Source organism: Photobacterium kishitanii, assembly GCF_000613045.3.
Taxonomy (GTDB): Bacteria; Pseudomonadota; Gammaproteobacteria; order Enterobacterales; family Vibrionaceae; genus Photobacterium; species Photobacterium kishitanii.
In genome coordinates, this window is sequence record NZ_LN794353.1 from 1 (window position 1) to 115,343 (window position 115,343).

Sequence of the window (115,343 nt, forward strand, 5' to 3'; positions counted from 1 at the left end):
ATTATTCAACGTACCATTGCGGGATTTACTTTAATGCTGGTACTTATTCTCATTATTGGTGGGGTAAGTTATGGTAATACCGATAGAATTCACAGTCGATTACAACATGTTACTGAAGTGTCAACACCGATGGTTATTTCTGCTAGTCAGTTATTGGCAAGTTTGCGAGAAAATCAATTAAAGGTGATTGATTATCAAACCACAACCAATATTAATTTATTGGCTATAAAAAAGGTTGATGTTCAAAAAGCGGAGCATCATTTTCGATTACTAGAACAACAAGCTCAATTATATGCCGTTGATGAGCGAGCACAAATTGAATTAGCCGCGGCATTATTGGTCGCTAATACGTTTTTTGCATCATCGAATACTGCGATTGAACGTTATAATCAGTGGTTAGCAGTTAAGCGTCAGCATCAAAGATTAAATCTTGAATTTATTCATCTTGAAGATACCTACCAATCGGCAGCCAATCTGCTTATTCAAAGTGCTAGCCATAAGCGATCGTTACGCAATCGTGCTGAGCTGATTACTAGTGGTATTAGCCGTGATTTAAAAAATGTTCGTCGAGCTACTCCACAAACAGATCTTAAGACATTATCTGCAGTATTAACCAAAGATATTGAAATGGCTAAGCAGGGGATTACACGCATCGATGTGGCAAAAGATGTTAAAGCGCGTTATAGCAAAAACTTAAATCGAGTTTATGAACTTACGTTGGGTGATAATAGTATGCTGGCTGTGATGGAAAAACAGCATACTTTAGCAACTCAATTGGCTGATTTAAATGAAAAATCCAATCAACAAGTTATAGCGACCCAACAGGCATTAACTGACTATATGGCATATGCTCAAGCGAATGCTAAAGCAAGCCAACAAGCGGCGGATGAAGCTGCTAATCAAGCCACATTGAGCATTATTATTGCTGCGGTTATCTCTGCTGTTATTGCATTAGTTGTCGCTATAACGACAGCTAAAAGTATCCATACGCCATTAGTACGAATTAATTCAGTGCTTAAGAAAATGACAGCAGGCGATATGACTCAACGGACTAATTATCGCTCGCGATGTGAGTTTGGCGCATTATCTCGTTCAATTGATCAATTATCGGCGAGCATGACAGAGATATTAACCCAAATAAATGTTGGTTCAGCACATTTGGTATCCGAAGCGACAAAAACAGCAGCGACCAGTGAAAAAGCCATGAATCGAGTTGAAGACCAAAAATCTCGTACCGATCAAGTTGCTGCTGCAATCTCAGAATTAGAAGTGAGTGCCAAAGAAATTTCGCGTTCAACAGAGCAAACTGTTGAAGAAGTTAATGAAGTTAACCAAGCTGCGCAGCAAGGACGAGAGTTGGTATTAACCAGCCGTACTATTACTGAACAACTCGCTACTGAGATGACAGAAGCGGTTGCTATTACTCAAAAATTGTCTGAATTCTCTAATAACATTGGCAGTATTCTAGACGTTATTCGTGGTATTGCTGAGCAAACTAATTTACTCGCTCTTAATGCTGCAATTGAAGCAGCGCGAGCAGGGGATCAAGGTCGAGGTTTTGCCGTTGTGGCTGATGAAGTGAGGGCTCTCGCTAATCGTACTCAACAATCAACGGAAGAAATTCAGCATATGATCACTAACTTGCAGCAAAATACCTTACAGGTATCGCAAGTAATGACACGCTCGCAAACTCAGACTGAGCAATGTGTTGAACAAGCCCGTTCTACGGATATTGCTTTACAGACTATTGTTGAGCGAATGCATCTTATTTTAGATATGGCGATACAAGTAGCACACGCAACAGAAGAACAAATATCTGTTAGCCAAGATGTGTCTGAACATATTAATGGTATAGCTGCAGTGGCATATAACGCAGAAAGTGAAGCAAGAGAATCCGCACAAAGCAGTGAAGCGTTATCGCAACTGGCTGCTCAACAACGTCAATTGATTGAACGTTTTAAGGTCTAATTATGTCATTTTTATCTTTTTATCAGTGCTCAGGTTCTCGATTTTATTCTGTCATTAAAATGATCTGTGGTGGCGTATTTTTAGTGCCTAGTTTAGTTATGGCTAACCCTGAATCTATTTTGGGAGAGGTGGTTATTGATTCATGGCGTAATGATAATGCCATTTGGGATAAAACAATTATTCCAGCGTTTAATAAACATTATCCCAATATAAAAGTAACGTACCGATCCCCTGCAGATCCATCGACCTTTAATAAACAGTTAGATAATAATCTCGCTCAAGGTAGCGCTGGTGATTTGATCGCGTGTCGCCCATTTGATGGCTCATTAGCGTTATTTAAGCAAGGACATTTTAGTGATATTACCGAAATGCAAGGGATGGAAAATTTCCCTAGTTTTGCTTTAGGTCCGTGGCAAACGGATTCAGGCGCCCAAACCTTTTGTTTGCCGATGGCATCAGTTATTCATGGTTTTTTTTACAATAAGACCATTTTTTCTGACTTAAATCTTCAGGTACCAACAACAACATCTGAATTTAAGCAAGTGCTTGAAAAGATAAAGTCCAGTCAACGTTATGTGCCGATCGCATTAGGAACTAAAGATAAATGGGAAGCCGCGACAATGGGCTTTCAAAATATCGGGCCTAATTATTGGCAAGGTGAAGATGGACGTTTAGGACTGATTCAAGCGCAGCAACGTTTTACTGACGTGTCATATCTTAACGTGTATCGTGCATTAGCAAGTTGGACGCCATATTTAGGCACTAATTACACTCAACGTAGTTATGCTAACACTATTGAGTTGTTTAAAAGTGGTAAAGCCGCTATTTATCCAACGGGGTCATGGGATATTTCCACCTTTGAGAACAGTGTTGATTTTGGTGTGTTTTCACCGCCTGTGGTAAATAAGGGGGATGAATGTTACATCAGTGATCATACTGATTTAGGTATGGGGCTAAATACCAAGTCCGAAAAAAATGCTGCAGCAATAGCATTTTTACAGTGGATGACAACCGCTGAGTTTGCCGAATTATTAACGAATGGTATTCCAGGTTTTTTCTCATTATCAAATCACTTTTTTGATGTTACTCATTCGATAGCGAATGAAATGATGGCATGGCGTAATAGCTGTGATTCAACTATTCGTAATTCAGCCCAAATACTTTCTCGTGGTAAACCTGATTTTGAACAGCAATTATGGGAAACCAGCGCTGGAGTATTAAATGGTACGATGACGCCAGAAGAAGCGGTTAAAGCAGTACAAATGGGATTAAATAGTTGGTATCAACCACAGCGAGATGCCAAAACATTAGCTGAAATGTGTCAAGCCATGACTCCAATATCCAATCAAGCTCAATAATTATTAACAATATATTGTAGTTAGATCACGCCAAAATGTGTCAATAGTCACATGATCAATCAGGCTAATAGTGTGAATGATCATGTGGTTGTTGATGCATGGTTGATATATACATATTAAGCATATTACTATGCGATGTTTTCTTTTTAGGTGATTGATTGTGTCGAAAATATTAGTTGTTGATGATGATGTTCAGTTGTGTGAATTGCTGACCGAAGTGCTCGAAGATGAAGGTCATGATGTCAGTTGTGTTCATTGTGGTGAATCGGCAATTGAGTATTTGCAAAATAAAGGTGTCGACTTAGTATTACTCGACGTCATGCTGCCGAATTTGGATGGTATGCAAGTTGCGCGTCGTATTTGTCAGAGGTTTGCAACCCCAATCTTAATGTTAACTGCATTAGGTGACGAAGAGACGATGCTTGATGGTTTGCAAGCTGGCGCAGATCATTTTATAACCAAACCGTTTAAAGTTCCTGAATTGCTGACACGGATTAGTGCGATTTTACGCCGTGTTGGTCTCGAGCGTCAGCGACATATGATTCGATCTGGTGAAGAGAATATGGCGGCTGAAATGTCACGTTTGCCATTAACCAGTACTGAGGCCGAATTGTTAGAATACTTAATTAAGCATGATGGCATAGTGGTATCAAAAGCTGAACTCCAACAGCAAGTGCTTAAAAAAGAACTTAGCCCATTTGATCGTAATCTTGATATGCATATCAGCAATATACGCCGTAAAATTGTGCTAGCTGGAATGTCTAAGTTACATATAAAAACCGTTCGTGGTCGAGGGTATAGTTACACCGAATGCGTTAATAATTAATGAAAGGATCATGTTGTGGAAAGCCTCTCTCAGCGTAAAGCGTGGTATAAACCGCATCAGCAGCATGGTCTGGTTGTGCGTCTTTTTTCGTATTTTACGGTTAGTTTGTTATTAATATTATTGCTGCAAAACTTAGCTGAAATAGCTTTAGTTAAGACAATGCTGCATGTGCCTAAGAAAGTTCAACAAAATATGCTTGTTATGGCAGAACAAGCCCAACAACTCATTGATAATGGAGATAGGCAACAATTAGGCCTGTGGGAAAAACAGCAGCCTTATTATTTATTTGTGTTAGATAAGGATCAACATGAAATGGGGGATAGGAAAATGCACCCTCATTTTGCATTTAAACTTAATTATGCACGTGGAATTAACACTCTTTTAGACTCGCGTGTTAATCAGCCGATTTTTGCTATTCCATTAAAAGACGGCAATCAATTGATGGTACAGCTGCCACATCAATTACATCCTGCTAAATACTTTTCATTTTATTTTGGTTTGATTCAAGTAGTGATTGCCGTCTTAATTTTGTTTATGTTTTCATTTCTTATTGCGCGTTATTTACAACGACCATTAAATACATTGCGAGAGGCGAGTCGTAGTCTTGCCAATGGCGATTTTTCAGTAAGAGTCGCGAATACAGTTAGTGATAGTACTATTGAGTTTAAATCACTAGCGACTGATTTCGATGAAATGGCGAAGCAGATTCAAATATTGTCTGAACGTCAGCGTCGCCTGATTCGTGATGTTTCACATGAACTACGGACACCGCTAGCGCGCCACAACTTATCATTACATCTAATGAGAAAACGAGTAGAGCCGGAGCATCAACATCTTGTCGACCGATTAGAACGTGAATCTGAAGAAATGAATCAATTAGTTAATGAAATTTTAGAGTTTAATCAATTACAAAATACAACTGAAAATGTCAATTTGACGCCGATTGATGTTGAGAGTTTATGCTTAACTACAGCTGCTAATGTTGAAACTTTACTTAGGAAACATCAAACATTTACTACAGATATTGATAACAATATGCCATTAGTGATTGGAGATAGTCGATTAATTGTACGTGCTGTGAACAATTTATTAGGCAACGCTATTAAATATGCAGGTGAAGATGCTCATATTCATTTGATTTCGGCGCTGGTGGTCATTGAAGGGCAAGAGTTTGTACAGTTAAGTGTCGAGGATAATGGTCATGGTATCGCTGAACAACATCTAAAGCGTATTTTTGATCCTTTTACACGTATTGAAGGTGCACGAGATAAACAATCAGGTGGATATGGACTTGGTTTAGCCATTGTCAAAGAAGCAATGGTAGTAATGAATGGCAGCGTTAATGCTGAAAATCGTCAGCCTCAAGGATTGTCTATCCAACTATTGTTACCAATAATGAATAAATAAGAACAATAGTTAAATAACTATTGTTTATGGAATAGGATTAATAAGACAGCCTTTTAGATAAAGTAGATTAAATTTGTCGATATTAATCTATTTTATCGATTGTGTGTGTGATTGTTATCCACTTTGTGATTGTTTTATAAATTGATGTTGTTAACGTTATCTATTTAGCTGTTTTTTGCTATTAACAAGATGATACATACTTACACATCATATTGATTTGAATCAACTAACGTGTTTGTTTTATGATTTAGCTGTTTGAATTATTCTGTAAGCGTATATATTGCGCGCGAGGAAGTTTTCAAAAGAGTAATATCATGATTAATAAGAAATATATAAAAAAAGCAATTGTGAGTGCTGTAGCGTTAGGTATCGTTGGTTATGGTGCAATTGTATATGCTGTACATAAAGAAGATGTCAACTTAGCCAATAAGCGCTTAGATGCTTTATCATTGCATAATATCGATGATCTTTCGGCACAAGCTATGCGATTATTAGCAGAAAAAGGCTGTGCTGACTGTCATACGCTTAATAGCCCATTGCCGTTTTATGCGAAAGTTCCTGGTGTAAAGCAAACAATGCAAGTTGATATCGATAAGGCTAACCAATCCTTTGAGCTTGCACCAGTCGTACAAGCAGTTGAACATCATCAAGCAGTGAGTCAAGTTGCTCTTGCCAAATTAGAGTTTGTTATTGATAACAACTCAATGCCAATTCCTAAATATTTAGCTATACACTGGCCATCAGGCTACCTTAATAGTAGTGATAGACAGCTATTACTAGATTGGATTATGCATCAACGTCAGCAATATTATCCAAATCCAACTGCAGCACCACAATTTAAGAATTTGGCTATTCAGCCTATTCATACCGTATTTAAAACAGATCCTGCTAAAGTTGCCTTAGGTTTATCGCTTTACAATAATATTCACTTATCAGCTAATAATAAGTATGCCTGCTCTAGTTGTCATTCTATCCATACGGGGGGTACAGATAACTTGCCGACCAGTCTAGGTATTAATAATCTAGATGATCCGATGAATGCTCCAACAGTGTATGACTCTGCATTTAATATGAGTCAATTCTGGAATGGACGTGCTGCAGATTTAGCCGCTCAAGCTGCTGGACCTGTTTTTAACCCTGTTGAAATGGGGTCAAAGAACTGGGGTAATATCATTGCCAAGCTTAAGCAAGATCCACAATTGGTTGCACTGTTTGATAATTCTTATAAAGACGGTATGACAGGAGCTAACATTACTAATGCGATTGCTGAATATGAGAAAACACTGATCACGCCTAACAGTCGTTTTGACCAATACTTAGAAGGTAATTTAAGCGCGTTAACACCACAAGAAATTGAAGGCTTTAAGCTGTTCTTAAAAACGGGTTGTCAAACTTGTCACGTCGGTCAAAGTATGGGTGGCCAGTCATACGAGAAGATGGGTGTTTATAGTAGCTTCTTTGGTGATCTTAAAGGTAAACATCTCGAGGGTGATAAAGGGCGTTATTTAGTTACTCATGATAAAAAAGATATGCATTACTTCAAAGTGCCTAATTTGCGTAATGTTGCCGTTACTGGGCCTTACTTTTCTGGTGGCCGCGCAGCAACGTTATCAGAAGCGGTTAATGCAATGGCGAAGTACCAATGTAATACTGATTTTACGCCGCAAGAAACCAAGGCGATGGTTGCTTATTTAAAAACACTGACTGGTGAATATCAGGGTAAGAAATTAACTAATCCTAATTGTCATGATGTCAATGGCCAACAAGTGTGTGGCAGCGCGAAAGATCAAGTCTGGCAGCAAGTAACAGGGCGTAAACTACCGACTGAAACACAAGCTTAATTACATCCTACATTTATTGAATACAGAGGCTGTCATTATTGGCAGCCTTTTTTGTATGGGTACTTTCGAGTTTCTACGACCTCGAAAGAATGAAGACAAGAGACCGTTATTCTGAGAGCGAAAAGTATTTAGATAGTGAATATTTCATTTTCAATTACGATCACACATTTGCAATATGAAAGTTATAGAAAGTTTTTTTTAACGTAACATACAATTCAAAAGTAAATGAAAGGTGTGTTATGAAAGTTAAATTATTTGCGTTAGTGTGCGCTACTGTTTTTTCTTACTCAGTATTAGCCACTGAAAATAAAAGTTTAGATCCAGTAAAATTAATTAATCAACAAGGAACATTAATTTATTCAGATAGTTTTGATAATCAATTATCACAATGGGTTATTGAAAAAATTGATACTTCTGTTGTTGATATTAAGCAAGGTGAAATGGATATAAATGATGATGGTGGCACTACTGTTTGGTTTAAACACAGTATTGCAGCACCATCTGTGATTGAATTTGAAGGAAAAGTCGTTGTTGCTGGTGGAAAAAATGATCGCGGTACAGATTTAAATTTCTTTTGGATGGCACAAGAGCCGGGTAGTACTGATTTTTTTGCTAAATCTAAATGGCGCGGTGGTGATATGCGTAAGTATGATCCTATGCAGCTTTATTATATTGGTTACGGAGCTAATGATAATAGCACAACACGTTTTCGCCGTTATCCAGGAGATGGGACACGTCCTTTATTGCCGCAATATGATGTTATAGATCAATTATTTATGAATGTACCGAATACTCATACAAAAATCCAAATAGTGAGTTTAAATGAGGGTACTTATGTTTACGCAAATGGTAAGAAATTGTATTTTATTGACGGTGAAAAAGAATTTAATAAGGGCTATTTTGGCTTTAGAACGTGGAAGAGCCATGTGGCAATAGATAATTTTAAAGTATATTCTTTAGCGATGTTGTAACTTTGTATTATTAAAAGTGATGATTAATGATTGATATCATCACTTTTTATTTTATGCGCTAATTTGTTGAGTTCTTCGTAACGAAGATCACCAAACCCTATAATTCCCTCCATCTCAGTTTGAATTAAATTAAGCAGAATCTCTCGTTCATGATCTGTTAATGTAATTTCCATTGTTATAGATTCCTCTTTTAACATGTAATAGCCGCGATATACTTTCTCGAATACATTTAGTTTTATTCTAGTACAGCAGTGCTATTCTGCTACTTGTTAAAAAGAGACCCTAACGTTAATTGCTTACAGTATTGTCGTAATAGGTGACTTCTTTAGTTCTTGTTATGCGTATACAATAGCTAATCAAAGGCACTGTGCCTCAAAGGAATTGACTATGTTGTGGTTTTTAATGGTAACGTTGCCGCTAGTGTTAGCAGGCATTCATAAATTACTCTTAGTATTAGGCGTGTATCCGCGTAATAACAGTGTGTTTATTATTCCTATTATTATTATCTGCTACTGCATCTTCGCAGTAAGCTCTGCTTTTGATCGTGATGCCTTACCAGCAGTATTAATCGCAATCTATTATATTGTATTAACGATAATGACCGTAAGAGCTACCATGCGCCGATAAGAAGATATATTCAATATAATCAGCGTTCGTTTTATAACTGAATAGTGAAGAACATTAAAATGAAGAAACCGTATCCAGCAAAAACGATTCAAAATGTTATTAATAGCGCTATTTATCATTTAAATTTACGCGATCATAGTGAATATGAATTACGTAAAAAATTAGAAGCAAAAACAGAACAGCAAGATTGGATTGAGACTGTATTACAACAAATGAAAGACTTTGGTTATTTAAAAGATGATCTTCCATTTGCGCTACATTTTAGTGAAAGGGCTTTTTCAAACGAATACGGGCAACAATACATAAAGCAGAAATTAAAAACGAAAGGTATTCCAGAAAGTATTATTGAAGAGGCATTGGCTAAGGTTATTGAAAAAAAACAAGTTATCGAGCTAGCAATGATAAGTGACCGTTTAAATAGCTATGACGATTTCAGTCAAACAACGAAAGATAAAATAACCAACGATCTCACTAAGCGTGGGTTTAGTTTTCAAGATATTTCAACAGCGATTGCTGAACATGCTGCGGCTGATACATTATTAAGTAAAGCAAAAATTAAAGGTATGAACGCTGATCTGACAACTGAAGTGTTGAAATTAGTGCGTAAGCTCAAAGGTAGAACAGTGATTAAACAAGAGCTCAAGATGAAACATGTTGATATTACTGACCTTGAACAAGTACTTGATGAATTAACTTATGCAGGTGACATCGATTTTTATGAAAACTGCCAACTAGTATTAGCAAAAAAACGGTTTGATCTATCGAACTTTAAAGACAAAAGTAAAGCTTATGCTTATTTGTCATCAAAGGGTTACAGTCAGGATGAAATTAAAGAAGCCATGGCTGCCGCTATATGATTAGGGTAGAAAAAAGAAAGTAAAGATATCGATAATACTAAACTTTATTTCTTATGTAACTTTCAACTTAGCTAATAATGATTAATTATTCCTTTTTAGAATGTTGGCGTGGTGCTCTAAAAACAAATCATTCCGCTAATAAGCCATATTATTCATATTGTTAATAACTATTACTCAAATGATTGTGAGTTATAGTAGTGATGTTTATTATGCGGCTACAAAGGATATGTCGTTGTTTGGAATAAGAAGTGAAGAAAGAAAAATATAATAAGATTGCTAATCATATTTTCAAAGTGGAAGCTGTAAGGGTCGCTGTTTATGACGTTATCACACATAGTATGACAGCATATAGGGCCGAGATTGTTCATGGTGTAACCCCTAACACTTTGAATCGTTATGTTAAAAAGTTCAATATTGAACTAGAATATTTGCAAAGTATGGGCTTAAAAACTAAATAATATTATCAAAAGTCCAGTATCTACTGGACTTTTTGTTGTGCTAATATCTTATTTTATTTTTCTAGATCTATAACTTTACAACGTATTGATAGCATACTTACTGCTGAACTTGCTGATAAACCACGTATAAAATCGAGCGCTTTTGTTAAGTCTTGAGTTTCAATCTTTAAATTATTATTAATGCGGCCATCATTAGTCATATCGGTATTCACTACACTTGGGCACAAACAACAGACCTTGATACCAAATGGAAGAAGCTCATGATAGAGCGATTGACTATAGCTAACGATCGCTGATTTTGTAGCAGAATAGGCCGCTATCTTAGGAACTGGCTCTAAACCTGCAGTTGAGCCAATATTATATATTTCACCAAAACCTTGTTGCTTCATTTTATTAGCAACTAAATTACATACTGTTATAGTCGAAAGTAAATTTATGTTTATTAATTCAGACAGTTCAGTCAGTGTTAAATTGATGTTGCCTGCTTTTAAAATACCTGCACTATTAACCAGAACATCGATATTTTTATATGAAGTAATTATCGATGTTAGCGTTGATTCAACTTCACTGGGTTTATTAAAATCGACACTTACTGTTTCTATATTACATGATGTATATAATAGAGCTAGTTCTGATTTTGTTCGTGTAAGGTTTTCTTTATTTAGCGATAGCAGAATTAATGAGTATCCTTGTTGAGCAAAGTAATGTGAAATGGTTTTTCCGATTCCTCTACTTGCTCCAGTTATTAAAGCAACTTTAGACATAAAATGATCCATTATAGTTTATGTGTATGGTTAATATGAAAGTATCATTTATCTATCCAATCTAAAAGTTGTATTCTCTGTGATTTTATATTTATGGGAGTATTATAATGGCATTAATACTATTTTTTGCATTTAATATTGTCGGTTATTTTTATTAAAATTATCTATGTATATTAGAAAATAAATCACTTGCCCTTACTGGCGTTAATATAAAAATCATATAGATGTTGTTAAAGAAGTATTGCTAGTTAGGTAATTGAGACTTATTCATCTTAAGTTAAGTTGGTTCTGCTATCGTCAATCAACTGAATGTGCTTGTTTCCCCCTTGCTGTAGTTACCATCACTAAGACTGAGTCGTCATCATGAGGGATATCACCATTGCTTTAAATGAGGTGAATATGACTAAGGTGACTCAATCGGCATCACAAATTAAATGGTTACCATGGATTGCGGGTATTGCCTTTTTTATGCAGACCTTAGATGCCACAATCATAAATACTGCTATTCCATCGTTGGCTACAAGCCTACATCAATCGCCACTTGATATGCAGTTAACTATTATCAGTTATACCTTGACTGTAGCCATACTCATCCCTGTAAGTGGCTGGTTAGCCGATAAATTTGGTACACGAGTTATATTTCTATGGGCGGTGGGGTTATTTACCATCGGTTCATTAGCATGTGGTTTATCAACCACATTAGTGCAACTAGTCATTGCGCGTGTATTACAAGGGGTAGGAGGCGCAATGATGGTACCTGTAGCAAGGTTGGCATTGTTACGTTGCTACCCGCGAAAAGATTTTGTTCGCGTCTTAAATTTGGCAACAATGCCTGGTTTAGTAGGGCCAGTTGTCGGACCTTTATTAGGTGGTCTATTAGTAACTTACGCGAGTTGGCACTGGATTTTTTTGATTAATATTCCGGTTGGTATTATAGGGATATGGATAGCCAAACGTTATATGCCTAATTTTACTTCAACGGCTTCCCATTTTGATTGGCTAGGTTTTATATTATTTGGTTTGAGTTTAGTCTTTATTCTCGGTGGAATTGAATTATTTGGAAGTGGATCAATATCGCTGTTATTACCTATATTAACTTTGCTTATCGGTGTATTACTATTATTTGGTTATGGTTGGCATGCTGCTAAAAAAGAACAGCCATTAATTCCTTTATCCTTATTTAAAACCCGTACATTTAACGTTGGGATCCGCGGTAATATTTTATCGCGTTTAGGTACTGGTGCTATTCCTTATCTAGTGCCACTGATGTTACAGGTGGGAATGGGAATGTCTGCGTTATATGCTGGATGTATGATGGTACCGTTAGCGATTGGTGCTTTGCTGGGTAAATCTTTAGTTGAAAAGGTATTGCATCGGTTTGGTTATCGAAGCACGTTAGTGTTAGTTACTGTCGTTATTGGTGTTATAACCGCAGCATTTGCATTAGTTTCGAATCAGTTATCATTATGGTTTGCTGTACCGTTGTTATTTGGATTAGGTGTGGTGCGTGCAACGCAATTTACGTCGATGAATACTATTACTTTGGCTGATTTAAATGATCAAAATGCCAGTGCTGGTAATAGTGCTTTAGCCGTAACACAATTATTAGCAATCAGTCTCGGTCTTGCCGTTTGTGCTTGTATATTAAAGCTATTTAATTCATATGGATCTGGTAATGCAATGGTTCATTTTCATCAGACCTTTATTACTTTAGGGGCACTGACGGTTTTCTCTGCATTAACTTTTTTAACATTGAAAAGTGTTGATGGTGATAATTTAATAAGTAAATAACGCCTAGTTAGTCCCAGTTATTACAACACAATATTTACGTAATAGCTTACTTTCGATGTACTAATTGATGAACAGTATGATAATTGCATCTATATCAAAGATAGTATTTAGTTTATTTATTATTGTCGGACTGTGAATATAAATATTTAAGAGGGGAGAGAAGTTGTCCGTTGCGAAAAATCACCACGGACAATAAAAATTATCTTATAACGTTTTTGAAGTGCTTCTTTCGTGTAAATAAGAAGTCTACATCAGGCGGAAAGTCTTTATTGTTTTTAGCATGTGTCATCATGTCAAAGACTTTAAATTCCGCTAATACAGCAAATGGATACGCTTCAAACTCACCTTCACCGTTGGCTTGTAAGGTTGGATCGTAATATTTACCATCTTTAAAAATAATCGCTTGGTCAACGATAGTTGCCTCATTACAGCGATAACCTAAAACATAGCGATCACCGCGGCAATAAATCACATTCATATAGCTGTTATAGAATGTTTCATTTTCCGTTGTGGTACAGGCTGCTAACACCTCTGGATCCATTGCCTCTACCGTTACAATACGGACTTTCTCAGCAATAAAATTGCGTTCTTCTAGTTGTTGACGAATAGCTTCAAGACTTAATTGAGTCACTTTAAATACCGCAGAAATCAATAAAAACGGCGGAATTATACGCCCGTTTGCTTTGAATGTCTTTGAAAAAAACAGTATTGAGTACGGAATAACATTTTACGCAGGCAAGTAAATGTCAATAAAGTGTGGGTTGATTATCATTATGATTTATTGACAAAAAATTTACGAATGCAAAGAATGTAAATTTAACTGCAAATGGTAATGGTTATCACTTATATTCTTGTTCACGGTTTGGCGGGGCAATAATGTTACTGCTAAATAATCAAAACCATTTTGAGCCGCAGTAGATCCTTATACGGAGCATCCTTAAAAGCTTACATCGGTTTGCTTTTAAAGATGCGGTATTAAGTAACTGCCTAATTCAGTTGGTTTTATTCTCAAAGATACGGTAATTGGAGATAACGGAATATGTTTTCTAAGAGTCAGCTAACACTATTGATTGGTGCAGTATTATCAGCACCGATTGCTCAAGCGGAAATGACAAATACAGATGAGCATATGGTGGTCACTGGACGTGATTATGGCTATAAGGCTGACACGAATTCGACAGCAATGCGAATGGAGATGACACAATTAGAAACTCCAGGACAAGTTGCAGTTATTGATGAGAAGCTAATTGATGAGCAGCGTGCAAGTACGTTAGGTGAAGTGTTGCAGAACGATGCGAGTATTTCTGCAGGTGGCACTAGTCGTAACCGTGAGCGCTTTTCTCTACGTGGTTTTGAATTAGGCAGTAGTAGTGGTTTCCTTCGTGATGGACACCAGCATTGGTCACACTATCGTCAACCAGTTGAACTATTAGAGCGCGTTGAAGTGATGAAAGGCCCAGCGGGTTTGCTTTATGGGCAATCAGCACCAGGTGGCTTAGTGAATATGGTTTCTAAAAAACCGACTTACGAAACTCAAATGAATTTCAGTCAAGATATTGGTTCAAATAATCATACTCGTAGCGTGTTAGATGTAAGTGGTTCGCTTAATACTGATCAAACACTTCGTGGACGAGTAATATTAGCCAAAGAAGATTATGATTCATGGCGCAAATTCAGTGATGGTTCTACACCATCAACCGATCGTTTTGTCGGTGGTATGTTCCTTGATTATGATGTAAATGATAACGTGACGGTGTCACTACATTATGATCGTACTCAAGATAACGGCAGTGTCGATTCTGGCGCTTATGTTGTTGATGGTAAGCCGGTAATGGGCCGTGATCATGTGTGGGATGCACAGTGGTCTAAGATTGATAACGATGTTCAGAATATGGGTTTTGATATTAAAGCGCAGTTAACTGATACATGGGCATTAAATACTGGTTTCAATTACCAAGATTTCGTTCGTAATGATAAAGAAAGTTACCCGAATTTCAGTAAGTTTGAAGAGAATGGCACTATCAAGCAAGGCGGAAATGATCGTCATGATGAATGGGCATTTAAAACGGCTTACACTGATTTTGTTGGTGAGTTCGATACATTAGGTATGCAGCATCAGTTATTAGTGGGTGCCAACTGGTTAGGTTATAGCTACGACCGTTTCCAACGTTCATTTAACGCTGTTGAAGTGAAGCCTGGTCAAACTACACCAGCTCCAACATTCTCAAATGGTAAGCCAAAAGAATCACATTCTTCATACGATGCATGGGGTTTCTATGCGCAAGATATGATCACTGTGAATGATTATTGGCAAGTGCTTGCTGGCGTACGTTTTGATCGTCAAGTGAAGAGTGGGTTGGCAGAAGAAGCGGTATCTCCTAAGTTAGCGGCTATTTTCCATCCAGCTGAGAATGGTTCAATTTATTTAGCGTATTCTGAAAGTTTTGAGCCACAAGGTGTGGTGTCATCAGATTACATTAACGGTGGTGATAATCTTGATCCATTACGTGGTAAGCAATATGAGCTAGGTACGAAGTGGGAATTATTAGATAAGCGTTTATATGCTTCGGCTGCCGTATTTAATATTACCCAAGAAAACTCAAAAATTGCGGTTGGTCCAGAGAATAATCAAACGCTGACTCAAGCTGGCGAGCGTGTTCATAATGGCGTGGAAGTTGCGTTACAAGGTAACATTACTGATAAATTAAGCATGAATGCTTCAGCAATGTACCTTGATGCTGAATACACTAAGGATCAGAACTACCAAGGAAATCGTCCGGTAGATGTGCCTGAGTTTGCTGCAAGCGTATGGACAACATACAACGTCACTGAGGCAACTGATGTTAACCTTGGTGTAATTTATGAAGGTTCTCGCTTTGGTGATGCAGCGAATACCTTTAAGAAAGATGGTTATACGCGTGTTGATGTTGGTGTTGCGCATACTTACAAATACGATGATAAATTGGATATCGTAGGTCGTGTTAATGTAGAGAATCTATTTGATACTGACTACATGGCTGGTGGTGGTTCAACGAATAAAGATTATGTTGGCGCTACAGGTGTGACTCTAGGTGAAGGTCGAAACTTCATGGCAACCATTGAGTTTAAATACTAAGGTTTAAACCTAATAAATATAGGGGAAGTATTAACTTCCCCTTGTTGCTATCTATAAACTGTTAATCACAATAGTTATTGTTTATAGTTCGCCACTTTGCGGTGCTTTTTATTTTTAACATCACCTTTTTTGTTTTTTTGGTTATTACAGATAACGATTGATTAAATATTATGAATTTTATTAAAACTAGCCTTGCTATTGTTATTCTCAGCGTCACTACTGGCGCAAATGCTTCTAATCTCGATAATGCGCGTTCGATTGAAAATAAGACCAATACTGCATCTGCCGTGAGTCAGGATAAAATTGATAAAAGTGCTGATTCGGTGTTAGCGATGAAAGCCAGTATTGAACAGCTGCAAGAAGAAGTGAAAAATTTAACTATCTATCATGATCACTTGGCACGTTTGGTTCAAAATCAGGCGCAAGAAGTGGCATCGATTGATCAACAAATCACCGATATTAAGCAAACACGTCAAGGCGTGGTGCCATTAATGTATCAAATGATTGATGGTTTAAAGACCATCGTTGAGAACGATAAACCCATTAAGCACCAAGCTCGTTTAGCGCGTGTGAATAAACTAGAAACTATGATGTCACAAGCTGATATTAGCGATGCTGAAAAATTCCGTCGTATTTTAGAAGCCTACCAAATTGAAATGGATTACGGTACTAAACTTGCCGCCTACCAAGCGAAAATTACCCTTGAAGGTAATAAAACGATTGAAGTGAATGTGCTTCATTTAGGTCGTATTGCATTGGTTGCACGTAGTTTAAATGGTAGTCATTACTGGAGTTGGAATACAGCAGCTAAACAATGGCAAGTGGTTGATGCTAGTGAAGGCGCAAATATTGATAAGGCGTTTGCAATTGCTGATAACCAAGTTGCACCAAGTTTAATTACCTTACCTGTTTCAGGTTTACCGACTAACGTAGAGAGTAAATAACATGAAATTAAAAGCGTTAGTTGTCGCCTTATGTGTCGCAAGTATGCCATTTGCAGTGAATGCTGAATCAGTAGTAAAGCAAGCACAACAAGAACAAAAGCAGCAAACTCAGCATAATATTCAACGTGAAGCGGGTTTTAACCATACTCAGCAAAGTGTGAAAGCACAATACAATGCATTAGTGGCTGAGCGTAATAAACTCAAAACCGCCACTGAAGTATTAAGCACCACCTTTAGCACTAATGAACAACATCTATCAACGCTAGAGCAGCAATTACGTTTAGAAAGTGGCAGCTTAGGTGAGCTATTTGGGGTTGTGCGTCAAACGGCTAAAGAAGTTCAAGCCGAGCAGCAACATGCCGTAACAGCGATTGATAACAGCCAAGATAATGCCGTTATAAATGATATTGTTGCCGCTAAAGCATTACCTTCAATGGTGCAGCTACAAGGCTTATGGCAAGCAATGACAGATCAGATTGTTGCTAGCGGCCAAATAGCTAAAGTAACCGTTCCATATATCAATGGTGATGGTGAACAAAGTGATGTTGAGGCATTACGTTTAGGTAGCATTGGTTTGGTTGGTGACAACGGTTATTTACGTTGGGACGGTAGCCAGCATGTGGCGATGGCTTATTTACAACAACCAGAACACGCACCGACATTGGCTGATTATCAGCAGCTGGTATCAAAGGGCAATGAGATGCTGGTGGTTGATCCTTCTCGCGGCGTGATGCTAGAACAATTAGCACAATCACCAACATTGATGGATCGTCTGCAAGCGGGTGGTGCTGTAGGTAAAGTGATTCTACTATTGCTTGCTATTGGTGCTGGTATTGCGATCTTCCGAGGCGTGAAACTGGCGATGATTCGCCAACAAATTAAAGCACAACTTAAACAACCGTCAAAGCCAGGTAATAACCCATTAGGTTATATTCTTGCGGTGTATAACAAAGAACAAAGTCGTAGTGTTGAAGCGTTAGAATTACGTTTGTTAGAGGCGATAGTTGATGAGCAACAAGGGCTAGAAAAAGGCCTTTCAATGCTAAAACTATTTGCTGCTTTAGCACCGATGTTAGGTTTGTTGGGTACGGTAACCGGCATGATTGAAACCTTCCAAGTGATCACCCAGTTTGGCAACGGTGACCCAAAAGTGATGGCGGGCGGTATTTCAATGGCATTGGTTACGACAGTATTAGGTTTAGTGGCGGCGATGCCACTATTACTGGCGCATAATATTTTAAGCTCCCAAGCTGAAAATATTCGTATGATCCTTGAAAAGCAGGGTATTAGCCTTGTTGCAGAACAAGCAGAAAAGAACGATCAGCATGGCCAGTCGGCTTCTGTAATGACAACTGAACAGGCCGCCTAATGGATAGCAGCGTATTACAAACCTGGTGGTTATCACTGTCGCATTTTATGGCGCAAGGTGGTGTGATTCTATGGTGGTTAGCCGCTGTTGTTGCTGTGTTGTGGTTACTGGTTTTTGAACGGGTTATTTACCTTGTATTTTACTTCCCCCAGCAACAACAGCAGTGGATTACTCTCTGGGCAGCACGCGCTGATCATTGTTCTTGGTATGCACGCGCTATTAGAGATGGTTGGTTATCGGATGCTAAAATAGCCTTAAATAAAAACCTGAATTTTATTAAGGTGTTAGTTGCTATCTGTCCAATGCTTGGTTTACTCGGTACCGTTACCGGTATGATTTCAGTATTTGACGTAATGGCAACTCAAGGTAGTAGCCAACCTCGGCTTATGGCTTCTGGTATCTCGCTGGCTACACTACCAACAATGGCGGGTATGGTAGCTGCATTAGCAGGGATGTTTATTCATGCTCGATTGGCAAAAGCATGCCGAATGCGTGAGTTGAAATTAGAAAAATCATTAAGGAGTCAGCAATGAGACTCAGTCGTCGCTCATCAGTGCGTGAAGATGCACAAATAGATTTAACCTCTATGTTAGACATCGTTTTTATTATGTTGATTTTCTTTATTGTCACAAGCTCTTTTGTACGTGAATCTGGGGTTGAAGTTAATCGCCCTCAAGCGAGTCATGTTGTTAGTCAAAAAGATGCAGGTATTTTTGTCGCCATTACTGCTGCGAATGATATTTATATTGATAAACGAGTGGTTGATGCTGAGCGCGTTCAAGCAACACTTGAGCACATGCTAACAGAACAGCCAGATGCTGCATTAGTGATCCAAGCTGATGAACATGCTTATAACGGTACTGTTGTTAAGGTTATGGATGCAGCGAAAGGCGCAGGGGTGAAGAATATTGCTCTGGCGGCGGAGAAAAACTAATGATGCGCATATTGATGGCATTGCCATTGGCGCTGGCGATGGCTTTAGGTTTGTTTACCTTGATGGCATGGATGGTGGATAACGGTAATCATCAGCGACAAGATAATTCACCACCTTTGGCGTTTAATATGGTGATGGTAGAACATGAGCAAGCCCCACAACGCCGTCAGCGTGTTGCTCCGCCGCCACCAGAAACACCAACGCCACCACCAGAGGCACAGCCGTCGCAATCGCAAGCCGCTACTTCGACAGCTATGCCAATGGCATCAATTCCAAGTTTAGGTTTGGATACGTCTATTCACGGTTTAGCGGTTAATGCGCCTAAATTTACCGACTTTAGTAGTGCTGCTGCGATGGGTAATGGATTAGGCAAATCTCAGCAAGCAATGCCACTTTATCGCGTAGAACCCCGTTATCCATCACGGGCTTTACGTCAGGGTAAAGAAGGTTATGTGGTGCTTAAATTCACCATTGATACTCAAGGCCGACCGATAGATATTGCTGTTATGGATTCAAAGCCACGGCGTTTATTTGATAAAGAAGCTATTCGTGCATTACGCAAGTGGAAATATCAACCACAAGTTGTGAATGGCACCGCAATGGCACAACAAGGGCAGACAGTACGTCTTGAATTTAGGTTGAATCAATAATGAAAAAACTCGCTTTTATTATCGCGTTAACCTTATCGGCTTCAATGACATTATCTAATGCTTATGCAAGCAGTGGTCAATTATCGCAAGCGACGGCGAATAAGGTACAGCGCGCCAATAACTTACAATTGAATGATAAGCTTGATCAAGCTGTCGCCATGTTAGCCGAAATGAATCCAAGTGGTGCTTACGATAAAGCCTATGTACAACGGATGTTAGGGGTGTTCTATTGGCAGCAGGGTAAAACATCACAAGCGGTAGCATTACTAACGAAAGCTGTAAATAGTGGCTTATTGCAAGATGATCAGGCATGGACGACTGAGCGCATGCTAGCCGATATTTTGTTATCTGATGCTAAATATAGCCAAGCCTTACCGCATTATTATAAGTTAACTAAAAATATCCCAGCTAAACAGAAAGGTGATGAATTGTGGCTACGTATTGCTCAAGCACATTACCAGCAATCACAGTGGCAACAAGTATTAACAGCAATGAAGCGTTATGATGATTATCGTATTAAAGATAGCATGTCACCATTGTCGATTAAGCTTGGCGCACAGTTACAACTTAAACATTGGCAAGGAGCTTCTGCAACCCTGAATCGTTTAATTGCACTTGAACCGAATAAATTAATTTGGTGGCAACAGTTAGCAAGTATTCAAATGAGAACGGGTAAAACAGCTGATGCATTGGCAACATTAAAGCTGGCCAAATACCAAGGGGTCGAGCTGAGTCAGCAAGATCTTAAAGTATTAGCGCAATTGTATGCTCAGCGTGGTATTCCAGAACGTGCAGCAGAACAAATAGCCGCTTTGAAAGATGCTAATAACGATAAAACATTATTAATTGAGCAAGCAAACTATTGGCAAATGGCCCGTGAATGGAATAAAGCAATTCGTTTATGGACCCAAGTTGCAGCGAAAGATAACCACTATCGTTGGCAATTAGCTCAGTTACTCGTGCAAGAAGGCGATTATAAACAAGCGTTGATTGAGTTAGATCGTGTAAAGCGAAAAGATAAACGGGCTGAGGTGGAATTAGCTAAAGTACGTGTTTATTACAAAATGAATAATCTCGATCAAGCGATTATTCATGCTAAGCAAGCGAATAACATTCAACCTTCTTCAGCCGCTAAAAGTTGGGTTAAATATTTAGGTCAAATGAGAAAGATGGATGTAAATGCTTAACTAGACTAGTAATTGTTAGATATGTTGTTATTTATGTAAAGGCGAGCCATTGAGCTCGCCTTTCTTATAAATAAGAATAGTAAAAAAAGAAAATTATTAATGTGACTTTTTTGATGTTTTAACAGTTTGAATTATGGAACCACCGAAAAATGAGTGGGAATTAAACATAAATAAAACTATAAACATTTAGGAGTTACACTATGAAACCGGTAATTACTGTGGTATCAGCCGCTGTCGGGCTGCTTTTATCTTCCGTGACGCATGCTGAAGAAATTACGATGTTTGATTATGAAGAGGCTACATCCGCTTATCAAGACGCTTATTTAAACGCTCAATTTGATTTGCAAAGCGGTAATCAGGATCAAACAAGTTTTAGTACTGATGCGAGTGCCAATTATGATCAAGTTTTTTCATCAGCAGATCGAAATACTCGCATAAATTTTGTAGGTGATACCTCGATGAGTCGAGGCAGTAATAGTGATGATACGACAAAAAAAAATTATCAGGCTTTAGCATCACTGACGAATGATATGTACTTTAATCCAACCCGTAATAATGCTTTTTGGTATAGCAAGGCCGAAATTGGTGCGCAAACGGATATGGTTGATCCGTTTACTAAATTAACGGTAGGTTTAGGTTATGGACGGGTAGTAAATGCTACGCCTATGGCAAAAACAATTCGTGTTGTTCAGGAGTTGCAGGAGCGAGGACTATTAACGGGATCTGTGTCTCGATCAACGTATCAAGATGTCGCTAACATTATAGCGAGAGAGCCAGAGTATCGTAGTCATTATGGCTCTGCTGATTATGCTGAATATTGGGTTGAAGATATAGGTAAGGCGTTAGGCATTACTTTAGGCGCACGTGGTGCGATTAAATCTTATGATGTATTAGTTAATGAACGAATTTCAACGCGTAAATATGGCTGGTTAGTGCGTGCTGGTGTCGGGGCGGTATTAACTAATTACGATGGTTCAGATACTAAGCCAGCATTAGAGCTGGGGGCTGAGTATCATTATCCAATTAGTAATCAACTGCAATTTTCCAATGAAGCAATTTTAACTGCAGTGCTTGATGATGGCGATAATGGTTTTAATGCTTCGAATGCGATGTCATTAACGTATGAATTACGTGACAATATTGATTGGGAAAATACGTGGTTATTAAATTATTCTGAGAGTGATGGCTCTGAAGATTTAATGACAAATAGCCTGAAATCGGCATTTCGTTACTATGTCTCTAATGTTATTAGTTTAACTTTGACAGCAGGATTATCGAAAACAGAAGATCATATTGATTATGATGGTACGCCGCAGACTGATCGTAATGATGATATTGATAAAACTGTCCAGTTAGGTTTGACTTACCGCTTAAAATAAGTGCTTATTTTTCATATAAACACCAACTTCTCTTTTATAAGACAAGTTGGTGTTTTTTTTTGTTTATAGTAAATAGAACACAAAAACATGTAATTTTTTGTCATTAAATATGATGTTATCTAGGATGGAACCTATCAATGAGTTTATATGATGAATATGAAATTAAAGAGTGTAATTTAATTGCAGGATTTCAATGTAATTGTCGTTCTAAGAATGAAGTATTTCATAGGCTAATGCAGCCTTATTTAACATTGCTATATAAAAGATGTGTTTATAAGATCAAGGATAGAACTGCAGCAGAAGATCTCGTTCAGGATATATTAATTAAAGTATATAAAGCATTACCTACATACCGACATGATGCATTGTTTAAAACGTGGCTATATAAAATAACAGATAATGTTTGCTATACATTCTTAAGTCGAAAGTATAATCATAATATAATAACATTAACAGTTATGGATAATTTAGCAGTAGTAAATGATCGTAATGTTAATTTAGAAATAGATTTTAATAAAATAATACCAAGATTGTCTATTAATGAACAAGAGATAATAAATTTACGTTTTTATAAAGATTTTTCATTGAATGAAATTAGTAATATTTTACAAATTACGATTAGTGCTTGTAAAATGAGGCTATACAGAGCACTTCAAAGTTTGAGTATACTGATCATATAATATATTATAGGCGGAATTGGTTAGGTCACTATTTATTTTAGTATTTTGAATTTATTCTTTTTATTTGTATTGTCGTTATTGGATGATTAATTGTCATTTTTTAGCAATGTTGAATAATATTTTTGAGTTTTCAAGATCGGCTTTTAAGTGAGATGTCACTTGATAAGATAAATAGTGTTTTTGATATTTATCATTTTTATCAGTTCGTTAGGTCAATTAAATGAAGCGTTCCGCCTCTATTTTCAATAAAGAAATAAATTATAATGTGTTGGTTTTTTTCATTGCGGTATATTTTGGACTTGTATTAAATATTCCATTGTGGCGAACTTTTTATGAAATACTATCAAAAATAGAAGTAGTCAATACTGGTTTTGTGATCTCGCTTCCTATTTTTATAATAGCTGCTCTTAATATTATTTTTCAAATTTTCGCATGGCCATGTTTAGGTCGTGTTTTTTTTAGTGTTTTAACCTTAATCTCTGCTATTACTGCTTATGCTTCATATCAATATGGCATTATTTTTGATTATGGCATGATGGAAAATATTTTTGAAACAAATACTGGTGAAGCGCTATCTTATTTTAGTCTATCCGGTGTGATAACTGTTTTTTTTATTGGTGTTATTCCTTGTTTTATTATTCTTTTTATCAAAACGAAAAAACAGTCATTTGTAAAAGATTTTGTAATATATAAGTTAATATCAATTATTGTATCCATCATTGTTATTGTATTAATTGCTATGTTTTTCTATAAAGATTATGCGTCGGTAGGACGTAATAATAAGTATCTTAATCGTGTCATTAATCCTTCGTATGTATATACGGGCATTAAGTATCTTGATAGAAACTATTTCACTAAACCTATTGCTTATCAAAAAATTGGTACTGATGCAAAGTTGGTTCCAACGGCTACTTCAAATGGCAAACCAACATTGTTTGTATTTGTTTTAGGTGAAACCGCACGATCTCAAAATTATCAAGCAAATGGCTATTCGCGCCCAACAAATCAATATACTCAGCCATACAATATGATTTCGTTTAAAAATGTTACTTCGTGTGGTACTGCTACTGCGGTATCTGTACCTTGTATGTTTTCAGCGATGAACCGTAGTAATTACAATAAAGCAATTGCCTATAACCAAGATACCTTTATTGATATTTTACATCGTGCTGGTATTTCGATGTTATGGAAAGAAAATGATGGCGGTGATAAAGGTGCTGGAGATCGTGTTCGTGAAATTACATTAAAACATGGTACCGAGAATCCACTTTGTGATGGCGAATCATGTCTTGATATGGCATTGCTGGATAATTTTGAACAACAAGTGGCAGAGATGAAGGGCAATAAGTTTATTACACTTCATATTATGGGAAGTCATGGACCAACATATTATAAACGTTACCCTAAAGATCACACATTCTTTAAACCTGATTGTCAGCGTGCTGATATTGAAAACTGTACAACAGAGCAAATAATTAATAGCTACGATAATACTATTTTGTACACCGATTATATGATTAGCCAATTAATTCAAAGGTTAAAAACTTACAGCGATAAATACAATACGGCACTTTTCTATATTTCAGACCATGGGGAATCTTTAGGTGAAGATGGCCTATATTTACATGGGACACCTTATAGTCTAGCACCTGAGTATCAAACAACAGTGCCGATGATGATGTGGTTCTCAAAAAGTTTTACTCAAGATCGTGGCTTAAACTTAACTTGTCTTGAAAATATTGCGAATAATGCCAAGAGAGGGGATTACTCACAAGATAATGTATTCAGTTCTATGTTAGGGATTATGGATGTAAAAACATCAGTTTATAAACCACAGCAAGATATTTTCCGTCAATGCCGCACCAATTAATGAGATCACTTTACACGGTTCAATATTAGCCTTCAGAAATTACACCCTTAATAATTTTTTATTAGGGGTGTTTGAATTTTATGCCTCGCACCTCGCACCTTCGTTTTTCTCTCATTTTTCTAACCAACGTAAACAATGTAAATTGAATGCCAATAAGAACGATTATCAATTAAATTATCATTATTCCAGTTTCTCTACATGATGTTAGTGATGGTGTTAAAAAATAAGGCAGTGCAACTATGGGCACGTCGATTACATATTTATATTTCAATGGCATTACTGTTAGTGGTGTTATTTTTTGCCATTACTGGGATCACGTTAAATCGACCTCATCTTTTTGTCAGTCAAGCACCGAATATTGTCGAGCAGCAACTTGTTATTCCAAGTGAGTTATTGAAGTCAGAGAAAGGTCAATTTGCACCTAATCGTTCAGCATTAATCGCATACTTAGCTAAACATGGGGATGTAAGTGGTACTCCATCTGCGATTGATATTTTTACTGATGTTGATGGCGATGAATTATTAGAAGGTGAAATTTCACTTGATTATAAAGGCCCTGGTTATAACGCCACGGTCTTTATTGATATGACAACAGCTCAAGCAACCATCGAAAGCACTCATTATGGTGTGATTGCAGTGCTTAATGATCTGCATAAAGGCCGTAATAGTGGTGAAGTTTGGCGCTGGTTTATCGATATTACTGCTTTATTAATGGTGATGTTTGTATTAACTGGTGTGTGTTTATTGATACCTAAAAAGAAAACCTTTCGCACTTCATTGAAGTGGATGGGGCTTGGTTCTGTAATTAGTTTACTGATTTATATTGTTGCTGTGCCATAAGCCAGTATTTAATTGTCGATTTTATTTAAGGTTCATTATGACCGTGTTTGACACCATTAAAAAACCATTATTAGTCGCGTTATTGTTAACGCCATTGGCAAGCGCAATAGCGAAACCTGTTTCAGAAACGGCGCAGCTTGATGTAAGTTTTACCCTGCCTGTAATTGAAACCACTATGTATGCACGCCCTTATGTTGCTGTTTGGGTTGAAGACGCAAATCGTAAACCAGTACGCACCGTACAATTGTGGGTTGGCAAGGATGAGTGGCTGAAAGATTTACGTAGCTGGTGGCGAAAAGTGGGTCGTTATGATCGTGATCTTGTTGATGCCGTAACCTCAGCAACACGTCCCGCTGGTGAATACAAATTTGTATGGGATGGTTTAAATGATAAAGGTCAACGTGTTGAACAAGGCAGTTATACCTTTTACGTGGAAGTAGTGCGTGAACACGGTGGTCGAAATTATTTACGTCAAAAAATCGAGCTAGGCGAAAACGCGTTTAGCCATGTTATTGCACCGACCGAAGAAACCGGTGCTATTCAGCTTAATTACAAACTTTGAGTGATAGTAACATTATGAAAAATAATAAAATTAAAGCGTTTTCACTGGCGTGTGCAGTTATTGCTGGGTTAGCAGTATCAGCCTCGGCGAATGCTCATCCACGTTGGGTATTACCTTCACATTTTACGGTATCAAAAGAAGGGGGGGATTGGTTATCTTTTGATGTTACTGCGTCACACGGTACTTTTGTTTATGATAAACCTGCAAGTACAGAAACAGCAGAAGTGATCATGCCTGATGGTCGAACTGAACGTCCTAACTTTACTATTCGTGGCAAGCGTCGTGCGATTTTTGACTTCTATTTTGAAGAACAAGGTACACATAAAATTCAAGTGAATCAAACGCCTGTTTATTTCACTCAATATAAAGCCGGTCGTCGCGATACGGTGAAATGGATTGCTGCAAATAAAGTTGAACGTGATGCAGTTTTACCTAAAAAATCGCGTGATGTTCTCACTCAAGTTGGTTACACCCGCGCGGAAACTTATGTCACTGTTGGTAAGCCAAGTACTAAAGCAATGGAAATTACGGGTAAATATTTAGAGTTGCTACCAATCACTCATCCTGCCGATATTGTTGAGGGTGAACTGGTGACTTTTCAGTTCTACTTTAATGGTCAACCGCAAGCTGGCGTTGTAGCAGAGGTGACACGTGAAGGAACATTATACCGTAATCATCAAGAACAAATTGATGTCGTGAGTGACAAAGATGGCAAAGTGAGTTTCACTCCAGAAACTGCAGGTCGCTATATTATGAAAGCAAATTATCGTGGTGAGATTGCTAATAATCCAATGGTTGATACTGCGAACGTTAATGTTCATATCACGTTTGAAGCATCACTACAGTAAGTATTCCAATTGGTGCTGTTTCTCTTATTGAATGCAGCACTTTTTATTACCTCCATCCACAATATGGATAGATTTAGAGGTTGTTATGAAAAAGCATATATCACTGATTAAGTTTTCGTTATTAACATTAGGCTTATTTTCAACTGCAGCTCAGGCACATTTTCCATTAATGAGTTGTTGGTTTGAAAGTGACAAAGTGGCTTGTGAAACGGGTTACAGTGATGGCAGTAAAGCGGTTGATTACAACGTCAATATGTATGATTACGACGATAACCTCATTGCTAAAGTCAATACGGATAAACGCTCGATTGCTGAATTTACCAAACCAGATACTGATTTTTATCTAGTGTTTGATTCTGGACATGAAAGCCCTGTCGAAGTTGACGTTGTTGAGATTAACGAAAAATGATTCGTCAAACAGTACCTTCTGATAATGGTGGTAAAGAAGGGAAATGGGTTGGCGGTATTATTGTTGCTATTCTTTTACTGGCAACGGTGTTATTGCCATTTCACCAAGATAAAACAAAATTACAGCAATTGGATGCTCACCAAATAGCAATCACCGAGTTAAGTCCAGATGAATTAGCAATGGTGGCTGAATTACGTCTTGCTCACGAAGAAATTCGAAATTTAAATCAAGATAGTCGTGAATTTGATAATAAAAATCACTGGCCAGATATGGCTGAGTTATCTGAATTATGGTTAGCACCTTTCATTGAAGATAAAAGCTGGGAACGTAAAGGGCGTCATCAATGGCAGCATATTGATGGTGCTATTTATCAAGGTCTTCGTACTGAAAAGCAAGGTGCATCATCAGTTGTACTTAACAGTAATAGTCCAGATCCCGATATTTGGTTAGCACTTTCTCGAGACACGATACCATTGGTTATTAATCAAGAGGCTGTTTTTGAAACACAGCAACTTATTGATCGTGGCTGGACTCAAATTGTATTTCGTAGTGACAGTGATGAGCAAATTCAACCTCATTAATGTGTTGACTATATAAGTCGTGGTTTATTCCTTTCTCTAACGTTGAAGTAAAAATATGATGAAAATAGGTATTCAAACTGTCTTGACTGCAGCTGCTTTATTGATGAGTTTTAGTAGCGCGGCTGCTGAAAAATTAACCATTGGTATTACCTTGCAGCCTTATTATAGCTATGTAAAAGCAGTGGTGGGCGATAAAGCCGATATTTTGCCGTTAGTCGATGCTGGTTTTAACCCCCATAACTACCTACCACAACCAAATGATTTACGCCGTTTAAAACAAATGGACGTTATTGTTGTTAATGGCATTGGTCATGATGATTTTGCACTAAAAGTCATTGAAGCGGCTAATCGTGATGATTTAGTTGTTATTGAAGCTAACAGTGATGTGCCGTTATTACCCGCGATGGGGCAATCTGTTGGTGATGGTGCAGTGAATCCTCATACGTTTGTAGGTCTATCAACCACCATTCAAAAGGTTTACACCATTGCTAATAAATTGGCTGAGCTTGATCCTGATAATGCACGTGAGTACCGTAAAAATGCCCGTGATTATGCTAAAACGTTTCGCTTAATGAAGCGTAAGTCGATGTTAGCGTTAGGGGATTTAGATACTTCAGGTATGAAAGTGGCAACAACTCACAATGCTTACGGTTATATATTGCAAGAGTTTGGTGTTGATGTTGCGGCCGTTATTGAACCAGCACACGGTGTGGAACCAAGTGCGAGTCAACTCCAAGGTACGATAGAAAGCATTAAGCAATCTGGTATTGATGTGCTGTTTTATGAATTAAATATGCCTAACCGTTATGTCGATACTATTGAAAAAGCGACAGGGGTAAAGTTATACCGTTTTTCACATATGACGCATGGTCAATATGAAGCTGATAAAGTAGAAATTGAAATGCAGCAAAACTTAGACACCTTAGTAGAAGCGATGAAATTTGCTGCTAATAAGGATCAAGCATGAGTTTTGGTCCACAGATTGAGATTGCAAACCTTGAATTGCAATATGGCGAGAATCAGATTTTATCTAACATCAATCATAGCTTTGAGGCCGGTAAATGCCATGTAGTAATGGGACCTAATGGCGGAGGGAAAACATCGTTATTACGCTCAATTCTTGGCTTAACACCATTCAAAGGTCAGATTGATATTTTATGGGACGATGCGGCAAATAATGGCAAACCAGGTTCGGTGGGCTATGTTCCTCAAAAAGCGATGTTTGAACAAAGTTTGCCATTAACTGTAATGGATTTTATTTTACTCAATTTAACGCGTTCGCCATTATTTTGGCGTAAACGTCAGCAGGATAAAGTCTTTGCATTAAGCCAACTTGAACGTGTAGGAATGGCAAATCGTGCCGATCGTCGTATGGGTCAATTATCTGGTGGTGAGCAGCAACGGGTGTTATTTGCACAAGCACTGCTGGATAACCCTGACTTACTGGTACTTGATGAGCCAACAACGGGTATGGATGAGCAAGGTGTACGTTATTTAGAGTCATTGATCCATGAATTTGTTGCGCAAGGAAAAACAGTATTAGCTGTTCACCATGATGTGACGGCAGTACGGCGATTAAATGCGCAAGTCCATGTCGTTAATCGCATTCTTGTTGATTCAGGTCATCACTCTGAAGTGTTGATTCCCGAAAAGATTGAACGTTTATTTAATCACTATAGCCATGCGCCGATTGCGGCGAAGCAACATGAGGTCGCGTAATGGATTTATTACGTCATTGGGCACAATTAGGTGTTGATGCTGGTTTTCTAAGTGACAGTTTTTCATATGCTTTTATGGTTAATGCTATTGTCGCTGCGTTATTACTTGGTCCGCTATTAGGTGGGTTAGGGACGTTAGTGATAGCGAAGCGGTTGGCTTTTTTTTCAGAAGCAGTAGGCCATGCGGCATTAACGGGTATTGCATTAGGGGTGTTATTAGGCGAACCGCCTGAAAATCCTTTTATTGGCCTATTTAGCTTTTGCATGATCTTTGCTTTGTTATTGCACTTTGTCCGCAATAGAACCAACGTACCTTACGATACCTTAGTCGGTGTTTTTCTAGCATTAGCTTTGGCGGTAGGGGCGGCATTATTGATGTATGTAGCACGTAAAATTAACATTCATATGTTAGAGAACGTGTTATTTGGCTCGATTCTAACCGTTACTGATCAAGATTTATGGGTATTAGCGATTAGCTGTAGTTTGATTATTGTGCTACTGATACCAACGTTTAATCGAATTTTATTAACCTGTATTAGTCCTGATATTGCGCGTGTTCGAGGTTATACAACTAATTTTTATGATTATCTATTTGTGATGATGATTACCCTTGTCACTATTGCATCAGTCAAGATCGTGGGGGCGGTATTAGTTGGGGCTTTGTTGCTAATTCCTGGTGCGACAGCGCGTCTGTTAACTAAAAATATGGGGAGCTTTGTGCTTTTATCGGCTTTGCTTGCCACTATTAGTTGTGTAATCGGCACAATATTACCAATGGAGCTTAAACTCCCCGTTCCTTCGGGAGCGGCGATTATCATTGTTTCTGCTATTTTCTTTTTAACTGCCACCTGCTACCGCATTATTCGTAAAGGGTAGTCGCTGTATTTTTAAGGAACCAACATGAATAAAGTTCAGCAACCTCCAATGCGTTTGCTCGCAAAATCAGTGTCTATATTGGCTCTTATCATTGCTGGGGGGAGTTATACTACTGCCGTTTATGCTGATGATATTTTAACAGCAACGCCTGTCACTTATATGTTGGCATCAGAACTCACTCAGGGTACGGGCATTACTACAAAATTCTTACCGCCTAAGCGTTATGGGGTGACGCGGCTACCTAATTGGTTTGCATCAAAAGGGGAGGCGGTAACGAAGCAGGCCAGTAAAAAAGCACAAGCAGTAATAACATTAGGCGCTATTTGGCCGCAAGATCCGCTTTATGTTCATGCGCGACAAGGTAATATTAAAATAGTAGAGATAGATTCATCACAAGCTATTTCGCCACGAGCACAAGGTGTTGCCGCATTACGTTTAGCCGATGGTTCAACCTCAATTTATTCGTGGTTGAATCCGACTAACCTTAGTCGTATGGCGGCAATTGTCAGTAATGATTTGCAACAGCTATGGCCAGAAAAAGCACAACAAATAGAAAAAAATCAGCAGCAATTAATGAATGATGTTCGCCAGTTAATTAATAATCAACAAAGAATATTGATGGAAGCTGGTGTCGATTCTGTGGTATTGCTTTCCAGTGAACTTGAGGATTTTGCATCGGGTAATCAACTGTTTGTTGTTGACCGTTTAACAACACCAGAGTTAGAGTGGACTGTATCTGATAAGACTAAGCTATCTAATCTATTAACTGAAGATGATAGTTTATGGTTATTAACGACGAAGAAACTTACGTCATCACAACAAGCATTATTGCCTAAAAATGTAAATGTAATGGTGGTTGATAGTGTTGATCGTTGGGGAAGAGCTGGAATTGATTCTAACGCTCCATTACACCGTTGGCAGATTAGTTTGTAATTCGTTTAATCGAAGCCCAGTTTAGTTGAAACTATATAAGGACTGGGCTTCGAGTGTTTAAAACGAAAAGAATAATGATAAAACACCTAATAAAATCAGTAATCCACCAGAGATCAAATCGTTATATTTTCCGACAAGCTTGCCAATAATACTGTCACCGATATTATTTCCTGCATAAGTTAGCATCATACCGGTAATAAAGGTTAATGCGACAACCAAGTAAATATTCAGATGGGTGATACTACCTAAAATACCGACTCCAATATTATTAATTGATAGTAATAGACCAAGCATAACTGCACCTTTAAAATTAAGCACAGTGCTTTGTTTTTCTTCTTTTTGTTGCTGTTTTTTTAACATATCAGCACAAATAAACCATGTGCCCATTAAAATAAAAATAACAGAACCTAGTTCATTTGATACTTTATGTGGAATGAGTTGAGTAACTAATTGCCCTCCAAGCATAGAGGCATAAGTAACTAATGCTGTAATAAAAGCAATGATTGCATTAGAAACAAGTGGGATCCTTTCATTTTTTACGCCATAGGTAAGGCCAATAACAAAATTATCGAGATTAGATGAAAGGGAGAATATCAAAGCGAGTAAGAAAGACACGATATATCATCTCGTAAAAATGCTTTTATAAACTGAAATGAAGATTAACGCGATGTATTTGTGTGGATATTAATTTTGCATATATGGATAAGGTTAAACATGTTGCGATATTTATTAATCAAATATCTCAACATGTTTATGATTATTAGTGGTGTTTAAATATAGCCAAGAAGTCGTGCTTTTAGAAAAGCAGCTAAGGTTTTGTTATCTTTAATAGCATTAGATGCTATTTTTTGTTCTATTTCAGCAACAGAAAAAGTGACAACATCCATGATTTCATCATCATCAAGCTCACCCTGAGTTGGTGTGAGCTCTTTTACAACATACAGATATTGAATTTCGTCACAAAAGCCAGGTGCTGGTAATAATTCACCTAAAGCATGCCATTGTTTGGCTGCTAAGTTAGCTTCTTCTGCCAATTCTCGTTGTGCAGATACTAAGATATCTTCATCAGGCTCAATAGTGCCCGCTGGAAATTCAAGTAACCATTGTTTCACTGCTGGGCGATATTGATGCACCATAACCAGATCACCATTACTATCAATAGGAATAATGACAACAGCACCCGGATGAATAAGTGTAGTAAAAGCCATCTCTCTACCATCGGGTAGTGTATGTGGTTGCTCTTCAATACTGAAACATTTCCATTGATAGTGTTTGATTATAGTCATTTTTATTCTCTATTCGTTGGTAGCTATTTGATTATAACCCCAACGCTTTGCTCGCATCAATGCACTTTCTGCTTTGATATAGTCGTAGCTGAAATCTTGATATTCAATATTAGTAATACCGATACTAACTGTAATATTGATCTGATGTCCGGTGGTTAATTCTAATACCCATTGACTAATTTCATCACGAAATTTAATCGCAAATTGCTCAGCAGCTGGAACGTCAGCGTCGGGAATGATGATACAAAATTCTTGGCTGCTTAGACGTGCAATATGCATGTTTTTATCACATGTTTCGCGAAGACATTTTGCCAGCATCATCAGCGTCTTATCTCCCGCATCAAGGCCAAAACGGTCATTAACCTCTCTAAATTTATCGATGTTAATTAATAGCATCGAAATATCACGGCGATAACGCTTACATCGGGATGATTCATTTAGATAAAGAGGCAGTAACCCTTCACGGTTTAATAACCCAGTAAGGAAATCATTGGTGGTGGTTCTTTTGACTTGCAAAATAGCATCATAGCGGTGGCGGGATAATAAAAACGCCATCACAAAGATAATAGAATAAGCACAAATATTTTGGAGTGCTGATGAAATTTGCATGTGTTTGTTGGTTATTTCAGACACACTTAGCACAATATACAACAATCCAAAAATAGCACTATACCAAGTTGCTGTTCTGATTTGTAAAGCAAAAAAACTTAATAATGGAATAGTTAATCCAATGGTATTACTAATGTGGCGAGCACCAGTAAAATAAAAACCACTTGAGCAAACAAGTGTAGTTGCAATTAAAAAGATCCAAAAAAGAATAGTTGCTGAAAATAGGGTTCTATTTAATGCTGCTAGGGTGTAACACAATGTCATGCCTAATATACCGACAACTGTGAAGTAATGTCCTTGTTGTGAAATAAAATAAGTGAAAGCAATAACAGCACAGATAGCGCCAGAAAAAGGGAATAATAATGAAAGTTGTTTTTTTAATGTTTTCTCACTAAGTTCAATATAAGCAAAGTTTGTCGCTTGGAGTTGAGTACTCTTAATCAGTGTAGCCATGGTATGGAACAGACCCTTATAACATCACGAGAGAGGATGCAATACATAATGCATTTTTCTGGGAAGCATATCAGTATTGTGATTGATGTCTAATTATTTTTTTAATTTAATGTAAGCTAATATATTAGCAAAGGATCTTATTGTTATTAATGATTGTTTTTGTGAATACTTTAATTTTATAACTGTATAAATTTAAAGTATAAAAATTTGCAAAGTATGTTTTTTGGATATGAGTGGGGTGGTTTTTTAGATTAAATGATTAAAAATGAGATCTGTAGCCATGAATATTTATTCTATTTTGGTATAAATTAAAGTGTATCTAATAGTGATTAGGAGTGACAATGTTTCCAGAATATAGAAGCTTAATTTCAACACTAAAAGGTCATGATGTACATTTTGATCGTCTATTTAAAAAGCATAATGAGTTAGATGATAAAATTAATGTGATGACATCTTCCAATGGTTTTGATGAGACGCTCATTGAACAACTTAAAAAAAAGAAGTTGTTGTTGAAAGATGAAATATTTATCTATTTACAGCAGAAAACGCAATAAATAGATGAAAAAAGAGAAGCGCAGGCTTCTCTTTTTTGTTGTATCTATAATAATGATGATTATTGAGTAGATAAGAAGTTATCGATTAGATTGGCCGTTATTGCTGGTTGCTCGTTAGTAATACCATGTGCCGTTTTAGGCAAGACAACAATAGGAGCTTGAATATATTGGCTCAATTTTATGCCACTTTTTAATGGGAAAATTTGATCATTTTCTCCCCATATTAACAATGCTTGAGGTAATTTTTTTGGATCATATTGCTGAATACGATCTCGATCATTAGGCAATGTTTTTATTAATTGAGTGCGCTGTGGCTTCCATTGTGAGAAATAATCAAGGTAGATTTGATTGGCAATAAAATCAGGAATGATCTTTTTAGAGATAAACACATTGTCATAAAGACGTTTAACATCATCCCCATTGTTAGGTACAAATAATTCTTCAGGCGATTGAATACCTGCACGCTTAATTAAATCATTCAAATCTTGATCATTAAACAATGGCCCAGGACTCGCAATAATCACTGCCTTATTTATACGTTCGGGCGTAAGCATCATATCATAGGTAATAAAGCCGCCATAAGAGATGCCTGCTACATCAATTTTATTGAGCTTTAATTTATCAACTAACTGCCAAATAGCATTAGTCTGAGTAGCTAGTTGAGCTGAGTTATCGCTATAAGATTCACCAAACCAGAGTAAATCTGGCGCAATAACACGGTATTTTTTACTAAGCTGTATCATTTCAGCTTTCCATGTAGCTGCAGCAGTACCACCAAAACCATGTAATAGAAGCAAAGGTTGGCCTTGACCTCCTTCCCAATAGGTTAATTTACCACCCTCACTTAAGGTCATTTGATGTTTACTGAATCCTTCTTTTTTTAGCGATGATTGGTCGTGCTCTGTTTTCCAACGTACCACTTCACAGCCAGTTGTTACGAAAAGCAAAGTTAATAACAGAATAAAATAATGCAAGATTCGTTTCATAGCTTACTCAAGTCATTAAAAACAATAATGATACACTGTTTTATTGGTGGGGATAAGACAATTTTTAGATATAGATACAAATAAAAATAAGGTTTGTGAATTGGCATTTGTTTTTTTAGTTAGCATTATGTCAAAATTTAAAATTATGTGGATCAGTATGTTGCTAAAGACAGCAATCGATAGCATAATCTCATTCTATAATAAATACTTATATAATATCGCGTTATTACCATACGGATTTGTATTAATATTTGTCTTAAAACTACCTATTAACGACTAGGAGACACCATGCGTGTATTAGTTACTGGCGGCATGGGCTACATTGGTAGTCATACTTGTGTACAAATGATTGAAGCGGGTATGACCCCGATTATTGTTGATAATTTATATAACAGTAAAGAAACAGTATTAGGGCGTATTGAAAGCTTGACTGGTGTGACGCCTGCTTTCTATAAAGGTGATATTCGTGATCGTAAATTTTTAGATAGCGTGTTTGCTGAAAATGATATCGATGCTGTGATTCATTTCGCAGGACTTAAAGCAGTAGGCGAATCAGTACAAAAGCCGCTTGAGTATTATGATAATAATGTAAGTGGTACGTTAGTACTTGTTGAAGCTATGCGTGCAGCTGGTGTGAATGCGATTATTTTTAGTTCATCAGCGACAGTTTATGGCGATCCTGCATCAGTGCCAATCACTGAAGATTTTCCAACCAGTGCAACGAATCCATATGGCCGTAGTAAGCTAATGGTAGAAGAGTGTCTAGCTGATATTCAACATGCATACCCTGAAATGAGTGTGACATTATTGCGTTATTTTAACCCAGTAGGTTCACATAAATCAGGTACAATGGGTGAAGATCCACAAGGTATCCCTAATAACTTAATGCCATTTATTTCTCAAGTAGCTGTTGGTCGTCGTGAGTTTTTATCTGTGTTCGGTGACGATTATCCAACAGTTGATGGTACAGGTGTACGTGATTATATTCACGTAGTTGATCTTGCTGATGGTCACCTTGCTGCATTAACCCATAAAGGTCGTCAAGCGGGTCTACACATTTATAACCTAGGTACTGGTAACGGTAACAGTGTGTTGCAAATGGCAAAAGCATTTGAAGTTGCTTCAGGTGTTGAGATCCCTTATAAAATAGCGCCGCGTCGTGCTGGTGATATTGCGGAATGTTGGGCTGATCCAGCGAAAGCGAAAGCTGAATTGCATTGGGAAGCAAAACTAACGCTTGATGATATGACTCAAGATACATGGCGTTGGCAGTCAACAAATCCTGATGGTTACCCTGACGCAGAGTAAGTACATTTTGGATTGAATAAAAAAGGCGCTCATAATAAGCGCCTTTTTATTGTTTAAAAATAATGATCAGTGATTATTGTTTTTGACGTTATATGTTTTCGCAAAAAAGAAGATAGCTAAACTAAATATTGCTCCAAGAGTGTCTGCTAACATATCTTTTTGTGCATCCCAGATATCACCTTGAGAGCCTAAAAATTCAATGCCCGCCTCAGAGCCTGCGCTTGCTGCGTACCACCACTCGATGATTTCATAAGCTGCAGCAGTTGCCATAATAGCAAATAAGCCAAATAGTGCGGCAATAATTGGTTTGCAATGTCCTTTACGTACTAAAAACTCAGCAATAGGAAAAGCATAAAATCCAATTGAAAAGTGGGCGAAGCGATCAAAGTGATTACGGCTAGAATCGAGAATATGGTTAACCCAGTCAAAAGGGACATTTGCAAACGTGTAATGGGCGCCAATATTATGCAATACCAACCAAACAGCCATTAGCGTATAGGCGAGATTACTAAATACAAAATAACGGTAACTAAAAACTAAAAATAAGAACACAATGATAAGAGGGATAGCCTCCGCTACCCATACTGCACGAAAAGCGGGATTGATCCCAAGTGCAATAAAGAAGATGGTATAGCACAGTGCTAGCCATTTGGGGTATTTGTTCTCAATCATTTCAATTCCTTATAATAAACAATTGGCTTAAAGAGTAACGTTTTTGCTGCATATATGGCAAGAAAGATTATCAATATGTTAACGCGGTTGTGATGACTTATTTTAGGTTTTTTAAAATTGGTTTGTGTTATAATTTCCAACTAATGTTTTCACAATATTGTGATATACATCATATTTGACAGTACACACTCATAGATTGAGTTGTTTTTACCGGAGCATCATTTTGCATTTTAAAGATCTTGGCTTAGACCCACGCCTATTAAAGAAACTGAATCATTTGGCGTTTGATCGAGCAACCGAAATTCAACAAACGGCAGTCCCTGTTGCTATTGCAGGCAAAGACATTTTGGCGTCGTCGAAAACGGGTTCCGGTAAAACTCTGGCATTTTTATTACCTGCGATGCAACGAATGTATCGCAGCAAGCCATTCACACGTCGTGATCCTCGTGTTTTGATATTGACACCAACACGTGAATTAGCGAAACAAGTCTTTGCACAACTACGTACACTTAATGCTGGCACACCTTACGATGGAACTTTGATTGTTGGTGGTGAAAACTTTAACGATCAAGTAAAAGCATTACGTAATGATCCAATGTTTGTGGTTGCAACACCAGGTCGTTTTGCTGATCACCTTGAACATCGTAGTACTCATCTTGATGGCTTAGAAATGCTTATTCTTGATGAAGCCGATCGTATGCTTGATTTAGGTTTTGAACCACAGCTTCGTCGTATTAATGAAGCGGCTAATCACCGTCGTCGTCAAACATTAATGTTCTCTGCAACGATGGATCACGTTGATGTAATGGAGATGGCCTCAGAGATGTTGGATACGCCAAAACGTATTTCAATTGGCCACTCAGCAGAAGAACATACTGATATTAATCAGCGTTTTATTTTGTGTGATCACTTAGATCATAAGCAAGCATTGTTAGATAAAGTGCTTGAAGTTGAAGATTACAATCAAGTTATTATCTTTACAGCTACTCGAGCAGATACTGATCGCTTAACGGCTGAGTTAAACGAACGTAAACTAAAAGCTGTAGCATTGAGCGGTAATCTAAATCAAACTCAACGTAATAGTATCATGAGTCAGTTTGAGCGTAATTGTCATAAGATTCTTGTGACAACGGATATCGCATCACGTGGTCTTGATATTGATAGTGTGTCGTTGGTTATTAACTTTGATATGCCAAAACACGCGGAAGAATATGTTCACCGTGTTGGTCGTACTGGCCGTGCAGGTAATAAAGGTGATGCAGTTTCATTAGTTGGACCTAAAGACTGGAAGAGTTTCAAAGCAGTTGAAGCTTTCTTAAAGCAAAAGATTGAGTTCACTACAATTGAAGGTTTGGTTGGTAAGTTTAAAGGCCTTAAACCTGCACCGAAGAAGAAGTTTGTTAAGAAAACAACGACGAACACTACTGGTGCAACTAAGCAAACTCAAGCACCTAAAGCGAAAAAGAGAGTTGATAAGCGTTTTTACGAAAACCAAGCGGTGGGTAATGATGTCTTTATGCCTAAGAAAAAACGCAATACTGATGTTAGCCAAGATGACTAATAATCATTAATGTATGATATTGATTTTTGCTATTAATTATAGCGAGATATAAAAAACCAGACCTAGCGTCTGGTTTTTTTATTTCTCTATTTAGTTAAATAGCAGTAGTGCAGCAATGCAATTAACGCAATTGATACACTTGGCCTTCTTTATCGGCTTTAACTGTCGCAAAACTTAATACAAATGGACCTTGTGCTTGGACATTGGCTGGCAATGTTTGAATAGCTTGTTTTGCTTCCTCACGGGTTGCGTAATTCCCGTAAATAACTGCATACCAATTACGGTTTAGTGCGTGCTTCCAGTTAACCCAAATAGGTTGATCGCCAGTAATTGGCTGAAGATAACCACGTAGGTTGCGTTCTTCACTTAACGCCAAAATCTGAACGGTAAAATGTGAAGGGTTAATATCACCAAATGCTTGGTCGTTAGTCATTGACTCTTCATCAGTAAGGTGGGCATCGTTATTATCAATGTAGTCACTATCAATAACGGGTGTGCTAGTTACTGTCGTTTCTGGTGCGACTGTTGCAGTAGGTGTTTGTTGACATTGAAGGTTTGCATTATCAAGTTTTGATGGTAATAGGTAACTTGAATCACAAGGGCTGTTAGATGATGCACAACCAGATAATGCAAATAAACCTAAGACAACTGCTGCCTTTAGCGTACGAGATGCCATTATTTTCTCCGAAGAATATTTAATGATTTGTGAATGTGGTATCAGTATCTTAAGTTTTATAACGTGAATACCACTATTTACAAATGCCTTTATACTTAGGGTGTATTGTAGCTAAAAACGGCAGAATATTGACATGATAATTACCCTTTCATGATTAGATGTATGTTTTTTAATCAAGTTAACTATGCTAAATGAGAATAAGTTATATTGACTCGAATAATATTGCTATATGCTTTTTTACTCTTTCATAGAGGTAAATGATCTTTTTTAAAACCCAAAGGGTTGGTTAACATATTAGTAACAATGTTGGAGGGAGATTGTTATTAATGAAAGCATATCTACTAAGAGTTAATGATCGTAAACGACGAATAGCTGCTGCAGTTATTGCAATGGTATTGATTACAGCGTCATTGGTCACGACAGGACTTATTAGTGCGCTATGTGATTTAAGTGCATTTGTAATTTTGTTGGTTGTTTTATGGCTAAAAATGAGTGAACGACAGCTAAACAATAGATGTTATGAAGTATTAACACCTTCCGTAAAAGTAGAAATTGAACCTTAATTCTCTCTTATTTGCCATAATGCGTTAGTCGTCGTAGTGGTATTCCTTCTAGCCGCCCATTGGGAATGGCAGTTATTGCCTCACCGTTCGCTATTGTTGCCAGTTCTATAGCTGCGGCAGTTGTTTTCTGATTTGGTGTGTTGGCAGTTCTGATCATGGGAGCCTTCCCAGCATTACGTGCTAACTTTAATGGATCAGTTATGGGCATACGATCGAGATCGTTATTACTGTGTTGATCATTTTGATCTGCAACTCTGATGGTAATGCGATCATGCAAGGATCTAATTAAAATACAGTAATGGTAGATTAAATAGCGCTAACACTTTCATTCCTCACTATAAACCTCTATTACTTCTAAAATTGTAAAGAAGAAATAGTGGTTTTTTTTCATTTTGACAATAAATTTGTCTTATTTGTGAGAATAACTCAGATTATATCTTCTACAATATAACTAGAATCAAGGATTCTGTGGTGCTTATCGGGCTTTTTATTCGATGCTTAACCCCTTAAGGAGTTAGAAATGAATACCATAAATCGATATCATTTATTAGGTTATATTTTTGCTGTTTTGATGATATTTAACAATCATGTTTTTGCATCAACGCCACCGGGACCTCCACCGATAATTGTCTTTCCTATTAATGAAGATGTGTCTGATACTGTCATTGTCTCACCTGAGTTTAGTAAGTCTAAATTAGACAGTCTCATGATCGAAAAATTACGTCCTAATCGGGGACTTACTTACCTTATCCCTTTATCTATTTATGTTAAAGCGGGAGAGTATTTACGCTTAAGTCCTGCTGGGACGGGAAATATTCACTTATGTATTAATCAACTAACAAAAAATAAACTATGTGAGCAGCGTGTCTCATTTAATTATACGACTGATTATTACGTTAAAGCGACTATTGATGGGGAAGTGTATATTGATAATCGTTTAACGGATACAAATAGTCCAGTTGAAGTGACGGTAACTGGTGGACATCAAATGCCAGTTTTTAAGTTAAATACGCATAGTGATAATGATTTTTTATCGATGCTTGATGATGCAACAGTACCTAATATTCATTTAGTGTCGAATAAAATGATTATTACAGGTCCGATAGCTAAGTTTAAGCAATATGGTATTACTAATCCTACTGAATTAATGCAGAGTTGGGACAATATTGTAACTTGGGGTCAGCAACATTATGGTTTTTCAGATGATTTGAATTCACTGCATCAACCTGTTGAGCATAAATTATTATTTCTTGATGTTGGTGAAGATGGCTTTGGAGCAATGTACGCCAGTAGTTATCATTTAGGTACGGGTACTGATAGTGGGTTTTTACGTGTTGTTGATACTGATTACTTAAATGGCACTCGAGGTTGGGGACCGTGGCACGAGTATGGTCACACTTTGCAACCGCGTTATTTACAATTTAGTGGTATGACCGAAGTAACTGTTAATATTACCTCACAAAAGATCCGTCAGACCTTAGGCCATGGTAGTAATATTGTCTCGCGTTGGAATAACAATATTTTTCCTTACCTTGATCAATCGAGCTCAGAAAAAGACTTCTTTGGTCAACAACTAGGGTTATTTGATAAGCTCGGTTTATTCTGGCAACTTGATCTCACCTTTGGGCCACGTTTTTACCAACGCATGAGTATTATTATGCGTAATGGATACCAAGAATTGCCATTTTTATATGATGTTGCTCAAGATAAGCGAGTACAGGTATTTATACAACAGGCTAGTTTGGCAACCGGTTATGATTTACGTGAGTATTTTAAACACTGGGGTATACCTGTAAGTGGTGAAACGAATATTAACATGAACCGATACTCTCGTTACTTACAACCATCGACAGGGATGTGGGAAAATAGTGATTTATCAATAACTAAACAGGATTATGAGTTTGGTGAAGATGTAGCTATTCATTATCGCCCTAAAACGAAAAAGATTAAATTTGCTTATGATTACTTCCGTACCTGGCTACCTGAACATAAGGTAACCGTCTATGTTAACAATCGTTATTTAGGAAAAATTGAAGATAATCAGAGTGATGAGTTTGATTTAACTGTCGATCCAGACAATGCTCTTGTGAAAGTGGCGACTAAAAAGCGTCTCAACAAAGGCGATAAAATTAAATTAGTCTTTGAAACACCACAAACAAACACCGTGACTTATAAGCACCGTGTTAACGATATACGTATGTGGTCAAATTCAGAGAAAGATAAAATCACAGTGAAGGTTAAACGTAGCCGTTTCAATCGAGATGATTTTACCTTAAAAGCGTATTCAAATGGTTATGTGATTTTCAGCTGTGAGAATAATGCTTGTGAACATGCAGATGTGACGTTTAGAAACAATAAAGTGCTTATCTCTAAACAGTATCAGTTAACGCCTAATCAACCGGTTACGGTGGTTATTGGTAAGCAAAATGGTCAATTAGAAAATGTTATCTATGCTAACTAATAAGTAATTTAGGTTATTTAGCATGGAAATTAAAGGTTATTGGCGTCATGGATGACGCCAATACGTTTATTTATGGCTTTATATTATTTGGCCATGTAAATGGTATTACCCTCTTTTATTGTTTCTACAATCTTAATATCTTTAATTTTTGTTGGTTCAATAGTCAGTGGGTTGTTATCGAGGATAACCATATCAGCAAGTTTTCCTACCTCAAGAGAGCCTTTATTCATTTCTTCGTTATATTGCTCTGCAGCCCAAATAGTCATCGCTTTTAAGCCTTCAAGTGGTGTGATGCGCTGCGTTGTTCCTATTACTTCGTTATGACGAGATAACCGATTAACAGCAGATGAAAGCATCATCATTTGATCTAATGGTGCAACAACAAAGTCAGTATGATTCGTTGGGTGGAGGCCAATATCAATCGCATCTCGCATTGGACTAATGTAGTCAGTCTGCTTTTTGCCCCTATTTTTAAGGTGAGCGTCTGCAAAATAATAGGTATGTAAGGTATAGAAAGAAGGGCGGATCTTATATTCTTTAAATTTACTTAATTGATCTTTACGCGAAAACTGAGCGTGGATCATTGTAATGTTACGATCTTTAGTCAGATCACCATTGGCTGCAGATAGATGAGCTTCAAAAAAGGCATCAATGGCACCGTCGCCATTAGCATGTATGTTTAAAGGGACATTTAAGTCATAAACCTTTTTGATCATGGTGTTAATAGTGTCTTGTGGGAAAGTCAATTCACCTAACCAATGTTGTTCTCCCGCAGGACCGCCAGCTAAATATGGCGTCGTAAATTTGGCGGTACGGCCTTGAGGTGAACCATCGATAGTCACTTTAATTCCACCCACTTTAAAATGATTGTTATATTTCAGCCATTGATCGATTGGGTACTTTGCTAAAATAGCATCAACATCAGTAATGAAAGGGTAAACAATAACATCAATAATATTGGCATTGGCATCAGATGCCCGTTTAATTGTTTCAAATTGATTTAGATGGGTTGCTCCCTCATGAGCCGTCGTAATACCATTTTGAGCATATAGTTGCTGTCCTGCTTTAGTTGCTGCAATTTCTTGCTCAGCCGACATAACCTCTGCTTGTGCAAGTACGGGAAGAAAAGCTGTCTCCATTATTAAACCATAAGGTTCATTGGTGCCTTCTTTACGAACGATAACGCCGCCAGCAGGAGTGACTGTTTGATCATTGTAACCGTATTTTTTTAAAGCAAGGCTATTCATGACCGTACCATGCATAGAAACATGATCGATACGAACAGGGTTATCAGGAAAAACTTTATCGATATCATCACGATTGAGTAAGCGACCATTTGGCATTACGGTATCATCGTAACCGTAAGCAATGATCAGTTCACCTTTAGGGACGTTATTTTCGTCGGCATATTTCTTTATTGCGGTAAGAATACTATCAACGTCTTTACCTGTACCTGATGGTGGCGCATAAACTTGAGCTTGATTAGCAACTTGTAATGAATTGAAATAGTGACTATGTGCGTCAATAAAACCGGGCAGTAAGCTTTTATTGTTCAAGTCGATCAGCTGAGTATTTGTTGATTTAAACGTTTCGTTAATTTTATTGGTATCACCAACACCAATAATTTTCCCATCTTTAACCGCAATAGCTTGAACTGATGGTTGAGCATCGTTCATGGTGATAATATTACCGCCGCTATAAATAGCATCAGCGCTAACAGTCGGGTCTTTTTCATTACATCCCATAATTAACAACGATGATATTAAGGCTGAGATAAGTTTTAATTGTGGAATTTTCATTGACTACATCCGTGTTAAGAAATATAAAAATATTAGTGACTACTATACATATTGATAGCACTAAAATTTTAAAATACTCAAATTTATAGATGGGACAGTTAAATGTAGGCAATAATATCTTGTAATAAAGACAGTTTGTGGCGAGAGTGATACAAAAAAGCCAGATAATGTATCTGGCTTAAAGGTATATGGGTGTAGTTAGTTATTATTAAAGAAATAATTCAATATACGTTAATGACGTTGCACCAATTGCCAACCAAAGCACCACTCCTAATAATAAGGGTTTGTGTCCTGCATTACGTAGTTTATTAACGGTAATTCCTGATCCGATTAAGAATAAACATACGACTAATAAACGTTTTGATGCATCAAAAATAAGGATATATGTTGAATGAAATTGTGGAACAAAATGAGCAATTAAAATAGCGAGGCAATAGAAGACAATAAAATAAGGTATACCAATTTTCTTACTATCACCTTTAAACATTAATGCACTGCCGAAAGCGACAGGAATAATCCATAACGCACGTGCGAGTTTTAATGTGGTGGCGGTTTTTAAAGCTTCATCACCATAAGAGCCCGCAGCTCCAACAACTGATGATGTATCATGAATGGCAATTGCAGCCCAAGTACCAAAAGCATGCTGGCTCATTTCTAATAAATGACCTACCGCAGGGAAAAGAAACAGTGCGACGGCATTAAGTACAAATACAGTCGCTAATGCTAATGAAGTTTGATCATCGCGGGCATTAATTGCTGGTGATACGGCAGCAATGGCACTACCACCACAAATAGCGGTACCTGCTGCGATTAAGTGACCGGTTTTTTTATCAAGCTTTAAAAAGTGGGTCGCTATCCAACCTAAAAACAAGGTAAAGAAGATTGAAGATATAATCAGTCCTAGTCCCTGACGACTAGCTTCAATTGCTTCATTTAAATTAATCCCAAAACCTAAACCAATAATGGAATATGACAACAGTTTTTTTGTTAAGGCTGCGAGATTAAATTGAGTGGGTACTAAACCAAAACTAGCTAAAGTGAAACCTAGAATCAATGCTATTGGTGAACTAATGAAAGGAGCTAAACATATAACTGCGGCAATTATAAAAACAATATCTGCAGGCCTTAGGTTTCTAATCTTTTGATTTAATGTCATTTTTGTAGTTAAAGTCAGTTTGTTTATGAGATCTTAAATTATACGCATGTCATTCTATTTCGTTTAGTTAAATATTTTGAAACGAGGGTTAAGAGTAATTTAATGTATGTTTTTTACTTTTTTTTCCATGCTCCGTTATTATCTTGATAGAAATTTCCAGGTTGTGTTTTTTCTATTGCTTTATGATAAGCACGCTGTTTTACCTCAATAAGCGATAAATCATGGGATCGACTAATCGCGTGATAGGTATTTTGGCGGTGATTATTTACCGTGGTTACGAGATGGTTAATGTCAGCGTTATTATCTGATTTGATGACAGCAATAAAACCATTTTTAGCTTCACCAACAAGTCCTTGTTGTTTGGCTTGTTGTAAATTAATCGCAAAGACGGGATGTGAAAATAATAACGAGATTAGATAACAGCTAAGGATGATACGTTTCATAGAATATTATCCTGATAAAGAGAAAGTGAAAACTAAAATGTTGCTTTATTATCAAAGAGTTGCTCTATCTCTTTGTCTACTTTTATTTTTATGTCATGCTCAATTTTAACATTAAGATTAACCTCAATCGGTTTATCAGATGTGGCTACTTGTATTGTTGGTGTGCATCCATTAAGCAATAGCATAGTGATCATTATTGCTATGCTATAGAGAGTAGATAGAGGCAATGTTTTTTGCAAACGATTCATGATGATACCTTTAGGTGCTAGTAGTGATTAAAATGCTCACTGATTTTTTGTTCGATTTCTGAAGCATTGATCATGTTAATTGTTTTAATGAGTTCAAGTATATTATCCTCAACGGCTAAGTTGATATTGATAGGGCGGCCGTACTGAAAATCAGGGTTATAGCCTTTAAAATGTGATTGCGTTTTTAATACACCATTTCTAGCGTAGTTAACTTTAATCGCGAGAGTACGATAATGATAATTTTTGAGGATCTCACTTACCACTAAAGGACTATGGTGACCGGCAGCTTTGACTTTTTTATCGATGACGGACCCATCAAGATAGCGTAATACTCCGCCTGGATGACGAGATTGTAATACACCGCTATGGATCTCTGGTTTACCATCAATAATAGAGATAGGGATCGTTCCATCAAGGATCCCTGTGAACTCAATGCCTTCATGATCAATAAGATCCGTTATCTTGTTAATGTTAAGTCCAAAGACTGTAACTGGAATAGATGTTAAATTACGTAAATTGGTACGGCTGATACTATGTGCACTTAAATTACCGCCAAATAAATTGGCTGATATTCGATGTAATGTGTATTGGTCTGTTTGGGTATCAAGGTCGAGAATTAAGCTTGGTATTGTTAGCGTTATTCCAGCTTTAAGTTGTTGGGCAAATAAAGCCATCGGACGCAGCGTACGAATACCATTTGGAGAGAACGCGACATAAAGGCTGCTATTAAGCTGGGTTATATCAATATTGCGGTAATTGCCCGAAAGTTGATCCGTGCTAATGTTCGCTGTTCCTGTTAGTTGGTTATTATCATCAATAATGAACGATGCGCTGGTGGTGATGCTGCCATCAGTAATATCAAGCGGCAAAGATAGATTCGGGAAGTAATAGTTTTTTAAGCTATTTTTTTTCGTAAATACAATTGTTCGGTGGTGTAATTTTACCTTGGTTTTCTTGGTCATTAAGTCTGCATTAACATCTACTTGCGCTAATATATCATCGTATGGGTTAGCTAAGGTTGTTTCAACTTGTAGGGCGTTATTAGCTAAACGGAAATTACCATGAAGATTAGTCGGTGGCAGTAATTGCTTATGGTTACGCTGCGCGGCTCCCATGGTAATTTTGAAATCACTAGAGAATGTAAGTGGGGCTGCTTTAGGTCGTTCTTTAAACTCGACTTTTTTATCCATTTCGGCTTTAGAGATTGAGCTGTTAGTTACCGCAGCTGTCACAGTATCGTTTTTAAATAATACTTCATGACGTAATAAGAACTTACTGACATCAACATTCAGTAGCGCTTTATAGTCTGCAGGTTGTGATTTTTTTGTCGCTTGGTGGCGTGTATATAATTGAGCACTTAGTTGTGCTTGCGTATTTTTAGGCTGATAAAGTGTTAATGCCAGCCGGTCAGTTTGTTTTTCAAAAATACCAATTAACTGATTTAAACTGAAATCAATATTCTTACTATTACTGTTGGCTAAGGTTGGAATACCTTCAAATGTTAGTTTTTTTGCTTGAAAACGGGTTTGCTGAAGCTGTGAGATTAAATAATTATTAGCCCAGGTTGCCTTTACTTTTGAGCTAAAAAGAACCTTATCAATTTTACTGTCAATAATAGGTTGTAGGGTATTAATACTAGCATTAATGTTGGCATCGATATGACATTGGAGGTTGGGATACAGACAATTGAGATCATCGATAAAGAAATCAAATTCAGATTTTGTTTTGGCATTTTTAAAACGGATGGTCTCATTTTTATCACTTAATGCCACACGGAATAACTTATTTTGATAGTTGACATCAAAATTTATTTTACCATCACTGTTCATCTGAATATTAGCAACATGTTTTGGCGCATTATTACGACGAGTACTTTTCTGCTTAGAATGTAGAAATGGCGCGGCGAATGCGTATTTGTTGAGTTCAATCGTAAAAGAGGATGGTAATTCGATCCCAATAAGGTAATGCGCATCTACAATTTTGTTATCAATGACCATCGGTTGGGTGGTTTTTGATAAGCTGCTTACAACCTGTTTAGCATAAAAGCGTAATGGCCCATTTATTTTTGCATCAGGGACATCTTTTAATCCTAAACGGTCAGTAAATTCTTTGGTATTTTTAAAGTTGGCATTGCAATTTAAGTATTGCGGTAGTGGTTGTTGAAAAATGATTTTAGCGTCGCAATTAAGATTATTACCATCACTGCGAGTCATAATAGTGTGTACGCGGGCATCCGTTTTCGATAAGTGGTGAATATTGACATCAAGTTGATATGGGTTAGGGGCTAGGGCTTTCCCTCGCACAATAAAACGAGCTTTAGTTTTGTCTGCAGTGGCAATATTTAAATCTTTGGCCTGCTGCTCTATTTTTTTGCGGGCTTGCTCTCGCTGTTGACGTTGTTGTTTATTTTTAGCCTTTTCTGCTGCTGTTTTATGGGAGGATGTTTTGCTGCTATCTGCATCTACATCCTCTGATAGAGTAGGATTAGTAAGGGGCTGGTTGGGTGTTTTTAATGCTATTGAAGTGAGTGGCGTTTCTAAAATCACTTTTGCATCAATTAATAAATCACCGTAAGTAAATGACTTTATTTTAAATTTATTAACCGGTAAGCGGGCAAGGTTTGCAATGGTTTGCCCAAGATGAAATCCTTTGCTGTCAATATCTGTACGATTAACGAATTCAGGTAAGTATTTAGGTTGTTCCAGTTTTGCTGTCTTAGCAATTAATTTCATTGTCGGTAGACTACGTTTGAGATCAAACGCTAACGATAATTTAGTAATAATTTGTTCAGGCAAAGTGTTATTAAGCGTTTCCCATTCAGGGTGGAGCGACGCGATCTTGACTGAAACTGGTGTTTTATCGCCTTGCCAAGCAATAGAAAATTGACTATCGATAAAGCGTAATGGGTAATGGGGCGATGGTTGATAATGGGGAAAGAATAGATTTAATCGCCCTTTGTCAGAATGGCCCGAGATCACCAGATGTGGACTATTGCTGATGGTGACATCAACCTGTTCTATAATTTGTGTGGCTGCGGGCTCTTTACCATCACTGTGTGCAGCAGAGGCCGTTACTTTACGGGCATGGGCATTAATGGCTAACGGAGATGAGAAATCAACAAATTTAAAAGTAGCATCAAAAAAGTGAATATACCGCAGGTAAATATCTTGCTGTTTTAACATTGCTGTCGCAGCAGGAGAGAGTTCAATCTCATATTTCTTAGCAAAAAGACGATAACTGCCTTCATCAAGGGAATTGTCTGGATCAATGCTGTGTTTTAAAGAAAGATCATGAAACGTGACGTTGTAACTAAAAGCTCGTAACGAAATCAGCTCAGCACGTACCTCACCATCATAACGTAGTCCTTTAAGACTCGTAATTGTGATGCCATTAATACTGAGCCATATAAAACCAATAATCGGTACTAATAGTATGATCACCAATAATGATAAACCAACCTTGGTACCTGTATGTAACCGCGATGGCCGAGAATTTACTGGTGGTGATGGCTCGGGATTGCGCGGGTTAGATTTCACTGCGATAGTTCACCTATTAATAAAATGATGATCCAATGGTAGCAATAAGTTGTGAAATTAACTTGAATAATAACCATTAACTGTATATTTAGACATACAAATGATTCTATCATTGGAATGTTATCGACAAAAATTATTCAATAACATTTGACCGTAAAATGACTAAATATGCTTTTGGTTGCAAAAAATACGGGGTTAGACTTGGCGATTTGAATGTCTATTCATTTAATTGTCTAAATAATAAAGCCAGCCTTTGTGAGTGGTTGAAAATATAGTTTGGCATTGACGTTGCTGTTGTTGACGTTGTGCCAAGGGGAATGAATCAAATAAACGCTGATAACGGTTGGGGTTACTACCGTAGACTAAACATAAAATATGCTGATAGCGCTGTGGAGTAAGGCTATGTTGTTGAATAAAGTGATTAGTGCTAAGTGTCGAGTTCTGAAGTTCACGTATACTGAAAAAACGCCCTGAATTAATCGCAATTTCATCTCCTCGGTCGACATCATTAAGCAGTAAAATAGTGACAAAATTATCGACAGTACTTTCGCTGTTACCTAATACAGGGATAGCTCGATCAAGAATAAACGCATGTCCGATTTGATGCAGTAACGTTACTAATAACGCATCGGCTGTCGCTTGATAACGTTGCTGTTGGGTAGGGTAAATACCTGTATCACGAAGATGCTGTAATAGCTGAGTAATGTAGTGGTAAGGAATCTGAATTTGTTGTTGGGTGGAATTATAATCAGGCCCCTTAACACTTCCAAATATAATCTCTAAACTAGGTGCGAAAATATAACGGGTTTGGCTCAATTGTTTAATGGTTGTCAAAATAGATGAGTGTTGAACAATATCTTTTGCTTGCTGTTGTTGTAGGTTAACGGGGGGAATAAAAACAAAGTTGACGGTAGCAACAGGATCTAACGCTAAACCATATTGCCCGCCGGTTGGATGCTCTGTGCCGGCATAGCTTAAATAACACATTGTTAGATACAGAAAGCCGCATAGAAGCTTTATTAGAGGCGATAAACGTGAAGGTTTTGTATGCGCTGGTTGATTAAAAGTGAGATCATGTCTATTCACGTTACCACCTCATTACTGCTATAGATGTATCATTATTGATAATTATAGCATTACAGCAGCATTGACTTATTTTTGTTAGGATTCAATAAAATGTATTTATTAAATCATAAGCTTACCCTAACTTAACAAATGAAGCTTTAAACTTAAAATAAAGTTATCCATACGTAAAAATTATAACTTATTAATTTTACTAAAAGTAAGTTGGTAATAATTGACTGTTTATTGCTATATGTTGTCACTATATCTAGATGCAAAAGGGGTAGGTAGGCGTAGTATTGCATACCAATAATTATACTTTATAGAAAATAAATATGCCTCACAAGCTTAGTAAGGGTAAAGGCCCAGTATTGTTGATCGCTGGAATATTGTTAATTGCAGCTACTCTTCGAGGAACAATAACAGGTATAGGTCCTATTCTAGACTTTGTCTCTCAGACTCTTAATTTATCAGCGACACAAGCAGGGATGCTCACCACATTGCCTTTGTTAGCTTTTGCTATTTTCTCGCCAATATCTTCTGGTCTAGCAAGAAAGGTGGGACTTGAACCCTCATTGATGTTAGCACTCGTGCTAATGACTATAGGTGTCATTGTTCGTTCTGCTGGTTCAACTGCCATGCTCTTTTTGGGGACTTGTATTATTGGTGTAGGTATTGCTATAGGTAATGTATTGTTACCAAGTTTGCTAAAAAGAGATTTCCCAACTCAAGTGCCGACATTAACCGCTGTTTATGTACTTGTCATGGGTATTGGTTCAACTATTAGTTCTAGTGTCGCTATTCCTTTATTTTATTTATCAGACAAACTACATATTACCGCTATTCCAAACTGGGCATTTTCCCTTGCTGGTATCATCATTTTTCCTGTGATAGCTATCTTAGTATGGTTACCACAATTGAATAGACATACTCGTCCATCGGCAGATACCGCAGATATTGATAGCCATAGTTATTTATGGCGTTCAGCTGCAGCTTGGCAGGTGACAATTTTTCTTGGTATTAATTCGTTTATTATGTATATATTTATCAGTTGGTTACCAAGTATTTTAACTCATAACGGCTATACAGAAAACCAAGCGGGTTATATTGAAGGTATTCTCCAATTTTCAACAGCAGTGCCAGCATTAGTACTTATTCCACTAATGGTAAAAATGAAAGATAAGCGTGGTATAAGTGTAGTAATGGCGCTACTCACATTTATTGGTATTATCGGACTATTATTCGCCCCTGAACATGCTGTTATATGGGTTGTTTGTATTGGTTTCGGCTGCGGTGGTGGTTTTATTCTTGGTCTATCTCTAGTCGGTATCCGTACTCATAATGCACAACAAGCTGCAGTATTATCTGGTATGGCCCAATGTATGGGTTATCTACTAGCAGCAACAGGCCCCATTGTTTTTGGTTTCTTACATGAGAGAACGGGTAGTTGGCATGCACCATTATTAATGGTATCTAGCTTCTGTATTATATTAATTGTATTAGCATTATTTGCAGGTCGTTCACATGTCATTGTTCGGACTAAGGATGGTAAAGATATCGTTATCGATGACACTAAAAAGCAAATTGAATCTTATTAAGATATAGATAAAAGCGGTTAAATATTTAAAAAAATCACAGCAGATAACTGCCCAACTAAAGATATCATTGGGAATAAATAATATCTTTGGAGGTAAAAGGTAGCGCTGTAAACCACGCACTGCAGCATTAATAACCACCAATGATGCAGTGCGTGTAAATTTTTATTTGATGGCTATTTTAATGGTAATAGCATATCAACGACACCATCAGCTATTTGAACATCAATTTCAAAGCCCATTTTTTGCGCTAATGTGATCATGCCACGGTTGCTTGGCATCGTCATACCCGTAAGCGTAGATAACCCTCGCTGTTTGGCATAATCAATCAATTTGGTCATCAAAATACCACCTAAACCTGTGCCCTTGATATCTGAACGCACTAAAATCGCAAATTCAGCTTCTTTATTGTCAGAATCTGATAATGCGCGCGCAACGCCGATAATCATGCCATCATAAACCGCAACAAATGCCATTTCACGGTCATAGTCTATCTGAGTAAATTTAGCTAAGGCCTCATGATTTAGTTCGCCGATATCAGAGAAAAAGCGCTTATATAGATCTTCTTCTGATACCTGACTAATAAACGATTTATGGGTGGGTTCATCTTCGGGTAAGATCGGACGCAGCAATACCTGTTTACCGTCTTTTAACTGACATAATTGTTCGTATTCTTTAGGATAAGGACGAATCGCCAATCGTTGCTGAATATCACCATCAAAGATTGCAATATCCATCGAGGCATCAATAATTGTTAGTTCATCACCAGAGACGAGTAAGGGATGAATATCAAATGCATTGATTTCAGGGCAATCAATGATCATCTGTGAAATCGTAACCAATAAGCGACACAAAGCAGGAATAGATATTTTCTCTAAGCTACTGCGTTGTTTGATTTTGTGACGTTTGAGAGCGTTGATCACCATATAACGCGCCAATGCCATATTTAACGGCGGTAACGCAACCACGGCATCGCGGCTAATATCCCAATGTATAGTTTCTTCACCAAGCATGATCACTGGCCCAAATACTGGATCGTTATACATGCCAATTCGTAATTCTTGCGCTCCTGAGCGATCAGCCATACGTTGGATCAATAATCCATCAATACGCGCGCTAGGATAGTGTAATGCGACGCGAGAAAGGATCGCATCAGCAGCGTTAGCAACTTCGTTAGCATCTCGTAGGTATAATACCACCCCGTGAATCTCGGATTTATGGCGAATATCAGCTGAGCGTAATTTCACTGCGACGGGATAACCGATTTGTTCTGCAATATGTACAGCTTCTGCAGCATCGGAAGCTATCCATGTTGGAAGAGTGGTAAAGCCATAGCTTTCAAGTAATGGGCGTATTTCATGGGTTTCGAGATGATGGCGATTTTGGCGCAGCAATTGTTGTATTTCACTACGAACATAATGAGGGTCAGCCGTGATTTCACCAAAAGATAGTGGTGTTTCCATTAATTGGCGTTGGTTACGGCGGTATTCGACTAAATGCATGAAAGCCGATATTGCACTTTCAGGAGTACGATAGGTGGGTAAATGCGCTTGGGTAAAAATAGAACGAGCTTCGGCTGCTTCATTTTCACCAGACCAATTAGTAAGGACATTAAAGCGCTGACTACGCGAATGCTGGTGGAGAGTGTTAGTCACTATTTGGGCAGTTTGGGTACTATTGGCGATAGCGGAAGGGCTGTGCATGATAAGCAGCGCATCAAAATCATCACTATCAAGTAAAATATTAAGGACTTGTTGATAACGCTCGATATTAGCATCACCCATAATATCAATTGGGTTTGCTTGCGGCCAGTATGCGGGTAATACGTGAGATAACTTGTTAATTGTCTCTGCACTTAGTGTTGCTAATTTTCCACCACGATCAGATAGCGCATCTACGGCCATAATGGCAGGACCGCCACCATTGGTGAGAATAACCAGTCGTTCTCCTCGTAATGGAACTGAATGCGCTAAGGTTTCAACCGCCGCAAATAGATCATGGGTGGTATGAACGCGTAACATACCTGAACGACGAATGGCGGCATCGTAAACTTCATCAAGGCCAGTTTCACCTGATGTATGAAGCAATGCAGCTGAGCGCCCAGCCATTGTACGGCCACTCTTTAACACTAAGATGCGTCTATTTCTCGCTGCTGCACGGGCTGCTGACATAAACTGCCTTGCATCTTTGATACTGTCTATATAGAGCAAAATAGCGTCTGTTTTAGTATCTTGACTTAAGAAATCAAGTAGTTCAGCAAAGTTAATATCACAAGCATCTCCAAGTGATATAAAAGTCGAAAAGCCGATTTGTTTATTTTGAGCCCAATCTAAAATAGTGGTACATACGGCCGCTGACTGTGAAATAAAGGCGATATTACCTTTATTGGCAGGGATAGGAGACACTGACGCATTAAGGTTAAGCCAAGGTAGAATAATCCCTATACTATTTGGACCGACAATACGCATATTATAGCGCTGGGCATTGACTAACATCTGTTGCTGATAGTTAACGGCTTTATTCTTTGTAGTCGTTATTGTCATATCTGCAGCAATGACAATAACTGCTTTTACGCCTTTTTCTCCAAGCTGCGTAATAATCTCGGGCCCATACTCTGCGCGAGTACAAAGAATCGCAATATCAGGGGTAATAGGCATTGCATCTATACTGTGGTAAGCAAGGATCCCTGCTACAGAGGTATACTTGGGGGTGACAGGGATTATAGGGCCATTAAAACAACCTGTTAACAGATTACGAATCACAATATAGCCAATCCGTTGTGGATTATTCGATGCGCCAATTACTGCAATACTATTTGGTTTTAAAAAAGCCGCAATGTTACTCATAAGCTAATCCCTCATTTAATACTGCTTACTACTTTATATTTAAATATTTAAGAAGCGTTTTTTTTATAAAGATAATGTGATCTAAAAGATAATTGAACGTTTTATGCTATGCCTAAAATAAAATGTTTATTCGTATAAGTAATAATCAATTAATTATGTTAATAATACAGTAACTATTGTATTGATAATGTTGTGAATATGTGTATTACTAATGTTTATTGCTAAAATTTCAGGTGCTAGATAGAAATATGATCAATGATTTATACTTTAAATATCAACCTAGATACTATAATGGTGAGATATCCTCTTATGAGGCATTACTGAGAAGTCATATTCAGAACTTCAATGTTGAGGAATTTGTCTGTTCTATTGAATGTGCTGCTAGTTTTGATCTCGAGATTATTCGTAAAGTCCTTCAAGATAGAAAATCATTATCGATTGGTGATGATGTTTCTATTTCATTAAATATATCTATTGCAAGCCTCCTTGATGATTATTTTCTTGATGAATGTTTGGGTATTTTTGAATACGAGAAAAATATAACATTAGAATTAACTAATCATGATCAGACTGATGATTTTGATAATTTACAGAATTCAATATTATGTCTTAAAAACAAAGGTGTAAAATTTGCACTTGATGATTATGGCAAAGGATACTTTAATACTGATATATTTTTATATCTCGATGTTGATTATATAAAATTAGATAGAAGATTGATTAGAAATATAGAGCATAATTATATTAGTTATTCCGTATTAAAATCAAAATACGATCATATTGTTAATGTTGTAAATAAAGTTGTTATTATTGAAGGAATTGAAACATTTGAGCAATTTAACTTAGTTAAAGAGTTTGGTGATATGTTTTATCAAGGATTTTACTTTTCAAAAGCTATAACTGCAGCTGAAATACAAAAAACAGAACCTATACTGAATTATAAAATAAATGTTAGAAAACAATTTTCATTGAAATTAGATCAAGCTATTTTCGATTTAAATCGATCACAAGACCCTAAAAATGTACAACAAGCAATAGAGAATATTAAAAGTATAGATAAATATAATATTATTGGGTTAACGTCAAATACCTTTGATTTATACTCTGAACGACAAAGGATTAATAAAAATTATCGAGAAATCATAAAAAATAAAACAAGCTCACATTTTATGTTAGCTGCTTTAGTTGTATGCGGTAGTGATGGTGCGGTAGTTATTCGTGATAAAGATGGTAATGTTATTTTTAATAATGATCATTTTATCAATTATATTGGTATTGATTTAGTTGGGATGCCAGTAGAAGAGGCTTGCGAAAAAGTAGCGGATTATCGTACCTGTTTAAATGTTGATAATGAATTATTACTGAGTGATTCATGTTTTATGATGTCAGATGAGGTTATTGAAACAAAAAATGGTAGCGAATTAGTTCATATATATAGGCAGAAAGTCTCTAATTTTGGTCAACATTTTGTTATTTGTTCTGTTTATGAAGCTACCGATACTATTATTATTGATGAGCTTACTAATTGTTACCAAAAAAACTATTTATCATCAAGTTATATGAATCAACATAAGGTTTTGGTCTTTGTTGATTTAGATGGCTTTAAAGAGATCAATGATAGTTTTGGCCACTATATCGGTGATGAAGTTTTACGAGATTTTTCATTAACGATGAAGGATATGCTACGCGATGCAGATGTAATGGTTCGTTTTGGTGGCGATGAATTTGTAATTTTGTTAAATAGTCATGTGATAAAAAATGTTAAGCAGCGAATAGAGCAATTAAGACAAAGTATAGAATATTATTTTAATAAAAAAGATACTCAGTTAAGTTTTTCTTATGGAATTGCGTCTTTACAAGATGGTGTAGAGCTAGCACTTAAGCGAGCAGATACTGCTATGTATAAAGAGAAGTCATTAAGAAAAAAACAATTAAGAGTTGTATGATTATTTTTGTGTAATTTGAGTTTTTGAATAAATTCGTATTTAGTTAGAAATAGTTAAATAATACGCACATGGCAATTAACCATCCCTTTTGGGTATATGTATAGGTTTGTTACAAATTCTATTAGTGATTAGTGATATTTTCGATTATGCTTCTCTAAAATACTAAAAAGAATAAATTTTAATGCTATCCGATTGCTATTTTAATTTTCAACCTCGATATTATAACGGTGAAATATCTTCCTACGAAGCTTTATTAAGAAAAACTGAAGCTGAAATTGAACGCTATATAGAAAGTATAGCTGATCATGTTACTTTTGATTTGGCTATTATTGATTTTGTTATTAAGCGTCGTTCGCAATTAGTTAATGGAGAAAAGATACAACTAGCAATTAATATCTCTATTGCCAGTTTACTTGATGATGAATTTGTAAAAACATGCCATAAAATATTTGAACATGAAAAAAATATAATTTTAGAACTAACTCGACATGATGAAACTAATGATTTCACACGTATTCAAAATGTAATAAAGCAATTGAAAGATAAGGGTATTCAATTTGCGCTTGATGATTATGGTAAAGGTTATGCTAATAGCGAATTGTTTTTACATCTTGATGTCGACTATATTAAGTTAGACAGAAAAATGATTAAAAACATTGATCAAAGTTATGTCGCTTACTCATTAGTTAAAACAACGTATGAAAAGATCGCTAAAGTACTTGGTAAGCATATTATTGTTGAAGGTGTAGAAACGTTTGAGCAATTTAATTTACTTAAACAACTAGGAGATATGACTTATCAAGGATTTTATTTTTCTGAACCACTTAATATTATAGATATAAAACCGACCAAGACGAATTTTGATATTCAAAAAATGGATACTCAATCATTTTGTAATTTACTTGATCAAGCTATTTATGATATGAATCGAGCGCCTAATCCTCAGGCTATTAGGGCTGCAATTAATCACCTCATTAAAATTGATCGTTATAATATTATTGGGATTACTTCGAATTTTTTTGATGTTTATAATGAACAAAGTAGAATTAATAAAAATTATAATGAATTACTTGAGCGTAAGAGTAGTTCACATTTTTTATTAGTTTCTTCATTAATAAGTACTTGTGATGCGTTAGTTATCATTCGTGATAGTGAAGGGAATGCTATTTATAACAATGATAACCATATTAATTATTTAGGCGTTGATCTTGTTAATTATACTGCAGCGCAAGCGTGTGAATTATTTCCTGATTATCGAACCTGTATTGATTTAGATAATGAGTTACTTAATAGCGATACCTGTTTTATTGTATCGAATGAAACTGTAGAAACAGAAAATGGTAAGCAGTTTTTTCATGCCTATCGACAGAAGATAACTCACTTTAATCAAGCATTTATCATTTGTAGTGTCTATGATGCTAACGACAGTATTAATATTGATGATCTAACGGGTTGCTATCAAAAAAGCTATTTAGAATCGACTTATGTTCGTGCTTACCAAACTTTAGTTTTTATTGATTTAGATGGTTTTAAATCAATAAACGATTTATATGGCCATAATAAGGGTGATGAAGTGTTACGTGATTTCGCCCAAACCATAAAGAAGATGCTACGAGAGCGAGATGTTATTGTTCGTTTTGGCGGCGATGAATTTGTTTTATTGTTAGATAAAGCTTCAATGTTAAGTGTACAACAACGAATAGATGATATTCGCAGTAATATTGAAGCCTATTTTTTAGCAAAAAAATTATATTTAAGCTTTTCTTATGGAATTGTTGATATTGGTGATTGTATAGATAGCGCTTTAAATAAAGCTGATGAAGCGATGTATAAACAAAAATATGAGCGTAAACAATAAATAATAAAAAGAGATCATTTGATCTCTTTTTTTGCTGGTGGACTATAAGTTGGTGTGGCTTAGAGAATAATAAGACAATTACACTTGGTAACGGCTCTTATCACCGATATCAAAATGTAGCGGCATGCGCCATTTACTAAAGGCGGCATATGCAAGTAATGCTGCACCTACTATGGCAAGACCAATTGCGGCATTAGCGATATTAAAAACTAAACAGAACCAAAACCCAGCTAAAGCAACGGGGGTCAGTAACAATATTTTGACTTTGAAACAGAAATATTCCTTTATAGATAGTGCGCTAAAGACAAATAAAGCTGCTCCCAATGCTAATGGCTGCCATAATCCAGACATAAACCAAATTGCCGAAAATAATCCTGCTCCTTGGATTAACCAGCGGAAACGTTTGTCATAGATGTGTACTGTTGTTGATGCCAATAAAGCAACCATTACAAGGAAAGGGGTAGCGGCTTGGGTTTCTGTACCGATAACCGCCATGATAATAGCAGCGAGAGTGAATGCAGAGCGATATAGGATAACTGTTAGTTTATCGAGTATGTCAAGTTCGCATTTAATGTGTGGATCAGCCATTGAAGCTCCTAGGTAGTGGCAGAAAAAGAATAATAAAGAATATGAGTCATATTATTGTTAGCAAAACAATATTTATTGTGATCAGAGTAACATAAATGCCTTTCGATTGATCTATCGTTATGAACAGTTTGATCCTAATCAAAAGCTACGGCAAACTATTGCTAACTATTTGTCATTTAATTGTTTTTATCATTAATGTACTGAATATTTTGTTTGAAAAAGTGAGAATGAAATGAAGAAAATTATTGCATTGGGCCTGCTATCCAGCTTAGTGGGTTGCGCTCAATTAATGCCACCCAAGACACCATTGCAAACTCCAATTGAAACAATTAACACCACTAAAACAGCTGAACCATTTGTTGAGCCTATTATTGTGGCTGAATTAGATTCATCAGTTAAAACCGATCCTCTTTATCAGTCGATTGATTCAATCGCAGTTAGTGAGCAAGAGATTAAGGAACAGCCCGTTACAGATACAGAGGAAGGTACAGTAGCAGCAGATAATACAGCAGCCAATGAGGTGACTACCGATGATGTACCAACTGAAACGTCAGCAACTGAGCCAAGTACTCAATCCGCAACAGATAATGCAGCAGCAACTGAAATAAGTGCTAACCCTACAGCAGATACTGTAGCAGCAGAGACAGCCATCGCACCCGCACAAACGACTGTTGGTGATGATGCAGCAGTGGAGCCATCATCAGTAGCAGAAGCAAGCAGCGACGATGTTTATAAAACAGTAGATATGCATGGTTATAGCATTCAAGTCACAGCATCAAGAGATGAGCATTCATTAGCAACGTTGTTATCGTCATTAGAGAGTCAACAACCAGCTTGGATAAATAAAAAAATGTTGAATGGTAGTCAGGTATATACATTGTTACTTGGCCATTATGCTAATTATGATCAAGCTAAAGCTGCTTTAGTATCGTTGCCTCAAGCAGTACAACAAAATGGCGCGTTTGTGCGTAATTTCTATGATATTGAACATACTCGCTCTCCTCAATTGAAGCAGTTACAATAATTCAGTGAGTATATAAGCGGTGGTTAAATCACCATTTGCAGCACAAACTTAGCATGATTTAAAAATAATTCACGATATGATGGGGTAGAGGGTACATTCACCTTACTTTTTTGATTACTATATTCAGCAGTGAATGCCTTGCTATTTTCGGCCTTGGTAGTATCCAAGGTCTTTGTGATCTGCATTGTATTGTGATTGGTATAATTAAGGAACGATAATGAGTTCTATCCATGTTTTATTATTATGCGGTGGCGGTAGCGCTGAGCATGAAGTTTCTCTTGTGTCTGCAAACTTTATTGAACAGCAATTAAAAGCGATTGATGGCGTTAGTTATACACGTGTAGAGATGACCAAAAATGAGGGCTGGTTAGATGCAAACCAACATCCTTGCGAATTGAATTTGGATAAAACATTGTCCGTTGTCGGTGAGCAACGTATCTCGATTGATTACGTGATCCCTTGTGTGCATGGTTTTCCCGGCGAAACAGGGGATTTGCAATCATTATTTGATTTAGCAGGTTTACCTTATTTAGGTTGTGGCGCTGAAGCCAGTACAAACTGCTTTAATAAAATCACCACTAAGTTATGGTTTGATGCGTTAAATATTCCAAATACGCCATATGTTTTTCTTAGTGAAAACACTGAAGAAGCTCACCAACAAGCTCAAGCTGCACTGAGTAAGTGGGGGAAGGTATTTGTTAAAGCTGCGTGTCAGGGCTCCTCTGTAGGTTGTTACAGTGTGACTGATACAGAGCAGTTACGCGTTGCCGTTGATAATGCGTTTGGCTATTCAAATCAAGTTCTGATTGAGAAAACAATTAAGCCGCGTGAGCTTGAAGTTGCTGCTTATCAATTTGGTGATCAATTGATTATTACCAAGCCAGGCGAAGTCTCTTGTCCTGATGATAAGTTTTATAGTTACGAAGAAAAATACAGCACTGATAGTTTATCAACAACTCAAGTTGAAGCTCGTAATTTAACCGCAGAACAGGTTGATGCTATTCAGCATTATGCACGTAAGGCTTTTGAGCAAATGAAGCTTAAAGACTTATCTCGAATTGATTTTTTCTTGAGTGAAGATAACGAGATCTTATTAAATGAGATCAATACCTTCCCTGGAATGACACCTATTTCAATGTTCCCTAAAATGCTGGAAAATTACGGTCATAGTTTTACTGATTTTATTGAATTAGCGATCAAAAACGCCGTTAAATAAATATCATAAGCTCCGCGATTATTAAGCCAACCTCTCTTGGTTGGCTTTTTTATGGCTGCTTTTATTTGTTATTTTTGTTAGCGAATTTTTTCAAGGTATTATCACGCTTAGCGCGTTGGCCAATATATTGTGCTGGCATAGCAGGGCTTCGCCAACGACCTTGATGTTGAATTTGATGGACTGATAGCCCGGCATCAGCTAAATCTTGGCTGGCGCCTACTCGTGGTGATTGACCTGAAAATATTACATCAGTAGGGAGATCTAACTCTTGGCTTGCTCGTCTGAAAATACGATAAATAGAGGAATGATCGAGAGGATTATCACCTATATTATTATGTCTATCTATACGTCGAAAAACAAAACCATTATCGATCATCGATAACGTCAACCAACGGTTGATGGCTTGAGAAGCTATATCGCTTAACGCAATTAAATTATCATTGACTGAAAGAGTGATTAAGCCATCTTGTGCGACGTCAATATCATTGATTGCTAACGCTGTCACTTCGGAGCGTTTAAGCATTGCCTCAAAGGTTATTGCCCAAATAGCCATATCACGAACATCTTTTGCTTTGGTTGATAGCATAAAGGAGTCAAGGAGGTCGTGTAAGTGATTATCACGAAAGCCGTAAGCATTGGTATAATCGTCATGCTTATCAAGACGTTGTTTATGCATGGCGAGTTTTATTTCATTACTTAAACAGGGATTAGGTAGTGCATGGCAGCGATGAACCAAACCGATAGTGACAATGTAACGTTTAAGGCTGGCTAATTTACGTGTTTGCGCCATTTTTTCTATATAGCGATGAACAATCTCTGCGGATGCGGGCAGCGGTGAAGAGTTGTGCTGTGAGCAAAACAGTACAAAGCTATTCCAATCATTTTTAAAAGCGACTAGCGTATTCTTAGCGTATTGTTGCTGTGTTAATCGTTGCCAAATAGTTATTGAGTCTGCAATGCTGGAAAAATCCGCAATACTAGCGTTACGTACTATTTCATCTTCAATAACAGTAATCTTCTTTGCCATAATCACACCTAATGCACTATAACTTTATGTTATTTTAATCATAACAATGATCATCGTAAAACAAAAGAATAATCACAAAAAGCTAGCTTAGCTATCCAAGTGTTATTACTATATAGCTAGTTAAGATAATAATTGTTAAATAGTGTGGCGTTTTAATGAGGCAGGGAATAGACAATGAAAAAACGCATTTTTCACCGTGGTTATGTCATTGAAAATAGCACTGGATTAACGTCTGACTGGAAAGCTGTCATTAATGGGCATGCGGTTCAAGGTATGTTAATTAACATTAAAAAAAGCGTGAATTGGTGGTGTGATACTAAAGCTTTTATGCCACCAGAACGGTTTAACATTGCTCGAAAGACGGACGCATTATCATCCAGTTCTGAACATTATCGCGGTATAGTGTTAAAAAATGATAATGGTAAAGCTAATGAATGGTATGCAATAGTACGGGGTCAGTTACTCAAGGGCGATATTATTTCAATTAAAAAGTATTTAGATAAAATTATTGTATCTTAAAAAGCAGTGCCTATAGTTACAGGCACTGCTTTTTTAATTAGTTTAGCAATTAATCATCATCATCACTTTTTGATACGTCAACTAGATATTTTCCGTCAAGCCAGTTACGACCAATCAGTAATTTATACTCTAATTTTTTACGGTCGCGTAGGTTAACTGGGATTGCATGACTCTTACCGTTCCAGATTAAATCCATGACAACAGCATAGCGGCGTTCAACACCTTGAGCGTTGCGTATTTTACTAATTTTAATTATTTTTCCTGTATGTGTTTCTTCTTGTCCTTGTGCATTTGCTGTTTTGAAACTGATCATTTTTCCTAGATTTTCACGCCAGCTTTCTTTGTTATTAGATGGATTATTATTTCCATTAATGACATGTAAATCGTAAGCATTAATAGAAGTTGTATTTGCACCTGTGTCGATACGTGCTTTAAAATCCATGTTAAGATCTTTAACGTGAATAGTTTCAACAGGACCGACAATGTATTTTCCATTACATTCATTGGCTGCGTAGCTCATGGTTGATACTGTTGCAGCTGCAATTAACATGGCAGACATAAAAACTTTTTTCACATAAACTCCTGATATTCTTAGCTCTTCAACATAGATAATAGACTGAGTCGTGGTAACTATGTTCAATTTTATGTAAAAATTATTAAACGGTATCAATCTAGTGGATAAACAGTTGCTTTTCAATTGCTTCAAAACAAGTTTGTGTTTGGTTAAATTGGATTGTATTAAATCCAAGCTTTGAGGCTATTTTAATATTTTCGCTATTATCATCAATAAATAGGCTTTCTTGTGGGCTCAGTTGATAACGCTGACACAACCGTAAGAATATCTCTTGCTCTGGTTTCATTACTAATTCTTTGCCTGAAACTAATCCACCATCAAAAAATGAAATAAAATGATGTTTCTCATAAAGCGTATCAAAAAAAGCGCTACACATATTAGTAAGATAATAAAGAGAATAAGGCTGCTCAGTTAATTGATGAAACAGTATTTCAGTTTGTTGTATTTTTGTTAGGCTTAGTTGGATATGAACTATAAATTCTTCTATACGCTGAGGGGAGATCTGTGTGCGAGCTGAAAATTTGGGGATCACTTCGGCAATAAGCATCGTACCACGATCAAGTGATAGCCAATCAGAGTGTTGAAGGACATCACGCAGTAATATTTCTCGTTCTGGTTGTGATGTGGTGAAGCTATTAACGATTTGGAGTGGGTTCCACTCAAATAGTACTGCACCAAAATCAAAAATCACATTACGAATCATAAGATGTTCCGTTAGAGTACCATTTATTGATAGTATTGCTTCATGAGCATTTCGCAAGATTGATGTGCTAACTTTTAATGGTATTCACACAATCAAGCAACCAAGTGAGATAGATTACACAATGAGTGATAATAACCGTTTAGTTTTCTCAACCGAAACCGGTCGCATCAAAGAAGAAAAAACCCAGCCAGTACGCCCACAAGGTGATGGCATTGTCCGTATTCAACGTCAGACAAAAGGTCGTAAAGGTAAAGGGGTTTGTATCGTTTCAGGGCTTGATGTTGAAGATACCCAGTTGAAATTGATTGCAGCAGAATTGAAAAAAGTATGTGGCTGCGGTGGTTCAGTAAAAGATGGAACAATTGAAATTCAAGGTGATAAGCGTGATGTAATAAAAGCGCATCTTGAAAAGAAAGGTCATACAGTTAAATTAGCTGGCGGCTGATTTATGGAATAGCGTTTTAATGATTTATTATCATTGAACTGTTTAATTAGGCAATAACGTTAAAGTTATTGCCTAAATTTTATTTCTATTCTGGACATCCATCATTAATCATTTGTTGAATATGATCGCCGTAGAAAGCGGCAGCGCCATCCCAATTAGTCGGATCTTCAGGTTGTGGCGGCATCGTCTGGTTTGCGGCATTACGTAAAATATTACAATACCCACCAGATAATGCACCTATTTCATGACAACCAGCACAAGCACCATCACCTAATTCACTATGTGCAGCAGGATTACTCCAGTTTGCTTGTGTAGATATCGGCTGATAACGAACATCAGGGTTGATATTATAATCATCTGAAATATCGAGATTAGTCTCTGGATGGATTAAGAATACATTTTTACCGCGATGGCATCGTGTACAATTCTCTCCTAAAGAATTACCATTTTTTATATCGCTTATCTTAAATGTTAAATCAGTTCCACCTTTTATACGTTGTCCTGTTTCTTTACTCAGGTTATCCCAGAAACATGCCTTGCCTGTGGTTTTACTTTGGCAAATAATGCCGAGCAGTGATATTTCATTAATACCTTCCTCTGGTCTTATATCCCATCGAGGGAGAGCAATGCATGATCCCTGAACTGTCGATGATTCATATGCCCAGACTTCAGTTTTATCATTCTCGAGGAAATCAATGTTTGCAATCCCCCGATACTGCCATAATGTTGATCCCCAGTCGGGTGGAATTGGCACATCATTTTCTCGACAAGTATCAATATAATTATCGGTTTCTTGTGGAGGAATTAAGATTAAATGGCTTAGTAAAGATCGTTGAGAAAGTAAATCAAGGATCCATTGGTAATCTGTTAAACGAGAAATGGGGAACAAGCTATGTGTGTGATGTCTAAATAAACGAAAAGGTGGGAAATATTTATCTTGTAGTTGAGGTTTTATTGAACTGATCATCGCATCTAGTAAAACATTTTGGAAAAGTACTTTTTCAATATCAGTGGGCTGTTTTATATCCGTAAAGTTTGAATGTAACTCTTTAAACATAGCTCGCTGTTCTTCATTCAAATTAGAATTAAGCTCGTTTATTAATCCATCCTGCAATAATAATACCTGATTTTTGTTTATTTTTAGTTCATTGCCACCAGCATCATAAAGTAATCCGTAATAACCATCTGAAATATCAGTTATTTTTAATATTGGTTCTGGTAGTGGTTCTATTTGGGGAAAATCCGTTTCAATGTCATTTGGTATTTCTTTGTTGTCATCAGAGCTATCACCACCACATCCAAAAAAGAATAGTGAAGACAGCACAACCATTAGTGAGCATATTTGCATTATTATTACTCAGTTACTAAATAATCTAAGTAAAAAATTGTAGCCACTTATCACAGAGTTGTTTTTCAGAGTTGAGAATTAGGAAGTATTAGACGGTAAAATGATTATTATGCCCTTAAAATAGATAAACCTTAATAGATATAGTAAATCAAACTCAGATTAAGAATTTTTTCAGTATATCAGTACTAAGATTCATCTTTTTAAGGGATAACAACTGACGACTATTCAGAACATGACGAACACATGCAGTAGTTGTTCATGGTTTTCAAAAAATACAATCCCATTTGATGTCCTAATTCGTAATCGTGATTAAGCGCATTGATATCACTGCCAATAAGCTTAGATTCTAAGACTTTATGCGGATAAATTTCATAAATATTGACATCATCAGGTGGATTATTGATGAAGTTTTCACTTTCATTGTATTTTTGTTCATGTAACAACAACATATCAATTAATGCTGCGGCTTTAGTATGCGTTAGTCCACGCTTGAGTTTTTTAAGCCATTGATGATTTGCTGTCATTCCAACAGGATTGGTACGAATAACAACAATATTTTTGTAACCACGCTCATAAGCTTCTTTGGCTGGAATAGGCTCATGGAGACCACCATCTACCCAGTAATGGTCATCTGAATAAATTGGTTGTCGGTTTAATAGGGGAATGGCACATGAGGCTTTTAATTTTTGGTCCCAATCATTAGCATTAAGATCAAAAAAACCTGCTTTATTATGATCTAGTCCTGATGCTGTTGCTAAAACAGTACGGTTAACCATATTTTTTCGACCAGTATGCCAATCTAATTTTAATTTAGTTTGGGTTTGCTCTATTAACCAATCAAGATTCATGCCACCACGAGCTGTAAATAATTTAGCATAACTAAAAAACTCACGGGTTGTTGTTATTTCAGTAATAACACGATAAGCATGTTTACGTTGTTGACAAATATAAGATGCAATATTTAGAGAGCCTGCGGATGTGCCAATTAATAATGAAAAAGGATTAAAATCATTTTCAAGAAAAGCATCTAAAACACCTGCAGTGAATATTCCTCTTTGGCCACCACCTTCGGTAACTAAAGCGATATCTGTTATATTATTTTTTTTAAAAAATAATGGCTCAATATTATTTTTGCAATAAGAGATATGTTGTCCTCTCATAATATTTATCTCCAACTTATATTTTAATTGTTATGAGAGAAAAAATTCGCTGACATATCATGACTAACATATGCCAGCGATAAATTAAGCCGCACGTGCATTAACTGGAAGATCTGTACCAATTTTAGTTAATGCTATTTGCCATAAACTAATATCACGACAGCGGAATGCACCTGCACAGCTTAATAGGTAGAAACGCCACATTCTGTAGAACGTTGCATCATAATTCTTGTAAATTTTGAACCAGTTTTTTTCGAATCTTTCACACCAAGCCATGAGTGTTAAATCATAATCTGGACCAAAGTTATGTACGTCTTCAATATTAAATTTATTTTCAACTGAGCTGCTCAATTGTGCTAATGATGGAATAACACCATTAGGGAAAATATATTTATTGATCCATGGATCAGTACCATCTTTAGATGTTGGGCTACCAATAGTATGTAATAAGAACTCACCATCATCAGCTAAAAAGCTGTAAGCACATTTGAAATATTCGTCATAATTTGATGGGCCAACATGTTCAATCATACCAATTGATACAACACGATCATAAGGTTGTTCTGGTTTAAACTCACGGTAATCTTGTAAAATGATTTTAACTGGTAATTTCTTTTTATCAGCAATCTCTTGACCTAGCGCCATTTGTTCTTTTGATAGTGTTAGACCGTCACAGATTACACCATATTTAGCAGCAGCATAGTTCATGAAGCTTGCCCAACCACAACCAATATCAAGTAGACGCATCCCTGGTTGTAAATCTAATTTGCGACAAATTAAATCCATTTTATGTTCTTGAGCTTGATCAAGTGTTTTTGCATCTTTCCAATATGCACAAGTATATGCCATACGCTCATCGAGCATATTTACAAATAAATCATTACCGATATCGTAGTGGAAAGGTACATCTTCTTTAACACGGTTTACAGCTTGTGGATTAATTAAGCTTTTTAATTTAGTCACACCATAATTAGCTGCAAACTTAACTTTATCAATACCTGTTAGTTTTTCTTCTATATTACTACGTAGTAATTTACTAATTAAAATATCAATGCGGTCACAGTCCCATAAACGCTCCATATAACCTTCACCGAAAGCGATAGTACCGTCTAATAGAATATTATCAAAAAGTTTGTCATCATTAACAGTAATATCCCATGGGCGAGTACCATTAATTTCGATATCAGCTTGCTTTAATAGATCACGAAATAATTCTTTATTTTTTGGCATAATATACTCGATTTTTTATATTGAAAAGTAGAAGAATAAAACTCATACCTACTTATTTAATAATGAAATACAACTACTAGATGTTTTATATAAAAGTAATATATCAATCATGTGTTTCACTATGAGCGGTATAATAATAGACTTACTAGGTTAATAATATTTTATTCTGTTTAATTACTTATTTAGATATTCTTAACGGAGCATTTAATAATATGCTAAGCGGTAAAAATAATAATATTTATAATCCATTAAAGTGTCTGTTTCAGCACTTCCTCGTTGTGGTAAGTACTATATCGCTTCATTGGATAGCTTAATTTGGAGTATTTGACAAAAAACCATTCAAAACAGACATCTTTGTAAAAATATGAGAAAAAGGCCAAGTTCCAAGTAAAAGGTAGGCTTCTCAAATGCATGGCACTCGGACATAAACTTCACAAAAAGAACTCTCCTCCATTGCAATACATCTTATTTGAATAAGCCTCATTAGCCGATTTTTAGTGATCGCGACTACTATTAAAACAATTGCGCCTGATTAAGGAAGACTGTATGTCCGATGTAAATGTATTTAAGCAACCTAAACCGTTTTATCTCATATTCTCTATAGAGTTTTGGGAACGGTTTGGCTTCTATGGTATGCAAGCCATTCTTACTGTGTACCTTGTTAGCATTCTTGGTATGTCTGAATCAGAGTCATTCACATTATTTGGTGCTTTTTCTGCATTGATTTTTGGTTCTGTGGCAATTGGTGGCTGGGTTGGTGATAAAATCCTTGGTACGAAACGAACCATTACGCTTGGCGCATTTATCCTGACGATTGGTTATTCGTTATTAGGGATCTCTGCGGCGGGTGAATTTGGAGGCAAAGAACTGCTTTATATAGCAATGGGCTTTATTACCATGGGTAATGGCTTATTTAAAGCTAACCCCTCAAGTTTGTTGGCCAAAGTCTATGAAGAAAACGATCCTCGCCTTGATGGTGCTTTTACCATGTATTATATGGCGATCAACCTTGGTTCATTTTTCTCAATGCTATTAAGTCCTTGGATAGCTGAAAAAATGGGTTATGGCATGGCATTTGGTGTCAGTGCGATAGGATTGCTCATCACAATGGTTAACTTCATAGTAATGGGGCGGATTGTTAAAAACATTGGCTCTAAACCCGATATGGTGCCAGTGAATAAACTTCACTATGCGGCAGTTGTGGTTGTCACTATCCTATTGAGCTTTCTCAGCGCTGTGCTACTACAACATCTATTTTATGCTCACGCGATTTTAGTGATTGTTGGTGTCATTATTGTATTTGTTTATTTTAAAGAGGCGTTTAAGTCCAAAGGGCTTGAAAGGGCGAAGATGTTTGTTGCCTTTGTATTAATGTTGCAGGGGGTGGTGTTCTTTGCTTTATATTTCCAAATGCCAACCTCGCTCAACTTTTTTGCCATTCATAATGTCAGTCATGATTTATTTGGATTTAAAGTTGAACCGGAGCAATTTCAAGCGTTAAACCCATTTTGGATCATGGTTGCTAGTCCATTATTGGCCATTCTTTATAATAAACTGGGTGAACGATTTGCAATGCCATTTAAGTTTGCCTTTGGCATGGTGCTATGTAGCTTAGCTTTTTTGATCTTAAAGTACTCAACAGGCTTTGCTAATACCCAAGGGATCATCAACTCAAATTGGTTAGTGGCGAGTTATTTATTGCAGTCAGTGGGCGAGTTATTAGTTTCTGGCTTAGGGCTGGCTATGATTGCGCAGTTAGTGCCACAGCGAATGATGGGTTTTGCGATGGGAATGTGGTTTTTAACTTCTGCAACAGCCGCAATCTTAGCCGGATGGATTGCAAGTTTAACTGCAGCTCCGAAAGGGGTTATAGATTCTAATCAAACTCTGGTTCTATATGCCGAAGTATTTGGCGAAATAGGGTATGTCACTGCGGCTATTGCCGTCTTTACATTAGTTATCGCTCCTAAGTTAACCCGTATTATTCAAGACAAAGAATAAAACAATCAATAGGGAATGGTTAATAACGGCAATCAGTCACATGATTGCCGTTATTGTTTTCTTACTTATTACTTGCTGCTAATACTGCAATAAAGCCATCAATATCTTCAGCTTTGGTTGCAAAGTTAGTTACTAAGCGTGCAACACCATCACCCCAGCGATTAGATAAAAACTCAAATCCATGTTCATGCATGGTTGCAATTGTTATTGGCGACATTTTGCAAAAGACAATATTTGTTTTAGAAGGATGCAGCAGTTCCACACCTTCAATCGTGCTAATACCTTCACGCAGTTTGGTTGCCATTGCATTGGCGTGTTGGGCATTCGTTAGCCATAAATTATTGGTAATATAAGCATCTATTTGCGTTGAGAGGAAGCGCATTTTAGACATTAGATGGCCAGCACGTTTACGGCGATATTCAATTTCATTCTTTAAGCTAGTATCAAAGAGAACAATCACCTCCACACCAAAAGCGCCGTTCTTCGTTGCACCAAAAGAAAGGGCATCAACGCCAGCTTTCCAGGTCATTTCTGCAGGGGTACAACCTAATGCATCGACTGCGTTAGCAAAGCGCGCACCATCCATATGATATTTTAAGTTGTGGCTTTTACACACATCACCAATAGCACGTAGTTCATCAAGAGTATAAACGCTACCAGTTTCTGTTGCTTGAGTAACACTCACTACCGCAGGTTGTACAGTATGAACATCACCAATTTTTAATGTTGCACGCTGGGCAAGTTTTACTGGGTTGATCTTACTATCATCACCATCAATCGTAAGTAGCTTTACGCCATTACTGAAAAACTCTGGAGCACCACATTCATCATTATTAATATGGCTATTTGGATGACAAAGAACTGCTCCCCAAGTAGGAGACATCGCGGCTAAACATAAGCTATTGGCTGCCGTACCCGTTGGCACTAAAACCACTGCAACGTCAGTTTCAAACAACTCGCTCATTTTGCGATCAAGCTGTAACGATAACTCATCATTACCGTAAGGCGTTGCATCGCCAGCGCTAAACTCAATTAAATGCTGCAATATTTGTGGTGAAACACCAGCAATATTGTCACTGGTTAAGCCAAGGGTTTTCTTTGGTGTAGCTAAAGGCGAGTTTGTCATTGTTGTCTCCATACAGATTGAACTATCAATATACTCAATTTAACGCTGATGATAAGGACTTTTATTGTAACGGAAGGTGTAATTCGATGGTTATTGCAGTAAAAATCGATTGTTTCATCCCAACTTAATACCAAACAACATCTAGTTGTATGAAAAGCACGCAACGATTGGTAAGAATACGCTAATACAATAAATTAGAGTAACTAGCATGAAAAGGATAGCAGCATTAGATAGTATACGTGGTTTATTACTTTTATTAATGACAATCAATCACTTAATCTGGGTTAGTGGTGGGTATTCAATCATCCAGAATGTTACATTACAGCCTTTAGGTCAATTTGGGGCAGCAGAGTGTTTTGTGTTTATTTCAGGGCTACTTGCAGGAGTAATCTATAGCCGAGACTCATTAACAAATCAACAGATTACAACGAAAGCATTTCACCGAGCATTCAGTATTTATCGATATCATGTTAGTTGTTTATTAGTTGTCTTTGTGTGGTTTTTTATTGCATCACAGCTATTACCATCAGCGCTGCCAATACTTCAGCAAAGTGCTCATAATGTCATTGAGAGCCCGATTGAAACGTTGCTTGCAAGTGCTGTTCTGGTTAATCAACCAAGCTATTTTGATATTCTTCCACTCTACATTGTATTTATGCTGTTGTTACCATTTCTTGTCAGAGGATATCGAAAGGGGCTAGGGTGGTTAATCATTAGTATCAGCATTGGTATATGGTTTTTTAGTAGCACTATAAATGCGACAGTATTACAGCCTTTGTTTGATATTGTGTTTTCCAACTTTAAGCTCCAACTTAGCTATTTTAATATCTTTGCTTGGCAGTTGTTGTTTGTAAGCAGTTCATTACTTGGCTTTATGTTACAAAATAAAATACTACATTGGCGCCATCCAGTATTAACCGTTCTCGCGGTGATCATCGCTGTAGGCATTTTTGCGGCTCACCATGGCGCATTTGTTAGTTATGGAATTAATCGCTGGGTATTATATTCATATGCAGATAAACCAGAACTAGGCTGGTTGCGAACATTGAATATTGCAGTATGGGTATATCTTATTGCGGTAATTATTCAACGTAATCCGAGTGCACTCCATATTAAAGCATTAAGTTATATTGGCCGTCATTCGTTGCGCGTCTTTAGCTGGCAAATTGTAGTGGTATATTTAAGTGCGCCGTTATTACATAACTTACGGTTAGAACCATATTATATTGTTGTCGTAATAGTTATTTCGACGTCATTATGGTTTGCAGCATGGCTAAGTGAAAAAAAATGGGCAAATAAGACTAAAATCCAACATTGGGTTAGCTATGTAACCGTTATATTTTTAATTGCGATAACAACCAATTACGTTAGTGCTCAAGCTGTTTCTCCATTAACAATTAAAATTTCGAATTTAGTTGATTCTAAAACCCCGATTACCGTTCTAGTTTATGACGAAAAAGATGATTTGAATGGAAGAGCGACAGTTCATTATAAAAAATACTCGCCACAACAAGTTATAGAAGGTATCACTGTAGAATCATTACCTGCAGGAAATTATGCAATATTGGCCTTTCAGGATAAAGATGAGAACTATTATCTAACAAGGAATAATGATGGAATGCCAGTAGAATATTTTGGCCTTTCAAACAATCCAGTTTTACAAGGTTCATTGGTAATGGAACAAATAAAGTTTTCCCATCATAAATCACAAACTCAAACGATTAATTTTTATTAGATATCTATTTTAGTGCTCAGCTCTGGTTATTTATATATAGACTTTATGTAGTAGAAACCCAAAAGCAGCCACGAAATGGCTGCTTTTGTCATTACTCATCCAAGTATGTACGGTTTAGCGATAGAGGCTACTTTTATTATCCCTTTATTATTATGATCTACATGTTAACATTTTGATATTTAAAACTTATACACTTAATAACAAGGCGATTAGAAAGCGTAAACAATACCGAGGCGATAACGTAATTGTCGGTCGTCTGTTGTTGTATTGACTCGAATATCACCAATCTCAGCGTATGGACGGAATTTACCAAAGCCGAAGTAAGTAACCTTCAAATTGTGGAAGTAGTCTGTATCTTTATTATCAAATAATATGTCACCACTTATAGAATGAGTTATGTTGCCTTGATAAGTGAAATCAAATCCATTATCGAATCTATGGCCTAAGAATACATCAAATGCTTGATTTCGATGTGTATTTTTACTTGTGACAATTTGCTTGTATCGAGCCTGTAGACGGATTTTGTTATCTGTTGCGTAGTTGAAACGAAGAGATGGAATATACAGGTTATTTTCATTAGTGTTAATTGAATAAGCAAAACCAGGAACAATAACTATATTAGGGCTAATACGTGCAAGGTTATAAAGGCCTAGCTCGTAAGTACCAACTTTCTGATCACTCCATATTTCGTTTTCTGTTCCCCCTGAAACATAAGCGATTGTTTCAAGTAGCCATGATCCTTGCTGCAAGTTTACTTGGAATTTGTTGTTATGAGCACCAGTCCCATCGCGGTATTCTTGGCGAATATTAAAGGTACCTTTAGTTGGTAAATCCCAGAAAGATGTTTCTTGTTTTTCTTCTGCTACGACCGGCGCATTACATGCCATTCCCAAAGCTAATACTATTAACTTGACCTTCATTTATCTTCCTATACGTAAATAGTGTAAGTTTATGAAAATTAATTTATACAAATTAAAGGTGATTGAAACCGCTGGTGCAAATATTAATAGCAAAAATTCAATCTTACAATGCCAAATAATACGTAATTGTCACAATTATGAATAAATTTGGTATCTATTTTTGTGTATAAAGTAAACGATAATGTCGTGTGTTAATTAATTTAAGGCTAAAATATGTTTAAATCTCCAGTTTTCAAGGTAACGTTACTAGCAACGGCTATTGTAGGAGCTATCACGACCCCTTTTCTTTCATTTGCTTCCGATTACAATCCCCCGAATGTTGTTCTAATATTGGTTGATGATATGGGGTTTGATTTAGGAACCTATGGGCATCCAGTAAATAAGACACCAGTATTAGACGGATTAGCTAATACAGGGCAGAAGTGGAATAGTTTTTATGTTGCAAGTGGTGTTTGCTCTCCTAGCCGAGGAGCTTTATTAACAGGTCGTCATCCAGTAACTACAGGGATGTATGGTAAGAACTCTTTTGTCTCTCCTGAAAATGATCCTTATGGTTTCCCAAATACTGAAATATCATTAGCTAAGGGGTTACAAGATCTTGGTTATGAGACAGGTATTGTTGGTAAGTGGCATTTAGGTGATACAGAGAAAGCTATCCCGACGAAACATGGCTTTGATTATTGGTATGGCATCACTATGTCAAATGATGCTTACAAGACCTATACACTTGATTTAGTTCAATCGGAACAGGCACGTATCAGTGGAGATAAGGAAGCTTTATCTGAGCGTAACCGTAAAGTTAAAGATGCTAACCACAATCCTAAAGAAGAGTATTGGGATCAACCTATCTATGAAGGTTACGCACATACAAAACTACGAGTAGTTCAATCACCGGCTATTCAGCGTGATCTAACAAAGAATTTTGTAACTAAGTCGATGGAATTTATTACTAAGAATAAGAACAACGCTTTCTTCTTGTATGTTCCACTCACTAACCCACATGCGCCATTATTCCCCGGTCAAGGTTTCGAAGGTACTACTGATGGTGGGCCTTATGGGGATTCAATTGCTGAGCTTGATTATTCTGTAGGTGAAATTGTTAAGCATTTAGAAAAAGAAAATCTACGAGATAACACTCTTATTATTTTCTTAAGTGATAACGGTCCTTGGTTACCATATCAAGATAAAGCTGGGAATAATGGTTTCTTCCATAGCTCTAAAGGGTCAACCTATGAAGGGGGAGTACGCGTTCCAGCAATATTTAATTGGCCTGGCCAGATCGAAAGTAAAGTGGTTTATGACATTGGTAATGCTATGGATATTTATCCTACTGTAATAAACCTTGCTGGAGGTGAGTTATCAAAAGATCGCGATTACCATGGATTTGATATAACTAATACTTTGCTTGATGGCGAGAAAACAAGTCGTGATTTTAATGCTTACTATTTTAAGGGGGAGTTAAAAGCGTATCGTAAGGGGAGCTATAAACTTCATTTTGATACGGTGAACTTTTTAAATCCACAACCTTATGAAAAGAATAATATTCGTTTGTTCAATATTAATATCGATACGAAAGAGCAATGGGATATTTCTGATAAATACCCTGAAATTGTAGCTGATCTAACAAAAGAGGCAAAAGCTTATGATAGTAAAATTCATAAAGCTGAGCCTATGTTCGATAGGTACATATTTGAAGTGATAGCACGTGAAGAGGCAGCAGCGAAAGCTAATAAGACGTAAGATTATTTAACAATAAGACTCGCTAAATTAGCGAGTCTTAGAAAGCAAAAATGAGGCTATATTTTGCTGTTTAGAGAGAAAGTTGAGTACTGACGGCTCTTGGGTAAAAGTAATAGTTAATTAAGAAGTTTGTTCTACATAGTATTAGGAGTCACTGATTTATATTTAGTTAACGATGTTTGATTTTGTGAATAAGCAGATATAATCAGGTGAATTCAGCTTAAAATTAAAAGAATCCAATATGTTAAATTTCGATTTTGCAGACAATAAAAAATTACGATTTCATCAAACTGATCAGCTACCCGTTTTTAAAGGAAACTCTGAGCTTTACTTCATGGTAATAGATCAGGACAGTTTTAATATTGCATCTTATGACTGTGATGTTTTAGGTATGAATAACCTTCATCATTGTCTTAGTCGGTTGTGTGAAGATTCTGGTGATAATGTAATGATTTTAGCTAATTGGAAAGGTCAGTATCAGGCTCATACATTTGTTTGCTGTAGAGAAATACTGCAAAAAATGTTAAAAAACGCTTTAGGTGAAAGCTTTTTAGATGAGCTATGTAGTGGATTAGCATATTAAGATAATCCTATATTAATTTCCCTAATTCGTCAGGAATTGCTACATGAATACGGCTAACGGATAGCTCTGATTTCTTTTCAAATATTCACAAAAAAAGGTCGCAAAAGCGACCTTTTGAAGTTATAAATTATTGGCGAACCCATCGACCATTCATGTAATGATATTCAATACGATTTCCGTAAGTTAAAATATCTTCTGTTCCATTATAAAAAATATGCGAGTTCCATCCGGCCCAAGATTCAAAGATAATTACCTTGCCATCTTGGTTGCTTTCCGGAAGATGGAAGTCTCTCATCCAAGATCCATTGGCGGTATGTATCGAGACTTTGCTGTATTTATCAACCAAATCAGCAAAGACGTTATGTAAATTTGATAGCTCTCCCTGACCTGATACTGATTTAATGAAGCTATCTAATACAACTGTTGCCATTTGGTCTGATTCGTTGGAATAGAAAGAGACATATATATCTGTATTTGGGACTTCATTGAACTTCAGGAATACCTTATCTGAGTCTGTCTGTCGAATGGTTGCTGTAATGTTTTGAGTAGATAAGAGTCTAACTTTGAGATTATTGATATCACCAACAGAATGAATTTCAAAAGCAAATTCAAGAGGGCTTATTTTTTCTTTCGTGACCACAAGGTTGGAAGCGACGTATTTATCTCCTAGATTAAGGCGGTAGTCAAAATACGATTTATTTCCGAATAAATCATCAATCCCTTGGTAAGATGCCCAACCCGAGTTGTGAGAAAAACCTAGGTTATGATAATACTCATGCGCGAATGCTTGTTCAGCGTCTACCGCACTCCATTGATCATTACTTAACATGTTTTTCATTAAGTTCGGGCTCATCCAGAGCGTTTGGTATGATGATTTATTACTTTTAATCATCTCTTTTCCTGGTGAGGTGGCTAATCCCCAAACTGTAGGATCTATCCAAAAGGTTGAAGTCATTCCAGATAAAGACTGTGCGAAGTACATATCTGTTGCGTAATCCATACTGGATTCTGCGTAATTTTTACACTCAGAGTAACCGTCATTAATTTCACATTTTAAGGCTACTTGCGCTATAATTTCTGACATTGTATTTGGTGCATTTAGCCAATATTTTTCATACATATGTAGTCGTTCAACCGAGTTTCGTTCTTCTTCATTGGCATTTCTTGAGTTTTCTCTAGGTGGAAATTGATTTAATAAGTCAAATCGGTTGTTTGCTATGCCAGTCATGTGGATTATTTTTGCATTGGCCCATTCAATACCTATGAGCCCTGATGTGTATTCTGGGATGGAAGTCTCGAAGTTAAGACGCCGAATTTCACCTTCTCGCTCTATATAAATATCATTAATAGTGTACGGTGTGTTGTTAAAGAAAATACCTTCACTATCTATGTTCATATTTCTGAGGTCAGAAACAGCAGTTTTTTCAGTATTCGTAATGACTGTAGGGGTTATATTTAATGATGTAATATTTTGAATTTGTGTGTTGTGCAGTGCTACATCATGCATTCCCTTATTTTGTAAAGTAGTCAGATAACCAGTTTTAATATTTGTGTTTACCCATGTATCACCGTCCCAAACGAAGGTCGATGTACTATTATTTGGAATTAAGTGATCTTTAGTTAGATATCTTGCATAAGTTTCCCACCCAGAGCTTCGTTGTATTCTTACAGTGGCACCCACATTTGCATTGTTAGGAAGATAAACATGCCGGGCCCATCGACCATTTTGAATATAAACAATAATATTCATTGAATCATTCGGAAGAATAAGATCTTGTCCTTCGATAGGATAAATTTCAACTAAGCTATTGTTATTAATAGAATAATTAATCGTTGAAGATTTATTTAAAACATTACTTTCTTCGTATCCATTTAATTTAGAAGTAACAATATCAGTTTTATTCGGATCCTCGTTAGCAAATACGAATGGAGATAAAGAAGCTAACAATGGAAGAGTGATAATGTGAAATAAACAGTTGTTTTTCATAATGACACCTCTAATATGAAATAAAGTTCATACAAGATGTTACAGTATAAAATATGACAAGTTGTGACATAAATAACTAAACATAAATGTATATGTATCAATTTAGAAACAGTAAGATCAAAAAATTAGCAATTTACTATGTAAATATAAGATTAATTACGGGTATTTGTTGTTGAAAGATGCTTCGTTTTTTACTGCGGTAGTTTTCTTAAAATAGAGACGGGTAGTGATGCTATTTGACCTGTTGATTTAAGCATGGTCGTCAATTAGTAATGTTGATCGCTTTGGCAACTTGTGTTTAATAACTCCAAGTACCAATTCAAAGTTAAGTAACTATGCGCCAGCAGAAAAGAAAAAGTATTACGCTGCAAATAAAGATCGCACAGAAAGCTTAAAGCAAACCTTGATGATGAGTTATGACTCTTGGTTCTAAGATCAAGATTGACTTAATAATATCGATAACCATGAAAGCATAATGATCGGTATTTTGTATCAACGATTATCTAACTAGGTTTAATAATTACATGTTTCATAGAGTATCCAGATACAGAATGTATCAAGGATACTCTACGAAACAATGATAATTATGTACTTTATGGTAAATAGCTAATACTGTTAAATACACTCAATCTAATAACGAGAGAGTGTATTTGTAGGTCTAATAAATCAATGAGTTAATTTAATATCTATAAGTATCGATATCTTGATACTCTATTTAACTTCTAAACGGTGAGCATTACTTCATGTGTGTTTGAGTAATAGAAAAGCGCGTAAATAGGGCATTGAACTTAATATTCGAAAAGAATAACTTCATGAAGTTAATAAAAACACATGATAACGAGCAAGTTTTACTATAAAAATATCATTTTATCACCTATCAACTTCATGAAGTTGATTAAAGTTTAAAGGTGGATATTTAAATGATGTTGTAGTAGCTAATAAAACATCTATATCACTTCTTGGCCTTAAGTATGATAGCCTTACTTTGATCGTGACATAACTACAAAAGTTATTAGGTAAACTCATCGAAATGAACGCTAATGCATTTAAAAAAACTTGAAGAGATTGATGTTAGCTTCAATGACTATGAAGTAGGTCTTGAACGATATGTCAGGTGTACTTGGGCTTTGCATATATATAGGCATCATGTGTTCCATGCAAATCTGTCAGATTCATTTATTCTTGATATCAGCCGAATTAATGAATCTTTGGGAATATCGGTTAAGACTATAGATTTGAACGAATACAAAGACAACTTCAGGTCGTCTGAATCTCTAAATAAACTTATTGAGGTAAATGAATACCCTCGATGGATTTGGTTCTTCGGTATTGAAGCATTAAAGGATTCAAACTTTTCAGGTTGGCTACGTAGCCGTTTAACTATCCGATCGATAGAGAACTTGCGAGTTATTTTTGTTGCTGAATCTCGTGATGACTTTCTAGAAATTTTCTGTGATCGCAGAGTGCCTTTTTATCAATCAACGATATTGTTGCAAACAGATAAAGGCAATTAAAATAACGGTAGTTCTTGATCTTCAAAAGAGTTGGATATTTTGTCCAGAGAAGTTTTGAGATGTTGATGCATCTACCTAGCTTACGACGAATCGCTTGGTGATCACACTCCTCAGTTCTACTACTCTAAAACGTTTGTGCCCCATTATGCGTTAGACCTTTTACTCATTCATATCTTGTTAATGTGAATTTGCACTATAAAAAGTTATGCGAATTTCGGTCATTTAGGAATTATGCACCTCTTAGCAGCTTAGTTCCCTTGCATTGTTGATAAGATATTGATTTGTAATTGAGTCAGTAAGTGAAAGACGGCATTATGTGTGAGTTAAAGGCGACTTTTAGCCGTCTAATTAGCGTTATATGTTAGGAGGTATACTTGGACAAAATCTTTATTTCACAATTAGTTGATAGTGATCGAAGTGCTGTGTTTGACTTACTGCAAAACGAGCATGCTATGAGGTTTTTGGGACCGAGAAGGCCTTTGACTGATGCAGAAGCTGAGGTTTGGTTTGCTAACGAGCAACAGGCAGAAACTAGGTTTGCGTTCAGGTCTGTTGAAACTAACGAAATTGTTGGGTTTTGTGGAATTACGCTACTTGATGATGAACTAGACTTTGGGTATTTTATTCGTCAGAAGTTTTGGGGGCAAGGGCTAGCGCCTCTAATGTGCAAGTCAGCAATATTTAAACTGGCTCAATCCATCGACTTAACTCAAGTTAAAGTTTTCATAGCTTCAGATAATACGGGTAGCCAAAAAGTGGCGTATAAACTTGGGTGGCAAATAAAGTGCGTAGCTGAGAACGAATTTGAGTCAGGGCATTTTTATCATATCCACACATAACAAACAATTAAAGAGTGATTCGGCACGCGTGGTATTTTTACTATGCGTCAGTTTAAGTGATTAAGGTGGTATGCGGTAGCATTGGTATTACGTGCCTCACACCTTAATTGGGCGTTAACTGTATTACGGAGGAAGTACGATGATAACAATTAGAGAGTACGTTGAATCGGATGCTAAAGCACTTTGGGATATTCACTTTTACACGATTCGTAATGTTAATCTTCGTGACTACTCCCAAGAACAAGTAGAGGCGTGGGCTCCAGATTGTCTTGATTTCTCAGTTTGGAAAAAACGAATGTCTGGCTTATCACCATTTGTTGCTGAGATAGATAATATTATTGTTGGTTATACTGATTTACAATCAAATGGGTTAATTGACCATTTCTTTTGCCATTATGAATATCAAGGGCAAGGAGTGGGTAAAGCTTTAATGTTTCATGTACTTAGCGTGGCAGAAGAACGTGATATTAAACGTTTGTATTCAGAAGTAAGTATTACAGCTAGACCGTTTTATGAATACTTTGGGTTTAAAGTAGTTAAATCTCAAGAAATGGAAGTTCGAGGCCAAAAGCTAAGAAACTTCGTCATGGAAAAATACAATTAACATATAAGGATATGTGTTGCGAAGTCGACACCTATCAAAAGTATTGAACAAGGCCAAGCCACCATATATAAATATATATTGCGAATATCATAAAGGGTGATACTGACCTTCTTATCTTTACCATACTTTTCCTAATACCTATCAGCCCAAATAGAACAAACCTGCTAACACATTTCTGTCCGTGCGACCTGAAGTCGTATGAAGCGTTGTTCACCGCTTTATGAGTGAACCGTCTGTATCACCAGATGAACCTACGAGCCTGAATAAAGCAGCGGCTCGGACAATGTAACGAAACTTGGCCGTTTGGCTGAGTGGGAAAAGAATCGTGAGAGGACGTTCCTCCTGAAAACCACAATTCGGGTGAGTGCTAGGTAGTCAGTATGATGAACGTATGTGAATCCACTCAAGGTGCGTTATGTGATGAAGCAGCGGAAGTGGTTAATACGCTGTGGCCAAAATGGCAATGAGAGTCGGAAAGAAGTTGGACAGTATTCTTTCGTGATCACAGTACTCTCCGCACTATAGTGGGCATCTAAGCTGACATTTTACGTGACATACGGAACAGGGTAAGCCTGTATCACTCCCTCTGGGAAAGCCTTTGTGGCCGATAGTGATGCAGGTATAGGAGGTCGGAAAAAGCGAAAGCTACATTGTAATGATGTAGATACAGACTCATGTCTGATCACGAAAGTGAGCCCACTTCCGACTGGTCTCCCTTTGCGAGAGAGTTTGAAGAATTTTATTCAAGGAGAAAAGCAAATGGTGATCTCGAAAGAGATTAGTGCATCTTCTGACGGTGCTCAATGGCAGTCAATAGACTGGAAATCCGTTGAAGCGCACGTATTAAAGCTTCAAATGCGTATCGCAAAAGCAACTAGAGAAAAGAAATACGGTAAGGTGAACTCCTTACAGTGGCTCTTAACTCATTCTCGCTCAGCTAAGCTTCTTGCGGTTAGGCGAGTATCTCAAAACAAAGGCAGTAAAACGCCTGGAATAGATGGTGTCATCTGGAACACAGATGCACGCCGTATGAAAGCAGTCAATCAGCTTAGTCGCAAGACTTATAAAGCGAAGCCACTTAAACGTATCTACATTCCCAAAAAGAACGGCAAACTCAGGCCATTAGGCATTCCATGCATGGTTGATAGAGCGCAACAAGCACTCCACCTACTAGCACTAGAGCCTGTGTCTGAAACACTTGCTGATCCCAATAGTTATGGATTTAGATCTAATCGCAGTACTGCTGACGCAGTCAGTCAATGCTTCAAATGTTTGGCTCTAAAGAAATCAGCTAAATGGATACTTGAAGGGGATATCAAAGCCTGTTTCGACAAGATCGGCCATCAATGGCTTCTTGATAACATCGCTGTAGATAAGCGAATGTTGAAACAATGGCTAAGGTCTGGCTTTATGGACAAAGGTCTGTTCTATGATACTGATGAGGGTACACCACAAGGCGGAATCATATCTCCGACCTTGATGTTAATGACTCTCTCAGGGCTAGAGCAGTACATAAAATCCACTGCGCTCAAAAAGAGCGCTAGAGCCAACTTTATTGGTTATGCGGATGATTTCGTGGTCACCTGCTCATCAAAGGAAGTGCTAGTGAACGACATCAAACCGTTGATTGCTGACTTTTTGGCAGAAAGAGGGTTAACCCTCTCCGTAGAGAAAACGAAGCTTACTCACATTGATGATGGCTTTGACTTTCTGGGCTTCAACCATAGGAAGTACAAAGGAAAATTGCTTATTAAGCCGAGCAAATCCAACACGCTGTTATTTTTGAGAAACCTACGTGAACTCATCAAAAAGCACGCAACCATTCCTGTTAACGATCTCATCAAGTTGATAAATCCGAAACTCAGGGGATGGGCGAATTACTATCGCCACTGTGTTGCTAAGCAGATATTCGGGTATGTCGGCCACAATCTATTCCAAGCATTATGGCACTGGGCAGTTAGACGTCATCCAACCAAGTCCAAGGACTGGGTTGTTCATAAATACTTCCTCAACCGTAAAGGCCAATGGCAATTTCACGGTTGGCAGAAAGTCATGAACATGGATTGCCTGTTTAACCTATTCCAAATAGCAAAAGTGCCCATTGAGCGACATGTAAAAATCAGGAGTGCGGCGACTCCTTTTGACCCTGAATACCAAGAATACTTGGCAAAGCGGAAGTCAAAAAGACAAGCTCGTAACTCATGGGTTGATCCTGTTCTAACTGCTTTATGAGTTGCTGGGTGTCAAACGATGCCTTAATGGAGGCTTGAGCCGTATGCAGTGAAAGTTGCACGTACGGTTCTTAGAGGGGCGGCACTTGGTAACAAATGTCGTCTACTCGACAGATATGTGTTACACGACCGCTTTTTGGGACAAAAGCGACTTACGATGATTGTTCTATACAAGTATCTATTTTGCTAATTAGAAACTCGCCAAATTCTTTGGTTATCTGTACCTTATCGCTGCCAAAATTAAGTGTGCCAAGGCTAAAGTTCCCAGATGTGGTTACTGGTGCATCCGGGTATAATTGTCGGAATTTTTCTAATACATCATTACGCTTAATATCATATTTCCACCAAAAACTGCCGAAAGAACAACTACAATTTTGTCCTTCCATATACCAAGGCCACCGTTCTTTCCATGATTCTTGTTTTTTTTCTTCTTCCGTAACCTCAAATAAACTTCCTGTGACTTTAAAGTAACTAAGTAAAGAACCTGACCCAACTCCTGTTGTAATGACAATATCGCCTTTTGTTACACCGTTAGGCTTTTTCTTCGAAAAGTGCAAGTTTTGGTGGAGATCAGAGAAATTATGACGATCTTCTACGAGTATGGGATCTTCACTCGTACCAATAGGCTTTAGGAAGTAAAGAGGTTCTTTGTCTACGTTACATTCAGATGAGTAAACTCGTGGCAGTATATCAATATCCGCTTGAGGCTGGTTCGTTTCCCATACTTTGGAATATTGATAATGTTCAGCAAATATTACTGATTTTCTTAGCTGAGTCAGTGTTAACTCTCTATACTCGATTGCTTCGTAAATCTCATCAATAAGGTTGATTAAGTGTTCGCTATGATCAGACAGTAAGCCCCACTCATGGTTATGTTTTAGACCGTTATTCGTGAAATTAGTAGATGTTATTATTGCTTGATGCTCTTGGACGTTGGTGACGATATAGACTTTTCCGTGAAGGCTGTTATCGATGTGTACTTTTACTTTTATTGTTGGAAGATTTATTTGGAAGTACTCAAGAAAGTCTAATAACTGTTTCGGTTTGGTCAGCTGCTCAGGGGCGTTTGCTTTAAATGTGGTTACTAACTCTATACACTTTATACCTTTGAAATTAAAACTAGCTAGAAACTCGGCCATATTAGATGCTAAGAATGGAAATGTTATCAGTAGTCTATCTCCGCCTTTGGTGAACAATTTCTGTAGCTCATAATGGTGAGAACCAGTTATGTTAGATATTATTTTCATTATTATTTAGATTATTAGATGTTATTTATGATCTAGTAATATACGACTAAAAAGAAAGTAATAAAATGCCCTTATCGGATGGGCGACTCTTGTTACCAAGTGTCGCCATCCAAAGAACCTACATGCAACTTTCGCTAAGGCGTGTTTCTAAATAGCAGTTAAAGCAGGATCAAACCAAGAACAAGATGCACAGCGCCATCAAGGGGCACCGTGCAGCAAGTGCCCCAGCCAACTGTCCAGTATGCAGTGGACGTTATAGTCGTTATCCGGGAAGTGGTTACAGTTCATCTCTTCAAATTAGTGGCAGCATCGTTAGCGGATAGGTTTACCATTCATATTTGATAGCTCTTTTTCAAAAGTTGATTCTTTGGATCTCAGAACATGGTCAATCCGCATGTAGTACCGAATCAGAGCGTCAATCACCGCTCTATCCGGTGAAGATCCTTCATATTTTTTGGTTGTATGCTCAAGAATACATTTGCTAAGTGCTTTGTTACTAGAGGCATCCAACTCATTCATTAACTTAACGACCATTTCAAGATAATAAGCATATTGACTATCAGTAAGCTTTTTCGACTTAACTAAAGTATAAAGTGTACTACCAAGCGTAGAAGCAGCCCATTTTATAGGTATACTGCTAACATTCAGTTGAACCTTGTTATTTTCATCAGAGTTGTATGTGGCTGCGCCAACCCAGTCTCTTAATGCATCTAACGATTGATACATGAGATAATCGAAACGAGTCGGGAACTCTTTTTCTGTGTCCACATCGGGGCTAGGCATATAGTTATTAATCATTTCATCTACATATCTTTCTATGTACATCAGCCACATATGATCTTGATGCCCCATGTGAATGGCTCTTGATGTCATTACGTTGAAGAAGTGAATACTTACGAAAATAGGACATTCCCATTTATCTTCTTCGTAATAGGTGTATGAGAACGGCTTGTTATAGTAATTATCTTCTCCCTTCTGTTTTTTGATAAATTCTTTTGTGTAATCGCCAATGGGTTTCCAGACACCAACTTGAGAAGCAATTTCGATATCTTTGAAGTAGAAGCTTAACAGGGGGTTAGAATCATCAATGTAATACTCACCTGTATAAGAGCAATTTTGATTATCTTGAAGTTCTCGGTAGAGAGGGCTTGATGTGTTGGCAATCAATTCTTTTAAAAATAACGTAGTAAATTCGTCATTAGCACTAAAACGAACTCTTGTAAATTTAGCACAAAGTAATGGTTGTGTTCGAGCTAAGTGTCTTACAAAAAGGTGGGACTTAAATATGTCAGAGATGCTTGCGGATACATCTTCTTTGTATTTTCTATGATCGGGCAAGCAATACGACAATGTGAACGCAAAAGGCTTCATTAGATTAATAAGAGTTGTTTTGACACGACTACTTATTGAACTATCATAAGGTTCTTTGCCTAATTCCAGATCAATTAACTCCTGAATTGAAGGACGATAAGGTGCCATTAATCTAGCTCGAACTCGGTCGAACCAACGATCATGAAAGGCTAGTAAGAATTGATGATGATATTTATCTAGTAAGAATGCCAACTGTTCAAACTTCTGATTTCTGAGTAAATGACTTGATTCTTTTTGCCAATCAGAAGTTTTTGATTTAGGCAGACGTTTTCCTCCTAGCTTTAAAGCAAGGTAAAGTAAGATCGCAACGATAGCAGTAAAGGCTGTTATCTTCTCATCAAAACCCCATAGCCATTTGAGTGGCAAGGCTAGGTCAATAGCATTCAATACAGGTAGATAGATCGTATAGAGTAAGATACTGACAAGAAATCCAATTACGGATTTATCAGCCCATGAGAATCTCAGTTTTAAGTCAATTCGTTTCTCATCAGCGAGAAGTGTATATCCTGCGACTAATATGGCTAGCACTGTCAGGGTGTTCGCGTCCACTGTATTTCCTTTTGTCATTTTGAATCGATGTAAACATTGAGGTAATAGCGGGAACTTACTAATGAAATCTGAATTTTATTAAGCCGCAGCAGGTTGTGTATTGGGCTGATATTTTTCGGTTATATTCATCAACCCAGTTAAATTGTTATTTTATAAGCTTTAGATAGCTTGTACTATTATCAGATTCGATAGTTTCATCAGCGAATTTTTTACACAATTTATGTGATGCTTCATTATCTTTGTCTACTTTAAATTCAATATAAAACTCAAAAATATTGTTTCGACCGAATCCATTTTTTAATTCATCGATAGCTTTATTTAGTATTAATTCGGCATAACCTTGGTTACGAAATTTATGGAATGTCGTAACGCCAATATCAAAACAAGGTTTTTCTTTGTATGCGTCACCGATAACAGCAACGCAAGACGATTTAATTTTCGTTCCTGTTGCCATTAATGCATATGTAAATCGTGGATTACCTTGAGGTGTATCGTGATGAATTAATATATCTTTATGTATATCGCCTTTTTGTGTCTTAATTTGATTATTACTTAAGGCTTTTTGAAATGCGTTAAATGCAAGTTCTGCTGTTTCTTGATTATTCATATTTTTAATTTCATGATTATTGATAGATAATTATCCGCTTAATTTTCAATTGATGTCAATGTTGCATATGAACTGTAGTGTAACTAACAGTAACGATTATCTTCCAATTTAAACGCTTTCTTCTGCTCAATACGCTTACCTTTATTCCAAGCGCTCATAATGTGCTCCTTACGTCATAAATTCATTATTAATTAAGGCAGAGAATAATGAAAACCACGTAATTACTGGTAGAATATGCGAAATATTTCGTAATTAAGAAAACCACCATGAAACAAGCAGAACAACAATTCTTAAAAGAGCTTGAAAGCAAGCTGTGGAACGCGGCAGACAAACTGCGTTCATCGCTTGATGCTTCACAATACAAACACGCTGTACTTGGCTTAATCTTTGTTAAATACATATCTGATGCATTCAAACTACGCCAAGAAGAAATCAAAGCTGACCTAGCTAATCCTGATCATGAATATTATTTAGATCCTGCTGATTTTTCAGAAGAAGATTTAGCAGAAGAAATAGCTATCGAGCTTGAGCAACGTGATTATTACACTGAGAAGAATGTGTTTTGGTTGCCGATTGAATCACGTTGGCAGTTCTTGCAAGACAATGGCCCTGTTGTTATTGGTGGTGCCGATCTCGATATTGGTGGAAAAACTAAGAAGATCACCTCTGTTGGTCACTTAATTGATAATGCACTTGAAGCCATCGAACGTGATAATAAAAAAATTAAAGGCGCCCTAAACAAATCGTACTCAGGCTTACAAATTGACCAAGCTAAGTTAAATGAGTTGATTAACTTAATTGCGACTATTCCGTTTGTTCATGCAGACTTAAACAGTAAAGACATCTTAGGTCACGTATACGAATACATGCTGGGTCAATTTGCGCTGGCTGAAGGTAAAAAAGGTGGTCAATTCTATACCCCAGCCTCAATCGTAACCCTAATTGTTGAAATGATTGAACCGTTTGAAGGCCGTGTGTACGACCCTGCGATGGGTTCTGGTGGTTTCTTTGTTCAATCAGATAAGTTTATCGAGCGTTATGCTAATAAAAACGAGATTGATCCAATCACTCAAAAGCAAAAGATCTCTATCTACGGTCAGGAATACAATCACACCACATGGCAGCTTGCTGCGATGAACATGGCGATCCGTGGTTTAGATTATGACTTCGGTAAAGAGCCAGCCAGTACCTACACCAACGTTCAGCACCCTGATTTACGTGCTGACTTCATTATGGCAAACCCACCATTTAACATGAAAGAGTGGAACACTGGCGTTGATGATAACGACCCACGTTTTAAATATGGTCAACCGCCTACTGGTAACGCTAACTTTGCGTGGATGCAGCACATGCTTCACCACCTTGCACCAGAAGGCTCTCAGGCGCTTCTATTAGCAAATGGTTCGATGAGTTCAACCACCAATAACGAAGGCACTATCCGTCAGGCGTTAATCGAGAACGATTTAATCGAATGTATGGTAGCGCTACCGGGTCAACTGTTTACCAATACCCAGATCCCTGCGTGTATTTGGTTCTTAACCAAGAACAAAACCGCTCGCACCGATAAAGCGGGTCGTAAACTGCGTGCTCGTAAAGGTGAAGTGCTGTTTATTGATGCGCGTAACCTCGGTTACATGAAAGACCGCGTACTGCGTGATTTCGCTCGTGATGACATTCAGAAAGTCGCTGATCTTTACCATGCATGGAAAACAGGCGCAGAAGTAAATGGTATTGCTTATGAAGACCAAGCTGGTTTCTGTAAATCAGCAACCCTTGAAGAAATCACTAAGCACGATTTTGTATTAACTCCGGGGCGTTACGTTGGCGCGACGGAAGAGCTAGATGATGGCATCCCATTTGGTGAGAAGATGGCAACGCTAACGGCTAAGTTGAGTGAGCAATTTGCAGAATCCGCAACGCTAGAAGCTGAGATCAAGAAGAACTTAGCGGGGTTGGGTTATGAGCTTTGATAACGCCTACGTTCGTTTGGGGGATCTAGTTACGCTTAAATCTGGCAATACCCCTTCTAAATCGGATGAATCGTACTGGGGTGGAGTACATAACTGGGCATCAGCAAAAGATCTAAAGAAGTTTTATATTTATAAAACAGAAAACCAGTTAACTGATAAAGGGATAAAAAAAGCCTCTAGAGTAGTTGATGAAGGGGCAACATTAATCCTCACTAGAGGTATGACGCTTGTTAAAACAGTTCCAATATGCGTCGTGAAAAACAAAACAGCTTTTAATCAAGATCTTAAGTGTGTTTTTTCGCGACATGATAGTTTAGCGCCAGAGTTTATCCCTTATTTACTACTTGGCAATAAAGAGCGAATTCATTCTCTTGTCGATTTGGCTGGACACGGTACCGGTAGACTTGCTACTGATTCATTTTTGAATCTAGAGGTATTTGTCCCAGAACAACAGAAACGTGAAGAAATAGTTAAGCTGTTTGCTTCAATTGATGACAAGATCACTCTCAACACCCAAATCAACCAAAACCTAGAACAAATAGCGCAAGCCATCTTCAAGTCATGGTTTGTCGATTTCGATCCAGTAAAAGCCAAGATGAATGGCGAGCAACCAGAGGGTATGGATGCGGTTACTGCCTCGCTATTCCCAGAAAAGCTCGTTGAGTCTGAGTTAGGCTTGATTCCTGATGGTTGGAATATCGAGTCAATTAAAGATTTTGGTAACGTTATCTGTGGAAAAACACCATCAAAGAAAAATGCTGATTTTTACGGTGGTGATGTTCCATTTATCAAGATTCCTGATACGCATGGCAAGGTATTTATCACTGAAACTTCGGATACATTGACGAAGGCTGGGGATGAATCACAACCGAAGAAACGTATACCAGAAAATAGTATCTGTGTGAGCTGTATTGCTACTGTTGGACAAGTTTTTATAACAACGAAACCAAGCCATACAAATCAACAAATTAACTCTGTTGTTCCTTACGATCAGAACTCGCTCTACTACCTACTTTTTAAATTCAAGGGTTTGAATAAACACTTCCATGATTTGGCTAGTGGTGGTAGCGCAACATTAAACATGAACACAAGTACCTTTTCTAAGGTGGCTCTAGTTCGCCCAACGGCTGATGTGCTTGAAGCATTTCACAAAACCGTAGGTGGTTTAATGGAGAAAATGTTGGCGAATCAACTAGAGAATACAACGTTATCAGAACTACGAGACACCTTGCTTCCTAAATTGCTTTCCGGCGAAATCGAGTTAGATAAAGTGTTAGACGTTTAAAATAAGGACAATAAGACGTGTTTAAAATTGATAAGGAATCAAATCGTATTTCGAGAATCGAAACTAAGCGTTTCACTGATCTTGGTTTTAGAGAGCGTGATCATCTACAAGAATGGTTAGCGAACCAACCTGATGCTCTTGGTGAAGAGTTACTTATTATTCAAAAAGAGTTTGATGGATTTGATGATACGAGAGAGCGTTTGGATCTATTAGCATTAGATAAAGACGGGAACTTGGTCATCATAGAAAATAAACTGGATGACACTGGCAGGGATGTTATGTGGCAAGCTCTCAAGTATGCGTCTTATTGTTCTAACCTAACCAAATCACAAATTGTTGAAATATTTCAGAGCTACCTGAACAAATATTGTAATGGTGGTGATGCAAAATCATTATTGTGTGAATTTCTTGATGCCCCAGATTTAAGTGAAATCGTACTCAACTCAGGCATTAATCAACGCTTAATGCTTGTCGCCGCAAATTTTAGAAAAGAAGTTACCAGTACAGCACTGTGGTTACTTAATCATGACATTCAAGTTCAATGCTTTAAAGTCACTCCTTATGCCATGGCTCAGGAACTGTTTCTTAATATTGAACAAATTATACCAACTCCAGAGGCGAAAGAGCTGATGATTGGTATGAATGCCAAAGAAGCTGAAGAAAAGAGCACATCCATTGAGATTAAGCATCGTCATAAAATTCGTCATGAATTCTGGGAGCGGTTACTCGAAAGTGTGGCTGATAGCTCTTGTCGCATGTTCGACAATATTAGTCCAAGCAAAGACCAGTGGTTAGGTGCAGGTTCTGGTGTGAGGAATTGTCGGTTCAATTTAATATTTGGCACTAAAGAAGCTCGTGTCGAGTTGTATCTCAGCCGACAGGCACCAGAAGAAAACAATTTTGTCTTTGATGCGTTATTTAAGCAGCGATCTGACATAGAGGCAAAATTCGGATCTTCTATAGATTGGCAAAGGCTTGATGGTAAAAAAGCGTGTCGAATAAAAGTGAGTAAGGAATTTGACGGCTACAATCGCGAATATTGGTCAGAAATCGTCGAATGGCTAATACAGAATATGACAAAGTTTGAACTAGCCTTTAAATCAGCATTACTTGAAGTCAATCGTCAGTTGAAAAGCACCAGTTTTGAGGAATAAGACGCTGTATGAAAATCACAGAAGACCAACTAGAACAGCTCTGCCTTGATTGGTTTGCAGACCAAGGCTACCTCTATAAAAATGGTTACGACATTGCCCCTGATGGTGACACACCTGAGCGGGACGATTATCACCAAGTCATATTAAAACAACGCTTACTTGAACGCCTAGAAATCCTTAATCCAGATTTACCGTCTGATTGCCTCAGTGTGGTTATAAATACTGTCAGTACGCCAGATACGCCTGTACTGATTAAAAGCAACCGAGCTTTTCACAAGTACCTAATTGAAGGTGTGCCTGTTGAATATAGCGTGTTTGAGGATGGTGAAACTAAAACCAAACATACTCATGCTCGATTAATGGATTTTAACGAACCTGATAACAATGAATTTTTGGTGGTTAATCAATTCACCATTACGGGTAAAAAAGGCAATCGACGCCCAGATGTGGTGGTGTTCATTAATGGTTTGCCCATTGCGGTTATCGAGCTAAAAAACCCTGCCGATGATCATGCTGACATTTGGAATGCCTATAACCAACTTCAAACCTACAAAGAAGAAATTTCAGATCTGTTTGTATTTAATGAAGCTTTGGTTGTCAGTGATGGTTGGACAGCGCGTGTCGGCTCTTTAACAGCAAACAAAGAGCGTTTTTTACCATGGAAAACTGTAACAGGTGAAGACGATAAACCATTGCTAGAGTTTCAGTTAGAAACCATGGTTCGCGGCTTCTTTAAACCAGATTTACTGCTTGATTACATTCGTTATTTCATCTTGTTTGAAACTGACCACGACAACATCATTAAGAAGATTGCGGGTTATCACCAATTCCATGCCGTTCGTGCGGCAGTAGAGGCCACGGTGAAAGCTAAACAGGCTGATGCTGATCTGCCTATGGTGGCTGAAAGCATGGGTAAATATCAAGTTCAGGCGGCCAAAGGTTTAGATAAGATCAAAGCAGGTAGCGGTAAAGCTGGCGTAGTTTGGCATACTCAAGGTAGTGGTAAGAGTATTTCAATGGTGTGTTACGCCAGTAAACTGCTGCAACAGCCAGCGATGAATAACCCAACCATTGTTGTTGTGACCGACCGAAATGACCTTGATAGCCAATTGTTTAATACCTTTGGTATGGCGAGTGGCACATTAAAGCAAACACCAGAGCAAGCTGATGGTCGTGATGAACTTCGAACGCTGTTATTGAGCCGTAAATCTGGCGGTATTATTTTTACTACTATCCAGAAGTTTGCCCTGCTTGCAGAAGAAACAGACCATCCTATTTTATCTGAACGCGCCAATATTGTGGTGGTGTCAGATGAAGCACATCGTAGCCAATATGGTAATAAATCTAAGTTAGTCTCCGTAAAAGATGCTGAGGGCAATGTTACAGGTTCGAAGTATGTGTTTGGGTATTCCAAATACATGCGTGATGCGCTGCCTAACGCGTCTTTTATTGGTTTTACAGGCACACCCATTGCTATGGACGATAAAGACACCCGTGGCGTATTTGGTGAGTATGTTTCTGTTTACGATATTCAAGATGCCGTCGATGATGGTGCAACAGTACCCATCTATTATGAATCTCGCTTAGCAAAATTAAACATCAACCAAGATGAAATTGAAGAACTTAATGATCTGGTTGACGACGAAATCAGCGAGGAAGATGAAACTGATACTCGTGAGAAAATCAAATCGCAATGGGCAACACTAGAAAAGTTGGTTGGTTCTGAACCTCGAATTGCTCAAGTGGCACAAGATTTGGTTACACATTTCACCACTCGTACTGAAACATTTTCCGGCAAAGCTATGATTGTGGCGATGAGCCGAGAGATTTGCGTTGATCTGTATAACGCAATTGTTGCAATTAAACCTGAATGGCATCATGACGATCCAGATAAGGGCGCAATTAAAATCGTGATGACAGGATCAGCGTCTGATAAGGCGAAGATGCAGCCCCACATTCATGATAAAAAGACTAAAAAGCTATTTGAGAAACGTTATAAAGACACTAACGATGAACTAAAGTTGGTGATTGTTCGTGATATGTGGCTAACAGGTTTTGATGTCCCATGTTGCCATACCATGTATATCGACAAACCAATGAAAGGTCATAACTTAATGCAGGCGATTGCCCGTGTTAACCGTGTTTTCAAAGATAAACCCGGTGGTTTGGTTGTTGATTATATTGGTATTGCGAGTGAGCTTAAAAAAGCCCTTAAAACCTATACCAGCAGTCAAGGTAAAGGACAGCCAACCGTCGATACCGCCGAAGCCTTTGCTGTATTAATGGAAAAAATTGATATAGTTCGAGGTATGTTTGCAACGCCAGTCGATGGACAAGTCTTTAACTATCGACCTGATTTTAAAACCAATGCTTTGCGTTTGCTACCGGGAGCAGTAAATCATTTATCAGGTTTATCGCATACCAATAGTAATGGTAAAGAAGAACGTGATGGTAAGCGTCGTTTCTTAGATGTGATGGCGGCGATGACCAAAGCTTTTTCTCTTTGTAATACGATGGATGAGACTCAAGGTTATAAGAACGAAATAGCCTTTTACTCTGCGATTAAGACAGCATTTGTTAAACACTCAACGGTTGATAAAAAACGCAGTGACGAACAGCGAAATAGTGCACTAAAGCTGATTTTGGATAACGCCATTATTGCTGATGGTGTGGATGATATCTTCTCTATGGTTGGGCTTGATAAACCCAATATTGGTTTACTCTCTGATGAGTTCTTGGAAGACATGAAGAACATGAAAGAGAAAAACCTTGCAGTTGAACTACTTGAAAAGCTTTTGCGTGATGAAGTTAAAGCACGAATGAAGAATGACGTAGTTCAAGAGAAGAAATATTCAGATCGCATCATGGAAACACTGCAAAAGTATCATAACCGTAGTATTGAAACGGCTCAGGTAATCGAAGAGTTGATCAAGTGGGCGAAAGAGATGGCTGCTGATGCCGAAATGGCATCTGGGTTAAACCTCTCTCCTGATGAAATCGCTTTCTATCGAGCGTTAGTGGTGAATGAAGCCTCTGTACGTGAACTGGGGGATGATACTTTACGGAACCTAGCTATTGAGTTAACGCAACAATTACGTAAGTCAGCAACAGTAGACTGGCAAAAACGAGAAAGTGTTCGAGCTCGAATGCGTAACCTTGTTCGTCGCCTACTACGTCGCTGGAAGTACCCGCCAGATAAGGCAGATGAAGCGATTAAGTTGGTGCTTGAGCAAGCAGAAGTACTGGCTGATGGCTGGTATCAGTAATATTGAAAGGCAAGGTTTGATACCTTGCCTATTTCATTTTAAGTTTATGTTTTTTTTATCTGAGCATTACTCTGCTTAAGAATTCGCTTTGGTGTTGAGCCTTTGGAAATACAAGGAATAGTGAATGCTTCATTGATATTTCCAGCTGAAGGTAGGGGTATCTTGTTCCCATCGGTATCTTTTTTAAAGAGTGCTACTCGTTTGACTATCACTTTATTTCCAGTAACAGGAATATTTAAATGCATGTTCCAGCCTTTGAATATTGTTGATAGTTTACATAGTAAAGAGTATGAGGTGGACTCGTGTACTAATGATTGAAGGTAATTTCGAACTTGATATTCAACATCATCTTCAGACTCTAGACCTAGAGAAGAAATTATCCTTGTTAGATAAACTTCTGGCGTTATTGGTAGTTCGTTAAAAGTGTGCTGATTTAGTTTCTGTGTTATTAGATAGTGTGCAAAAGCGTAAATGGGTTCAGATACCTGACTCTCTCGTTTGTGGCGTTTGACGATTTTTGAAACAAAATCAACAGAAAGTGCTAATTCTTCGTGATCTTCGACGTAACTTAAAATTTCAGCTGGTTGAAAAGAGGTGCCCTGAGTACCACGAAAGTCGAATAGATTTTTTGTCATATCAAAAGCCTTCGCCAGCATAGCAACACGAGATAGAACAGATGCGCTAACTTTTACTCCTGCCATCTCTAATACTTGTGATCTTGAACGCATGTTACCCACATCAATGTGAGCAAAAGATAGATCATCTGTAACACCATATGTGATGGTCGCGATGAATCCTACTCCCGCCTCGACACATGCTTTTAATCGGTGGTGTCCATTCAGGATTTCACCATCAGCGGAAACGATTATTGGTTCTCCTGTAAGGCACCATTTACCATTTTTTATGGCTTCTACATATTTGTTTATTTTCGTTCGACTAAGTTTCCTATTTTTGTTTTGTTTGTTTACAGCTCCACGTTGTGAAAACTCAAGCATATCTCGAGCTAACCTAGGGCTAATGTAAACTTCGACATGTTTGAGGCTAGTTTTAACTAATTTAATATTAGTGTAGTACTTTGATTTATCTTTGAAAATCTCATATAGCTGCTCAGCTGGAAGGTTTTCATTTGATGCGTCAACAAGCTCTTGAGAGCTAGCCTGATAACTAGTGCTATTTTTCTCTTTATAGCGCTTAACTAAACTGTCAACGACAGACTTTTCTAGTGGATTATCACTAATGTCATCGTTCTGGGATCGTTCTTTATTACCATTCATTTGAGTATCCAAGAGTGTTATTACGTTGAGAGACTAATTTCCTTGTCGTGCTATGAGTACAGGTATACTTGCTCTGACATGATTGATCGGACGTGTGCGTCTGATCAAGTATTTTTTTTAATTTAGACTATGCAGAATGTATATTTTTAGATGTGAGAGTGAGTTTGTCCAAGTTATATTTAACCGGACGGTTAGCTTCCCGTGTTGGAAAATCTGTAAAGAGTTTAGTTACTTACTTACCAGCAATTGAGCTTGAAAATTATTTGTCCGTTACTCGCGTATACCCAGATCTGGAAGTTATTTATGACGCGGCGAAAAATAAAACTAATCTAAGAAAAGTGAGTGATATCCAAAAAGACATCAAAAATGAACTGCTGACGGGGGAGTTGGGTTCTCCGTTGTCATTGACTGTTGTTTTGGAAGGTAATCCGACGCTTGTTACTACAGGTGAATGTGGAAGTCTTGAGTATGATCGTGCATCTACATTTGTTGTTGGTAATGTTTTACTTTTAGTCGCAATGCTTAAAACTCTTGGAATAAAAGCCCCTCTCTTTTCATCAAGACTTAGTTCATCTGAAATTAAAAAAAATAGTATTTATCGTCAAATGTTAGCGAAAGATGAGGTAATGCTGACGTTTGTTTTTGATGATGAAAATGGTCTTAGTGAAGAGCAGGTTAGAGAGTTCTTCTTTAAATATAATCGCCAACATTCAGGTTTGCATTTAACTCAGTTTTCCAAGTCAGATAATACATTCCCATTGAAACCACTCATTGACCAGTTAACTCAGAATTTAAACTTTGAAAAATATGGTGGTGTATCAACAAAATCTAAACATGTTAAAGCATCTGATAGTTATTTAACGACAGAGTATATTCTGTTTAAGTTTATTGTCGGCTCTGTTGCTGGCTCACAAGTGCAGGAAACATCCATGATGTCTAACGATGTAACTTTTGCTTCAGGACAAAGGATGTCAGAAGTACTTGAGGACGGTTACATCAAGTATATTGAGGCCTTCCTAAAAGCGTGGCTTCAGCCATTACAGAATAATAATAAACTTACAAGAGGTGGTTTTCGTTTATCTGCTCAAATTTGGCAAGCTCTATCTTTAGTTGTCTATAAGTTGGTTGCTGATGGTGCTTCTATTGAAGATATTACACAGGCAGGTTTGATCTTAGGAAGACTTGATTACAGTAAGAGAGCAACACATTGGCATAATTGTGGGGTAATGGGATTGGATTCTAATGGACGACTGTTTAAGAATACGGCTAATTCAACACGTGAATTTAGAAATGGTTTAGCCCAATACTTTTTAGCTTTGGTCTGAAGTCAGTACATTAAATTTGGCTACCTACTTCTATAAGATACTATCATCTAGAAGTAGGTAAATCGATAATGAATAATTAGATTATTAATAAGTTTAGCTTTAGTTGAGAATACAAATTTTGATTGGATTTTTTCTTTTCTGTTGTTTCCTGTCGCTAGTCCTTATTATCCTTTAATTTATCTAGTAAATAGGGGGATAGCACTTCTTCGATTGGCAGTCTTGTCTGAGTTTTCAGCATTTTAATGATAGTCAGCATGGTATATGTATTTTTTTGAAGTTGAACTTCTAATTCATCTTTTTCTGCTTGAAGCTTCTTTATTCGCTGCATAAAAGCCACCTTACTATTTCTAGAAAGGATGAGTCCTTCTTCTGCCGGAGTCAGCCCAAGGCCATTCAGCAGTTGAAGATTGTATTTATGAATTAACGCTTTTCTGGTCGGAGTCGATAAGGTACTCACTTGTCCTTGAATAATACCTTTGCTCTTGAGTCGGCAATGAACAAGTGTCGGTGTTATCTCCTGTACCATACCCTCATTAGTAATTAGGATTAGCTCTTTTTCAATCGCTTCATCCAAGGCTTGTCCCTTGAGTGCTGTCATTGATTGACTTCCTTATCCTTAGCTTCTTTTTTTTCCTTCTCTAAGCGTATATGATCAATCGAAAACATATCGGCAAGAGTCGTAGGTCGTTGATTAACTGCAAGCTGCTCTGCTGTCGGGGATTCAATCAGTGATACAACAATACCCTTAGATAGAGCTTCAGCTGATTTAATTTTCATGCGCTCCAGTACTTTACAGCTCGATTCAATTTGAGTTAATGACTCGGTATAGCTACTATCTTTTTGGGCTAGTTTAGACAGTACTCCAGCGTGTTTTTTGTTGCTAATAGAGCGATTTACAATTGTTTCTATTTCACCTGCGCGTCCCGTCAGGGCGTGATAGGCGCATTCTTGTCCTGCCTGACACTTCGCCCCAAATGGACAACCCCAAAGACCGAGGTTACGGGTGCATGTACCTAGCGGCAGTGGACTTAGGTGTGAATGTGTTTTGAGTAAGTCTTTTGCTTTTTCTTTATCGCCATTACCCATAAGCTCTGAGTAGCTATTATTCAGATCAGGCATGAAGTTTTCTGAAAGATTTTTAGCTAGATAAGCCGCATTTTCCTCATGGGAACCCAGCGTGTGCAGGCTATTTTTAATATTCGTTTCTAAGTCTAAATCAGGAGCAAATATCATAGCTCCTGTCTGCTTGACATACTCGACAGGGTTAGTCGTCATGGAGTCATCAAGAGTACCTGCAAACAGCTCATCGAGATCAGTGCTCTGGTCGATGTCGGGAGGAGTTACGTTAACGTCAGCTTCGAAACTAGCAGAGAACAAATCAAGTTGCGGATCATTATCATAAGAATTATCAGCCTTAGGTGCATCTTTGGCCTCATAAGATTGAGCTTTACTCTCTAGCTCATCAAACTCAGATAACGATGGCGTTTTAAGCTTCTGAGCTATTGTTAGGTGTTGGTAATGCTGATTTTGGAATATATTACTTCGCCCCATGAGCATCGCCTGTAAATGCTCTGAAATATTAGCAATAGAAAGGAACGTATTCACATTGTGTCTAGGTATATGCGTTGTCAATGCTGTGGTTGAGCCATCTTCTTCAAATAAGCCATATTTTTTAAAGAATGAAACGCCAGTAGTTTTACCATTTCTATTTGTTTCGCCTAATATACGACCAATCTCTGGTGCAGCAACATCACGAACGATATTGTTATATGATCGCTTCTGCCCAATAGAGCTAGCTCCCTCTGGATAAATAAATAATAACTTTTCGTAATTGATTCGAATATGCTTGCCTTTATGGGGCTGATTTCGAAAGAAACCATCACCATTAAGTAGATATTTTTTGTCGGTAACAAATTTCAGATAATCACGATTAAGAGTTTGAGCTGAGTACCTAGTTATATTCCGAGACGAATTTTTTGGGTCTGGTTTGTCAATCTCAGGAAAGATCTTATAATTATTTAATGCTTTTTTTACTTTATCTCTTGCGGCAGATGTACCTGTACCTGCTGTATTAATTAAATACCGATCCATATCAGATAAATCCACCATACCATCTATTCCAATAGGTAGGCTAGCAGGTAAAAAATTGGTAAATCCTGACTGTCTTTGTGTTATCAGTACCTCACGAAAGGGTTTAGTCAAGCTAATCACAGCGGCAAATATTGATTCAACTAACGAGATCGCATTTGGCTCTACCCAATGTGCGGTCGCTGACGAATGCTTTGACCCGAGGTATTTTATTTTTAAGTCATACAACGGTAAATTAAACTTCTTAGCAAGCGCGAGCGCATCACCTTTAACTGGAAGTTTCTCTAGGGCATCCTCTTGCACACCTGATGCTTCCTCAAATCTGAAACCCGTTACAATCAGTAAAAGTAGGAGATTAAGCACAATTTTCTCCCCAACGCTTTCGGTAAGGCTAATTAAGGCAACAATATTGAGAAAAGCCTTGATGGTAATCAGTTTATCTTCATCGTCTGGGACTGTGCTGTCAGCGCAACCGTCTGGGATCTCCTTTGCTGCCTTTGCTCGCAGGGCTTTCTTCGTATAATTGGTGTTAATGCTGGCGTAAGTGGAGTTGTAGTCTGTCGGTGTTAGGGTAAAGCCTAATGCATCAATGTTTTTTGAAATGGATTGTAGCCGAGTCGCATTATTCGCAACATTTGTTAAATCATCAGGTTTTGCCTCAGCAATTAGTCCTATAGCATGATTGAACACTTCATGATTCAGGTAAACGGGGTTAGTTTGCCCTGTAATTTCAATCAAGGATCGATAAAGATGCCTAAGTAACTGAATAGTATCATATGTTTTAGATGCTGAAGGCATTGCCTCATTCAGCGGAATGATTGACATGAAATACGCACGAATAAAATTTTGATATAGAGGGTCTTTAATTTGTACGTCAGGCTGCTTAAAAGCCTTCCCTGTATAAATGAATATTGCCTTAACCGAACGACCGCTGGTTTTAAGCCAGCCAGTGCCTTTTGCCCCTAAGTGGTGCGATTTTGCATTCCAATCAAGGCTATCGCCAAAGTTTTCATTACGAATATTCCAGCGCCTTTCTTGTGTCGCTATAAATTCCTGTAGCTTTTCACGACTATCATTCATAACAGTTTTCCTTGTTTCGTGGCAGCAATGGTCTCTGACGATGATTTGGATAACCGATTCGATGAAGGGGCGGTATCTGAAACTATGCTACGCGCAGGTCTTGGGGGGGAATTTTCAACACGCTTCATGACTAGCATGATGTTCTCTTTCATCCGAGTCAGGATTTCCACGGCAGGATTTCGAGCATTACCAACAGCATTAGAAAGTGCCACTGCTTCAGTGATTTCTTTTTGCACTCCCAAGAGTACCTGCTCATGCTCACCCTCCTCAATAAAAGGGCGAAAGTATAGGCATCCATAGCAGGCCCTTAGCTCCGCGAATGGGCATTCCTTGGAAATTCTTCCACAGCCGCCGCTATTCGTGTGGAGTTGACCACCGACAATTCCAGCTACCTTGATACCATGCCAGTCTTCCGCATAAACAAGATCCCCCGTAATCATCAAAGCCATCATGTTCTGCCATGTCGCATTCACGCCTAATGCACGGTAGCGCACTCGTGCTAGCTCAGGAGTAGCTAAAATATAATGCTTTGCAACCACCTCAGAAGAGTGACCCAAAACAAAAGCTATCTCAGCCGCGGTTGCGCCTTGCATAGCCAATGAGTGCCCCACGTTGTGGCGGAACTCTGAAGGGGTAAACTGTTTTATGGCAGTTTTATCTTCCCGCACAAGTGCCTGATATTCTTTAGGTGAAAACCTCAATATTTGACGGTTCAACGCTCTTTTAAATCCATCGCTTGAGCTAGACCAAGTGGGGAATAGCTTGCTCTCAGGACATAAATCTTTTTGTTTAATGTACGCCCTGATTAGATTTGCGACCTCATATGGCAAGGCTACATTGATACGCTCAACGTCATATATTAATTCTCCTGTTTTTGCATAAGGTATAGCTATAGAATATCGTCCAATTTCTCCTTTTTTTACCTTTGTATCTTCATTTAAAGCTGAAGCAACCAACTTATCTAACTGGACAGGGCGAGCGCCTGTGACATATTCCAGCCCTAGTATACTCGCATCCATCAGGTGCTCAGTTTTGAATTCCTCCCCTTCATCAAATGATTTACTCATTTCCCAGAGTCCGTTCAATATCATGCTTAGGGTTTCGTTTGATATAACATTATCAATTTCTTGATAAATGAGAAAAGTATCATTCTGTGGACGTGCAATGAGTATTAAATCGTCCTCAATATCTTCGCCAATCATTGGGAAATCATATTTAGATAAGGTGCGCGCAAGGAAAAGGATACTATAGAATGCTCTATCTCTACACTGAAACTCATCCCATACTCCACGATCAAGTAAATCGACTAAGGTTTTCTTTGATAACTCTAATTGATGTACTTCAAGCCAATCAAATAACTCATATATGCAGGCAACAAAGTTAACTAAGTGAGATGGTAATTTATCAATTAAGTATTGGGTTACTCCGAATTTAACTATTTTATTTTTATAAGGACATGAAGATCTATTTACGAATAAGGCGTGTTTTTTACCAGAATAACGATAACGCCATTCATCGCTGTAAGTCATAATTGATTTAGTATCGAATTCACCTGCCGCTAAAAAAGTTAGCTCTTTAGGAAGGGGAAGATCATTAATTGCTGCCTTCTGGGCTGCCGAGAATAACTCATGTTGGCTAGTGCTACTGGAATTAACAACATTATTAGAATTCATAGAAAATACCCTCGGTTTCTTCAGTCTCTAGCTGTGCCTTGAAACTCCGCTGTATATCAGTACTGTCTGCCTCAATGCGCTCAAGGTTTCGGAAATTACCTTGTTCATCAAAAAAACGCCTCGCATATCTCATAGGCATTTTACTGTTTTCTGACCAGCCCCCCTGAGATCGTAGGGTATTGATTGCATTTGACATTATTTCTTTGTTATTCAATATCTGCCCAGTACTTACTGCCATATCAACGGCTTTTCTATGCTCTGACTTATACAGGTGGTCAAGATGTTCATATGCCCAAGTGTGACGAGCAACCTTGGGGGTCAACTTGGGTAGGTCAATATAAAGCGTGGTATCTCTAAACATCGGAAAGTGCTTTGTCAGCGTACTATCAAGGGCATGGAATATATCCCTTACTGCTTCATACGAAAGCGGATTGAAAGGGGCTACAGATGAAGTGAAAATATAACCATGATCATGATGGACTCCATCACTGAAATGCTGACTGCGATACTGCTCAGTGAACCCCTTTAGGTGTAAATAATCGCGCTTACTTAATGACAATATGCGATGTGAATGCCCAGTTTTTATAGCAGGCTTGCGGGTTCGTTTATCGATTACGCCTTCTTCTCGATTGGTAACGACTAGCATGTAGTTGACAGCGCCACTCGGGTCTGGCGCACTCATTTTATATGATCGCCTATCTAGCAATAAAACCTCAGCTGCTCGTAAGCCATAGTAAAAATAGAGCCTGACCAGTAAATCATTACGGATTTGAAGGTAGGTAGTGGAAAAGGGGTTACGTGAATTCGGCTTACTCGGTGTGGATGGTATTGATATCACCATGATAGCCTTTCGCATTGATTTTGGAATACTCTGATACGATGGCTTACGGTCACTAGATTCACTACTTTTTTCGATTAGATTCAACCTTTTACTCATAGAGGCGAGATCTTTTTCATACTGTAATCGAAGTTTTTTGCAGTCGCTCACGGACATATCGAGGTATTTAACTGTTGCGTATGTACGAGACAGGTATTTAAGAAATCTAATTCCGGCACGAACCCGATTCGCATTGGTTTTTTTTGCGCTATCTGAAGCATAATCTAAATAGTGAACTATGCCATCTATCGGGTTGTCATGTAGATGTTGGTTAGAGCAGAGGAACTCGAAATAATTATCCAGCTCCACGATAGGCTCAGCCAGATCGTAGTCATTACGCTGTAAGTAATGGCAAAAAGATATGCCATATTTTCGCTCCCAAAATTTATAAAAGTACGTTAGTGAATATAGCGCCTTTTTCTGAGTCTCAGATGCTCGGGTTGCTAGCTCACTCATGTAATACATGGTGGGATAGAGCGTAGGCATACACGTTTCTGTGTCAAACATAACCCAGTGTGAATGTTTGCCATTTGATACTTGTTTAACGCTATGCATGAACTTATGCCACCTACAAAGTATGTTAGCTGTGAAGTTATAGTAGACACGGTTTATATACTTTACAAGTGCTCAGCTCACAAAACACTCATCTCCTATATCATTGATTTGAATAGAAGAGGTGAATCTATATGAAGTTACGCTACCACACGGACTATTTAACATAAGGTACATAATGCGCACTCATGTAACACATCATTAACAGGGAATATACTGAACGCAAACGCGGTCAAACCTATGCTATATATCTGATAGTTTTGACCTTTAAGCTTTTTTGTAATGTCTTGCCATGCTTGTTTAGCCTTATGTGTTTTAGCTTTATCAGCGGCCAAATAGATTAACGCATCATGAATATCAGTTTTTGTTTCTTCTGCAAGAAAAATAACTTCATTTTCAGTTAGATAGCGTTCGCCTTTGCGGATTCTACTTAGTTTTGCACCATCAATACCCAAATCAGATGCAATTTGCTTGTCTTGTACGTAGTTTTTAGCTTCTTTGTATGCGTCTAACAGTTTATTAATGTGCATAACGGTTCTCCTTTTTCCCTATTGTAGCCCCAAAATTGTCATTTTTGGCATCTTGTAATTGTCATAAATGGCAATTAGGATTGTCAAAAATGACAACTGGGTAGCAAGAATGAAAAGAATCTTAGTACATGATTTAGCAACAGATCAGTTTGAATACGTGAACTTTCTTCACGCTCAAACGCTATGCTCATCATTCACAAAACCAGACATTAACAATGGCCGTAAACTACCAGGTTATGTTGATCATACACGTCCAAATAATTCTTACGTGGCTGATTTGCTTAAACGTCAGGCATTAGCAACACCAATTCATTCTTTTGATACTTCTGACAATATTCAGCCGTCTTTTGCTGCGCCATGTTTGGACATACTTAATCTAGTTCGTCCACATCGTGCATTTGCGCCGGTTATGTCACGTGCTTATATCAACCTTAAAAAGAAAATTGGTGAGCTTGATGCCATGCGTTCTTTGGTAGCTGCTAACGAACGCCTAACTAAAAACGAATTTCGTTATACGTTTTCTGACGATCAGTTAGTCACGTTTGCCAAAGCTAAAAGCCATGCAGTCATGAAAGCTGTCGCTGTTATTGAAGATGATGCTCAAGCGTTTCAAGTAGCATCTTCAATACTAGCTGACTACGGTTTGTATTTTTCTGAGGCAGTGATCAAGGCTAAATCAGAAAATAACGAGCTGCGTTCGTTAGTTAATCGTGCAACCAATGAACTTTGGTGGCGCAGAGCTTTACGTAAATTATCAGCCATTGAAGTTGAACGCGTGGCGCGTGATTTAGCGATTGTTCATAAATATGGACAAGCATATTGCTCTAATTATTCAGTTAGCCGTCGTCGTGAACGCGATACGGATAACAAAGCAATATTAGAAAATACAGTCGCTTATGATGAAGTTAACGAAGATAACTGGTTCACATTATCAGACTTAGCGGATAAATCTGTATCAAATCCTGTTGTTCGTCGTGCTGAAATGTTCGTACGTTTAAAGGGATTTGAGGCCATTGCACAAGACAATGATCATGTGGCGATGTTCTATACCCTTACCTGCCCTAGCCGTTTTCACTCGGTGTCTAAGTCGCATGTTAACCAAGCATGGTTAGATGCTGGCAAGCCAACAACGCAAGGTGCTCAAGCCTATTTGTCTGCTGTTTTTGCGGGTTTCCGTAAAGCATTAGATAAAGCTGGCATCAAGATTTATGGCTTACGTGTTGCTGAACCTCATGCTGATGGTTGTCCACATTGGCATTTATTGATGTTCATGGACAAAACCCAACATTCAGACGTGACCAATCTTTTCAGAAATTATGCGTTGCAAGATTCACCTGAAGAAAAAGGCGCGCAAAAACATCGTTTTACCGTTGAAACGATTGATTGGTCTAAAGGCTCAGCCGTTGGTTATGTAGCTAAGTATTTGTCTAAGAACATCGACGGTAAGCACATTGATAATGATGTTTCATCCGATTTAACAGGCGTTGAAGCTTCAGAACGTGTTGTTACTTGGGCGCGTGTTAATCGTATTCGCCAGTTTCAATTTATTGGTGGACCATCTGTGACGGTATGGCGTGAGATGCGCCGTGTTCGTGATGAAATTAAAGAGGATGATCCTTTGATCGCTTCATTATCTACAGGCGAACACATGGCATTAGAAAATGTTCGTCGTGCTGCTGATGCATCTGATTGGCAAGCATTCTGCTATGCGATGGGCGGTGTCTTTGTTCGTCGTAAAGATCAAACCGTTTCCCCTGTTTACTCCATTCCTCAAATCATGAGCAAGCTCGTTGATGAATGGGGAGAAGAACATACCACTGAACGAAATGCCACAACCCGTTATGGCGATGCTGCTATTGCGCGTGTTGTTGGTGTGCTGTTTCGTGGTGCGTTCTTAGCAACTCGTGTCCGTAATTGGAAGACAGAAAACAAAGAAAAATTCCTACGTGGCACTAAACGCATTATGTCTGGTGTGGTTGATGTATTCGATGTTCTTGAACGCGAAAACGAATATCACCGTTTGGCTGATGCGCAATTCAATGAATACCAACAATATTTACAACGTGTAGACGAGATAACTGCTTTTGCTTTTGATGAAGCGGCATGGCCTTCGTTCGTGGGCGCAGCCCATGACGGAGGTCTGTCCGCTTCATCCTTGGACTTGTGTCAATAACTGTCGAAATTTGAAAATAAGGAAAAACCAATGATTGTATTAGCCCGCATAAATGACAAAGACGATATTGAAAAGAAAACCAACACCAATACCAACACGGGCGAAAGCCGTGATTCGGGTATCGTGAAATTACAGCTATTTAACCCCTCAGAAGTGGTTGAAGCCCGTATATCCCCTGAGTTATGGGATGCGTTTGGCGGCGGCAGTGATTTAGTCAAACTGATTGATAAGAAAGTCGAGTTTAAAATTCAACACGTTGAACGATCATTCGCTGGTGACGGTGGCAAGCACGTGTCATTCAGTGGCTACCATTTATTAGGCATTCCAACACTGGAAACTAAGGCTTAATTCAATGGAAAACCTAACACCTGAACAACTTCAATTTATATCTGAGGCGTTGTATTGGGGATTAGGCGTCGTTTGTCTTGGCCTTGGTGCAATATTCGGCAGTCAAAGATAATGAACGATTTTTTACTATTCTATGGCACTTGCTTTTTCATTGGCTGGTGTCTTGGTTATGGCATGTATGCCTATAAACGATTTACAGAAGTGACTGTAAATGACTGATATAAAATGGAGTTACAAAATGAATAACATTAAAAACATCTTAGCATCTAAAAAAACGGCAGCGGGTTTATTAGTTGCTTCTGCTGTCTGTTCTACATCTGCTTTCGCTGCTGATCCTGCAACGGGTGCTGACGCTGCTTTTGCTCAAGTTGCCGCATTGGTAACAAAATTTGAGACAGCTGCTTGGCCTATCGTTATTTCGATTACAGTCGCAGTTATTGGTATTTCACTGTTCAAGAAGTTTTCAAAGAAAGCTGCTTCTTAATATTTAATCCCATTAAGTATTATTTAATTAATTGGCAGCCTTTGTGCTGCCTTTTTTAATGGTGATGTATGCGAATTATATTATTCCTATTGTTATCTACTTTATCTTTCAATGTGTTTGCTGCAATAAATATGGTTGTTACTCAGAATCGATTTGCAGCGGCTGGTGATGGTTTTAATGTTGGCGATTGGACAACTGATGTAGCTGTAAAAGCAAAGTTTAAGCCTCCATTTACTGTTAATTGTTATAACTCAGGTTGTAAGGTTTCAAATTGGCAAGGTGTGTTTTTTGTTGCTAAGTCAGGTACGCCTCCTGCACCTGTTGAGAATTATTGTGACACCATTCAATATCAGATTGATTATGATGCGGCTAGAAATGCATGTGAATCCCAAACATCGGAATTTCAAACCGCTACGTTCGCAGGCCAATGTAATCGTGAGGCTGAACGTTTAGAAAGTACGTGTGATTTAGTCGGTGTGACTCCTCCAAAACCAGAGCCTGATCTTTGTCCTGATGGTTCACAACCTAATGCTGATGGTTCATGTGGTGATACTGGCGGTGACGGAGGGGGTTCAGGTGGCGGTGGAGATGGTGGAGGTTCTGGCGGTGGCACTGATGGTGATGGCTCAGGTGATATTGATTTAAGTGGTTTGCTTGATGCGATTAACAACAATAACAAAAGTATTACGGGGGCAATTACTGATAGTCGCCCTGCCGTTAATGACCTCTTAAACGTTCAAACTAAAGCATTATCAACCTCAGTAGAATCTAATCGTTTACTGGGTGTTGGCATTGCTGCGCTTGATGTTTCTAATGACGCATTATCAAATATTGCTAATTTAACTAGAGACTTAAACAATAAAACAGCCAATGAAGTTTCTCAGTCGGTAGAGTCTAATCGCTTATTGGGTGTTGGCATTGCTGCGCTTGATGTTTCCAATGATGCCCTATCAAATATCGCTGATTTAACTAAAGACTTAAATGATACCGCTATTAGTAATTCAGAACGTATTACAACTGAAATTGTAAAGAATACCGATGAACTTAAATTACAAACAGCCCATCAAGAGCAAATAACAGAGAGTCTATTAGCCTCCAATGAACTATTGGCAAATATTGATAAATCTATTTCTAGTTCAAGCTCGATTACATCAAGTGAATTATCAGAAATGCTAGGTTCATTAAGTACAGATAATAAAAACAATAACGACGATATTATAGATAAATTAAATGAGTTAGATCGTAACGCCAATAAGCACGATTTAACCTATGGCAACCTTACGGCTATGGCTAACTCTGCAGATTTACTAGTCGAGGCCAACCTTGATGAATACCAGAACTTCCTTGAAGGAAAAATAGCAACGGCTTTAATTGAAACACCAATGACAGAAGCTCTGTTTGATAAGGTTAAAGCATTCGCTAATGAACTGATCCCTATTTCTACAACCTGCCAAAATCTCTCCTTTGGTGATTACTTTACGATTGAATGTTCAAAATTTCAGAAGTTTAGAGACATATTTGGCTTCTTTATCTACGTCTATACCGCTTTGACTTTAATAAACATTTTGTTTACTGGCATTGTGCCAAACCCTGCAAGGAAATCTAATTAATGGCCTTACTACTGTTACCCGTTATTATTCAAGGGATTGCTAGGTTTACAAAATTTCCAGCATTAATTGCTGCATTGTTTTCCATTGCGACCTCAATATTTACGTTCTTCCTCAAGTTCTTTACTCGTCGCGTAATAACGAACTTGGTGATTGTTTCCATGATCACTGCCTCGGCAGTATTGGCTTACACCGCTATTGAAAGCTTGTTATTAACTATCAAGTTTTATGTGCCGCCAGAAGTGTCTGTTGGATTAGCCATTATAGCCCCTACTAATTTCACGGCCTGTGCTTCGGTGCTATTTAGTGCTCGCTTAATCCGTTGGGTGTGGGAATGGAAAGCATGGGTAATTCAGACCATGAGCAATACCTAATAGGAACATAGATATGGCTGTTTACGTAATAACAGGAAAATTAGGTGGTGGTAAATCAATTATGTCGGTCTCTAAGGTGCGTGAGTATCTTAATGAAGATCGTATCGTGGCCACCAATATTGATTTGAGGTTGCACTGGCTGGTTAGGCATGAGGCTAAGAATTGTCGAGTGATGCGCGTTCCTGACAAGCCGAGTGTATTTGATTTGAATGCTATCGGTTTAGGTAATCCATTAATAGCGCGTGGTATTAAAGATGAATCACGTAATGGCCTGTTGTTACTTGATGAATGTGGTACTTGGTTTAATAGCCGTGATTGGAATGATAAAGGCCGTAAGGAGCTGATTGATTGGATCATCCATGCTCGAAAACGCGGCTGGGATATAGGCTTTATTGTTCAAGATTTATCTGTGCTAGATAAGCAAGCGCGAGTGATGTTTGCGGAACATGTGGTTTATTGTCGTCGAACTGATCGCATGACGATCCCGTTTATCGGCTCACTGTATCGCATGATCACGGGTCAACGGTTGAAGCTACCAAAGATGCATGTTGGTGTGGTGAAATACGGTACAGAACGCCATTCAATGACCGTTGATAAATGGACGTGTTTTGGCTCTGGTCTTTACAACGCTTATAACACCTCCCAGATATTTACCAGTAACTATGATCATGGCGTCTATTCATACTTGCCACCTTACTATACACATTATCGTTACCGCGTAACGTATGGCTTTAGGAATATCATGCGTATTACTAAGATATATTTCAAACGTTTTAAGAAAGTGACCTGCTTTGCTGGCGGCTGCTTATTGTCATTGCTGTGGCTTGAGTTTAATGCGCCAGATACTGAGGTAGTCACAATATCCCCGACTGAATACGCCAATTATAAAATAACGGGTTATTACAAGATGCCTAACCAGCCTTATACCTATTCGATGCAAAACTCTGATGGGACAAACATATCAAGTATTCAATTGAAAGATATTGGCTTTAAGGTGACAGCTATTAACGCCTGTACGTTAAAGCTATCAAATGGAAAATCTGAATCGTTAATCAAGTGTAGGTAAGATCATGAAAGCTATTATTGTTATTCTGTTACTCTCCTTTTCTTTCAATACCTACGCGAAAAAGATTGATGCCTTTGAAGCGCAGAATATGCCAATCACTGAGTTTGTGCAATGGTTCAGTACCTCATTAAATCAGAACGTGATTGTGTCTGAGGGGGTCAAAGGTGCGGTGACGTTCTCAGCTCCCTCGCTTGATGCTAATGACTTCTTCCCTTTTATTGAAACCGTGTTGGCAAGTAATGGCTTTCGATTAGAGCAGAACGGCAATATTTTCAAAGTCTCATTGTTGCGCGCCGGTGATCCATTACCACAAGTCTTAGGCCAAGATGTATTAATGCCTGGTCAAACTGAAGTTGTTGTAAGAAACATCAATGTCGTACCACCAAAGACCAAGTTTTATGATTTGTTGTATATCGACAATAAGAGTGTCAGCCCTATTATTCAAACCTTATTGGATAACTACAGTGCCAACACTGGTGAGACACAAACAGCGTACAGCATTATCACGTTGCCTCACGCTAATAGTTTAATCGTTACAGGGTCACCCTCGCAGATTGTCCAGATAGACAACCTGATACAGCGTATTGATGTACGTCGAAAGCAGATATTCATCCAAGCGGTGGTTATCGAGTCGCAGATTAATGATGGTAAGGAAGTTGGCGTAAACCTTAACGCTATGTTGGGCGATTTTGGTTTCTCGGTGATCACTAAACCAGCAGAAAGTATTCTTACTGGCGGTAGTATCATTTTTAAAGGTGGTGACATCGACGGCCTGATTAATGCTATATCGACTAACAGTAAAACTAAGTTACTGAGTAAACCGCATTTGTTGATTACTGACCGCGAACAAGGTTATATCACCGTTGGTCAGAACGTGCCCTTTTTGGTTTCTACTGAAGTAACGGATGGCGGTAATACGATCCAAAAAATCGAGCGTCAAAATGTAGGTGTATCATTGCGAGTAACACCACATATTATCGGTGATACGGTACTAATGAACATTAACCAAACATCAAGCAGCGTTAGTAATAGTGATATAGCGAGTGACATCATCACTAATAATCGCCAGATACAAACAGTGATTCAAGCCAAAGATGGCCAATCAATCATACTTGGTGGTTTGGTTGGTGAGGAATCCAGAAATAACGATACTGGAGTACCGATTTTAAAAGACATACCACTAATAGGCTCGCTCTTTGGCTCTACATCAGACAGAGAGATCAATAATCAGTTATCGGTATTGATAAAGGTTAGCATCATCTAGCTTTTGCTTTAAAAAACAAAAAAAGAAAACTTTGATGGCCGGAGGCCTAAACTAAAAGCGCGTTCTCCACTCCATTAGGATTGTGGATAACGCGCTTTTTTGTTATCCACATGACGTTTATTTAAAATCATTATTATTTTAAATAGTTTTTTGCTTACATGTAAATAATTGGAAATTGAATGTTTAATTAGATTCCAACCGCTATCGAGTTCACCCATTCCTTTACTTGTTGTTATCACTTTAAGCGCCCTGTTAAATTCAAATCAAATAATGTAACAATTATTTATCATTTGTATCAATGTAGATAATCTACCAAAACGAGATTACTCTTTTTAGTATAGATTGAATCACGTAGTCGTGGATATAAACATATTGTTAGGTTAAGGTATTTCTTTCTTATATAAATCATTAAGTACCACATAATGCTTTGTATACATAGAGGTATAGTTCTTAGATTTTGGAGAAATACATCAATTGAATCGATTAAATATAATATTAGTTATCACAAGTGTTATGTGTTTCTTTTTAGTATTTAAAACTAGTGATGAGCCATTAATTATTAGTGGGGAATTTTTTGAGTTAGCCTTTAGGCAATTCACTCTTGGAAATACAATATTGTTCAATTTATGTTCAGGACTGCTTATTAGTATATGGTTCTATTTTCTTGTTGTATTTATACCTGAGGCTAAACGTAAAAATCGTATTAAAAAACACTTTGTTATGCAATACCATCAGTTTCGTAAACAAGTTGTTATTTGCATTCTTAGTGCTTGCGGAGAAAGTGGTGATGCAGATTTGATTAATTCGTTAATTATCCCCTCTAAGTTCAAGACTTACTTCGATGGAAAAGATAAAACTGATCAGAATCGATGGTATGTATTCATGAACAATGCTGATGAAGTGATTGTTAAAAATATATTGGCAGAGTTTATTGCTTTTAAAGAAATGATCTCGTACTTATTAAATAATATTGATATTGAAGATGAAGAGCTTCATACATTTCTTCATAACTTTAATACTATAACGACTATATTAGTAAATACGCGAGCAGATGATTACGACAGTATGAAAAGCTTCTCTATATATTTAAGACCTATTTTTGCTGGTTATAGTTGGAAAAAGGGAAGTTATGATTATGACCGTTTTGGTAATATGTTCGACAGAATATAGTATCAATTTAGTATCCTCGCTATATTATCAAGATAATGATCGAAGTAATCTCCGCTCATATATAAATTAACTCTAACTAGTGCATATAAAATCAGCGATATTAAATATAGAGCCTCCTTAAACGGTAGGCTCTATAATTTTATTTCAGCTTCTTAAGCATTCGAGCTGTTCTCAATACTTCCCGCTGAAATCGTAGTTCATCTACCGCTCCTATTTCTATAAGAGCATTACCCATAATGATCCTGTTTGGTGTTAAAGGCCAACCATCAGGAGTAATTAGTTTTCCTTTGGATATTTTCCAGCCTTGCCAATCTTCATCAAGCGGTGATAATTCACGATAAGCGTACATTCTCATTAAACGCTTACATATCGGTGGAATGGTTTTGCCTTTATCCCACTGTAAGACGGTCTTAGGTGTTTTAAAGCAGAGCTTTGCTGTCATTTCAACAGTTAGGTTGCAAGTATAAAATCTAAAGATCTCATTTTCAGTAATGCGTTGTTTATTATTGGTATTATTCATTTCTAAACTAAAGAAAGAATATTACCATTCTCCTAAATTCCCCATGTGTATAATAATTGCGACTTTTTGCTTTTACTGACGGTTTAATCAATTATTAAGTACTTTGCTGATTCTGTATGCATACCTAAACACTCAATGGTATTCAGAAAATTTCATTTATAGAGATTGATCTCGAAACAAGTTCTTTCTTATATGTGTTTCATTGAGTAATAAATAAAATACGCCACTTCTAGTGGACTGCTATCTAGCAGAAGACTTCGGGCATTTAGCCATTGTTAGTTTAATAGGAAATAGTCGTGGATATTTGGGATGTATTATTTAAGGCACTTGAGCAATTTTGGTATGTAGTACCGTTACTAATTATTCTTAACATCTTCAAGAGTCGTTGGTTTAAAGGTGTATTCGGCGAGTTTCTTGTAAACCACCTTTTACTCAAGCTACCAAAATCTGATTACACCCTAATTAAAGACGTTACCTTGCCTACCGAAGATGGTACGACACAAATTGATCATGTCGTTGTTTCTAAGTTTGGTATCTTTGTCGTTGAAACAAAAAATATGAAAGGCTGGATCTTTGGTTCCGCTCGTCAAAAGCAATGGACGCAAAAGATTTATCGTCATACATCTAAGTTTCAAAACCCACTACATCAAAATTACAAACACGTTAAAACTCTAGAGTCCCTGCTAGATTGTAGCGGTGAACAACTGCACTCAGTCATTGTTTTCATTGGTGAGAGTACTTTCAAAACAGAGATGCCACCAAACGTAACTTATGCACGTGGCTGTATCCGTTACATACAGCAATTTGATGAGGTTGTATTTTCTGATGATGAATATTCTCGTTTAATAGAATCACTGAATCAGATTAAGTTAAAACGTGGGATAGCTACAAACCTAAAGCACCGTAAGCATGTACGAAAAATAGTTGCTGATAAAGAGTCTATAAAACTATGCCCTCGTTGTGGTTCTGCAATGTTAATGCGTGAAACAAAGCG

100 protein-coding genes and 1 pseudogene (1 of these 101 running past the window's edge) are annotated in these 115,343 nt (G+C 37.5%); 65 read left to right on the forward strand and 36 right to left on the reverse strand.

The genetic code is table 11. From position 1 onward, the window contains the following. The 6 genes from PPBDW_RS15245 to PPBDW_RS15270 form a co-directional block, all read left to right on the forward strand. Positions 1-1,968, forward strand: a 1,968-nt coding sequence (locus PPBDW_RS15245) for a methyl-accepting chemotaxis protein (protein WP_243423022.1), incomplete at its 5' end; no start/stop codon positions are given. Positions 1,969-2,066: 98 nt separating this feature from the next. Further along, on the forward strand, positions 2,067-3,326 hold the full coding sequence (locus PPBDW_RS15250; RefSeq protein ID WP_054262235.1) for an ABC transporter substrate-binding protein: 1,260 nt from the start codon (positions 2,067-2,069) through the stop codon (positions 3,324-3,326). 160 nt (positions 3,327-3,486) lie between these two features. After that, positions 3,487-4,152, forward strand: a complete 666-nt coding sequence (locus tag PPBDW_RS15255) for a response regulator transcription factor (protein WP_036789948.1) — start codon at positions 3,487-3,489, stop codon at positions 4,150-4,152. Between the two features lie 15 nt (positions 4,153-4,167). Further along, positions 4,168-5,559, forward strand: a complete 1,392-nt coding sequence (locus tag PPBDW_RS15260) for a sensor histidine kinase (protein ID WP_036789950.1) — start codon at positions 4,168-4,170, stop codon at positions 5,557-5,559. A 314-nt stretch (positions 5,560-5,873) separates the two neighbouring features. Continuing rightward, positions 5,874-7,400, forward strand: a complete 1,527-nt coding sequence (locus PPBDW_RS15265; RefSeq protein ID WP_054262117.1) for a cytochrome c peroxidase — start codon at positions 5,874-5,876, stop codon at positions 7,398-7,400. A gap of 239 nt (positions 7,401-7,639) precedes the next feature. Beyond that, positions 7,640-8,371: a DUF6250 domain-containing protein gene (locus PPBDW_RS15270; RefSeq protein ID WP_052957342.1), complete on the forward strand. Its 732-nt coding sequence runs from the start codon at positions 7,640-7,642 to the stop codon at positions 8,369-8,371. A gap of 23 nt (positions 8,372-8,394) precedes the next feature. On the opposite strand, the gene PPBDW_RS15275 is transcribed toward PPBDW_RS15270, so the two are convergent. Then, positions 8,395-8,544, reverse strand: coding sequence for a hypothetical protein (locus tag PPBDW_RS15275; RefSeq protein ID WP_156312903.1), 150 nt, complete (start codon positions 8,542-8,544; stop codon positions 8,395-8,397). A 214-nt stretch (positions 8,545-8,758) separates the two neighbouring features. Here PPBDW_RS15275 and PPBDW_RS15280 point away from each other — a divergent pair, with 214 nt between their 5' ends. The 3 genes from PPBDW_RS15280 to PPBDW_RS15290 all read left to right on the forward strand — a co-directional run bounded on the left by PPBDW_RS15280 (position 8,759) and on the right by PPBDW_RS15290 (position 10,313). Then, positions 8,759-8,998, forward strand: coding sequence for a hypothetical protein (locus tag PPBDW_RS15280; RefSeq protein WP_036789953.1), 240 nt, complete (start codon positions 8,759-8,761; stop codon positions 8,996-8,998). Positions 8,999-9,057: 59 nt separating this feature from the next. Further along, complete coding sequence (locus PPBDW_RS15285) at positions 9,058-9,855, forward strand: RecX family transcriptional regulator (protein WP_036789955.1); 798 nt, start codon at positions 9,058-9,060, stop codon at positions 9,853-9,855. A 248-nt stretch (positions 9,856-10,103) separates the two neighbouring features. Then, positions 10,104-10,313: a hypothetical protein gene (locus PPBDW_RS15290; RefSeq protein ID WP_036789957.1), complete on the forward strand. Its 210-nt coding sequence runs from the start codon at positions 10,104-10,106 to the stop codon at positions 10,311-10,313. Between the two features lie 53 nt (positions 10,314-10,366). Here PPBDW_RS15290 and PPBDW_RS15295 read toward each other — a convergent pair whose 3' ends face one another. Beyond that, positions 10,367-11,077 carry an SDR family NAD(P)-dependent oxidoreductase gene (locus tag PPBDW_RS15295; protein WP_036789960.1) on the reverse strand — a complete coding sequence of 237 codons (711 nt, stop codon included), beginning with the start codon at positions 11,075-11,077 and terminating at the stop codon, positions 10,367-10,369. Between the two features lie 399 nt (positions 11,078-11,476). Here PPBDW_RS15295 and mdtD point away from each other — a divergent pair, with 399 nt between their 5' ends. After that, a complete protein-coding gene (mdtD, locus tag PPBDW_RS15300; protein ID WP_230850366.1) occupies positions 11,477-12,868 on the forward strand; it encodes a multidrug transporter subunit MdtD in 1,392 nt (463 codons plus the stop codon). A gap of 199 nt (positions 12,869-13,067) precedes the next feature. Here the strand turns inward: mdtD and PPBDW_RS15305 are convergent, their stop codons facing one another. Beyond that, entirely contained in the window at positions 13,068-13,499 is a 432-nt protein-coding gene (locus PPBDW_RS15305) for a hypothetical protein (RefSeq protein WP_036792686.1), read from the reverse strand. A 408-nt stretch (positions 13,500-13,907) separates the two neighbouring features. Between PPBDW_RS15305 and PPBDW_RS15310 the strand changes: the two genes are divergently transcribed. From PPBDW_RS15310 to PPBDW_RS15400, 19 genes are all read left to right on the forward strand, one after another. Beyond that, the gene (locus PPBDW_RS15310) at positions 13,908-15,983 is read left to right on the forward strand and encodes a TonB-dependent siderophore receptor (protein WP_036789963.1); all 2,076 of its coding nucleotides are present in this window, start codon (positions 13,908-13,910) and stop codon (positions 15,981-15,983) included. A 170-nt stretch (positions 15,984-16,153) separates the two neighbouring features. Beyond that, positions 16,154-16,927 (forward strand): DUF3450 domain-containing protein, encoded by a 774-nt coding sequence (locus tag PPBDW_RS15315; protein ID WP_036789964.1) that lies wholly within the window; start codon positions 16,154-16,156, stop codon positions 16,925-16,927. A gap of 1 nt (position 16,928) precedes the next feature. After that, positions 16,929-18,296 carry a MotA/TolQ/ExbB proton channel family protein gene (locus PPBDW_RS15320; protein ID WP_036789965.1) on the forward strand — a complete coding sequence of 456 codons (1,368 nt, stop codon included), beginning with the start codon at positions 16,929-16,931 and terminating at the stop codon, positions 18,294-18,296. Beyond that, positions 18,296-18,829 carry a MotA/TolQ/ExbB proton channel family protein gene (locus PPBDW_RS15325; protein WP_036789966.1) on the forward strand — a complete coding sequence of 178 codons (534 nt, stop codon included), beginning with the start codon at positions 18,296-18,298 and terminating at the stop codon, positions 18,827-18,829. Before PPBDW_RS15320 ends, PPBDW_RS15325 begins: the two co-directional genes overlap by 1 nt. After that, positions 18,826-19,230: an ExbD/TolR family protein gene (locus PPBDW_RS15330; RefSeq protein WP_036789967.1), complete on the forward strand. Its 405-nt coding sequence runs from the start codon at positions 18,826-18,828 to the stop codon at positions 19,228-19,230. Before PPBDW_RS15325 ends, PPBDW_RS15330 begins: the two co-directional genes overlap by 4 nt. Further along, the gene (locus PPBDW_RS15335) at positions 19,230-19,880 is read left to right on the forward strand and encodes an energy transducer TonB (RefSeq protein WP_036789968.1); all 651 of its coding nucleotides are present in this window, start codon (positions 19,230-19,232) and stop codon (positions 19,878-19,880) included. Before PPBDW_RS15330 ends, PPBDW_RS15335 begins: the two co-directional genes overlap by 1 nt. Beyond that, positions 19,880-21,067, forward strand: coding sequence for a tetratricopeptide repeat protein (locus PPBDW_RS15340; protein ID WP_036789971.1), 1,188 nt, complete (start codon positions 19,880-19,882; stop codon positions 21,065-21,067). Before PPBDW_RS15335 ends, PPBDW_RS15340 begins: the two co-directional genes overlap by 1 nt. Positions 21,068-21,267: 200 nt before the next feature. Then, complete coding sequence (locus PPBDW_RS15345) at positions 21,268-22,446, forward strand: DUF481 domain-containing protein (protein ID WP_036789973.1); 1,179 nt, start codon at positions 21,268-21,270, stop codon at positions 22,444-22,446. Between the two features lie 137 nt (positions 22,447-22,583). Continuing rightward, positions 22,584-23,126 (forward strand): RNA polymerase sigma factor, encoded by a 543-nt coding sequence (locus PPBDW_RS15350; protein WP_036789975.1) that lies wholly within the window; start codon positions 22,584-22,586, stop codon positions 23,124-23,126. 220 nt (positions 23,127-23,346) lie between these two features. Further along, a complete protein-coding gene (locus tag PPBDW_RS15355; protein WP_036789978.1) occupies positions 23,347-24,996 on the forward strand; it encodes a phosphoethanolamine transferase in 1,650 nt (549 codons plus the stop codon). Between the two features lie 210 nt (positions 24,997-25,206). Continuing rightward, entirely contained in the window at positions 25,207-25,836 is a 630-nt protein-coding gene (locus tag PPBDW_RS15360) for a PepSY-associated TM helix domain-containing protein (RefSeq protein ID WP_036789979.1), read from the forward strand. Between the two features lie 37 nt (positions 25,837-25,873). Then, positions 25,874-26,398, forward strand: a complete 525-nt coding sequence (locus tag PPBDW_RS15365; protein WP_036789982.1) for a DUF2271 domain-containing protein — start codon at positions 25,874-25,876, stop codon at positions 26,396-26,398. 11 nt (positions 26,399-26,409) lie between these two features. Then, positions 26,410-27,246, forward strand: coding sequence for a DUF4198 domain-containing protein (locus PPBDW_RS15370; protein WP_207860818.1), 837 nt, complete (start codon positions 26,410-26,412; stop codon positions 27,244-27,246). 85 nt (positions 27,247-27,331) lie between these two features. Further along, positions 27,332-27,655: a hypothetical protein gene (locus tag PPBDW_RS15375; protein WP_036789987.1), complete on the forward strand. Its 324-nt coding sequence runs from the start codon at positions 27,332-27,334 to the stop codon at positions 27,653-27,655. Next, entirely contained in the window at positions 27,652-28,236 is a 585-nt protein-coding gene (locus PPBDW_RS15380; RefSeq protein ID WP_036789990.1) for a DUF6162 family protein, read from the forward strand. Before PPBDW_RS15375 ends, PPBDW_RS15380 begins: the two co-directional genes overlap by 4 nt. 55 nt (positions 28,237-28,291) lie before the next feature. Further along, complete coding sequence (locus tag PPBDW_RS15385) at positions 28,292-29,203, forward strand: metal ABC transporter solute-binding protein, Zn/Mn family (protein ID WP_036789993.1); 912 nt, start codon at positions 28,292-28,294, stop codon at positions 29,201-29,203. Then, positions 29,200-29,955, forward strand: coding sequence for a metal ABC transporter ATP-binding protein (locus tag PPBDW_RS15390; RefSeq protein ID WP_036789994.1), 756 nt, complete (start codon positions 29,200-29,202; stop codon positions 29,953-29,955). Before PPBDW_RS15385 ends, PPBDW_RS15390 begins: the two co-directional genes overlap by 4 nt. Beyond that, positions 29,955-30,830, forward strand: a complete 876-nt coding sequence (locus tag PPBDW_RS15395) for a metal ABC transporter permease (protein WP_036789997.1) — start codon at positions 29,955-29,957, stop codon at positions 30,828-30,830. Before PPBDW_RS15390 ends, PPBDW_RS15395 begins: the two co-directional genes overlap by 1 nt. 48 nt (positions 30,831-30,878) lie before the next feature. Continuing rightward, complete coding sequence (locus PPBDW_RS15400) at positions 30,879-31,763, forward strand: metal ABC transporter substrate-binding protein (protein ID WP_181950659.1); 885 nt, start codon at positions 30,879-30,881, stop codon at positions 31,761-31,763. A gap of 57 nt (positions 31,764-31,820) precedes the next feature. On the opposite strand, the gene PPBDW_RS15405 is transcribed toward PPBDW_RS15400, so the two are convergent. From PPBDW_RS15405 to PPBDW_RS15415, 3 genes are all read right to left on the reverse strand, one after another. Further along, positions 31,821-32,378, reverse strand: coding sequence for a manganese efflux pump MntP (locus PPBDW_RS15405; RefSeq protein WP_036790002.1), 558 nt, complete (start codon positions 32,376-32,378; stop codon positions 31,821-31,823). Between the two features lie 155 nt (positions 32,379-32,533). Continuing rightward, positions 32,534-33,049 carry an NUDIX hydrolase gene (locus PPBDW_RS15410; protein ID WP_036790004.1) on the reverse strand — a complete coding sequence of 172 codons (516 nt, stop codon included), beginning with the start codon at positions 33,047-33,049 and terminating at the stop codon, positions 32,534-32,536. Between the two features lie 9 nt (positions 33,050-33,058). Next, positions 33,059-34,111 carry a GGDEF domain-containing protein gene (locus tag PPBDW_RS15415; RefSeq protein WP_036790007.1) on the reverse strand — a complete coding sequence of 351 codons (1,053 nt, stop codon included), beginning with the start codon at positions 34,109-34,111 and terminating at the stop codon, positions 33,059-33,061. A 341-nt stretch (positions 34,112-34,452) separates the two neighbouring features. On the opposite strand from PPBDW_RS15415, the gene PPBDW_RS15420 reads away from it, so the two are divergent. Then, on the forward strand, positions 34,453-34,665 hold the full coding sequence (locus PPBDW_RS15420) for an HP1242/YdcH family protein (RefSeq protein ID WP_036790009.1): 213 nt from the start codon (positions 34,453-34,455) through the stop codon (positions 34,663-34,665). Positions 34,666-34,724: 59 nt separating this feature from the next. Here the strand turns inward: PPBDW_RS15420 and PPBDW_RS15425 are convergent, their stop codons facing one another. Then, a complete protein-coding gene (locus tag PPBDW_RS15425; protein ID WP_036790012.1) occupies positions 34,725-35,651 on the reverse strand; it encodes an alpha/beta fold hydrolase in 927 nt (308 codons plus the stop codon). A 288-nt stretch (positions 35,652-35,939) separates the two neighbouring features. Here PPBDW_RS15425 and galE point away from each other — a divergent pair, with 288 nt between their 5' ends. After that, positions 35,940-36,959 carry a UDP-glucose 4-epimerase GalE gene (galE, locus tag PPBDW_RS15430; RefSeq protein WP_036790015.1) on the forward strand — a complete coding sequence of 340 codons (1,020 nt, stop codon included), beginning with the start codon at positions 35,940-35,942 and terminating at the stop codon, positions 36,957-36,959. Positions 36,960-37,025: 66 nt separating this feature from the next. On the opposite strand, the gene PPBDW_RS15435 is transcribed toward galE, so the two are convergent. Next, positions 37,026-37,631 carry a DUF2238 domain-containing protein gene (locus PPBDW_RS15435; RefSeq protein WP_036790018.1) on the reverse strand — a complete coding sequence of 202 codons (606 nt, stop codon included), beginning with the start codon at positions 37,629-37,631 and terminating at the stop codon, positions 37,026-37,028. 223 nt (positions 37,632-37,854) lie between these two features. Between PPBDW_RS15435 and PPBDW_RS15440 the strand changes: the two genes are divergently transcribed. Continuing rightward, positions 37,855-39,192 (forward strand): DEAD/DEAH box helicase, encoded by a 1,338-nt coding sequence (locus PPBDW_RS15440; protein ID WP_036790021.1) that lies wholly within the window; start codon positions 37,855-37,857, stop codon positions 39,190-39,192. Positions 39,193-39,313: 121 nt separating this feature from the next. On the opposite strand, the gene PPBDW_RS15445 is transcribed toward PPBDW_RS15440, so the two are convergent. Next, complete coding sequence (locus tag PPBDW_RS15445; protein WP_036790024.1) at positions 39,314-39,868, reverse strand: SPOR domain-containing protein; 555 nt, start codon at positions 39,866-39,868, stop codon at positions 39,314-39,316. A gap of 326 nt (positions 39,869-40,194) precedes the next feature. Here PPBDW_RS15445 and PPBDW_RS15450 point away from each other — a divergent pair, with 326 nt between their 5' ends. The 3 genes and pseudogenes from PPBDW_RS15450 (at position 40,195) to PPBDW_RS15460 (ending at position 42,892) form a co-directional block, all read left to right on the forward strand. After that, positions 40,195-40,431, forward strand: a complete 237-nt coding sequence (locus PPBDW_RS15450; protein ID WP_036790027.1) for a hypothetical protein — start codon at positions 40,195-40,197, stop codon at positions 40,429-40,431. A 23-nt stretch (positions 40,432-40,454) separates the two neighbouring features. Next, positions 40,455-40,714 (forward strand): annotated as a pseudogene (locus PPBDW_RS15455) (hypothetical protein); the annotation flags it as partial. 237 nt (positions 40,715-40,951) lie between these two features. Further along, complete coding sequence (locus PPBDW_RS15460; RefSeq protein WP_036790033.1) at positions 40,952-42,892, forward strand: M60 family metallopeptidase; 1,941 nt, start codon at positions 40,952-40,954, stop codon at positions 42,890-42,892. Positions 42,893-42,975: 83 nt separating this feature from the next. On the opposite strand, the gene PPBDW_RS15465 is transcribed toward PPBDW_RS15460, so the two are convergent. The 6 genes from PPBDW_RS15465 to PPBDW_RS15490 all read right to left on the reverse strand — a co-directional run bounded on the left by PPBDW_RS15465 (position 42,976) and on the right by PPBDW_RS15490 (position 51,160). After that, positions 42,976-44,691: an amidohydrolase gene (locus PPBDW_RS15465; RefSeq protein WP_201775675.1), complete on the reverse strand. Its 1,716-nt coding sequence runs from the start codon at positions 44,689-44,691 to the stop codon at positions 42,976-42,978. A gap of 208 nt (positions 44,692-44,899) precedes the next feature. Next, the gene (locus tag PPBDW_RS15470) at positions 44,900-45,847 is read right to left on the reverse strand and encodes a YeiH family protein (protein WP_036790035.1); all 948 of its coding nucleotides are present in this window, start codon (positions 45,845-45,847) and stop codon (positions 44,900-44,902) included. Between the two features lie 113 nt (positions 45,848-45,960). Beyond that, positions 45,961-46,290: a YdbL family probable chaperone protein gene (locus tag PPBDW_RS15475; RefSeq protein ID WP_036790038.1), complete on the reverse strand. Its 330-nt coding sequence runs from the start codon at positions 46,288-46,290 to the stop codon at positions 45,961-45,963. 32 nt (positions 46,291-46,322) lie between these two features. Next, a complete protein-coding gene (locus tag PPBDW_RS15480) occupies positions 46,323-46,538 on the reverse strand; it encodes a YnbE family lipoprotein (RefSeq protein WP_036790041.1) in 216 nt (71 codons plus the stop codon). A gap of 17 nt (positions 46,539-46,555) precedes the next feature. Further along, complete coding sequence (locus tag PPBDW_RS15485) at positions 46,556-50,074, reverse strand: intermembrane phospholipid transport protein YdbH family protein (RefSeq protein ID WP_054262118.1); 3,519 nt, start codon at positions 50,072-50,074, stop codon at positions 46,556-46,558. Positions 50,075-50,299: 225 nt separating this feature from the next. Next, entirely contained in the window at positions 50,300-51,160 is an 861-nt protein-coding gene (locus tag PPBDW_RS15490) for a DUF4344 domain-containing metallopeptidase (RefSeq protein ID WP_243423023.1), read from the reverse strand. Between the two features lie 311 nt (positions 51,161-51,471). Here PPBDW_RS15490 and PPBDW_RS15495 point away from each other — a divergent pair, with 311 nt between their 5' ends. After that, positions 51,472-52,734 carry a CynX/NimT family MFS transporter gene (locus tag PPBDW_RS15495; RefSeq protein WP_054262119.1) on the forward strand — a complete coding sequence of 421 codons (1,263 nt, stop codon included), beginning with the start codon at positions 51,472-51,474 and terminating at the stop codon, positions 52,732-52,734. A 173-nt stretch (positions 52,735-52,907) separates the two neighbouring features. Here the strand turns inward: PPBDW_RS15495 and PPBDW_RS15500 are convergent, their stop codons facing one another. Further along, positions 52,908-55,577, reverse strand: a complete 2,670-nt coding sequence (locus PPBDW_RS15500; protein ID WP_036790047.1) for a bifunctional acetate--CoA ligase family protein/GNAT family N-acetyltransferase — start codon at positions 55,575-55,577, stop codon at positions 52,908-52,910. Positions 55,578-55,825: 248 nt separating this feature from the next. On the opposite strand from PPBDW_RS15500, the gene PPBDW_RS15505 reads away from it, so the two are divergent. Both PPBDW_RS15505 and PPBDW_RS15510 read left to right on the forward strand, forming a co-directional pair. Further along, positions 55,826-57,523: a GGDEF domain-containing protein gene (locus PPBDW_RS15505; protein WP_036790049.1), complete on the forward strand. Its 1,698-nt coding sequence runs from the start codon at positions 55,826-55,828 to the stop codon at positions 57,521-57,523. A 181-nt stretch (positions 57,524-57,704) separates the two neighbouring features. Next, complete coding sequence (locus tag PPBDW_RS15510) at positions 57,705-59,381, forward strand: GGDEF domain-containing protein (protein WP_036790052.1); 1,677 nt, start codon at positions 57,705-57,707, stop codon at positions 59,379-59,381. Positions 59,382-59,459: 78 nt separating this feature from the next. Here the strand turns inward: PPBDW_RS15510 and PPBDW_RS15515 are convergent, their stop codons facing one another. Continuing rightward, the gene (locus PPBDW_RS15515) at positions 59,460-59,969 is read right to left on the reverse strand and encodes a DUF2301 domain-containing membrane protein (RefSeq protein ID WP_036790055.1); all 510 of its coding nucleotides are present in this window, start codon (positions 59,967-59,969) and stop codon (positions 59,460-59,462) included. Between the two features lie 232 nt (positions 59,970-60,201). On the opposite strand from PPBDW_RS15515, the gene PPBDW_RS15520 reads away from it, so the two are divergent. Next, positions 60,202-60,993 carry an SPOR domain-containing protein gene (locus PPBDW_RS15520; protein ID WP_052671589.1) on the forward strand — a complete coding sequence of 264 codons (792 nt, stop codon included), beginning with the start codon at positions 60,202-60,204 and terminating at the stop codon, positions 60,991-60,993. A gap of 217 nt (positions 60,994-61,210) precedes the next feature. Then, positions 61,211-62,209 carry a D-alanine--D-alanine ligase gene (locus tag PPBDW_RS15525; RefSeq protein ID WP_036790060.1) on the forward strand — a complete coding sequence of 333 codons (999 nt, stop codon included), beginning with the start codon at positions 61,211-61,213 and terminating at the stop codon, positions 62,207-62,209. 61 nt (positions 62,210-62,270) lie between these two features. On the opposite strand, the gene PPBDW_RS15530 is transcribed toward PPBDW_RS15525, so the two are convergent. Then, positions 62,271-63,236 (reverse strand): tyrosine-type recombinase/integrase, encoded by a 966-nt coding sequence (locus tag PPBDW_RS15530; protein ID WP_036790063.1) that lies wholly within the window; start codon positions 63,234-63,236, stop codon positions 62,271-62,273. Between the two features lie 174 nt (positions 63,237-63,410). Between PPBDW_RS15530 and PPBDW_RS15535 the strand changes: the two genes are divergently transcribed. Next, the gene (locus tag PPBDW_RS15535) at positions 63,411-63,755 is read left to right on the forward strand and encodes a DUF3319 domain-containing protein (RefSeq protein ID WP_036790065.1); all 345 of its coding nucleotides are present in this window, start codon (positions 63,411-63,413) and stop codon (positions 63,753-63,755) included. 49 nt (positions 63,756-63,804) lie between these two features. Here the strand turns inward: PPBDW_RS15535 and PPBDW_RS15540 are convergent, their stop codons facing one another. Together PPBDW_RS15540 and PPBDW_RS15545 are read right to left on the reverse strand one after the other, a co-directional pair. Then, a complete protein-coding gene (locus tag PPBDW_RS15540) occupies positions 63,805-64,329 on the reverse strand; it encodes a putative ATP-dependent zinc protease (protein ID WP_036790069.1) in 525 nt (174 codons plus the stop codon). A 97-nt stretch (positions 64,330-64,426) separates the two neighbouring features. Continuing rightward, positions 64,427-65,032 (reverse strand): HAD family hydrolase, encoded by a 606-nt coding sequence (locus PPBDW_RS15545; RefSeq protein ID WP_036790072.1) that lies wholly within the window; start codon positions 65,030-65,032, stop codon positions 64,427-64,429. Between the two features lie 121 nt (positions 65,033-65,153). On the opposite strand from PPBDW_RS15545, the gene yciH reads away from it, so the two are divergent. Continuing rightward, positions 65,154-65,477, forward strand: a complete 324-nt coding sequence (yciH, locus tag PPBDW_RS15550) for a stress response translation initiation inhibitor YciH (RefSeq protein WP_036790074.1) — start codon at positions 65,154-65,156, stop codon at positions 65,475-65,477. Positions 65,478-65,562: 85 nt separating this feature from the next. Here the strand turns inward: yciH and PPBDW_RS15555 are convergent, their stop codons facing one another. From PPBDW_RS15555 to cfa, 3 genes are all read right to left on the reverse strand, one after another. Continuing rightward, on the reverse strand, positions 65,563-66,825 hold the full coding sequence (locus PPBDW_RS15555; protein WP_036790077.1) for a hypothetical protein: 1,263 nt from the start codon (positions 66,823-66,825) through the stop codon (positions 65,563-65,565). 221 nt (positions 66,826-67,046) lie between these two features. Continuing rightward, positions 67,047-67,985 carry a patatin-like phospholipase family protein gene (locus PPBDW_RS15560; protein ID WP_036790080.1) on the reverse strand — a complete coding sequence of 313 codons (939 nt, stop codon included), beginning with the start codon at positions 67,983-67,985 and terminating at the stop codon, positions 67,047-67,049. 84 nt (positions 67,986-68,069) lie between these two features. Beyond that, positions 68,070-69,215: a cyclopropane fatty acyl phospholipid synthase gene (gene cfa, locus PPBDW_RS15565; protein ID WP_036790083.1), complete on the reverse strand. Its 1,146-nt coding sequence runs from the start codon at positions 69,213-69,215 to the stop codon at positions 68,070-68,072. 546 nt (positions 69,216-69,761) lie between these two features. Here cfa and dtpA point away from each other — a divergent pair. Then, a complete protein-coding gene (dtpA, locus tag PPBDW_RS15570) occupies positions 69,762-71,216 on the forward strand; it encodes a dipeptide/tripeptide permease DtpA (protein ID WP_036790086.1) in 1,455 nt (484 codons plus the stop codon). Between the two features lie 61 nt (positions 71,217-71,277). Here dtpA and PPBDW_RS15575 read toward each other — a convergent pair whose 3' ends face one another. Beyond that, the gene (locus PPBDW_RS15575) at positions 71,278-72,342 is read right to left on the reverse strand and encodes a threonine aldolase family protein (protein ID WP_054262120.1); all 1,065 of its coding nucleotides are present in this window, start codon (positions 72,340-72,342) and stop codon (positions 71,278-71,280) included. Positions 72,343-72,550: 208 nt separating this feature from the next. Between PPBDW_RS15575 and opgC the strand changes: the two genes are divergently transcribed. Then, positions 72,551-74,077, forward strand: coding sequence for an OpgC domain-containing protein (opgC, locus tag PPBDW_RS15580; protein WP_036790091.1), 1,527 nt, complete (start codon positions 72,551-72,553; stop codon positions 74,075-74,077). Between the two features lie 209 nt (positions 74,078-74,286). On the opposite strand, the gene PPBDW_RS15585 is transcribed toward opgC, so the two are convergent. Next, a complete protein-coding gene (locus tag PPBDW_RS15585) occupies positions 74,287-74,997 on the reverse strand; it encodes an oligogalacturonate-specific porin KdgM family protein (protein WP_036790093.1) in 711 nt (236 codons plus the stop codon). A 213-nt stretch (positions 74,998-75,210) separates the two neighbouring features. On the opposite strand from PPBDW_RS15585, the gene PPBDW_RS15590 reads away from it, so the two are divergent. Beyond that, positions 75,211-76,737: a sulfatase-like hydrolase/transferase gene (locus PPBDW_RS15590; protein ID WP_054262121.1), complete on the forward strand. Its 1,527-nt coding sequence runs from the start codon at positions 75,211-75,213 to the stop codon at positions 76,735-76,737. Between the two features lie 241 nt (positions 76,738-76,978). Continuing rightward, a complete protein-coding gene (locus PPBDW_RS15595; RefSeq protein ID WP_036790096.1) occupies positions 76,979-77,320 on the forward strand; it encodes a hypothetical protein in 342 nt (113 codons plus the stop codon). Between the two features lie 127 nt (positions 77,321-77,447). Here the strand turns inward: PPBDW_RS15595 and PPBDW_RS15600 are convergent, their stop codons facing one another. Beyond that, a complete protein-coding gene (locus PPBDW_RS15600) occupies positions 77,448-79,307 on the reverse strand; it encodes a hypothetical protein (protein WP_054262122.1) in 1,860 nt (619 codons plus the stop codon). A gap of 265 nt (positions 79,308-79,572) precedes the next feature. Here PPBDW_RS15600 and PPBDW_RS15605 point away from each other — a divergent pair, with 265 nt between their 5' ends. The 5 genes from PPBDW_RS15605 to ltrA all read left to right on the forward strand — a co-directional run bounded on the left by PPBDW_RS15605 (position 79,573) and on the right by ltrA (position 84,496). Further along, positions 79,573-79,740: a GmrSD restriction endonuclease domain-containing protein gene (locus PPBDW_RS15605; RefSeq protein WP_107188685.1), complete on the forward strand. Its 168-nt coding sequence runs from the start codon at positions 79,573-79,575 to the stop codon at positions 79,738-79,740. 715 nt (positions 79,741-80,455) lie between these two features. Beyond that, a complete protein-coding gene (locus PPBDW_RS15610) occupies positions 80,456-80,821 on the forward strand; it encodes a hypothetical protein (protein WP_243423024.1) in 366 nt (121 codons plus the stop codon). A 374-nt stretch (positions 80,822-81,195) separates the two neighbouring features. Continuing rightward, the gene (locus tag PPBDW_RS15615; RefSeq protein WP_036790102.1) at positions 81,196-81,660 is read left to right on the forward strand and encodes a GNAT family N-acetyltransferase; all 465 of its coding nucleotides are present in this window, start codon (positions 81,196-81,198) and stop codon (positions 81,658-81,660) included. 139 nt (positions 81,661-81,799) lie between these two features. After that, complete coding sequence (locus tag PPBDW_RS15620; protein WP_036790105.1) at positions 81,800-82,264, forward strand: GNAT family N-acetyltransferase; 465 nt, start codon at positions 81,800-81,802, stop codon at positions 82,262-82,264. A gap of 759 nt (positions 82,265-83,023) precedes the next feature. Continuing rightward, a complete protein-coding gene (gene ltrA, locus PPBDW_RS15625) occupies positions 83,024-84,496 on the forward strand; it encodes a group II intron reverse transcriptase/maturase (protein WP_036792702.1) in 1,473 nt (490 codons plus the stop codon). Positions 84,497-84,647: 151 nt separating this feature from the next. Here the strand turns inward: ltrA and PPBDW_RS15630 are convergent, their stop codons facing one another. The 3 genes from PPBDW_RS15630 to PPBDW_RS15640 all read right to left on the reverse strand — a co-directional run bounded on the left by PPBDW_RS15630 (position 84,648) and on the right by PPBDW_RS15640 (position 88,269). Further along, positions 84,648-85,634: a phospholipase D family protein gene (locus tag PPBDW_RS15630; protein ID WP_181950652.1), complete on the reverse strand. Its 987-nt coding sequence runs from the start codon at positions 85,632-85,634 to the stop codon at positions 84,648-84,650. 420 nt (positions 85,635-86,054) lie between these two features. Then, positions 86,055-87,662, reverse strand: a complete 1,608-nt coding sequence (locus tag PPBDW_RS15635; protein WP_036790110.1) for a hypothetical protein — start codon at positions 87,660-87,662, stop codon at positions 86,055-86,057. Positions 87,663-87,807: 145 nt separating this feature from the next. Beyond that, positions 87,808-88,269, reverse strand: a complete 462-nt coding sequence (locus PPBDW_RS15640) for a GNAT family N-acetyltransferase (protein WP_054262123.1) — start codon at positions 88,267-88,269, stop codon at positions 87,808-87,810. Between the two features lie 266 nt (positions 88,270-88,535). Between PPBDW_RS15640 and PPBDW_RS15645 the strand changes: the two genes are divergently transcribed. The 4 genes from PPBDW_RS15645 to PPBDW_RS15660 are packed head-to-tail and all read left to right on the forward strand — an operon-like array spanning position 88,536 to position 95,944. Continuing rightward, the gene (locus PPBDW_RS15645; RefSeq protein WP_036790114.1) at positions 88,536-90,239 is read left to right on the forward strand and encodes a type I restriction-modification system subunit M; all 1,704 of its coding nucleotides are present in this window, start codon (positions 88,536-88,538) and stop codon (positions 90,237-90,239) included. Next, positions 90,229-91,524 (forward strand): restriction endonuclease subunit S, encoded by a 1,296-nt coding sequence (locus PPBDW_RS15650; RefSeq protein WP_036790117.1) that lies wholly within the window; start codon positions 90,229-90,231, stop codon positions 91,522-91,524. Before PPBDW_RS15645 ends, PPBDW_RS15650 begins: the two co-directional genes overlap by 11 nt. Before the next feature lie 17 nt (positions 91,525-91,541). Beyond that, positions 91,542-92,678, forward strand: a complete 1,137-nt coding sequence (locus PPBDW_RS15655; protein ID WP_036790120.1) for a DUF4268 domain-containing protein — start codon at positions 91,542-91,544, stop codon at positions 92,676-92,678. 8 nt (positions 92,679-92,686) lie between these two features. Further along, positions 92,687-95,944, forward strand: coding sequence for a type I restriction endonuclease subunit R (locus PPBDW_RS15660; RefSeq protein ID WP_036790123.1), 3,258 nt, complete (start codon positions 92,687-92,689; stop codon positions 95,942-95,944). Positions 95,945-95,988: 44 nt separating this feature from the next. On the opposite strand, the gene PPBDW_RS15665 is transcribed toward PPBDW_RS15660, so the two are convergent. Next, positions 95,989-97,218, reverse strand: a complete 1,230-nt coding sequence (locus PPBDW_RS15665; RefSeq protein ID WP_036790126.1) for a ParB N-terminal domain-containing protein — start codon at positions 97,216-97,218, stop codon at positions 95,989-95,991. Positions 97,219-97,376: 158 nt separating this feature from the next. On the opposite strand from PPBDW_RS15665, the gene PPBDW_RS15670 reads away from it, so the two are divergent. Next, the gene (locus PPBDW_RS15670; RefSeq protein WP_424022321.1) at positions 97,377-98,543 is read left to right on the forward strand and encodes a hypothetical protein; all 1,167 of its coding nucleotides are present in this window, start codon (positions 97,377-97,379) and stop codon (positions 98,541-98,543) included. 154 nt (positions 98,544-98,697) lie between these two features. Here PPBDW_RS15670 and PPBDW_RS15675 read toward each other — a convergent pair whose 3' ends face one another. The 5 genes from PPBDW_RS15675 to PPBDW_RS15695 all read right to left on the reverse strand — a co-directional run bounded on the left by PPBDW_RS15675 (position 98,698) and on the right by PPBDW_RS15695 (position 105,343). After that, positions 98,698-99,141, reverse strand: coding sequence for a hypothetical protein (locus PPBDW_RS15675; protein WP_036790129.1), 444 nt, complete (start codon positions 99,139-99,141; stop codon positions 98,698-98,700). Continuing rightward, positions 99,138-101,711, reverse strand: coding sequence for a hypothetical protein (locus tag PPBDW_RS15680; protein WP_036790131.1), 2,574 nt, complete (start codon positions 101,709-101,711; stop codon positions 99,138-99,140). The genes PPBDW_RS15675 and PPBDW_RS15680 overlap by 4 nt, the downstream gene beginning before the upstream one ends. After that, positions 101,708-103,384, reverse strand: a complete 1,677-nt coding sequence (locus PPBDW_RS15685) for a site-specific integrase (RefSeq protein ID WP_054262124.1) — start codon at positions 103,382-103,384, stop codon at positions 101,708-101,710. The genes PPBDW_RS15680 and PPBDW_RS15685 overlap by 4 nt, the downstream gene beginning before the upstream one ends. Next, the gene (locus PPBDW_RS15690; protein ID WP_036790134.1) at positions 103,374-104,816 is read right to left on the reverse strand and encodes a site-specific integrase; all 1,443 of its coding nucleotides are present in this window, start codon (positions 104,814-104,816) and stop codon (positions 103,374-103,376) included. The genes PPBDW_RS15685 and PPBDW_RS15690 overlap by 11 nt, the downstream gene beginning before the upstream one ends. A 158-nt stretch (positions 104,817-104,974) precedes the next feature. Next, positions 104,975-105,343: a DUF3693 domain-containing protein gene (locus PPBDW_RS15695; protein ID WP_036790136.1), complete on the reverse strand. Its 369-nt coding sequence runs from the start codon at positions 105,341-105,343 to the stop codon at positions 104,975-104,977. A 109-nt stretch (positions 105,344-105,452) separates the two neighbouring features. Here PPBDW_RS15695 and PPBDW_RS15700 point away from each other — a divergent pair, with 109 nt between their 5' ends. From PPBDW_RS15700 to PPBDW_RS15735, 8 genes are all read left to right on the forward strand, one after another. Next, on the forward strand, positions 105,453-107,516 hold the full coding sequence (locus tag PPBDW_RS15700; protein ID WP_054262125.1) for a replication endonuclease: 2,064 nt from the start codon (positions 105,453-105,455) through the stop codon (positions 107,514-107,516). 30 nt (positions 107,517-107,546) lie between these two features. Continuing rightward, positions 107,547-107,864: a hypothetical protein gene (locus tag PPBDW_RS15705; protein WP_036790139.1), complete on the forward strand. Its 318-nt coding sequence runs from the start codon at positions 107,547-107,549 to the stop codon at positions 107,862-107,864. 238 nt (positions 107,865-108,102) lie between these two features. Next, the gene (locus PPBDW_RS15710; protein ID WP_054262126.1) at positions 108,103-108,348 is read left to right on the forward strand and encodes a major coat protein; all 246 of its coding nucleotides are present in this window, start codon (positions 108,103-108,105) and stop codon (positions 108,346-108,348) included. 68 nt (positions 108,349-108,416) lie between these two features. Beyond that, positions 108,417-109,958, forward strand: a complete 1,542-nt coding sequence (locus PPBDW_RS15715) for a hypothetical protein (protein WP_054262127.1) — start codon at positions 108,417-108,419, stop codon at positions 109,956-109,958. Further along, positions 109,958-110,329: a DUF5455 family protein gene (locus tag PPBDW_RS15720; RefSeq protein WP_036790148.1), complete on the forward strand. Its 372-nt coding sequence runs from the start codon at positions 109,958-109,960 to the stop codon at positions 110,327-110,329. Before PPBDW_RS15715 ends, PPBDW_RS15720 begins: the two co-directional genes overlap by 1 nt. Positions 110,330-110,342: 13 nt before the next feature. Beyond that, entirely contained in the window at positions 110,343-111,395 is a 1,053-nt protein-coding gene (locus PPBDW_RS15725; RefSeq protein WP_036790150.1) for a zonular occludens toxin domain-containing protein, read from the forward strand. A 4-nt stretch (positions 111,396-111,399) separates the two neighbouring features. Then, a complete protein-coding gene (locus tag PPBDW_RS15730) occupies positions 111,400-112,659 on the forward strand; it encodes a secretin N-terminal domain-containing protein (protein WP_036790152.1) in 1,260 nt (419 codons plus the stop codon). A gap of 474 nt (positions 112,660-113,133) precedes the next feature. Next, positions 113,134-113,829 carry a hypothetical protein gene (locus tag PPBDW_RS15735; RefSeq protein WP_156312904.1) on the forward strand — a complete coding sequence of 232 codons (696 nt, stop codon included), beginning with the start codon at positions 113,134-113,136 and terminating at the stop codon, positions 113,827-113,829. Between the two features lie 139 nt (positions 113,830-113,968). Here PPBDW_RS15735 and PPBDW_RS15740 read toward each other — a convergent pair whose 3' ends face one another. Further along, positions 113,969-114,349, reverse strand: coding sequence for a DUF3653 domain-containing protein (locus PPBDW_RS15740; protein WP_036790156.1), 381 nt, complete (start codon positions 114,347-114,349; stop codon positions 113,969-113,971). A 296-nt stretch (positions 114,350-114,645) separates the two neighbouring features. Between PPBDW_RS15740 and PPBDW_RS15745 the strand changes: the two genes are divergently transcribed. Continuing rightward, positions 114,646-115,343: the 5' portion of a nuclease-related domain-containing protein gene (locus PPBDW_RS15745; protein ID WP_036790159.1), read on the forward strand. The gene runs 76 nt beyond the window's last position; 698 of the gene's 774 nt are visible here — the first part of the coding sequence; it begins with the start codon at positions 114,646-114,648; its stop codon lies beyond the right edge, outside the window.

What these genes read in the sequence shown, in the direction of transcription:
- PPBDW_RS15250 (WP_054262235.1), top strand. Translation starts at nt 2,067, where the DNA reads ATGGCTAACCCTGAATCTATTTTGGGAGAGGTGGTTATTGATTCATGG.
- PPBDW_RS15265 (WP_054262117.1), top strand. Translation starts at nt 5,874, where the DNA reads ATGATTAATAAGAAATATATAAAAAAAGCAATTGTGAGTGCTGTAGCG.
- PPBDW_RS15270 (WP_052957342.1), top strand. Translation starts at nt 7,640, where the DNA reads ATGAAAGTTAAATTATTTGCGTTAGTGTGCGCTACTGTTTTTTCTTAC.
- PPBDW_RS15275 (WP_156312903.1), bottom strand. Translation starts at nt 8,544, where the DNA reads ATGGAAATTACATTAACAGATCATGAACGAGAGATTCTGCTTAATTTA.
- PPBDW_RS15280 (WP_036789953.1), top strand. Translation starts at nt 8,759, where the DNA reads ATGTTGTGGTTTTTAATGGTAACGTTGCCGCTAGTGTTAGCAGGCATT.
- PPBDW_RS15285 (WP_036789955.1), top strand. Translation starts at nt 9,058, where the DNA reads ATGAAGAAACCGTATCCAGCAAAAACGATTCAAAATGTTATTAATAGC.
- PPBDW_RS15295 (WP_036789960.1), bottom strand. Translation starts at nt 11,077, where the DNA reads ATGTCTAAAGTTGCTTTAATAACTGGAGCAAGTAGAGGAATCGGAAAA.
- mdtD (WP_230850366.1), top strand. Translation starts at nt 11,477, where the DNA reads ATGACTAAGGTGACTCAATCGGCATCACAAATTAAATGGTTACCATGG.
- PPBDW_RS15310 (WP_036789963.1), top strand. Translation starts at nt 13,908, where the DNA reads ATGTTTTCTAAGAGTCAGCTAACACTATTGATTGGTGCAGTATTATCA.
- PPBDW_RS15315 (WP_036789964.1), top strand. Translation starts at nt 16,154, where the DNA reads ATGAATTTTATTAAAACTAGCCTTGCTATTGTTATTCTCAGCGTCACT.
- PPBDW_RS15320 (WP_036789965.1), top strand. Translation starts at nt 16,929, where the DNA reads ATGAAATTAAAAGCGTTAGTTGTCGCCTTATGTGTCGCAAGTATGCCA.
- PPBDW_RS15325 (WP_036789966.1), top strand. Translation starts at nt 18,296, where the DNA reads ATGGATAGCAGCGTATTACAAACCTGGTGGTTATCACTGTCGCATTTT.
- PPBDW_RS15330 (WP_036789967.1), top strand. Translation starts at nt 18,826, where the DNA reads ATGAGACTCAGTCGTCGCTCATCAGTGCGTGAAGATGCACAAATAGAT.
- PPBDW_RS15335 (WP_036789968.1), top strand. Translation starts at nt 19,230, where the DNA reads ATGATGCGCATATTGATGGCATTGCCATTGGCGCTGGCGATGGCTTTA.
- PPBDW_RS15340 (WP_036789971.1), top strand. Translation starts at nt 19,880, where the DNA reads ATGAAAAAACTCGCTTTTATTATCGCGTTAACCTTATCGGCTTCAATG.
- PPBDW_RS15345 (WP_036789973.1), top strand. Translation starts at nt 21,268, where the DNA reads ATGAAACCGGTAATTACTGTGGTATCAGCCGCTGTCGGGCTGCTTTTA.
- PPBDW_RS15350 (WP_036789975.1), top strand. Translation starts at nt 22,584, where the DNA reads ATGAGTTTATATGATGAATATGAAATTAAAGAGTGTAATTTAATTGCA.
- PPBDW_RS15355 (WP_036789978.1), top strand. Translation starts at nt 23,347, where the DNA reads ATGAAGCGTTCCGCCTCTATTTTCAATAAAGAAATAAATTATAATGTG.
- PPBDW_RS15360 (WP_036789979.1), top strand. Translation starts at nt 25,207, where the DNA reads ATGGTGTTAAAAAATAAGGCAGTGCAACTATGGGCACGTCGATTACAT.
- PPBDW_RS15365 (WP_036789982.1), top strand. Translation starts at nt 25,874, where the DNA reads ATGACCGTGTTTGACACCATTAAAAAACCATTATTAGTCGCGTTATTG.
- PPBDW_RS15375 (WP_036789987.1), top strand. Translation starts at nt 27,332, where the DNA reads ATGAAAAAGCATATATCACTGATTAAGTTTTCGTTATTAACATTAGGC.
- PPBDW_RS15380 (WP_036789990.1), top strand. Translation starts at nt 27,652, where the DNA reads ATGATTCGTCAAACAGTACCTTCTGATAATGGTGGTAAAGAAGGGAAA.
- PPBDW_RS15385 (WP_036789993.1), top strand. Translation starts at nt 28,292, where the DNA reads ATGATGAAAATAGGTATTCAAACTGTCTTGACTGCAGCTGCTTTATTG.
- PPBDW_RS15390 (WP_036789994.1), top strand. Translation starts at nt 29,200, where the DNA reads ATGAGTTTTGGTCCACAGATTGAGATTGCAAACCTTGAATTGCAATAT.
- PPBDW_RS15395 (WP_036789997.1), top strand. Translation starts at nt 29,955, where the DNA reads ATGGATTTATTACGTCATTGGGCACAATTAGGTGTTGATGCTGGTTTT.
- PPBDW_RS15400 (WP_181950659.1), top strand. Translation starts at nt 30,879, where the DNA reads ATGCGTTTGCTCGCAAAATCAGTGTCTATATTGGCTCTTATCATTGCT.
- PPBDW_RS15410 (WP_036790004.1), bottom strand. Translation starts at nt 33,049, where the DNA reads ATGACTATAATCAAACACTATCAATGGAAATGTTTCAGTATTGAAGAG.
- PPBDW_RS15415 (WP_036790007.1), bottom strand. Translation starts at nt 34,111, where the DNA reads ATGGCTACACTGATTAAGAGTACTCAACTCCAAGCGACAAACTTTGCT.
- PPBDW_RS15420 (WP_036790009.1), top strand. Translation starts at nt 34,453, where the DNA reads ATGTTTCCAGAATATAGAAGCTTAATTTCAACACTAAAAGGTCATGAT.
- PPBDW_RS15425 (WP_036790012.1), bottom strand. Translation starts at nt 35,651, where the DNA reads ATGAAACGAATCTTGCATTATTTTATTCTGTTATTAACTTTGCTTTTC.
- galE (WP_036790015.1), top strand. Translation starts at nt 35,940, where the DNA reads ATGCGTGTATTAGTTACTGGCGGCATGGGCTACATTGGTAGTCATACT.
- PPBDW_RS15435 (WP_036790018.1), bottom strand. Translation starts at nt 37,631, where the DNA reads ATGATTGAGAACAAATACCCCAAATGGCTAGCACTGTGCTATACCATC.
- PPBDW_RS15445 (WP_036790024.1), bottom strand. Translation starts at nt 39,868, where the DNA reads ATGGCATCTCGTACGCTAAAGGCAGCAGTTGTCTTAGGTTTATTTGCA.
- PPBDW_RS15450 (WP_036790027.1), top strand. Translation starts at nt 40,195, where the DNA reads ATGAAAGCATATCTACTAAGAGTTAATGATCGTAAACGACGAATAGCT.
- PPBDW_RS15460 (WP_036790033.1), top strand. Translation starts at nt 40,952, where the DNA reads ATGAATACCATAAATCGATATCATTTATTAGGTTATATTTTTGCTGTT.
- PPBDW_RS15465 (WP_201775675.1), bottom strand. Translation starts at nt 44,691, where the DNA reads ATGAAAATTCCACAATTAAAACTTATCTCAGCCTTAATATCATCGTTG.
- PPBDW_RS15470 (WP_036790035.1), bottom strand. Translation starts at nt 45,847, where the DNA reads ATGACATTAAATCAAAAGATTAGAAACCTAAGGCCTGCAGATATTGTT.
- PPBDW_RS15475 (WP_036790038.1), bottom strand. Translation starts at nt 46,290, where the DNA reads ATGAAACGTATCATCCTTAGCTGTTATCTAATCTCGTTATTATTTTCA.
- PPBDW_RS15480 (WP_036790041.1), bottom strand. Translation starts at nt 46,538, where the DNA reads ATGAATCGTTTGCAAAAAACATTGCCTCTATCTACTCTCTATAGCATA.
- PPBDW_RS15495 (WP_054262119.1), top strand. Translation starts at nt 51,472, where the DNA reads ATGCCTCACAAGCTTAGTAAGGGTAAAGGCCCAGTATTGTTGATCGCT.
- PPBDW_RS15500 (WP_036790047.1), bottom strand. Translation starts at nt 55,577, where the DNA reads ATGAGTAACATTGCGGCTTTTTTAAAACCAAATAGTATTGCAGTAATT.
- PPBDW_RS15505 (WP_036790049.1), top strand. Translation starts at nt 55,826, where the DNA reads ATGATCAATGATTTATACTTTAAATATCAACCTAGATACTATAATGGT.
- PPBDW_RS15510 (WP_036790052.1), top strand. Translation starts at nt 57,705, where the DNA reads ATGCTATCCGATTGCTATTTTAATTTTCAACCTCGATATTATAACGGT.
- PPBDW_RS15515 (WP_036790055.1), bottom strand. Translation starts at nt 59,969, where the DNA reads ATGGCTGATCCACACATTAAATGCGAACTTGACATACTCGATAAACTA.
- PPBDW_RS15520 (WP_052671589.1), top strand. Translation starts at nt 60,202, where the DNA reads ATGAAGAAAATTATTGCATTGGGCCTGCTATCCAGCTTAGTGGGTTGC.
- PPBDW_RS15525 (WP_036790060.1), top strand. Translation starts at nt 61,211, where the DNA reads ATGAGTTCTATCCATGTTTTATTATTATGCGGTGGCGGTAGCGCTGAG.
- PPBDW_RS15530 (WP_036790063.1), bottom strand. Translation starts at nt 63,236, where the DNA reads ATGGCAAAGAAGATTACTGTTATTGAAGATGAAATAGTACGTAACGCT.
- PPBDW_RS15535 (WP_036790065.1), top strand. Translation starts at nt 63,411, where the DNA reads ATGAAAAAACGCATTTTTCACCGTGGTTATGTCATTGAAAATAGCACT.
- PPBDW_RS15545 (WP_036790072.1), bottom strand. Translation starts at nt 65,032, where the DNA reads ATGATTCGTAATGTGATTTTTGATTTTGGTGCAGTACTATTTGAGTGG.
- yciH (WP_036790074.1), top strand. Translation starts at nt 65,154, where the DNA reads ATGAGTGATAATAACCGTTTAGTTTTCTCAACCGAAACCGGTCGCATC.
- PPBDW_RS15555 (WP_036790077.1), bottom strand. Translation starts at nt 66,825, where the DNA reads ATGCAAATATGCTCACTAATGGTTGTGCTGTCTTCACTATTCTTTTTT.
- PPBDW_RS15560 (WP_036790080.1), bottom strand. Translation starts at nt 67,985, where the DNA reads ATGAGAGGACAACATATCTCTTATTGCAAAAATAATATTGAGCCATTA.
- cfa (WP_036790083.1), bottom strand. Translation starts at nt 69,215, where the DNA reads ATGCCAAAAAATAAAGAATTATTTCGTGATCTATTAAAGCAAGCTGAT.
- dtpA (WP_036790086.1), top strand. Translation starts at nt 69,762, where the DNA reads ATGTCCGATGTAAATGTATTTAAGCAACCTAAACCGTTTTATCTCATA.
- PPBDW_RS15575 (WP_054262120.1), bottom strand. Translation starts at nt 72,342, where the DNA reads ATGACAAACTCGCCTTTAGCTACACCAAAGAAAACCCTTGGCTTAACC.
- opgC (WP_036790091.1), top strand. Translation starts at nt 72,551, where the DNA reads ATGAAAAGGATAGCAGCATTAGATAGTATACGTGGTTTATTACTTTTA.
- PPBDW_RS15585 (WP_036790093.1), bottom strand. Translation starts at nt 74,997, where the DNA reads ATGAAGGTCAAGTTAATAGTATTAGCTTTGGGAATGGCATGTAATGCG.
- PPBDW_RS15590 (WP_054262121.1), top strand. Translation starts at nt 75,211, where the DNA reads ATGTTTAAATCTCCAGTTTTCAAGGTAACGTTACTAGCAACGGCTATT.
- PPBDW_RS15595 (WP_036790096.1), top strand. Translation starts at nt 76,979, where the DNA reads ATGTTAAATTTCGATTTTGCAGACAATAAAAAATTACGATTTCATCAA.
- PPBDW_RS15600 (WP_054262122.1), bottom strand. Translation starts at nt 79,307, where the DNA reads ATGAAAAACAACTGTTTATTTCACATTATCACTCTTCCATTGTTAGCT.
- PPBDW_RS15620 (WP_036790105.1), top strand. Translation starts at nt 81,800, where the DNA reads ATGATAACAATTAGAGAGTACGTTGAATCGGATGCTAAAGCACTTTGG.
- ltrA (WP_036792702.1), top strand. Translation starts at nt 83,024, where the DNA reads ATGGTGATCTCGAAAGAGATTAGTGCATCTTCTGACGGTGCTCAATGG.
- PPBDW_RS15630 (WP_181950652.1), bottom strand. Translation starts at nt 85,634, where the DNA reads ATGGCCGAGTTTCTAGCTAGTTTTAATTTCAAAGGTATAAAGTGTATA.
- PPBDW_RS15640 (WP_054262123.1), bottom strand. Translation starts at nt 88,269, where the DNA reads ATGAATAATCAAGAAACAGCAGAACTTGCATTTAACGCATTTCAAAAA.
- PPBDW_RS15645 (WP_036790114.1), top strand. Translation starts at nt 88,536, where the DNA reads ATGAAACAAGCAGAACAACAATTCTTAAAAGAGCTTGAAAGCAAGCTG.
- PPBDW_RS15650 (WP_036790117.1), top strand. Translation starts at nt 90,229, where the DNA reads ATGAGCTTTGATAACGCCTACGTTCGTTTGGGGGATCTAGTTACGCTT.
- PPBDW_RS15660 (WP_036790123.1), top strand. Translation starts at nt 92,687, where the DNA reads ATGAAAATCACAGAAGACCAACTAGAACAGCTCTGCCTTGATTGGTTT.
- PPBDW_RS15665 (WP_036790126.1), bottom strand. Translation starts at nt 97,218, where the DNA reads ATGAATGGTAATAAAGAACGATCCCAGAACGATGACATTAGTGATAAT.
- PPBDW_RS15675 (WP_036790129.1), bottom strand. Translation starts at nt 99,141, where the DNA reads ATGACAGCACTCAAGGGACAAGCCTTGGATGAAGCGATTGAAAAAGAG.
- PPBDW_RS15680 (WP_036790131.1), bottom strand. Translation starts at nt 101,711, where the DNA reads ATGAATGATAGTCGTGAAAAGCTACAGGAATTTATAGCGACACAAGAA.
- PPBDW_RS15685 (WP_054262124.1), bottom strand. Translation starts at nt 103,384, where the DNA reads ATGAATTCTAATAATGTTGTTAATTCCAGTAGCACTAGCCAACATGAG.
- PPBDW_RS15690 (WP_036790134.1), bottom strand. Translation starts at nt 104,816, where the DNA reads ATGCATAGCGTTAAACAAGTATCAAATGGCAAACATTCACACTGGGTT.
- PPBDW_RS15695 (WP_036790136.1), bottom strand. Translation starts at nt 105,343, where the DNA reads ATGCACATTAATAAACTGTTAGACGCATACAAAGAAGCTAAAAACTAC.
- PPBDW_RS15700 (WP_054262125.1), top strand. Translation starts at nt 105,453, where the DNA reads ATGAAAAGAATCTTAGTACATGATTTAGCAACAGATCAGTTTGAATAC.
- PPBDW_RS15705 (WP_036790139.1), top strand. Translation starts at nt 107,547, where the DNA reads ATGATTGTATTAGCCCGCATAAATGACAAAGACGATATTGAAAAGAAA.
- PPBDW_RS15710 (WP_054262126.1), top strand. Translation starts at nt 108,103, where the DNA reads ATGAATAACATTAAAAACATCTTAGCATCTAAAAAAACGGCAGCGGGT.
- PPBDW_RS15715 (WP_054262127.1), top strand. Translation starts at nt 108,417, where the DNA reads ATGCGAATTATATTATTCCTATTGTTATCTACTTTATCTTTCAATGTG.
- PPBDW_RS15720 (WP_036790148.1), top strand. Translation starts at nt 109,958, where the DNA reads ATGGCCTTACTACTGTTACCCGTTATTATTCAAGGGATTGCTAGGTTT.
- PPBDW_RS15725 (WP_036790150.1), top strand. Translation starts at nt 110,343, where the DNA reads ATGGCTGTTTACGTAATAACAGGAAAATTAGGTGGTGGTAAATCAATT.
- PPBDW_RS15730 (WP_036790152.1), top strand. Translation starts at nt 111,400, where the DNA reads ATGAAAGCTATTATTGTTATTCTGTTACTCTCCTTTTCTTTCAATACC.
- PPBDW_RS15740 (WP_036790156.1), bottom strand. Translation starts at nt 114,349, where the DNA reads ATGAATAATACCAATAATAAACAACGCATTACTGAAAATGAGATCTTT.